The sequence below is a fragment of the Desulfonatronum thiosulfatophilum genome (genome assembly GCF_900104215.1).
Classification (GTDB): Bacteria; Desulfobacterota; Desulfovibrionia; order Desulfovibrionales; family Desulfonatronaceae; genus Desulfonatronum; species Desulfonatronum thiosulfatophilum.
Genome location: NZ_FMXO01000015.1, coordinates 1 through 115,343 on the forward strand (window position 1 = coordinate 1; position 115,343 = coordinate 115,343).

Annotated in this window: 103 protein-coding genes and 1 pseudogene; 28 read left to right on the plus strand and 76 right to left on the minus strand. The window is 57.0% G+C overall.

Annotated features, from left to right (window positions below; translation table 11 throughout):
- Nucleotides 1-424 precede the first annotated feature (424 nt).
- From metG to recA, 4 genes are read right to left on the minus strand one after another with little or no spacing between them, the layout of a single operon-like run.
- Nucleotides 425-2,419: a methionine--tRNA ligase gene (metG, locus tag BLP93_RS12635; RefSeq protein ID WP_092122304.1), complete on the minus strand. Its 1,995-nt coding sequence runs from the start codon at nt 2,417-2,419 to the stop codon at nt 425-427.
- Nucleotides 2,420-2,441: 22 nt separating this feature from the next.
- Nucleotides 2,442-3,734, minus strand: a complete 1,293-nt coding sequence (locus BLP93_RS12640) for a PSP1 domain-containing protein (RefSeq protein ID WP_244148750.1) — start codon at nt 3,732-3,734, stop codon at nt 2,442-2,444.
- Nucleotides 3,735-3,744: 10 nt separating this feature from the next.
- Nucleotides 3,745-6,384 (minus strand): alanine--tRNA ligase, encoded by a 2,640-nt coding sequence (alaS, locus tag BLP93_RS12645; protein WP_092122307.1) that lies wholly within the window; start codon nt 6,382-6,384, stop codon nt 3,745-3,747.
- Nucleotides 6,385-6,423: 39 nt separating this feature from the next.
- Nucleotides 6,424-7,500: a recombinase RecA gene (gene recA / locus BLP93_RS12650; RefSeq protein WP_092122310.1), complete on the minus strand. Its 1,077-nt coding sequence runs from the start codon at nt 7,498-7,500 to the stop codon at nt 6,424-6,426.
- A gap of 88 nt (nt 7,501-7,588) precedes the next feature.
- Between recA and BLP93_RS12655 the strand changes: the two genes are divergently transcribed.
- Both BLP93_RS12655 and BLP93_RS12660 read left to right on the plus strand, forming a co-directional pair.
- A complete protein-coding gene (locus BLP93_RS12655) occupies nt 7,589-8,755 on the plus strand; it encodes a tRNA(5-methylaminomethyl-2-thiouridylate) methyltransferase (protein ID WP_341844801.1) in 1,167 nt (388 codons plus the stop codon).
- A 139-nt stretch (nt 8,756-8,894) separates the two neighbouring features.
- Nucleotides 8,895-9,860 carry a calcium/sodium antiporter gene (locus BLP93_RS12660; RefSeq protein ID WP_092122313.1) on the plus strand — a complete coding sequence of 322 codons (966 nt, stop codon included), beginning with the start codon at nt 8,895-8,897 and terminating at the stop codon, nt 9,858-9,860.
- A 162-nt stretch (nt 9,861-10,022) separates the two neighbouring features.
- Here BLP93_RS12660 and thrB read toward each other — a convergent pair whose 3' ends face one another.
- From thrB to BLP93_RS12690, 6 genes are all read right to left on the minus strand, one after another.
- Nucleotides 10,023-10,610 carry a homoserine kinase gene (gene thrB, locus BLP93_RS12665; protein ID WP_092122316.1) on the minus strand — a complete coding sequence of 196 codons (588 nt, stop codon included), beginning with the start codon at nt 10,608-10,610 and terminating at the stop codon, nt 10,023-10,025.
- A 66-nt stretch (nt 10,611-10,676) separates the two neighbouring features.
- The gene (locus BLP93_RS12670) at nt 10,677-11,402 is read right to left on the minus strand and encodes an ABC transporter ATP-binding protein (protein ID WP_092122319.1); all 726 of its coding nucleotides are present in this window, start codon (nt 11,400-11,402) and stop codon (nt 10,677-10,679) included.
- Entirely contained in the window at nt 11,399-12,166 is a 768-nt protein-coding gene (locus BLP93_RS12675) for an ABC transporter ATP-binding protein (RefSeq protein ID WP_092122322.1), read from the minus strand. Before BLP93_RS12675 ends, BLP93_RS12670 begins: the two co-directional genes overlap by 4 nt.
- Nucleotides 12,167-12,184: 18 nt before the next feature.
- Entirely contained in the window at nt 12,185-13,198 is a 1,014-nt protein-coding gene (locus BLP93_RS12680; protein WP_092122325.1) for a branched-chain amino acid ABC transporter permease, read from the minus strand.
- A 168-nt stretch (nt 13,199-13,366) separates the two neighbouring features.
- Complete coding sequence (locus tag BLP93_RS12685) at nt 13,367-14,290, minus strand: branched-chain amino acid ABC transporter permease (RefSeq protein ID WP_244148751.1); 924 nt, start codon at nt 14,288-14,290, stop codon at nt 13,367-13,369.
- A 242-nt stretch (nt 14,291-14,532) separates the two neighbouring features.
- Nucleotides 14,533-15,657 carry an ABC transporter substrate-binding protein gene (locus BLP93_RS12690; protein WP_244148754.1) on the minus strand — a complete coding sequence of 375 codons (1,125 nt, stop codon included), beginning with the start codon at nt 15,655-15,657 and terminating at the stop codon, nt 14,533-14,535.
- A 274-nt stretch (nt 15,658-15,931) separates the two neighbouring features.
- Between BLP93_RS12690 and BLP93_RS17555 the strand changes: the two genes are divergently transcribed.
- Both BLP93_RS17555 and BLP93_RS17450 read left to right on the plus strand, forming a co-directional pair.
- The gene (locus BLP93_RS17555) at nt 15,932-16,162 is read left to right on the plus strand and encodes a hypothetical protein (RefSeq protein ID WP_279615064.1); all 231 of its coding nucleotides are present in this window, start codon (nt 15,932-15,934) and stop codon (nt 16,160-16,162) included.
- Nucleotides 16,163-16,189: 27 nt separating this feature from the next.
- Entirely contained in the window at nt 16,190-16,399 is a 210-nt protein-coding gene (locus tag BLP93_RS17450; RefSeq protein WP_279615067.1) for a methyl-accepting chemotaxis protein, read from the plus strand.
- A gap of 194 nt (nt 16,400-16,593) precedes the next feature.
- Here the strand turns inward: BLP93_RS17450 and BLP93_RS12700 are convergent, their stop codons facing one another.
- The 4 genes from BLP93_RS12700 to dut all read right to left on the minus strand — a co-directional run bounded on the left by BLP93_RS12700 (nt 16,594) and on the right by dut (nt 19,481).
- A complete protein-coding gene (locus BLP93_RS12700; RefSeq protein WP_092122330.1) occupies nt 16,594-17,448 on the minus strand; it encodes a 50S ribosomal protein L11 methyltransferase in 855 nt (284 codons plus the stop codon).
- A gap of 107 nt (nt 17,449-17,555) precedes the next feature.
- Nucleotides 17,556-17,741, minus strand: a complete 186-nt coding sequence (locus BLP93_RS12705) for a hypothetical protein (protein WP_092122333.1) — start codon at nt 17,739-17,741, stop codon at nt 17,556-17,558.
- Between the two features lie 28 nt (nt 17,742-17,769).
- A complete protein-coding gene (locus tag BLP93_RS12710; RefSeq protein WP_092122336.1) occupies nt 17,770-18,969 on the minus strand; it encodes an aspartate aminotransferase family protein in 1,200 nt (399 codons plus the stop codon).
- 56 nt (nt 18,970-19,025) lie between these two features.
- Complete coding sequence (gene dut, locus BLP93_RS12715; RefSeq protein WP_092122338.1) at nt 19,026-19,481, minus strand: dUTP diphosphatase; 456 nt, start codon at nt 19,479-19,481, stop codon at nt 19,026-19,028.
- A 595-nt stretch (nt 19,482-20,076) separates the two neighbouring features.
- On the opposite strand from dut, the gene glgP reads away from it, so the two are divergent.
- From glgP to BLP93_RS12740, 5 genes are all read left to right on the plus strand, one after another.
- Complete coding sequence (glgP, locus tag BLP93_RS12720; protein ID WP_092122341.1) at nt 20,077-22,644, plus strand: alpha-glucan family phosphorylase; 2,568 nt, start codon at nt 20,077-20,079, stop codon at nt 22,642-22,644.
- Between the two features lie 40 nt (nt 22,645-22,684).
- Nucleotides 22,685-24,004, plus strand: coding sequence for a phenylacetate--CoA ligase (locus tag BLP93_RS12725; RefSeq protein WP_092122344.1), 1,320 nt, complete (start codon nt 22,685-22,687; stop codon nt 24,002-24,004).
- A 17-nt stretch (nt 24,005-24,021) separates the two neighbouring features.
- A complete protein-coding gene (locus BLP93_RS12730; protein ID WP_092122347.1) occupies nt 24,022-24,480 on the plus strand; it encodes a hypothetical protein in 459 nt (152 codons plus the stop codon).
- Nucleotides 24,481-24,543: 63 nt separating this feature from the next.
- A complete protein-coding gene (locus BLP93_RS12735; protein WP_092122350.1) occupies nt 24,544-25,620 on the plus strand; it encodes a branched-chain amino acid aminotransferase in 1,077 nt (358 codons plus the stop codon).
- 179 nt (nt 25,621-25,799) lie between these two features.
- Nucleotides 25,800-26,291 (plus strand): peptidylprolyl isomerase, encoded by a 492-nt coding sequence (locus BLP93_RS12740; RefSeq protein ID WP_244148752.1) that lies wholly within the window; start codon nt 25,800-25,802, stop codon nt 26,289-26,291.
- 144 nt (nt 26,292-26,435) lie between these two features.
- Here the strand turns inward: BLP93_RS12740 and BLP93_RS12745 are convergent, their stop codons facing one another.
- From BLP93_RS12745 to BLP93_RS12800, 11 genes are all read right to left on the minus strand, one after another.
- The gene (locus BLP93_RS12745; RefSeq protein ID WP_092122353.1) at nt 26,436-26,987 is read right to left on the minus strand and encodes a hypothetical protein; all 552 of its coding nucleotides are present in this window, start codon (nt 26,985-26,987) and stop codon (nt 26,436-26,438) included.
- A gap of 293 nt (nt 26,988-27,280) precedes the next feature.
- Complete coding sequence (locus BLP93_RS12750; RefSeq protein WP_092122356.1) at nt 27,281-27,694, minus strand: hypothetical protein; 414 nt, start codon at nt 27,692-27,694, stop codon at nt 27,281-27,283.
- A 797-nt stretch (nt 27,695-28,491) separates the two neighbouring features.
- Nucleotides 28,492-29,934, minus strand: coding sequence for a type I restriction-modification system subunit M (locus BLP93_RS12755; RefSeq protein ID WP_092122359.1), 1,443 nt, complete (start codon nt 29,932-29,934; stop codon nt 28,492-28,494).
- Between the two features lie 5 nt (nt 29,935-29,939).
- Nucleotides 29,940-30,089, minus strand: coding sequence for a type II toxin-antitoxin system HicA family toxin (locus tag BLP93_RS17735; RefSeq protein WP_208596650.1), 150 nt, complete (start codon nt 30,087-30,089; stop codon nt 29,940-29,942).
- Nucleotides 30,090-30,147: 58 nt separating this feature from the next.
- Nucleotides 30,148-30,351 carry a type II toxin-antitoxin system HicB family antitoxin gene (locus tag BLP93_RS12765; RefSeq protein WP_092122362.1) on the minus strand — a complete coding sequence of 68 codons (204 nt, stop codon included), beginning with the start codon at nt 30,349-30,351 and terminating at the stop codon, nt 30,148-30,150.
- A gap of 85 nt (nt 30,352-30,436) precedes the next feature.
- Nucleotides 30,437-30,736: a hypothetical protein gene (locus tag BLP93_RS16925; protein ID WP_092122365.1), complete on the minus strand. Its 300-nt coding sequence runs from the start codon at nt 30,734-30,736 to the stop codon at nt 30,437-30,439.
- Between the two features lie 160 nt (nt 30,737-30,896).
- Nucleotides 30,897-31,079: a virulence RhuM family protein gene (locus tag BLP93_RS17260; RefSeq protein WP_208596644.1), complete on the minus strand. Its 183-nt coding sequence runs from the start codon at nt 31,077-31,079 to the stop codon at nt 30,897-30,899.
- On the minus strand, nt 31,076-31,972 hold the full coding sequence (locus BLP93_RS17265; protein WP_208596645.1) for a restriction endonuclease subunit S domain-containing protein: 897 nt from the start codon (nt 31,970-31,972) through the stop codon (nt 31,076-31,078). Before BLP93_RS17265 ends, BLP93_RS17260 begins: the two co-directional genes overlap by 4 nt.
- Nucleotides 31,959-32,357, minus strand: a complete 399-nt coding sequence (locus BLP93_RS12790) for a PA2779 family protein (protein WP_092122371.1) — start codon at nt 32,355-32,357, stop codon at nt 31,959-31,961. The genes BLP93_RS17265 and BLP93_RS12790 overlap by 14 nt, the downstream gene beginning before the upstream one ends.
- Nucleotides 32,358-32,658: 301 nt before the next feature.
- On the minus strand, nt 32,659-32,931 hold the full coding sequence (locus tag BLP93_RS12795; protein ID WP_092122374.1) for a type II toxin-antitoxin system RelE/ParE family toxin: 273 nt from the start codon (nt 32,929-32,931) through the stop codon (nt 32,659-32,661).
- Nucleotides 32,931-33,191, minus strand: coding sequence for a type II toxin-antitoxin system RelB/DinJ family antitoxin (locus BLP93_RS12800; RefSeq protein WP_092122377.1), 261 nt, complete (start codon nt 33,189-33,191; stop codon nt 32,931-32,933). The genes BLP93_RS12795 and BLP93_RS12800 overlap by 1 nt, the downstream gene beginning before the upstream one ends.
- Before the next feature lie 892 nt (nt 33,192-34,083).
- On the opposite strand from BLP93_RS12800, the gene BLP93_RS17040 reads away from it, so the two are divergent.
- A complete protein-coding gene (locus BLP93_RS17040) occupies nt 34,084-34,263 on the plus strand; it encodes a peptidoglycan-binding protein (protein ID WP_279615065.1) in 180 nt (59 codons plus the stop codon).
- Between the two features lie 275 nt (nt 34,264-34,538).
- On the opposite strand, the gene BLP93_RS12810 is transcribed toward BLP93_RS17040, so the two are convergent.
- The 5 genes from BLP93_RS12810 to BLP93_RS12830 all read right to left on the minus strand — a co-directional run bounded on the left by BLP93_RS12810 (nt 34,539) and on the right by BLP93_RS12830 (nt 39,273).
- Nucleotides 34,539-35,252 carry an ABC transporter ATP-binding protein gene (locus BLP93_RS12810; protein WP_092122381.1) on the minus strand — a complete coding sequence of 238 codons (714 nt, stop codon included), beginning with the start codon at nt 35,250-35,252 and terminating at the stop codon, nt 34,539-34,541.
- 2 nt (nt 35,253-35,254) lie between these two features.
- Nucleotides 35,255-36,046: an ABC transporter ATP-binding protein gene (locus BLP93_RS12815; RefSeq protein ID WP_092122384.1), complete on the minus strand. Its 792-nt coding sequence runs from the start codon at nt 36,044-36,046 to the stop codon at nt 35,255-35,257.
- Nucleotides 36,043-37,002 (minus strand): branched-chain amino acid ABC transporter permease, encoded by a 960-nt coding sequence (locus BLP93_RS12820; RefSeq protein WP_092122387.1) that lies wholly within the window; start codon nt 37,000-37,002, stop codon nt 36,043-36,045. Before BLP93_RS12820 ends, BLP93_RS12815 begins: the two co-directional genes overlap by 4 nt.
- On the minus strand, nt 36,999-37,904 hold the full coding sequence (locus BLP93_RS12825) for a branched-chain amino acid ABC transporter permease (protein ID WP_092122389.1): 906 nt from the start codon (nt 37,902-37,904) through the stop codon (nt 36,999-37,001). Before BLP93_RS12825 ends, BLP93_RS12820 begins: the two co-directional genes overlap by 4 nt.
- A gap of 241 nt (nt 37,905-38,145) precedes the next feature.
- Nucleotides 38,146-39,273 (minus strand): branched-chain amino acid ABC transporter substrate-binding protein, encoded by a 1,128-nt coding sequence (locus BLP93_RS12830; RefSeq protein ID WP_092122392.1) that lies wholly within the window; start codon nt 39,271-39,273, stop codon nt 38,146-38,148.
- A 446-nt stretch (nt 39,274-39,719) separates the two neighbouring features.
- Between BLP93_RS12830 and BLP93_RS12835 the strand changes: the two genes are divergently transcribed.
- The 3 genes from BLP93_RS12835 to BLP93_RS12845 all read left to right on the plus strand — a co-directional run bounded on the left by BLP93_RS12835 (nt 39,720) and on the right by BLP93_RS12845 (nt 44,135).
- On the plus strand, nt 39,720-41,108 hold the full coding sequence (locus BLP93_RS12835) for a M16 family metallopeptidase (protein ID WP_092122395.1): 1,389 nt from the start codon (nt 39,720-39,722) through the stop codon (nt 41,106-41,108).
- Nucleotides 41,109-41,463: 355 nt separating this feature from the next.
- On the plus strand, nt 41,464-42,873 hold the full coding sequence (locus BLP93_RS12840) for a M16 family metallopeptidase (RefSeq protein ID WP_092122398.1): 1,410 nt from the start codon (nt 41,464-41,466) through the stop codon (nt 42,871-42,873).
- A gap of 443 nt (nt 42,874-43,316) precedes the next feature.
- Complete coding sequence (locus BLP93_RS12845; protein WP_092122402.1) at nt 43,317-44,135, plus strand: ion transporter; 819 nt, start codon at nt 43,317-43,319, stop codon at nt 44,133-44,135.
- Between the two features lie 91 nt (nt 44,136-44,226).
- Here the strand turns inward: BLP93_RS12845 and mreB are convergent, their stop codons facing one another.
- The 3 genes from mreB to BLP93_RS17455 form a co-directional block, all read right to left on the minus strand.
- Entirely contained in the window at nt 44,227-45,252 is a 1,026-nt protein-coding gene (mreB, locus tag BLP93_RS12850) for a rod shape-determining protein (protein WP_092122406.1), read from the minus strand.
- 134 nt (nt 45,253-45,386) lie between these two features.
- The gene (locus BLP93_RS12855; protein ID WP_161946327.1) at nt 45,387-46,400 is read right to left on the minus strand and encodes a GAF domain-containing protein; all 1,014 of its coding nucleotides are present in this window, start codon (nt 46,398-46,400) and stop codon (nt 45,387-45,389) included.
- Between the two features lie 17 nt (nt 46,401-46,417).
- Complete coding sequence (locus BLP93_RS17455) at nt 46,418-46,630, minus strand: DUF6485 family protein (protein ID WP_092122412.1); 213 nt, start codon at nt 46,628-46,630, stop codon at nt 46,418-46,420.
- Nucleotides 46,631-47,019: 389 nt separating this feature from the next.
- On the opposite strand from BLP93_RS17455, the gene BLP93_RS12865 reads away from it, so the two are divergent.
- The 3 genes from BLP93_RS12865 to msrA all read left to right on the plus strand — a co-directional run bounded on the left by BLP93_RS12865 (nt 47,020) and on the right by msrA (nt 49,999).
- Nucleotides 47,020-47,457, plus strand: a complete 438-nt coding sequence (locus BLP93_RS12865; protein WP_092122415.1) for a Fur family transcriptional regulator — start codon at nt 47,020-47,022, stop codon at nt 47,455-47,457.
- Nucleotides 47,458-47,673: 216 nt separating this feature from the next.
- On the plus strand, nt 47,674-48,570 hold the full coding sequence (locus BLP93_RS12870; RefSeq protein WP_092122419.1) for a zinc metalloprotease HtpX: 897 nt from the start codon (nt 47,674-47,676) through the stop codon (nt 48,568-48,570).
- 328 nt (nt 48,571-48,898) lie between these two features.
- On the plus strand, nt 48,899-49,999 hold the full coding sequence (gene msrA, locus BLP93_RS12875) for a peptide-methionine (S)-S-oxide reductase MsrA (RefSeq protein ID WP_208596646.1): 1,101 nt from the start codon (nt 48,899-48,901) through the stop codon (nt 49,997-49,999).
- A 243-nt stretch (nt 50,000-50,242) separates the two neighbouring features.
- Here msrA and BLP93_RS12880 read toward each other — a convergent pair whose 3' ends face one another.
- The 5 genes from BLP93_RS12880 to BLP93_RS12900 all read right to left on the minus strand — a co-directional run bounded on the left by BLP93_RS12880 (nt 50,243) and on the right by BLP93_RS12900 (nt 54,812).
- Nucleotides 50,243-50,704, minus strand: a complete 462-nt coding sequence (locus tag BLP93_RS12880; protein ID WP_092122424.1) for a PaaI family thioesterase — start codon at nt 50,702-50,704, stop codon at nt 50,243-50,245.
- A 1-nt stretch (nt 50,705) separates the two neighbouring features.
- Entirely contained in the window at nt 50,706-52,349 is a 1,644-nt protein-coding gene (gene pgi / locus BLP93_RS12885; RefSeq protein WP_092122427.1) for a glucose-6-phosphate isomerase, read from the minus strand.
- A gap of 125 nt (nt 52,350-52,474) precedes the next feature.
- Nucleotides 52,475-52,939, minus strand: coding sequence for a YaiI/YqxD family protein (locus BLP93_RS12890; protein ID WP_092122430.1), 465 nt, complete (start codon nt 52,937-52,939; stop codon nt 52,475-52,477).
- 189 nt (nt 52,940-53,128) lie between these two features.
- Nucleotides 53,129-53,557 carry a hypothetical protein gene (locus BLP93_RS12895; RefSeq protein WP_092122433.1) on the minus strand — a complete coding sequence of 143 codons (429 nt, stop codon included), beginning with the start codon at nt 53,555-53,557 and terminating at the stop codon, nt 53,129-53,131.
- A 184-nt stretch (nt 53,558-53,741) separates the two neighbouring features.
- Nucleotides 53,742-54,812: an SO_0444 family Cu/Zn efflux transporter gene (locus BLP93_RS12900; protein ID WP_208596647.1), complete on the minus strand. Its 1,071-nt coding sequence runs from the start codon at nt 54,810-54,812 to the stop codon at nt 53,742-53,744.
- A 223-nt stretch (nt 54,813-55,035) separates the two neighbouring features.
- On the opposite strand from BLP93_RS12900, the gene BLP93_RS12905 reads away from it, so the two are divergent.
- Complete coding sequence (locus BLP93_RS12905; protein WP_092122436.1) at nt 55,036-56,844, plus strand: YgiQ family radical SAM protein; 1,809 nt, start codon at nt 55,036-55,038, stop codon at nt 56,842-56,844.
- A 59-nt stretch (nt 56,845-56,903) separates the two neighbouring features.
- Here BLP93_RS12905 and BLP93_RS12910 read toward each other — a convergent pair whose 3' ends face one another.
- The 10 genes from BLP93_RS12910 to BLP93_RS12960 form a co-directional block, all read right to left on the minus strand.
- Entirely contained in the window at nt 56,904-58,322 is a 1,419-nt protein-coding gene (locus BLP93_RS12910) for a 30S ribosomal protein S1 (RefSeq protein ID WP_244148753.1), read from the minus strand.
- 333 nt (nt 58,323-58,655) lie between these two features.
- Nucleotides 58,656-59,183, minus strand: coding sequence for a hypothetical protein (locus BLP93_RS12915; RefSeq protein WP_092122439.1), 528 nt, complete (start codon nt 59,181-59,183; stop codon nt 58,656-58,658).
- Nucleotides 59,180-59,815: a recombination-associated protein RdgC gene (rdgC, locus tag BLP93_RS12920; protein ID WP_092122445.1), complete on the minus strand. Its 636-nt coding sequence runs from the start codon at nt 59,813-59,815 to the stop codon at nt 59,180-59,182. Before rdgC ends, BLP93_RS12915 begins: the two co-directional genes overlap by 4 nt.
- Before the next feature lie 434 nt (nt 59,816-60,249).
- The gene (locus tag BLP93_RS12925) at nt 60,250-61,029 is read right to left on the minus strand and encodes a fumarylacetoacetate hydrolase family protein (protein ID WP_092122448.1); all 780 of its coding nucleotides are present in this window, start codon (nt 61,027-61,029) and stop codon (nt 60,250-60,252) included.
- Between the two features lie 247 nt (nt 61,030-61,276).
- Nucleotides 61,277-62,935: a ribonuclease J gene (locus tag BLP93_RS12930; protein WP_092122451.1), complete on the minus strand. Its 1,659-nt coding sequence runs from the start codon at nt 62,933-62,935 to the stop codon at nt 61,277-61,279.
- Nucleotides 62,911-63,636: a lysophospholipid acyltransferase family protein gene (locus tag BLP93_RS12935; protein ID WP_092122454.1), complete on the minus strand. Its 726-nt coding sequence runs from the start codon at nt 63,634-63,636 to the stop codon at nt 62,911-62,913. The genes BLP93_RS12930 and BLP93_RS12935 overlap by 25 nt, the downstream gene beginning before the upstream one ends.
- Nucleotides 63,637-64,099: 463 nt before the next feature.
- Nucleotides 64,100-65,269 (minus strand): GNAT family N-acetyltransferase, encoded by a 1,170-nt coding sequence (locus BLP93_RS12945; RefSeq protein ID WP_092122460.1) that lies wholly within the window; start codon nt 65,267-65,269, stop codon nt 64,100-64,102.
- On the minus strand, nt 65,266-65,589 hold the full coding sequence (locus BLP93_RS12950) for an AzlD family protein (protein WP_092122463.1): 324 nt from the start codon (nt 65,587-65,589) through the stop codon (nt 65,266-65,268). The genes BLP93_RS12945 and BLP93_RS12950 overlap by 4 nt, the downstream gene beginning before the upstream one ends.
- Nucleotides 65,579-66,292 carry an AzlC family ABC transporter permease gene (locus BLP93_RS12955; protein ID WP_092122466.1) on the minus strand — a complete coding sequence of 238 codons (714 nt, stop codon included), beginning with the start codon at nt 66,290-66,292 and terminating at the stop codon, nt 65,579-65,581. The genes BLP93_RS12950 and BLP93_RS12955 overlap by 11 nt, the downstream gene beginning before the upstream one ends.
- Before the next feature lie 94 nt (nt 66,293-66,386).
- Nucleotides 66,387-67,949: a hypothetical protein gene (locus tag BLP93_RS12960; RefSeq protein ID WP_208596648.1), complete on the minus strand. Its 1,563-nt coding sequence runs from the start codon at nt 67,947-67,949 to the stop codon at nt 66,387-66,389.
- A 269-nt stretch (nt 67,950-68,218) separates the two neighbouring features.
- Between BLP93_RS12960 and BLP93_RS12965 the strand changes: the two genes are divergently transcribed.
- Nucleotides 68,219-69,046 carry a TatD family hydrolase gene (locus BLP93_RS12965; RefSeq protein ID WP_092122472.1) on the plus strand — a complete coding sequence of 276 codons (828 nt, stop codon included), beginning with the start codon at nt 68,219-68,221 and terminating at the stop codon, nt 69,044-69,046.
- Here the strand turns inward: BLP93_RS12965 and BLP93_RS12970 are convergent.
- Nucleotides 69,027-69,500 (minus strand): hypothetical protein, encoded by a 474-nt coding sequence (locus BLP93_RS12970; protein WP_139163001.1) that lies wholly within the window; start codon nt 69,498-69,500, stop codon nt 69,027-69,029. The genes BLP93_RS12965 and BLP93_RS12970 overlap by 20 nt on opposite strands.
- Before the next feature lie 55 nt (nt 69,501-69,555).
- Nucleotides 69,556-69,774 (minus strand): DUF4911 domain-containing protein, encoded by a 219-nt coding sequence (locus BLP93_RS12975; protein WP_161946328.1) that lies wholly within the window; start codon nt 69,772-69,774, stop codon nt 69,556-69,558.
- A 143-nt stretch (nt 69,775-69,917) separates the two neighbouring features.
- On the opposite strand from BLP93_RS12975, the gene BLP93_RS12980 reads away from it, so the two are divergent.
- The 3 genes from BLP93_RS12980 to BLP93_RS12990 all read left to right on the plus strand — a co-directional run bounded on the left by BLP93_RS12980 (nt 69,918) and on the right by BLP93_RS12990 (nt 74,235).
- A complete protein-coding gene (locus BLP93_RS12980) occupies nt 69,918-71,777 on the plus strand; it encodes a flagellar hook-length control protein FliK (RefSeq protein ID WP_161946329.1) in 1,860 nt (619 codons plus the stop codon).
- Between the two features lie 30 nt (nt 71,778-71,807).
- A complete protein-coding gene (locus tag BLP93_RS12985) occupies nt 71,808-72,530 on the plus strand; it encodes a flagellar hook assembly protein FlgD (protein ID WP_092122481.1) in 723 nt (240 codons plus the stop codon).
- Nucleotides 72,531-72,717: 187 nt separating this feature from the next.
- Complete coding sequence (locus BLP93_RS12990) at nt 72,718-74,235, plus strand: flagellar hook protein FlgE (RefSeq protein ID WP_092122483.1); 1,518 nt, start codon at nt 72,718-72,720, stop codon at nt 74,233-74,235.
- Nucleotides 74,236-74,326: 91 nt separating this feature from the next.
- Here BLP93_RS12990 and htpG read toward each other — a convergent pair whose 3' ends face one another.
- Nucleotides 74,327-76,264 (minus strand): molecular chaperone HtpG, encoded by a 1,938-nt coding sequence (gene htpG / locus BLP93_RS12995; RefSeq protein ID WP_092122486.1) that lies wholly within the window; start codon nt 76,262-76,264, stop codon nt 74,327-74,329.
- 503 nt (nt 76,265-76,767) lie between these two features.
- Between htpG and BLP93_RS13005 the strand changes: the two genes are divergently transcribed.
- On the plus strand, nt 76,768-79,125 hold the full coding sequence (locus BLP93_RS13005; RefSeq protein WP_092122492.1) for a sensor domain-containing diguanylate cyclase: 2,358 nt from the start codon (nt 76,768-76,770) through the stop codon (nt 79,123-79,125).
- A 125-nt stretch (nt 79,126-79,250) separates the two neighbouring features.
- Here the strand turns inward: BLP93_RS13005 and BLP93_RS13010 are convergent, their stop codons facing one another.
- From BLP93_RS13010 to BLP93_RS13060, 10 genes and pseudogenes are all read right to left on the minus strand, one after another.
- A complete protein-coding gene (locus BLP93_RS13010; protein ID WP_161946330.1) occupies nt 79,251-82,472 on the minus strand; it encodes a PAS domain-containing sensor histidine kinase in 3,222 nt (1,073 codons plus the stop codon).
- Between the two features lie 241 nt (nt 82,473-82,713).
- On the minus strand, nt 82,714-83,004 hold the full coding sequence (locus BLP93_RS13015; protein WP_092122498.1) for a GIY-YIG nuclease family protein: 291 nt from the start codon (nt 83,002-83,004) through the stop codon (nt 82,714-82,716).
- A 228-nt stretch (nt 83,005-83,232) separates the two neighbouring features.
- Nucleotides 83,233-86,340, minus strand: a complete 3,108-nt coding sequence (locus tag BLP93_RS13020) for a chemotaxis protein CheB (protein ID WP_092122501.1) — start codon at nt 86,338-86,340, stop codon at nt 83,233-83,235.
- 356 nt (nt 86,341-86,696) lie between these two features.
- A complete protein-coding gene (locus tag BLP93_RS13025; protein ID WP_092122504.1) occupies nt 86,697-88,124 on the minus strand; it encodes a sigma-54-dependent transcriptional regulator in 1,428 nt (475 codons plus the stop codon).
- Between the two features lie 381 nt (nt 88,125-88,505).
- Complete coding sequence (locus tag BLP93_RS13030) at nt 88,506-89,864, minus strand: amidohydrolase family protein (protein WP_161946331.1); 1,359 nt, start codon at nt 89,862-89,864, stop codon at nt 88,506-88,508.
- Between the two features lie 213 nt (nt 89,865-90,077).
- Nucleotides 90,078-90,470 carry a hypothetical protein gene (locus BLP93_RS13035; RefSeq protein ID WP_092122510.1) on the minus strand — a complete coding sequence of 131 codons (393 nt, stop codon included), beginning with the start codon at nt 90,468-90,470 and terminating at the stop codon, nt 90,078-90,080.
- 465 nt (nt 90,471-90,935) lie between these two features.
- Nucleotides 90,936-91,034 (minus strand): annotated as a pseudogene (locus BLP93_RS17740) (hypothetical protein); the annotation flags it as partial.
- A 125-nt stretch (nt 91,035-91,159) separates the two neighbouring features.
- A complete protein-coding gene (locus tag BLP93_RS13050; protein ID WP_092122519.1) occupies nt 91,160-91,774 on the minus strand; it encodes a superoxide dismutase in 615 nt (204 codons plus the stop codon).
- A 115-nt stretch (nt 91,775-91,889) separates the two neighbouring features.
- Nucleotides 91,890-92,390 carry a BON domain-containing protein gene (locus BLP93_RS13055; RefSeq protein WP_092122522.1) on the minus strand — a complete coding sequence of 167 codons (501 nt, stop codon included), beginning with the start codon at nt 92,388-92,390 and terminating at the stop codon, nt 91,890-91,892.
- A gap of 307 nt (nt 92,391-92,697) precedes the next feature.
- Nucleotides 92,698-94,347 (minus strand): L-lactate permease, encoded by a 1,650-nt coding sequence (locus BLP93_RS13060; protein WP_092122525.1) that lies wholly within the window; start codon nt 94,345-94,347, stop codon nt 92,698-92,700.
- Nucleotides 94,348-94,663: 316 nt separating this feature from the next.
- Between BLP93_RS13060 and BLP93_RS13065 the strand changes: the two genes are divergently transcribed.
- The 3 genes from BLP93_RS13065 (at nt 94,664) to BLP93_RS13075 (ending at nt 99,131) form a co-directional block, all read left to right on the plus strand.
- Complete coding sequence (locus BLP93_RS13065; RefSeq protein WP_092122528.1) at nt 94,664-96,523, plus strand: transketolase; 1,860 nt, start codon at nt 94,664-94,666, stop codon at nt 96,521-96,523.
- Nucleotides 96,524-96,570: 47 nt separating this feature from the next.
- Nucleotides 96,571-98,400, plus strand: a complete 1,830-nt coding sequence (ftsH, locus tag BLP93_RS13070; protein ID WP_092122633.1) for an ATP-dependent zinc metalloprotease FtsH — start codon at nt 96,571-96,573, stop codon at nt 98,398-98,400.
- A gap of 92 nt (nt 98,401-98,492) precedes the next feature.
- A complete protein-coding gene (locus BLP93_RS13075; protein WP_092122531.1) occupies nt 98,493-99,131 on the plus strand; it encodes a protein-L-isoaspartate(D-aspartate) O-methyltransferase in 639 nt (212 codons plus the stop codon).
- A 268-nt stretch (nt 99,132-99,399) separates the two neighbouring features.
- Here the strand turns inward: BLP93_RS13075 and BLP93_RS13080 are convergent, their stop codons facing one another.
- The 10 genes from BLP93_RS13080 to BLP93_RS13125 all read right to left on the minus strand — a co-directional run bounded on the left by BLP93_RS13080 (nt 99,400) and on the right by BLP93_RS13125 (nt 104,336).
- Entirely contained in the window at nt 99,400-100,167 is a 768-nt protein-coding gene (locus tag BLP93_RS13080; RefSeq protein ID WP_092122534.1) for a TraR/DksA C4-type zinc finger protein, read from the minus strand.
- 25 nt (nt 100,168-100,192) lie between these two features.
- Entirely contained in the window at nt 100,193-100,444 is a 252-nt protein-coding gene (locus tag BLP93_RS13085) for a hypothetical protein (RefSeq protein ID WP_092122537.1), read from the minus strand.
- Nucleotides 100,441-100,932, minus strand: coding sequence for a hypothetical protein (locus tag BLP93_RS13090; protein ID WP_092122540.1), 492 nt, complete (start codon nt 100,930-100,932; stop codon nt 100,441-100,443). Before BLP93_RS13090 ends, BLP93_RS13085 begins: the two co-directional genes overlap by 4 nt.
- A 136-nt stretch (nt 100,933-101,068) precedes the next feature.
- Entirely contained in the window at nt 101,069-101,392 is a 324-nt protein-coding gene (locus tag BLP93_RS13095; RefSeq protein WP_208596649.1) for a hexameric tyrosine-coordinated heme protein, read from the minus strand.
- Nucleotides 101,393-101,508: 116 nt separating this feature from the next.
- Entirely contained in the window at nt 101,509-101,706 is a 198-nt protein-coding gene (locus BLP93_RS13100) for a CsbD family protein (RefSeq protein WP_092122543.1), read from the minus strand.
- A gap of 49 nt (nt 101,707-101,755) precedes the next feature.
- Nucleotides 101,756-101,989 (minus strand): ElaB/YgaM/YqjD family protein, encoded by a 234-nt coding sequence (locus BLP93_RS13105; RefSeq protein ID WP_092122546.1) that lies wholly within the window; start codon nt 101,987-101,989, stop codon nt 101,756-101,758.
- Nucleotides 101,990-102,002: 13 nt separating this feature from the next.
- Entirely contained in the window at nt 102,003-103,196 is a 1,194-nt protein-coding gene (locus BLP93_RS13110) for an AI-2E family transporter (RefSeq protein ID WP_092122549.1), read from the minus strand.
- Between the two features lie 235 nt (nt 103,197-103,431).
- Complete coding sequence (locus BLP93_RS17460; RefSeq protein ID WP_092122552.1) at nt 103,432-103,644, minus strand: DUF1328 domain-containing protein; 213 nt, start codon at nt 103,642-103,644, stop codon at nt 103,432-103,434.
- A 106-nt stretch (nt 103,645-103,750) separates the two neighbouring features.
- The gene (locus BLP93_RS13120) at nt 103,751-104,071 is read right to left on the minus strand and encodes a BON domain-containing protein (protein WP_092122555.1); all 321 of its coding nucleotides are present in this window, start codon (nt 104,069-104,071) and stop codon (nt 103,751-103,753) included.
- 73 nt (nt 104,072-104,144) lie between these two features.
- Nucleotides 104,145-104,336 (minus strand): DUF1328 domain-containing protein, encoded by a 192-nt coding sequence (locus BLP93_RS13125; protein ID WP_167353024.1) that lies wholly within the window; start codon nt 104,334-104,336, stop codon nt 104,145-104,147.
- 686 nt (nt 104,337-105,022) lie between these two features.
- Here BLP93_RS13125 and BLP93_RS13130 point away from each other — a divergent pair.
- Nucleotides 105,023-105,304: a hypothetical protein gene (locus BLP93_RS13130; RefSeq protein WP_092122561.1), complete on the plus strand. Its 282-nt coding sequence runs from the start codon at nt 105,023-105,025 to the stop codon at nt 105,302-105,304.
- A gap of 409 nt (nt 105,305-105,713) precedes the next feature.
- Here the strand turns inward: BLP93_RS13130 and BLP93_RS13135 are convergent, their stop codons facing one another.
- A complete protein-coding gene (locus BLP93_RS13135; RefSeq protein WP_092122564.1) occupies nt 105,714-106,499 on the minus strand; it encodes a response regulator in 786 nt (261 codons plus the stop codon).
- A 233-nt stretch (nt 106,500-106,732) separates the two neighbouring features.
- Complete coding sequence (locus BLP93_RS13140) at nt 106,733-108,034, minus strand: sensor histidine kinase (protein ID WP_161946332.1); 1,302 nt, start codon at nt 108,032-108,034, stop codon at nt 106,733-106,735.
- Between the two features lie 917 nt (nt 108,035-108,951).
- Between BLP93_RS13140 and BLP93_RS13145 the strand changes: the two genes are divergently transcribed.
- Nucleotides 108,952-109,272 carry a hypothetical protein gene (locus BLP93_RS13145; protein WP_092122570.1) on the plus strand — a complete coding sequence of 107 codons (321 nt, stop codon included), beginning with the start codon at nt 108,952-108,954 and terminating at the stop codon, nt 109,270-109,272.
- A 58-nt stretch (nt 109,273-109,330) separates the two neighbouring features.
- Nucleotides 109,331-109,444: a desulfoferrodoxin FeS4 iron-binding domain-containing protein gene (locus BLP93_RS13150; RefSeq protein ID WP_092122573.1), complete on the plus strand. Its 114-nt coding sequence runs from the start codon at nt 109,331-109,333 to the stop codon at nt 109,442-109,444.
- 277 nt (nt 109,445-109,721) lie between these two features.
- Here BLP93_RS13150 and BLP93_RS13155 read toward each other — a convergent pair whose 3' ends face one another.
- The 3 genes from BLP93_RS13155 to BLP93_RS13165 are packed head-to-tail and all read right to left on the minus strand — an operon-like array spanning nt 109,722 to nt 115,332.
- A complete protein-coding gene (locus tag BLP93_RS13155) occupies nt 109,722-112,889 on the minus strand; it encodes an efflux RND transporter permease subunit (protein WP_092122576.1) in 3,168 nt (1,055 codons plus the stop codon).
- Nucleotides 112,889-114,079, minus strand: coding sequence for an efflux RND transporter periplasmic adaptor subunit (locus BLP93_RS13160; protein WP_092122579.1), 1,191 nt, complete (start codon nt 114,077-114,079; stop codon nt 112,889-112,891). Before BLP93_RS13160 ends, BLP93_RS13155 begins: the two co-directional genes overlap by 1 nt.
- On the minus strand, nt 114,076-115,332 hold the full coding sequence (locus BLP93_RS13165; protein WP_161946333.1) for a TolC family protein: 1,257 nt from the start codon (nt 115,330-115,332) through the stop codon (nt 114,076-114,078). The genes BLP93_RS13160 and BLP93_RS13165 overlap by 4 nt, the downstream gene beginning before the upstream one ends.
- Nucleotides 115,333-115,343: the final 11 nt, after the last annotated feature.

Sequence of the window (115,343 nt, forward strand, 5' to 3'; positions counted from 1 at the left end):
TTGGCGCGTTGGATTGGTACGTGCAGCAGCGGTTTGGTCGTTTTCTGACGACCAGGAGCCAACGGCGCAGCCGACGTCTGGGTGAAGGTTCGCTGTATGCGGCCTTGCAAGGCCTGGGGTTGGTCTACCTGCGTAAGAGATACAAAAGCCGTCAACTCCTTGTGAATGCCTGTGGCTGAAAGATTATCGGAGAGCCGTATGCGGGAAAACCGCACGTACGGTTCGACGAGGGGGCGCTGATGTCCGGAATGCATATCAGTAGACACGTAGTAGTCGCGTGCGACGAGGCGTTCGGTAAAAGTCCTGAGTGACGAAGGAATTAGCGCTCTACTCTACACATTTTTTTTTGCGATTGCGATTCCGATTGCGGTTCCGATTGCGATTTCGACCACGAGCATGAACTGATATTTCATCTGCTCCCGATCTATGAAACCTTGCTTCCCGGCGGGACCTGATTCGAGGGAGCGAGAAGTCGCAGCCCTTCCGGAGAGTGCACGGCCAGGACCATGCCCTGGGACATTGCGCCGCGCAGTTTGCGGGGCTTCAGGTTGGCCACCACCACAACCTGGCGTCCGATCAGGTCATCCGGTTTCCAGTACTCGGCAATTCCGGCCACGATGCTCCGCGCCTCTGGTTCAGCCAGATCCACATGCAGGTGCAGCAGCTTGTCCGCCCCCTTGACCGGCTCGGCTGAAAGTACCGTACCCACCCGCAGATCCAGGCGCTGAAAATCGGCAAATTCCATCAATTCCGGAGTGGGTTCGACAGCCTTGGCAACTTCGGACGCGACTGTTCCGGAGCCTGACGAGCCGTCAGCGATCTTGGATTTGGACTTTCCGCTTTTCGGGGCCGCGGCATTCTCGTCGCGGCCTTGGGCCGACTTCGCGGTTTCGAGCCGGGGAAAAAGGCTGGAGGATTGGGCGACTTCCGTTCCCGGCTCCAGCGCTCCCCAACGCAAGACCTCGTCCGCCAGATGCGGCCATAATTTCGCGGATCTGCGCTCGCCGAGCTGGGCCAGCATGGTTTCGCTTTCCTCGGGCATCACCGGCCAGAGATGAACGGCAATCTTGCGCATGCCTTCGAGGAGCGTATACATCACCGTGCCCAGTTCATCGCTGCGCTGCTCCTTGAACAGGGTCCATGGCTGGGACGCGTCCACGTACTTGTTCAGCGCCCGGACCAGGGTCCACAAGGACTCCAGGGCCATGGAAAACTGGAAGCGCTGAAAATGGGCCTGGAAATTTTCCAGGCATTCCGAGGCCAGGACGTGCAGATCTTCTTCAGTCTGACTGATGGGTCCAGGAGCCGGCGCCTTTCCCTGAAAGTACTTGTGCGTCATGCTCAGCACGCGGCTGAACAGGTTTCCCAGATCATTGGCCAAGTCCGCGTTGAACCGCACCCGCAGGGCATCCTCGGACACGTTGGCATCCTGCCCGAACTGCATCTCCCGCAACAGAAAATACCGAAACGGACCGCGCCCGTATTTTTTGGCAAAATCCAGCGGCTCCACCACATTGCCCAGGCTTTTGCTCATCTTGGTATCCTGGACCAGCCAATAGCCGTGGACATTGAGGTGCCTGTACAGCGGCACCCCGGCGGACAGGAGCATGCAGGGCCAGAATATGGCGTGTGGCTTGAGAATGTCCTTGGCCACCAAATGCTGAGCCTGGGGCCAGAATCGCTGGAACCGCTCACCCTCAGGCCATTCCAGGGCGCTGATGTAGTTCAGAAGCGCATCGAACCAGACGTAGGTTACGTAGTCCGTGTCAAAGGGCAGTTCGATACCCCAGGACAACCGGCTTTTCGGTCGGGAAATGCACAGATCCCCGAGATCCTCGCGCAGCAGTCCCAGCACTTCATTGCGGTAACGCTCCGGGCGGATGAAATCCGGATTGGCCTCGATGTGTTCACGCAGCGGCCCCAGGTACTTGGACATTCGGAAAAAATAGTTCTTCTCCTGGATGAACTCCGGTGCCGTGAGATGGTCAGGACAGAGACCGTCCCGAAGCTCTTTTTCGGTATAGAATCGTTCGCAGCCGAAGCAGTAGTGCCCGCCGTACTCCCCGTGATAGATGTCCCCGCGGTCGTAAATGAGTTGCAGGAAACGCTGCACGGTGCGGACATGACGAGGCTCGGTGGTCCGGATGAAATCATCATGCTCGTAGCCCAGCTCGCCCCAGAGGGAACGGAACCGAGCGCTGATCATGTCGACATAGGCCTGGGGAGTTTCGGCATGGGCTTCGGCGGCCTGGACGATCTTGTCGCCATGTTCGTCCGTACCGGTCAGAAAAAAGGTATCCCGGCCCATCAACTTCTGAAAACGGATCATGGAGTCGGCGACGGCCGTGGTATAGGCATGCCCCAGATGGGGCTTGGCGTTTACATAGTAGATGGGGGTGGAAAGAAAAAAAGATTGCAAGGAAAACCTCTGTGCTATGGTTTCAGCTCTTGTCCGGGGTAGCGGACGTCTGCTGCTTCTTGGTCTTGCGACGGGAAGAACGGGAACGACGCTTGGATTTGCCGGGATTCTCAGCGACAGGGCCTTCCTGACGCGGCGTTTTTCGACCGGACTTCCGGGATTTCTTTGGCGGCTGAGATTCCGAAGCAGGCTCGCTGCCCGATTGGACCTGATTTTTCTCCGGTTTCGGCGACGCGGTTTCCGCAACCGTCTGGATCACAGCCGGAAGCATCCTGCTGTTTTTCGGATGGACAGGCTGTTCCGACCGCACCGGCTGCACCGGTTCCCGCGCCCCGGACAGGATCCGCTTCCATTCGTCAAGATCGATTTCCTTTTCGCCCCCCGGTTCCAAAAAGATGGACAGGGTGCGCCGGAAATAGTTGGCCCGAATGACTTTTGCCGAACCAAGAAGCGTGGTGTACCGCTTCCCGATCTTCGGACATTGATTCAGAAATTCGTCATAATTGGGCTGCTCGAAACTCAGGCAGCACAGCAGACGATTGCACACTCCGGAAATCTTCGCCGGATTCAGAAACAGGTTCTGTTCCTTGGCCATCTTGATGGTCGAGGGAGCAAACTGCCTCAAAAATCGTTGACAACAGACAAGCTGGCCGCAATTGCCCAGTCCTCCGAGCATCTGCGTTTCATGACGCGCGCCTATTTGGCGCAGTTCGATGCGTGTACGGTAGGATCGCACCAGATCCTTGACCAATTCCCGGAAATCGATCCGGTTGGGCGCCGTGAAGTAGAAAATGATCTTGCTGCCGTCAAAAAGGACTTCCACCTCCACCAGCTTCATGTCCAGGCCCCGTTCCACGATGCATTGCCGGCAATACTGATGCGCGTTGCGCGCCAGTTCCCGGTTGTCACGGTCACGGATCAGGTCTTCTTCGGTGGCTGGTCGAAAAATTGCCTGCAGATCCTCCGAGGAGCCCCTGGAATTGGAATCTTCGCCGTTTTGAACAGCCGTGGACTCGCGGTGCTGTCGTGACGGCTCAGCCTTGGCCTCGAGTGGGACGGGAGGTTCATCCGAGGCGGAGTTGGAGGAGGTCTCGGAATACAGCACCTTGATCCTATCCTGGGACGAGACATCCGGAAGCTTCGACCCTGCGCTTTCAAAAACAGCCAGGGGCGTGGTGCGTTCCACCTTGCCCATGTGGATTTCACCCTCCACCTGGACCAGAACGTGGTCGCCGACCGTGACGACATACGGCTCCGAACGATAAAAGAGCATCCGATTTCCGGAGGCAATGCGAACGGCGAGGATATTGCTCATGCCGTTTCCATCAGGCTGACACCAACTGTCGCGCCTGTTCGATAACCTGGGGAATTCCGGCCGGGTTGCCGCCTCCAGCCTGGGCCATGTCCGGCCGACCGCCGCCGCTGCCGCCGACCAGGGGCGCCAGGGCCTTGACCAGGGCGGAAGCGGTGAAGCGGTCATGCAGATCCTTGCTCACCGAAACAATGAGCATGGCCTTGCCGTCCGTCTCGGCAACCAGAACAATCACTCCGGATGACATCTTGGAGCGCAGGTCGTCCATCATTTCCCGCATCGCCTTCACGTCCCGGACATCCACGGCCGTGGCCAGAAGTGGAACACCGTTCACGTCCTGAAGCTGAGCCAGAAGATCCTTGCCTTTTCCGGAGAGCAGCTGGCCTTCCAGGGCTTCCTTTTGTTTGGTGATTTCACGGTTCTGGGCCAGCAGAGTCTGGAGTTTTTCCGGAAGGCCGCTGGGAGGCACCTTCAGCAGGGTCGCGGCCTCCCGCAGCACGGCTGCCTGCCCCCGCCAGTGCTGTAAAGCTCTGGTCCCGGCCAGGGCCTCGATCCTGCGCACTCCGGCAGCAATCCCGGATTCGGAGAGAATGACGAAACTCCCGGCCTGGCCCGTGGAGCGCAGATGGGTGCCGCCGCACAGTTCCGTGGAAAAGCCGGGCACGCTGACTATGCGCACCTCAAGACCGTATTTCTCGCCGAAAAAGGCCAACGCACCCCGCTGCTGGGCTTCTTCCGGCGTGGTCACAACCACGTCCAGGGCCACATCGGCCAAAATGGCCTGATTCACCGCGTCCTCCACGGCCCGCAGCTCGTCGCTGGTCATGGCCATGGTGTGGGTGAAGTCGAAGCGCAGGATGTCCGGCGAGACAAAGGAGCCGGCCTGGCGGACATGATCGCCCAGGACCGTGCGCAGGGCGGCCTGGAGCAGGTGAGTACAGGTATGATGCCGGGCCGTGTCCAGGCGCAATTGTTCGCCCACGGCCAGTTCCGCCTCCTGGTCCAGAAACAGCTCGCCCTCCCGGACGGTGACCCGCTGCACGGCCAGGTCCGGACCGGCCTTGACCACATCGTCCACCAGCGCCAGACCCGTGGCTGTGCGCACCTCGCCCTGGTCGCCCGCTTGGCCGCCGGAAGCCGCGTAGAATGGAGTTTTTACCGCTACCAGCCAACCCTGCTCGCCGGTCTTGAGCGTTTCCACGTTCTCGCCTCGGGCATCGGTCAGGGCCGTGATCCGGCTGGAAATCGCGTAATCGTCGTAGCCCACGAAACGGGTGGTCAATCCGGCCTCCAGCATGTGACCGAACATGACCGAGGGATCGTTTTCCCCGCTGCCCTTCCAGGCCTTCTTGGCCCGCGATTTCTGCTCGGCCATGCAAACCCGGAAACCGGCCTCGTCCACGCCGAATCCCTGCTTGCCGGCCACGTCATGGACGATATCCAGGGGAAATCCGAAGGTGTCGTAGAGCTTGAAGACAGTTTCCCCGGAAACCTGCCGCTCGCCCCGGGCCGCAAGGGCCTCCAGTTCTTCGGAAAGCAGCTTCAATCCCTTGTCCAGGGTCTGGCCGAAGCGTTCCTCTTCCTGGCTTACCACCCGGACCATGAACGTCCTGTTCTCCAGCAGCTCGGGAAAAGTTTCGCCCATGCGCACGGTCACATCGTCGCAGACCTTGTGCAAAAACGGTCCGGAAAGTCCAAGCAGTCTTCCGAAGCGGAAAGCGCGGCGGATCAACCGGCGCAGGACGTACCCGCGTCCCTCGTTGGAGGGCACGATGCCGTCGGCCACCAGGAAGGCGACGGATCGGCTGTGGTCCGCGATGACGCGCATGGCCGTGTCGATTTCCTCGGACTCCCCGTATTGCCTGCCGGAAAGCTCTCGGATATGGGCGATCAACGGCGTGAACAGGTCGGAGTCAAAGTTGGAGAAGACTCCCTGGCAAACCGCGCTGATCCGCTCCAGTCCCATGCCGGTGTCGATGCTCGGCTTGGGCAGCGGATGCAGGGTTCCGGAAGCGTCGCGTTCGTACTGCATGAACACCAGATTCCAGATTTCCAGGTACCGGTCGCAGTCGCATCGGCCGATGCCGCAGTCCGAGCCGCAGGACATGGCCTCGCCCTGGTCGATGAGTATTTCCGAACAGGGACCGCAGGGGCCGGTATCGCCCATGGACCAGAAATTGTCCTTTTCATCCAGACGGAAAATACGCTCCCGGGGAACGGCAGCCACCTGCTCCCAGATCCCGATGGCTTCGTCGTCGTCCCGGAAGACCGTGACATACAGCCGCTCCTTGGGCAGACCCAGCTCCTGTGTCAGGAAGCGCCAGGCAAAGTCGATGGCCTCGGCCTTGAAATAGTCGCCGAAGGAAAAATTGCCGAGCATTTCGAAAAAAGTGTGGTGCCTGGCCGTGCGCCCGACATTTTCCAGGTCGTTGTGCTTGCCGCCCACGCGCAGGCATTTCTGGGAACTCACGGCCCGGTTGGAGGCGCGTTTCTCCTGCCCCAGGAAGGCTTTCTTGAACTGGACCATGCCCGCGTTGGTGAACAGCAGGGTCGGGTCCTCCCGGGGCACCAGCGAAGAGCTGGGTACGATTTCATGGCCGTTGCGGGCGAAAAAATCCAGAAAGCTTCGGCGAATGGTTTCCGCGGTAATCACTGTATCAATGCTCCTGAACCGGCATGGCCGGCGAAATGTTTACTCTGCTTCCTCGGAAATGGAGGGTTCCACCTTTGGATCGTCCGTTGCGCCGGAAGCATCTCCCACACCCAGGTGCCGCAGCAGTTGGTCCTCGATGGTTTGCCGCAGATCCGGATTCTCCTGAAGAAAGGCGCGGACATTCTCGTAACCCTGCCCCAAGCGTTCGGAACCGAAGGAGAACCATGAACCGCTCTTATCCACGATCTTGTGTTCCACGCCCAGTTCCAGAACCTCGCCTTCCCGAGAAATACCCGTCCCGTACATGATGTCGAAAATCGCCTCCCGGAACGGGGGGGCGACCTTGTTCTTGACCACCTTGACCCGGGCCTTGATGCCGACGGATTCGTCCTTGTCCTTGATGGTCTGGATGCGGCGGATGTCCAGGCGAACAGAGGCGTAAAACTTGAGGGCGTTGCCTCCAGGAGTGGTTTCCGGGCTGCCGTAGCCCACCACGCCGATCTTCATCCGGATCTGATTGATGAACAGGACTGATGTCTTGGATTTGTGGATGGTCGCGGTGAGTTTGCGCAGGGCATGAGACATCAACCGGGCCTGGGAACCGACCTGGGTCTCGCCCATGTTGCCTTCCAGTTCGGACTGGGGAATCAGGGCCGCCACGGAATCGATGACGATCAGGTCCACCCCTCCGGAGCGCACCAGCATGTCCGCGATGTCCAGGGCCTGCTCGCCGTAGTCCGGCTGGGAGATGAGCAGTTCGTCCGTCTTCACGCCCAGACGGCGGGCATAGGTCACGTCCAGGGCGTGTTCGGCGTCGATGAACGCGCACACCCCGCCCAGCTTCTGGGCCTCGGCGATCATGTGCAGGGTCAGGGTGGTCTTGCCCGAGGACTCGGGTCCGTAAATTTCGATCACCCGGCCCCGGGGAATTCCCCCGATGCCCAGCGCAAGATCCAGGCCGATGGATCCGGAGGGGATGATCTCGATGGCCTGATGCGCATCATCTGAAAGACGCATCACCGAACCTTGCCCGTATTTACGTTCAATGGTCGTCAGCGCTGTCTGCAATGCCTCCCGGCGAGCATCCTGAGGTTCCACCGCGGGTTTCCGAGCCATGATTCATCTCCTTGGCCCATGACGATCATGAGCTATTCTCTGAAAATTGATCAAACGAAAGTCGTCGTGAATAGCAAAAGAGAAGGATATGGGCAACCGGGTTCCGTTCCCGATTGCCACAGGCAAGCGCCTCGGATACCATGGCGTAATGCCCGATACGTATCATGCCTTGGCCCTTTTTTCCGGAGGCCTGGACAGCATTCTGGCCATGAAAACGCTGCAGGCCCAGGGCCTGCGCATTCTCGGCCTGCATTTCTGCTCGCCCTTTTTCGGCCATCCGGACCGGATCGAACACTGGAAACGAATCTACGATTTGGAAATCCAGTCCGTTGATGTTCACCAGGAATTCATCGACCTCCTGCTCACTGGACCGCGCTTCGGGTTCGGCAAGGTGCTCAACCCCTGCGTGGACTGCAAGATCACCATGCTGACCAGGGCCAAGTCCCTGCTTCCGATTTACGGCGCACGGTTCCTGGTCAGCGGCGAGGTTCTCGGTCAGCGCCCCATGTCCCAGCGCAGGGACACCCTGAACCTGATCAGCAAGCAGGCCGAGGTCCGTGATATTCTGCTCCGCCCGCTTTGTGCAGGCCATCTCGATCCCACTCCAATGGAACGGGAGGGACTTGTGGATCGATCCGGACTGCACGCCATTTCCGGCCGCGGACGCAAGGATCAGCTCCGGCTGGCCGCGGAATTCGGCCTGCCCGAAATCCCTACTCCCGCGGGAGGCTGCCTGCTGACCGAACGGGAATCGGCGAAACGTTTCTGGCCGGTGCTGACGCGCATCCCTGAGCCGAGCCCCCGGGATTTTGCCCTGGCCAATATCGGACGCCAGTTCTGGAACGGCAGGCTCTGGATGGTGGTTGGCCGCAACAAGGCCGACAACGAGGCGCTGGAAGGCATGGCGTCGACTGAAGACCTGCTGTTCAAGGCTGTGGACGTCCAGGGCCCTCTGGCCTTGGGGCGCGGCAAGCCCGGCATCTCCTGGACTGAAGAGGACGTACGGCAAGCGGCCGACTTCGTGGCCGGGTTCAGCGCAAAAAAACGCCCTCCAGGTCAGGCTGCCCAAATCCGGCTCGTCCGGGACGCACGGCCCCACACCCTGGAGTGCCCCGCTCAGGCGTCAGGGAATGCACCGACATGGATGGAATTTACCTGGGATGAAGCACGGCAGGAAAAGCAGGATCGGTTTACACAGGATCAAGGGAAACAGTCCGGGGTTGAGCAGGCGGACCGGCATCCGCCGCAATCCTGATCCGTCGCCACCGTCCATGGGCTCCGCCTCTTTGCTGTATCCCCGGCGCACCTTGCAGCCATCCACTCCGACGTCGCCCGACTCCAGACAGGATCATCCCTGAACATCGAACTCCCGGTCATCCGGAAGCCGTATTCCCATGGACATACTTGCCAATCTCCTGCTCATCGCCTTCAGCGCAGGGCTGCTCTGGAAGGGCGCGGACCTCATCGTGGACAACGCGTCGGCCATTGCCCGCCGCCTGGGCATCTCCGAACTGGTCATCGGCCTGACCATCGTGGCCGCCGGGACATCCGCTCCGGAATTTCTGGTCACGATCACCGCGGCCTATCAGGGGCTGGCCGAGATTTCCCTGTCCAACATCCTGGGATCCAATATCTTCAACCTGGGGCTGATTCTCGGGCTGGTGGCCATGATCCGACCCATTCCGACGCACCCCACCCTGCTCTACCGGGACGGCGGCATGCTGCTGGGACTGACCATGATCATGATGTCCTTCATAGCCCTGGATTTCCTGGGCCGCTGGTCCGGCATGCTGCTTCTGGCCGGCTTGGTAGGATATGTCGGTTATCTTTTCTCCAGGGCGCCAAAGGCCATTGCCGAGGCAACCATTACCTCCAGCGCGGATTTGAAAACGGAGAACCCTGGAGATCCGGCGGCGACGTGGCGCAACTATCCGCTGCTCATGGTCGGCTTTCTGGGAGTGGCCCTGGGGGGGAAATTCATGGTTCAATCGGCCACGGAACTGGCGATGATTTTCGGCGTCAGTCAGTGGGTCATCGGCGTGACCATTGTCGCGGGGGGCACCTCCCTCCCTGAACTGGCCACCTGCCTCGCCGCCTCCCTTAAAGGCCGCAACGACATGATCCTGGGCAATCTCCTGGGCAGCGACATCTTCAACTTTGCGGGCGTGCTCGGTCTGACCATGCTCCTGCGCCCCCTGCACGCGCCCCACGGCGCCCTGCTCTCCATGATCCTGCTCAATGCCATGATGCTGCTGGTCCTGTTCTTCATCCGCAGCAACTGGAAAATTTCCAGACCAGAAGGAGCGCTGCTGATCTGCCTGGCCCTGTTCCGGTGGGGCATGGATATCGGTTTTTCCTGAGCTTGACTCCTAGGGACCGCCACACCTCAGCGCGGCAAGTTGAAAATTTTGTGCTACTTCTAATGTTTCGCGCTCACATCACGCCGCACTGGGGTGCGGCGGTCCCAGGCTATGTCCGACGCAGTTTGCGGCATATACTGCTGGCTGCTGAAACGGCTTGGCTTAGGAGCCTGCCGGATGCAAACCAGCCTGCAACCGGTTCTCCAACCACGGACACAGCCGTTCCAGGGCCATGTCAACGGAACAGTCATCCATTTCCAGGATCAGATCGGCCGCCTCCCGATACAAGGGTTCGCGTTCAGCGTACAGTTCTTCCAGGGACTGTCCCGGCCGCCTGGCCAGCCCTCGCCCCTGGGCGTCTCGGACCCGCTCACAGACAGTGCCCACTGTGACCCGTAGATAAACCACCGGCCCCAGTTCCCGCAATCGCCGCACCGCGCTGGGCCCATAGATCACGCTCCCGCCGGTGGCCACCACGGTCCGCCACAGCCAGAGCTTTGCCACCACATCTTCTTCGGCCCGCAAAAAATTCTCCAGGCCGAACCGGTCCAGCAAGGCCTGCAAGGAACCACCCCAATGGGCCTCCATCAGCCGATCCGTATCCACCAGAGCCCAGCCTAGGCGTTCAGCCAAGGCGCGGCCCAAGGTGCTCTTGCCGGCTCCTGCCATGCCGATCAGGCTGACACAGGGCACGGTTTTAGGGGTGAAATCAGGGCTGGACAGCCGAAGATCCGGAAATGGCGAAGGCATGAGAAATCAGGAGTCAAAATTAAGGGTTAGGTGACCCATCATCCGGAAGCGTACGGGCTCTTTTTGTTAGCCGCCCAGATACGCCTTCTTGATGTCCGGGTGATCCATGAGCTCTGAACAAGGGCCTTCGAGGCGAATGGCGCCTGTATCAAGGACATAAGCCCGGTGGGCGAACTGGAGGGCCAGCTTGGCGTTCTGCTCCACCAGCAGGATTGTCATGCCGCCCTGGTTCAGGCGCTTCAGGGCCCGGAACATGTCGTACATCAGCAGCGGAGCCAGGCCCATGGAGGGCTCGTCCAGCATCAGGAACTTGCACCCGGTCATCAGAGCCCGACTCACGGCCAGCATCTGCTGCTCGCCGCCGCTCAAGGATTCGCTGCGCTGGTGACGACGCTCGTGCAGCCGGGGAAAAAGGTCGAAAATGTGTCGGTACTCCGCTTCCAGGTTCTCGCCGGGGTTGCGGGAATACGTTGCCAGCTTCAGGTTTTCCATCACCGTGAGGTTGCCGAAGATGTGCCGTCCCTCGGGGCACAGGGCCATCTTCAGCTTGCTCACAACTTCATGGGCCGGGGTCTTGAGCAGATTCTTGCCCTGGAACAGGACCTCGCCTTCCGTGACCCTGGGACCCTCCGGCGGGGGAAGACGGGCCACGGACATCAGCGTGGTGGACTTGCCCGCGCCGTTGGCACCAATAAGCGTGACCACCTCGCCCTCATTGACGTGAAAGCTGATCCCGTGCAGGGCCTCGATATTGCCGTACTTGACCTTGAGGTTCTCGACTGAAAGCATCACAGCGTTCCATCTCCCAGATAGGCTTTGATCACGTCGGGGTTGTTCTGAATCTGTTCCGGGGTTCCTTCGGCAATGGTCGAGCCGAAATCGATCACCTTGATCCAAGTGCACAGACTCATGACCACCTGCATCTGGTGCTCGATCATCCAGATGGTCAGCTTGAATTCCTTGTGGATCCAGCGAATGAGCTGGATCAGCCCGTCCACGTCCGAAGTGTTCAGTCCGGCCGCCGGTTCGTCCAGAAGCAGCAGATCCGGCTTGACCGCCAGAGCCCGGGCGATCTCCACCCGGCGCTGCATGCCGTAAGGCAGGTTCCTGGGCCGCTCGTGGGCGTAGCGATCCAGCTGCAACGCCTCCAGAATCTCATGAGCGTTGCGCTCTATATCGGCCTCTGCCCGCTGATATCGCTTAGTTCGCAACAGGGCGTCCGCCAGATTGTACCCCAGGGTCTGGTGCCGGGCCAGCCGGATGTTGTCCAGCACGGTCATGTCGTGCCAAAGACGGATGTTCTGAAACGTCCGGGCCACGCCCAAAGCGGTTATCTTGTGCGGCTTCATGGGCTTGGTGTCCCTGCCCTTGAAAAGAATTTGCCCCTGGGTCGGCTTGTAAAAACCGCTGACCAGATTGAACACCGTGGTTTTGCCAGCGCCGTTGGGGCCGATCAGGCCGTTCAGTTCGCCTCCGTCGAAGCGGAGATTGAAGTCCGAGAGGGCGCACAGGCCGCCAAAAACCTGGGTCATCGATTGTATCTCAAGCAAGGCCATATCTCTTTCCTCCACGTCCTACTTGAACTGAAACCAGCGGCGCAGGCGCGGGAATATGTCGGACAGCTCCCGGTTGCCCATGATTCCTTCGGGCCGGAAGTGCATCAAAATGATCAGCATCAGGGGGACGATCACCCACTTGATGATCTGCAACGGCCGCATGGCTTCCATCAGCACGGTGAACAAAACCGCCGAAAGCACTGAACCGGTCAGGGAGCCCATGCCGCCCAGGTAGACCATGACCATGATCTCCGTTGTCTTCAGAATGCCGAAGGCCCCGGGGTTCACATAGCCCAGAACGTGAGCGAACAGGCCGCCGGCCAGCCCGGCCAAGCCCGAGGAAAGCATGAAGGCGACCACCTTCATCTTGTTGGTGTTCACGCTCATGATTTCCGCGGCCACCTCGTCCTGGCGCACGGCAATGATGCCTTTGCCGTAGGTTGAGGAAACAAAACGCCGGATGATCCAGATGGTGAACACGGTTGAGATGAAAATCCAGATCAGCATCCAGGGCAGCTCGATTACGTCCTCCATGAACACCACCACGGATCGCATGCCCATAAATCCTCTGGGGCCGCCGATGGCGCTGATGTTCTCGATGGTGCTCTTGATGATGTACAGTGAGGCGATGGTGATGATGGCCAGATAGTCGTCCCGGGTCTTGAAGGACGGGATGGCCACCAGCAGACCGGCCAGAGCCGCGGCCACGGCCCCGCCCAGCAGGCACAGGGGAAAGATGACCAAAGCCAGCTCTGGAGAAAGCACCGCGGGACCGAAAACCCTGTCGTCCGTGAGCAGCCAGACCGAAAGCAGCGAGGAAACATAGGCGCCGACCGCCATGAAACCGGCATGGCCGCAGGAGAATTCGCCCATGTAACCGTTGACGATGTTCAGGCTGGAAGAAAGAATAATATTGATGCCCATGAACATGATCACGGTCTGAATATAAAGATCGATCATTCCGCCCTGGCTCATGCCGATCAGCCCGGCAAAAAGCGCGGCCAGCAGAATGGGCATGGTGAAACGCTGCATGGTTTCTGTCCGCCTATGATGAAGGTTGAAGTGTTGCCGGCCGTGAGCGAACTTTTGTGGATCGGTCCGGCCGAAACGCGAGAATCAATGCCCGCACGGTCCCGACCATGACGCAGGGGCAGCGTCGGGACAAGGCAAATCGGACCAGGAACGCATCAGCTTAAGCCGCTAGATCTTCGTCGTGATGGCCGTCCCGAAGATGCCGGTCGGCTTCAGGGACAGGATCAGCAGGAGGATGGAAAAGGCGATCAGGTCCCGGAATGTGGATGGGAAAAAAGCCACGACCATGATCTCCAGAAAGCCGAGCAGAAAGCCGCCCACGAAGGCTCCGCGAATGTCGCCGATTCCCCCCACCACCGCGGCGATGAAGGCCTTCCAGCCGATCATTGCTCCCATGTACGGCTCCAACACGGGATAGGACATGGAGTAGAGCAGCCCGGCCAGCCCGGCCAAAGACGATCCCATGACGAAGGTGATAACCACGATGGTGGTCACGGGGATGCCCATCAATGGAATGGCGAAACGATCGTAGGAGATGGCCCGCATGGCCATGCCGATCCGCGTTTTGGAAATAATGGCGTACAGTCCGGCAAAGACCAGGAAGGCGGTAAGAATGGTCATCACCCTTAGGTTGGTGAAGGTGACTCCGCCGACGGTGTACACAGTGCGCTCCACCAGGTCCGGAAAACTGCGCCGGCTCGCTCCGAGTACGGCCAGATTGGCATGCTGCAGAATCAGTCCGCACATCAGGGCCGTGATCACCACGTACAGCCGGTGCGCCCCCTTGTTGCGCAGCGGCCGATATGCCACGCGCTCGATGGTCACGCCCACGCCCGCGGTGAGGATCATGGTTATCGGGATGGTCAGCAGGAGCACCACATGGTTGGGCAGTCCGAAGCTGAAGTCCGTATACATGCCCATCAGGAAGGTGGCCGCGAAATAGGCGATGAAGGCCCCGACCATGAAGATGTCGCCGTGGGCGAAATTGATCAACCGCAACACGCCGTAGACCAGGCAGTATCCCAGGGCGATCAGGGAGTAAAAGCTGCCCCATTGCAAGGCGTTCATGATGTTCTGAAACAATGATTCCACGGGAATGCCTCGAAATTAGTATAAATAAATTGATGATAGAGAAATGGAGAAATCGGCATCAACGTCCGGATCATGACGAGCAGCAAGCCGACCAAAAAACTGCACCGGGTGCGCCGGATTTCCGACTACTGGGGATTGGGCATTTAACTGCCTGAAAGACCGTCCCACGTCATCAAATCATACAACCGTCAAAACATGCCGGGACGGCCTCATGAGCCCGCCCCGGCACAAACAGCCTAGCCCTAAGGGCACACGGATTCGGTGAATTCGAATTCTCCAGCATCGTTGATCTTGACAACTACGGCGCACTTGATGGGATCGCCTTCGTCGTCGAAGCGCATGGAACCGGTGATGCCGTCGAATTCCTCGATGGCGGCCATAGCATCGCGGATGCTCGCCCTATCGTTGCGCAGGTTGCCGGACAGGCCACCGGTGGCCTGAATGGCCTGCAACACAAGACGGGTCGCATCCCAGGTCAGAGCGGCGACGTCGTCGGGTGTGTAGCCGTATTTGGCTTCATACTTCTCGATGAAGTCCTTCGTGGCGCCGGTGGCGCCGGCCGCGGCGTAGTGGGTGGAGAAATAGTGGCCTTTGCACAGATCTCCGCACAGGGTCATCAGTTCGGCGGAGCCCCAGGCATCCGCACCCATGAAGGGGCCTTGCCAGCCCAGATCGCTGGCCTGGCGGACAATGAGGGCGACCTCATTGTAGTTGTTCGGCAGGAAGATGACATCTGGCCGGGCTGCGATGATCTTTGTCAATTGGGCGCTGAAGTCCTGGTCCCGGTCGCCGTAGGACTCGTAGGCCACCACGGAACCCTGACCGTTCTTGGATTCAAAGTCGGCCCGGAAAAATTCCGCCAAGCCCTTGCTGTAGTCGTTGGCCAGGGCGAACAGAACTGCCGCCTTCTTGGCGTCGAACTGCTTCATGGCGAAATCCACGGCCACCGGAGCCTGGAAGGGATCCAGGAACGCCGCCCGGAAGACCCAGGGACGATTGAGGGTCGTGTCCGGGTTGGTGGACCAGGGAGAGATCATGGGCGTGCGGTTGTCGTTGGCCACCTGACCGGCCGGAACCGCCTGCTTGCTGGACTGCGGGCCGACAATGGCCAGAACCTGATCCCGGTCGATGAGCTTCAGAGTAGTCATGACCGCGGATTCCGGCTTGGATTCGTTGTCCTCGTAGATGAACCGCAGCGGAACTTTTACTCCGCCGACTTCCAGGCCGCCCTGGGCCATTATCTCCTCGCGCAGCATTTCAGCGGCATAGCGTGAAGACTCCCCGACCTTGGGAATATCCCCGGTCAGGGGAATGACAAAACCGATGGTCAGAGGCTTGGCTGCATGCGAGGAAGTTGTTTCCCCCATTGCTCCCAGAAGAAGGGAACAGCCGAAAATCATTGCCATTGCCAGCAAACCCAACCGCTTTTTGTTCATACGCTTGTCTCCGTATAAAAGGTTGAAACCCGAAATCTTAGGGCTGAACAAGGCATTAGACGAACTCTTGAAAAAACAAAAGAGGCTTGAGCATTTTTTTGATCTGCCCACGGCACGAAGAGGAACTCGCACGCAATGGCCACTGTGAAATAACGAACGTGCAGCCACTGCTTGACATCATTTTATAATGGCAAAGCAGTATTATGTGAACGTAACGGTATTGGAAGTGGCGAAGAACGCATTCAATGCGGCCGAGGTCTCTGACCAAGCCAAGACCAAAGCGCAATCCGGAGCGGAAATCGTCCAGAAGGCGGTCAAAGCCATTGCCCACGTCCAACGCAACGCTTTGGATCTCAAGAAAAAGATTGCCAGCCTTGGCAACAAGGCGGACGGCATTGGTCGGATCATGAACGTGATCGAAGATATCGCGGATTAGACCTACCTTCTGGCTCTGAACGCGGCCATCGAAGCGGCACGGGCCGGTGATGCGGGGCGGAAATTTGCCGTGGTGGCCGATGAGGTCCGTAAGCTCGCGGAAAGGACCATGGCCGCGGCCGCCGAGGAGCAGTCCACAGCCAGCGAACAGATCACGAGATCCGTGGAAGAGATTGACACTATTTCAACGAGAATTCAGAAGCCACGCATTCCTCGTCCCAGGCCATCGACACCTTGAACCATGGCCTGCGGGAAATCAGCGATCAGGTCGAGGAGTTGAAAAAGGCGGAGTAGCAGGTTCAGACGTCGCTGTGGATCTCATTGTCCAATCACGAACGTCCCGGTGAGGAGCCCAAAGTTGTTTCGCACCAGGCAGTGATAAGTGGTCAGATGGTCAGTGATTCTTGCTTGCGGATTTTGCAAGGATCATTGTCATGAACTCCAGATCAGAGCGACCCATTCGCCTTGGACCAGTTTCCGTGGAGTGGGCAGACCCAGGGCGAGGTATGCCGCTTCCACGCGCGGAGACTGATCCCGCAGGATGCCGGAAAGCACAAGACTGCCACCGGGTTGCTGGAGATGGGAAACCAGGTCCGTGGCCATGTGTACCAGGGGTCCGGAAAGAATATTGGCCAGAATCAGGTCGAATCGCCTTCCCTGCTCCAGAATGTCCAGGGCTCCCCGCCGGACCGTCACGTTCTCCACTGCGTTGAGGGCGAAATTCTCCCGTGCATTGTCCACGGCAATAGGGTCGATATCCAAGGCGGTTCCGGTCATCCCGAGCTTGGCGCAGGCCAGGGCCAGAATCCCGGATCCCGTACCCAAATCAAGAAATGTCGCAGATTCGGAGACGGCCTGTTCTTCCCGGAGCATGGCCACGGCCTGCAGGCAAAGCGCCGTGGTGGCATGATGTCCGGTGCCGAAGGCCATTTTCGGCTCGATGTACAGCGGAATAAGACCTCCGGCGTCCGTCTCGCTGTTCAACCAGGGCGGGAGGACCATGAACGTGTCGCGGATGCGCACCGGCACGAAAAATTCCTTCCACGACTCGCTCCAGTCCCGATCCTCGAATGTGGAAACGCTGCAATCCGCCTCCGGCCACTGTCCGCGTACCGCCTTGACAAGGTCCTGGGCGTCCGCATCCTTTTCAAAATAGATCACGAACCGGGTCCTCGACGCCTCCGCGGCCTCGACCTCCCATCCCCAAGATATTCGCTGGGCCAGATAGCCGACGAACAGGTCTTCCTGTTCCGCCGCCACGAGAATTTCCACCCGCAATAGTTTCATGATTCCTCTGGTTGATGCTTTGATGAGACCGCCGCACCCCAGTGCGTCAAGTTTGGAACGTTCGCGTCACTTCCAATATTCCCGATGACACCGCGCCGCTTCGGAAATTACACTACTTCATCGACAAACTGCCCGGTAGCTTGCTCCGGCGATCGGGAGGCCGTGACGACATCGTCTTGTTGGCGCATTTCAATATTTCGCAGCCGCTCCTGTTCGGCGATCTGTCGGGTTCCTTCGTCAGCCCTTACAGCCAGAACACTGGACAAATCTGCCTGTGCAGTGGATACATCCATACGTAATCCTCCTTGTTAAGCCTTCAACCTACTTTTTCTTCAGGATATCTCCCAAGGCTTGGCTGAAACGCGCCAGGTCTTCCTCGGTCACCACAAGTGGCGGCAGGAGGCGGAGCACCCGGTCCTGGGTCAGATTCAGCACGAAGCCGGATTCGAGCAACTCCCGCCAGACTTCCTGCCCTGGAAATGCCAGCTCGATGCCGAGCATCAATCCCCTGCCCCGAACATCAACAATCTTGCCGGGATGGAGAGCCTGAAGTTCGCGGAACATTCCCTGGGCAATGTTGCCTATTGTTTCAGCCCGCTGCGCAAAGTCGTCCCGGAGCAGGATGTCCACGACCCGTGCGGCCACCGCGGCCACCAGCGGACCTCCGCCGAAAGTAGTGGCATGGCTGCCCGGCACGAAACCCTGGGACGTTTCCGCGGTGCAGAGCATCGCCCCCATGGGCAAACCATTGGCCAGGGCCTTGGCCGTTGTCAGGATGTCCGGCGAAATCGCGGCATGCTCATGGGCCCAAAATTTGCCGCTGCGTCCCAATCCGGTCTGCACTTCATCCACCATCAGCAGTATGCCGCGATCTCGACATAGTTCCTGGACCGCCAGCAGATAGGAATTTTCAAGAGGCCGAACCCCGCCCTCACCTTGGATGATCTCCAGAAGAATGCCGGCTGTTTTCTGGGATACAGCCTGTTCCAGAGCCGGGAAATCCCCAAATGGTATGTTCTGAAATCCTTCCGGCAAGGGGGCGAAGCCGTCCTTGACCTTGTCCTGTCCCGTGGCTGTCAGCGTGGCCAAGGTCCGGCCGTGAAAAGAGCCGGCCAGGGAGATGATCTCGTAGGCATCCCGACCCTTGACCTTTTGCATGTACCGGCGCGCCAGCTTGATGCCCGCCTCGTTAGCCTCGGCTCCGGAGTTGCAAAAAAAGACTTTGTCCAGGGAACAGGTTGCCAGCAATTTTTCCGCCAGGACAAGCTGCTCGTCCTGGTGAAAAAGATTGCTGACATGGATCAGACGTTCGGCCTGCTCCCGCATTACGGCAAGCAGTTCCGGATGGCTGTGGCCGAGGTTGCAGACGGCGATTCCCGCCAGCAGATCCAGATATTCCCGGCCCTGGGGGTCATAAAGCTTGCACCCCGAGGCCCTGGTCACGGCCAAGGGATATCGTCCGTAGGTATGGCAAAGCACGCGTTGTTCGCGTTCCTGATAATTTGCAAGGGATGGAGTCATGGTTTTCCGGTGGCTTTATGATTTTAAATATTTTAGGGTGTGAGTGAAATAACCAGTTATTCCCCTGTATGGCCAAAACCGCCTGCGCCGCGCTGCGTGGTGGTCAGTTGGTCCTTGACGGTGAACACGGGGGACATGAACGGCATAAAAATCAGTTGGGCGATGCGTTGGCCACGGGTAATGGTACGCTCCTCCTCAGAGGTGTTCAATAACGAGACGATGATTTCGCCGCGATAGTCGGGATCGATCACCCCCACTCCCTGACTGACCACCAGCCCTTGCTTCGTCCCCAGCCCGCTGCGGGAAAAAACATATCCGGCAATGCCCGGATGTTGAATGTCGATGGCAACGCCGGCGGGAATCGCCGTTCGCTTTCCTGGAAGAAGCGTTCGACTTTGTTCGGAAAAACATGCCTTAAGGTCAAGTCCGCACGAACCTGGAGTTGCGCCGCACAGGTCCGATTCGGACCATAATGGGTTGAGAATCTGAATATCAACGGGAATGGACTTCATGATGAATTTTCCTCTTCAAGTAAATTACATGCACGGTATCGCGCATGCCGAATGAAGATGGTTGCTCATTAGCTTCTGCGGGCAAAGCTCGCAAGTCGCAAGTTCGAAGAAGAAATTTATTGGCCCTTCAGAATATTTTCGTCTCAGGCAAAAGCCATGACAAGCGTACATTTTCGGCCGTTACCGAGTTCGAGCAGTTGAAATGATATTACGATTCGATGCAGGTCTTTTTTTCTCACCAACTACTTAATATAATTAATATAATCTGTCATGCTTTGCTGGATCGAGTGTTTGACCGAGCCAGGAATCGTTCATCAAACCGTTGCCAAACGCAGTTAGCACAGCCCCTTGTTATACTGCAACGGCTGCGTGATGTTACGAGGCCGAAAGAGAATTTCGATGCCGCCAAAACAGGTAAAGCAGCTGAGAGAACAAATTTGCCCTGTGATTCAATGTCTGGACCATTGAGTTTTACATCATTCCCTGGCAGAACTTCCGTGCATGTCACTGGACTTGGCTGATTCACGAAAAGTGTTCACATCGTCCGGCACATAATCTGATACTCCATCGAAATTTAAAGCAATTCGGAGATATAATGAAACCGTTGCACACTTACAGCGTCATCCCCAAACTGCCGCCAAATCTGGATGCGCTCTGGGATCTTGCCTACAATGTCTGGTTTGACTGGAATCATGAGGTGACCGGACTTTTTTCCCTGATCGATCCCAAACTGTGGGCCAAAAGCTACGGGAATCCCATCGCCTTTCTGAACCACCTGCCCCAAACAACCCTTGAGAGCCTGGCCAAGGATGATTTTTTCCTTGAGCGCCTGCGCTCGGTCAAGCACAGCCAGGACATTTACATGGAACGGAAAAGTTCCATGCTGCCCTTTTCCTATCCTGAAAGGCAGCCTCTGGTGGCCTATTTCAGTCTGGAATATGGTTTGAGTCTTTGCCTGCCGATCTATTCAGGCGGATTGGGCATCCTGGCCGGAGACCATCTTAAGTCGGCCAGCGACCTGAACATTCCCCTGGTTGGCGTCGGCCTGGCCTATCAGCAGGGGTATTTTCGGCAATATCTCACGGCCGACGGCTGGCAGAACGAACGCTATCCCGATTACGGCTTTGAACAAATGCCCATGACCCTGGTCCGTTCTGAAACGGATCACAAACCGGTGATCATCAACGTCGACCTGGCCGGCCAGCCCCTCAGCGCCCAGATTTGGAAAGTGCGCGTCGGCCGGATCCATCTGTACCTGTTGGATACGAACATCCATGAGAACCCGCCCCATTTCCGTCAGATAACTTCCCGGCTCTACGGCGGCGACCTGGAAATGCGCATCTGGCAGGAAATCCTACTGGGCATCGGCGGAATCAAGGCCTTGAGCATCTTGGGGCTGACTCCGAGAGTGATCCACATGAATGAAGGCCACTCCGCCTTTGCCGGGCTGGAGCGCATCAGGGTCTTCATGACCGAATACGGGCTGTCCTTCGAGGCCGCCATGGAGTTGACGGCCTCCACCAGCGTGTTCACCACGCACACACCGGTCCCCGCCGGCAACGATCGTTTTCCGGCGGAACTGATGCAGCGGTACTTCGACGGCTACGCCCGCAGCCTGGGACTAGCCTTCAAGGTTCTGCTGGCCCTGGGTCGCGAGGACCCGCGCAACGACGGCGAATGGTTCTGCATGACCGTTCTGGCCTTGCGCCTTTCCCGGTTCAACAACGGAGTCAGCGAACTGCACGGCCATGTTTCCCGCAGGATGTGGCAAAAGGTTTGGCCCCAGTATCCAGTGGAAGACATTCCCATCGGCACGGTGACCAACGGCGTGCATATCGCTTCCTGGGTGGCCAGGGACATCGCCATGCTCTTTGAACGCTATCTTGGCGGAAACTGGAAGGAAGATCCGGATTACACCCGTGTCTGGCAACAGGCCGAAACCATTCCGGACGGTGAACTTTGGAGGGCCCACGAACGGCTGCGAGAACGGGTGGTGGACTACGCTCGAGCTCGCTTGCGCATCCAGTTGGCTCAGCGCGACGCCCGGCGTACGGAACTGCTTCAGGCTGATGAAGTGCTCGACCCGCAGGTACTGACCATCGGCTTTGCCCGCCGCTTCGCCACCTACAAGCGAGCCACCCTGCTCCTGGCGGACAAGGAACGTTTTCTGAAAATGATCACGGATCCCAAACGGCCCGTGCAGTTCATCTTTGCCGGAAAGTCCCATCCCCATGACAATGAGGGCAAGCGGTTCATGCAGCAGCTGGTGCAGTTCTGCCAGCAGCCGGAAGTGCGCAACCGGGTCGTCTTTCTGGAAGACTACGACATGGAAGTGGCCGAGTACATGGTTCAGGGCTGCGACGTCTGGCTGAACACGCCGCGCCGGCCTCTGGAGGCCTGCGGCACCAGCGGGATGAAGGCCATTGCCAATGGCGTCCTGCATGTCAGCACCCTGGACGGATGGTGGGTGGAGGCGCATCGCATGGACAGCGCCGTGGGATGGTCCATCGGCCAGGGCGAGGAATACGACGACAGCGGCTACCAGGATTTCGTGGAAAGCCAGATCCTGTACAATCTGCTGGAAAAGGAGGTCATTCCCACATTCTACGAACGCGGCCAGACCAATTTCCCGCGGGAATGGATCCGTCGGATGAAGAAATGCCTGCAGCTCTTCACCCCGGTCTTCACCTCCCACCGCATGGTGGCGGATTACGTCAAGAACGCCTACGAACCGGCCTACAAGAACTCCGTCAGCCTAATGGAGCAGAATTTTGCTCCGGCCAAGCAGCTGGCCTCCTGGAGAATGGACATCATGACCAAATGGAACGCCCTGCGGATCAACAACGTCCGCTCCGACGTTCCGGAAATAATCCATGTGGCCCAGCCCATCGCCATCCAGGCCGACGTGTATCTGAACGGTCTTGCGCCCCACGACGTGTGCGTCGAAATCTACGCCGGACCGGTCAGCGCCGACGGTTCATTTACTGAACGAAAGACTGCCAAAATGGATTTGACCAAGTCCCTGGATGAAGGCTGGTTTTTGTATGAGGGTCAGTTCACTCCGGAGACTCCGGGCAGTTTCGGCTTCACCGTGCGCATGCTTCCCAGCCACGAACACCTGCTCGACCCGCACTCTCTGGGCTTGATCCACTGGGCGCAATAGATGCTCGAACATGAGCCAACCAGACGAATGAGATGAGTTGATGCCGTTCATACCTGAAACCACCGAAGACAAGCTTCTTGAAATTCAGACCGCCGGCCTGCAATGGACCGTTCGCCATGCCTTCGAGCAGAGCCCGTTCTACAGACAGCGCATGGAGCAGGCCGGCGTTCATCCGGACAACATCCGGTCCCTGGACGACCTGCGACTTCTCCCCTTTTGCGACGCCGCGGACCTGCAGACCGGCTATCCCTTTCCGCTGCGCAGCGTGCCCTTCGAGGACATCGTGCGCATCCACGCCTCGTCGGGCACCACGGGCAAACGCAAGGTGCTCGCCTACACCCGCCGGGACATCGACGACTGGCAGGACATGTTCGCGCGCTGCTTTGAACTGGCGGAACTGACTCCCGCGGACCGCGTCCAGATCGCCGTGGGATACGGCTTATGGACAGCCGGGGCCGGCTTTCAACTGGGCTGCGAACGTTTCGGGGCCATGGCCGTACCTTTGGGACCGGCCAATTCGGACATGCACTGTGAAATGCTGGTCGATCTGGAAACCACGGTCTTCTGCGCCACGGCCTCCATGGCCCTGCTCATGGCCGAGGAACTTCACCAGCGCGGTTTGATCGACAAGGTCAAGGTCAGGAAGATCATCCTCGGCGCGGAGCGGCACAGCGACGCCATGCGCCAGAGAATCAGGGAACTGCTCGGCGTGGAGCACATCTTCGACATCTATGGCCTGACCGAACTCTATGGCCCGGGAACCGGCCTGGACTGCGTCCTGCACCGGGGCATTCACTACTGGGCGGATTATTTCATCCTGGAGATCCTCGATCCCATTACCATGCAGCCGGTTCCACCCGGCGAGCCGGGCGAGATGGTCATCACCACCCTGCGCAAACAGGCCGCTCCACTGATCCGTTACCGCACCCACGACATCACGCGTCTCCTGCCCGGCGCCTGTCCCTGCGGAGTGAGATTTCCGCTGCACGACCGGGTTCTGGGACGCACCGACGACATGTTCATCTACCGGGCCGTGAACATCTATCCCGGGCAGATCGACGACGTGCTCAGCCGGATTCCCGGACTGGGCAGCGAATACCAGATCCACCTGCACCACCGCGACGATGGGCGGGACATCATGACCTTGAAGGTGGAACGCGCTCCGCATGTTGATTCCTCCGGCGACAGGGCACTGGCCGACGCCGTGGCCGGCGAAGTCCGCCGCAGGATCATGGTCCGCTCCAACGTGGATATCCTGGACTACGCCGCCCTGCCCCGCACCGAACGTAAGAGCAAGCGGGTCTACGACCACCGAGGCGGCGTCTCCAGTTTTCTGGATCACGCCAACGCAACGCAATAACGAATCATACCGCATCAATGTCCAATCCCACCCATCCCCCCGTCTACAGTCACACGCAACGCGGCACCTTGATGATCCTGGCCTTTGTGCCGGCCGGCGGGTTTGTTCTGCACCAACTCGTTCAGGGCGGCCCGTCTTGGCTCTGGCTCCTGCTGGCCGTCGCCGTGGTGATCGGCTTCACTTTTTCCAGCCTGACGGTGATTGTAACGGCTTCAACTTTCCAGGCCCACTTCACGCCGGGCTGGCCGCGCAAGAGTGAACATCTGTCCAACATCGCCGCTGTGCGCGCTGTCCGCAATCCATGGTACTACGGCTGGGGCATTCGTTTGACGCCTCACGGCACGCTCTATAATGTCTCCGGCCTGGATGCCGTGGAAATACGCACCAAACAGGGCAAAACCTTTCGCATTGGCACGGATGAGCCTGAAAAGCTGCAACGTGTCCTGGAAAATGCATTGTTACAAGCCCAGCGGTGACAATTCGACTTTTTCACCCGTCAACCTTCAACCCGAACCGCGTCTACAGGGGAGTACAGAGCAATGGATATCCGCATCGAAACCGCCTCTTCAGCCCAACGCCGCACGAAACCGGCGGACGAAAGCAAGCTGGTCTTCGGCAACACCTTCAGCGATCACATGTTCCGGATGGATTACCGGGATCAGCAAGGCTGGACTGAGGCCAAGGTCGTCCCCTTCCAGAACATCAGCCTGGATCCGGCGGCCATGGTGCTGCACTACGGTCAAGGCATCTTTGAAGGTATGAAGGCGTATCGCCGGCGCGATGGAAAGATTAATCTGTTCCGGCCCCGACAAAATTTCGAGCGCATGAACCGCTCCGCCCAACGGCTGTGCATGCCGACTATCGATGTGGACGAACATTTCGACATTCTCGAGACGCTGCTGCGCGCGGATCACGAATGGATTCCCCAAAGCAGAGGCTCCTCACTGTATATTCGGCCGACCATGATTGCATCGGAAGCGCACATCGGCGTCCGTCCGGCCAAGGAATACATCTACTACATCATCACCGGCCCCGTCGGCGCGTATTACGCCGAGGGTTTCAATCCGGTAAGCATTTATGTTTCGGACGAATTCGTACGCGCGGTGCGCGGCGGGGTCGGCGAGGCCAAGACCATGGGCAACTATGCCGCCAGTCTGCTCGCCGCGGAAGTTGCCAAGAAAAAGGGCTTCACCCAGGTGCTGTGGCTGGACGGCGTGGAACGGCGATACATCGAGGAAGTCGGCACCATGAACATTTTTTTTCGCATCGAAGACACCCTGGTCACACCGCCTTTGACCGGTTCGATCCTGCCGGGCATCACCCGGGATACGGTCCTGACCCTGGCCAAACACTGGGGCGTCAAGGTCGAGGAACGAATGATCGACATCCAGGAGTGCGTGGCGGGCATCGAAACCGGCAAAATTACCGAAGTCTTCGGTTCCGGCACGGCAGCGGTCATCTCACCGGTGGGCTCCATCTGCTACAAGGACAAAACATACACCGTCCGGGACGGAAGCGTCGGCGAATTGGCCCGTCGGCTCAACGATGAAATCGTCGGCATCCAGTATGGTGAAAAAGAGGATGTCTTCGGCTGGGTCCATGAAGTGAAGATATGACGAAGAACAAGAATCACCGGCAGGCGGATTTGCCCGGAAAAGGCAATCCCGCTCCGCGAATCCCACGTGTTTTTATAATATTGGCTTTGAGTCTGGCCCTGGCCATGCTCCCCATGACCGCATCCGCACAGGATGCTTTACCAAGTGCCTCGACAGGGGCTGATAAACAGGAGAAAACAATGAACGTCGTAATGACCACCAGCCACGGTGATATCGTTATTGAACTGGACCAGGAAAAAGCTCCGGTCACCGTGGAGAATTTTCTGCGCTACGTGGACGAGGATTTTTTCGCGGACACCATTTTCCATCGCGTCATCCCAGGCTTCATGATCCAGGGCGGCGGAATGAACGAAGAAATGTTCCAGAAACCAGGTCATCCGGCCATCAAGAACGAGGCGGACAACGGCCTGAAGAACCTGCGCGGCACCCTGGCCATGGCCCGAACCGCTGACGTCAACAGCGCCACCAGCCAGTTCTTCATCAACCTGAAGGACAACTCCTTCCTGGACCACGGCGGTCGTGACTTCGGCTACGCGGTCTTCGGCAAGGTCGTGGACGGCATGGACGTGGTCGATGCCATCGCCACGGTCAAGACCGGCACCAAACGCATGCACCAGGACGTTCCGCTGGAACCCGTGAAGATCATCAAGGTGGTCCGCGCCGAGAGCTGATCAACCGCCGGCAAATAAGATAAAAGCCGTTCCCGCGGAGCATCAGCGGGAACGGCTTTTATTTTTTTTGCAAGTCCTGATTACCTAGCCGAACGGTTTCGTTACCTGCCCAGGTGCGTCACATTCTATCGGAATTCGGATGTCTTACAAAACGTCCATCAATGCCTTTTCCGCAACCTTCATATCCACGGCCAACCATACCAGTTCAAGCCCCCTGGCGAAAAAATAATGGGCCTGTCCTTGGCCCAAGGCCATGTAGAACGGCAGACCGTCCTTGTCCCGCTTCATGAGATGCGAGAAGCCGTGTCCTTCCCTGGCCATCACCTCGGCCATGTCCTCCATGCCCTTCACGGCCTGCTCCGGAGTTTCGTACAGGGAAAGGTAGTAGTCCGCGGAGTGGCCGCCGCCTTCGTAGTGGGCGATGAAATTGGCTTGCGTGGCCACATTGCCTTGATGCATGCGGTCGATTATCCGCGCCGCCTCCATCCCGCTGACCACCCGCACGCGCTCCATGCCGGCGATGCGTTCCGGGATGTTCGCCTCATCAACCTGATCCGCTTGCACATTGCCGGAGCCCAGGAAGGCCACCGCTCCAAGCAACAGGGCCATTACGAAGAGGCGACCTAATGCGAGTCCATGGCCGCGATACGGCAATCTCCAGTCCGGCAGGAGCTGGATGATGATATAGCTTCTCATGTTAAACCTCCAATTCATTCTGATGATTATCCTAATGGAAGCAAAGTAATCATAATCATTCAGCACATGCTTTACAGGTCACGTCAGCCCTGGGTTCCGTTTCGCCGGAATGACTTCTTGTAACAAGGCGTTTTTCACTCATAAGGCGAGAGCCGGAATCCGGACCCTTGTTCGATTTTACGGAATAGTTGCCGGAGGAGCAGCATGGGAGGATTGTCCGGACAATTTCGCCATTAATTTGTCTGGACAACTGGGTCCACTTCAGACCAAGGCAACAAACGCCGGGATCGTATCTAGTAGAATGCCTTACAAATTCTCGAATCGTTCCATTGCCATCCGGCTTCATGCTTAACAGTCATCCATCCCCCAGCTTTTATAGGAAAATTGTTGCAAAGCATTACCTTGGAATTTGGAAAAAGGTAATAAACGTCAAATCGCAACGTGCTGTCTTTTTTTCCACTTGTGTTGACACTGGAGTCAGACCAGTTGACACATCCACGGTCTCCTTTTTTAATTTTCGCATGATATCCTCTGCCAAATTTATGTCCGCTTGTTTGAATAACTTCAATGTCTCCATAGCCTGATGTGCTGTGGACGTTATTGTTATAGATGCAAAAAGCCATTGCTTTGTCTGCTGATACCGCAATAAAAATCATCGGAACTGTAAATATAAAACATGCCAATAATTTTAACATTAATTTTGACATGATCTATCCTCCTGATTTAGCTTAAACTGGATACGATAATATGATTCATTCTTCTTTTAAATGAAACCAGATATTGCCCATGATTACTTCATACCGCCTCCTTGCATCGTCATGGTTGCAAATTGTCAACATCATTAAAATCAACACATCGCCATTGTGAGAAAGAACAGGATCCAGTCGTGATGAAAATGTGGAAGGGCAAACCCGACAGTAACATTTAAAAGGATCCAGAGCCAAACATGTCGAGATTGCTCGTGCACATTGTCCACAAACACTTGAGCACGAACCATGCCGCAAAAACACCTTGTCATTACAATAACTTGAAATTATTCAATACGTATTGCCACTGATGTTGCGACAACAAAGTTTGCAGAGGCGGATTATCGATAGGAAGCAGTCAATCAGAATTTTATAAGGGACAAGGCACCAGTGCGTTTTTTCAGCTTGCCATACTATTTCAATATGATAAACCATCCAGGACCTGCATGACGTATTTGAAAAACAGATATGGAAAACTTTCCTGAACTCATGAACGAGCCGAGACAAAAATGAAAAGCAACGGTATAACTATCGAGAAATTAAGGCATCAGCCTTGCCAAGCACTTGAAGCTCCAAATGCTGTTTATTCACGCAATGGTTTGATGTTACGAAGCCGGCGAAGGAGTCTGCGAGGCCGCAAAATCAAGGCAAGCAGGACATCAGCTGAGTAGTTACAAATACTCAACAAAGATCGTGACTATTCAGCACTCCAGTTAGCCGACGAGATTCTCGTTGCTTTACATACCCCCACTTGGCCCTTATTCCGCATATCCGGTCAATTCCTGACTGACCCCCCGGAACTGTTCCAGGGCCGCTTTCAGGTTTTCGACGATGGCCGCGGCGAGCACCGCCGGTTCGGGCAGGCTGTCGATGTCTTCCAGGCTGTCGTCCTTGAGCCAGAAGACGTCCAGGTTCAGCTTGTCGCGCCGGGCCAATTCCTCGTAACTGAAGCGCCGGAAGCGTTCGGTTTCCGTGCGCTCGTGGAAGCAGCGCGTGAAATCGTCGAAATCGCCTCCGGTCAACCGCTTGGTCTTCAGGGTCTTGTGGATGTTGGTCCGGTAGTCGTAGACCCAGAGTTCCCGGGTCTGGACTTCCCGTGAGGCCGGTCGCTTGTCGAAGAAGAGCACGTTGGCCTTCACGCCGGGGCTGTACCAGATGCCCGTGGGCAGGCGCAGCAGGGTGTGGAAGTTGAAGCCTTCCAGCAGCCGCTTGCGGATGCCCTCCCCGGCCCGGCCCGCCTCGAACAGGACGTTGTCCGGCAACACCACGCCCGCGCGGCCGTTGGTGTCCAGGATGGTCATGATGTGCTGGAGGAAGTTGAACTGCTTGTTCGAAGTGGTGAATTTGAAGTCTTCGCGCTCGTAGCTTTCGCGCTCCGTCGAGACCGCGCCGTCCTCGCCGACAACCCTGTAACTCGACTTCTTGCCGAAGGGCGGGTTGGTCAGCACCACGTTGAAGCGCCTGCCTCCGTCGCCGGCCAGGGCGTCGCCCTGGACCACGGGGCTGGCGCTGTTGCCCAGGCCGTGCAGATAGAGATTCATGGCGCAGAGCCGGACCACCTCGTCCACGATATCCACCCCGGTAAAGGCGTCGTGGCACAAGGCGCGCAGCCTGTCCCGGTCCCGGGTCTGGGTCTTCATGTGATCGTAGGCCGCCAGCAGAAAGCCCCCCGTGCCGCAGGCCGGGTCGCACACGGTCTCGCCGATTCTGGGGTCCACGCACTTGACGATGGCCTCAATCACCGGCCGCGGGGTGAAGTACTGCCCTGCCCCGGACTTCACTTCCGAGGCATTGCGCTCCAGCAGCCCCTCGTAAATCTCGCCCTTCACGTCGACCTGCAAGCCCACCCAGGGGCCTTCCTTGTCGATCAGACTGACCACGCGCTTCAGCTTGGCCGGATCGGAGAGCTTGTTTTGGGCCTTGCGGAAGATCGTGCCGATCAGCCCGTCCTCCCGTCCCAGGGCCTCCAGCGTATGGCGGTACTGCAACTCCAGCTCGTCGCCGTCCTTAATCGCCAGTTGCGCCCAGTTCCACTGCGACGGAATGGCCGACGTCTCGCCCAAAAGCTCCTCGCGCTCCAGGTCCATCTTCAGGAACAGCAGATACGTGATCTGCTCGATGTAATCGCCATAGGAAATGCTCTGATCGCGCAGCACGTGGGCGTAGTTCCAGACTTTGGAGACCAGTTGTTCGTTGCTCATGGGCCTTACAGTTCCTCTTCAGCGATGCCCGCCTGCTTCATGATTGCGCGTTGCAGACCGATCTTCAGGTCCCGGTTTGCATGGACGGGCACGGTGATGCGCAGATTGCTTCCAGATTGGACGAAGATGTGATGGCTCCCCGTGACACGTGCCAGCGTCCACCCTCACTGTTCCAGTAAAGCACTCATCTTCTTGCCGCTGATGGTCTTCATTTCAGACGACGAGTTCCATGACTTGATCGGTGGGGTCGAGTTGCACGGTGTCCATGTCGATACTCAGGCAGCCCTCGACGGCGTCGTAAATGTTCTCGATCAGCTCCCGTAAGTTTTCTCCCTGCGTTGCACAGCCTGGGATCGCGGGCACTTCTGCCCAGTAACCACCCTCTTCAGCCTCGTGAATCACAACTTTCAGTTTCATCGGAATTCATCTCCTTTGCACTGGCTAACGCTGAATCCGCAGTGAAGCGGAGTTCGCGGCATTGCTGGGCCAACTCTTGGCCTTTTTAATATCTCGCTCCTGGCTCATTTGTCTCCACCGCATAGAAGAAAATAGACCAAATCTCCCTCCCTGCTGTAATATAACCTATAGCTAGGTCAGCACAAGCCTGTTTCTGGGAACGGTCGAGAACATGCACACAAATCCTTGCTCCGTGTTCAGATTCACATTCACCATGTTTCAGACCGGCGCCCTCGGCTATGAGGTTTATGGTCAGGCGCACCATCAGGTCCTTGGCCTTGGGATCGCTTTCAGCGATCAGCAGGATCAATGCCGTCAGCCCCTGTTCGTTCAGGGTTGGCCTCATGCCTTCCTGGTACAGGTAGAGTAAAGACAAAATGCGCCGGAGCGCTTAGCGCGGTTTGAATTGACCCGGTAAGCCCACGGAAATGATGGCATCCAGGTTGTAGTGTTTTAACGAGCGTTTAACACGGCGACGGCCCTCCTGGCGAACTACTAAGAAATTCTTAGCAGTTTGCATCCTCTGCCAGTTCCTCCTCCGCGAAGATGCCGCGCAGATGCATCAGGACGTTTTCCGGTGTTGTACCAAACAAATTCCCCATTTGGCGTTGCGTCAGCCACAGCGTCTCGCCTTCCAGGCGCACCTCCACCGGAACGGTATCGCTGTCAAAAATGACGATATCGCTCATATCCTGGGCCTGCCGGTCTTGTATCGGGTCGGCCCAGCCTCACGCTCAGCCCGGATACGGGCCAGCAGCTCCGATGCCGGTTCATCATTGGGGTCTTGAGGGACAAGACGGCCAGCGAAGGCGTCTTTGAGGATGGACTGGCGCAGGGTGGTGGAGCGAGTGAGTTCGGCTTTGCACAGTTCAAGCAGATGATCTCCCTGGATCCTTGTGCGTCGAATCTCGTCAACTATAAAATCCAACTCATCCATTGGCGGAAGTGGAATGGCGATCCTGTCTAAATTCTTTTGGGATATGTTTCTCATGGACATCTGAGCACCGGTAGCCATCATTTCGATTTGAAGTCGTCCAAGTGGAGACTTCAGCACATAGTTCAACCAGTACTCAATTGGTGCGACGCATCGAAGACGCAAAACCTTATCGCTGAGCTGAAGGCGTTTAGAAATGTTTTGGACAACAACACTTGCACCCACAAGCTCAATAGTGTTTGCGCGGCTGATCAGAAGGTCTCCCTCATTAATCTGGCAGGAAAGCATGGCACGAATTTCTCCAGAACAGCGGACGTCTTCAGGGCTGGAGTTTTGCTTCCTCCCCTCAACGAACAACACCGCATCGTCGAGAAGATCGAGACATTGTTCGCCCGACTGAACAAGGGGGAAGAGACGCTGCGCGAGGTGCAGAAGCTGCTCGCGCACTATCGCCAATCCGTCCTGAAGGCTGCCGTCATCGGACAACTCACCGCCGACTGGCGCACGGAAAACGCCCGCCGCCTGGTTTTCTGAGAACTGCTCTGGGGAATGCCCCGGAATAGGGAAAATCCCTGGCTGGAAAAGCACTCCGAAAAACAGAAGAACCGGACCGCACAGGACGCTCGTCCGCGTGCTATTGAATAACAATGCGCCTATCGCTTATGCGAAGGATGACGACGACCAACAGGATGATCACGAGAACGCCGATAACGCCACCAATGACACCACCTCCGACATCCCCGGAAAGCGTCGCCAATTGATGCAGTTGCTCTTCGCTCAAGGTGTCGAGTTTGGCGACGACTTCGGCCTTGCTCATGCCGTAGTCCTGAAGACGCTGGGCTACAATCTTATGCTCCAGGGCGCCCTGAATGACCGCCAACTGGGTTGCCCTTTCGGAAAGGACCTCGCCGGAAGAAAGCCGGCTCTGGGCCAAAAAGGCCTCGGCGTTGGGCGGCAACAAGGAGAAAAAACAAAAAAGGGCCATAACTGTCCAGCAAAGTTGTCTGTTCAAAACCATTTTTTGCCAGTTCATTTCAATCCCTCCCTGTAAAAGTGTTATTGGGTTCAGGTCTTGTTTCTTGACTTGTCTCGTCCTTAATGATCATCCTTCCGAATGCTTGGTAAAGCCCGCGATGCGGAGAAATCTTGATAGCTGGGATCTCTGAAGCCATCACCATCGACTACCAATTGGTCATGCAAAAGAGTGTTGGCCTCGGGAAATTGGTTTCAAAAGTAGATTGGTCAGCCGAAATCCTTTGCCAAATTCATTGCCAACACTTGCTCAAGCTGAGCTTGTGCGGGGTGCCTATTGCGCACGGTAGCCTTATTGTGCCCTATTTCTTGAACAGGTCCGAATGGGTCCCATTCGCTCGAAGATTTAATTGGTCGCCTTCGATCCGGTAGATCAGCACCCAGTCGGAATCGATATGGCAATCCCGTCTGCCGACAAAAGTGCCTGAGAGCTTGTGCTCGCGATGGATAGGATCCAGAGGCTCGCCAGAAAGCAGGGTGCGGGCAAGAATCTTAAACCTCTCCATATCCTTGCCGCGCCGGACGCACCGCTTGGCGTCCTTCTCGAACTGCTTCGTGTAGACCGGCGTGTACATCAGATTCCGAGTTTCCGGAACATATCGTCTGCGTCCTCGCAGACAACCAGATCACGTCCGGCCTCAGATGCCTCGAACGCTCGCTGCGTGGTTGCCGTGGGTACAACGACATCAAAGGGAAGTCCGCCGCGAAGCTCAACCTGCTTGTAAAATATCGTGATGGCCTGCGTGGCGTTCAATCCCAAACGACGAAATACGCTCTCCGCATGGTCCTTCAATTCGGGTTCCACTCTCGCCCGAACCATGGCTGTCTTACCCATTGTATCACCTCCATTGTTTCGGCAAGAGTGCACCACGTATGGGATACGCAAGCAATTCTTCTTTAGCCCCACGGTCCGGGGCTGACCGGCTTCGGCCTGAAGTGGTACCGGTTCTTTGGACAACTCAGCGGCTTTCGTCACCATCTTGACCTGAGTGAACTCGCGGGTGCCTTGCGGGCGAAGCGCTGCTTGCAGTCGGGATATCTGGCTTTGATATTTTGGTCGTCACTTCCAGCAGAAAATCTTCCTAATCCACGCTCAATTGCAGCCCGGCGCCCTTGGCGATTTTAAGCGCGGAATGTCAGTTCCAATATTTCAATGCGTTAAATGATACGTCTACGTGCGTCAACATAAAGACTTGTCACATCTCCCGTGCCGTTAGGCGCAGCGATTGCCGCCGAGTAGAGATACAAGTGAAACCATGGTTGGGATAGCAGCAACAAATCCTGCAACACGATATCCATTACTCATTCACTCTTTGAAGGGTAGACCATTATGCTTTGCAGGTGCATCATTGCCAAGTGTTGCATTATGAACAATCACGGTATACGGCTTTTCCAATGTTCTTGGGTGAAGGAATTGCCTTATTAACATGGATCGACTTCGGAGGGATGTGATGAGGCGTGCTAGTTGTTTGTGCTGTATCATGCTGCTTTTGCCATTGACCGTCTTCTCTGTTTCCGGATGCGCTACCTTTCAAACAAGTACTCCAGGTGCAGATACAATCGCAATCGACGCGGCGGAAGAGGCTTCAATCACGGACGTCAACCATGAACTTGAGCTGTCCGACATAAAGGGTGATCCCGGCGTCGGTAACGGAGGCAGGCCGTCTTTGAAGGGGGCAAGCCATCCCGCACATCGAACTATCGACCCATCTTTATCCTCATCGGGCATGACCACGAAACAGGCTCAGATGAGACTGTTGTACCTCGGCTACCACGAAGTCGGCATAGCCGATGGAATCATGGGCGCAAAGACCAGGGAAGCTTTGCGGAACTTTCAGCAAGACCGGGGTATTCCCGTGACAGGCAAGATAGACCCCGCAACCCGGGAGGAATTGATGAAAAAGTAGAGCAAGCCCCCTTGATTTGCTGCATCTTGACCTGAGTGAACTCGCATGTGGACTTTCGGGCGAAGCGCTGCTTGTAGTCAAAATACTTGGCTAGATACGCAAAAATTAAGGAAAGCCCGACCAGGGCTGATCAGTTACCATTTTTTAAATTTTTACTATGATGCTGATCAGTTACATTTGACTTTGCATTGGCTGCCGGTTCGCCTTTCAAAAGATAAAACGCCCCTGTTCATTACTGAAAGGGGCGTCTTCATGAATCATCTATACAGGCTCCCCTACCCCGCTCCCCCCAGGTAGGCGTTCTGCACTTCCGGATTCACCAGGAGGGCTTTAGCCGTGTCTTCCAGAACGATTTTCCCCAGTTCCAGGACATAGCCCCGGTCAGCCAGCTTCAGGGCCAGGCGGGCGTTTTGTTCCACCAGGACGATGGTCACGCCGGATTTGTTGATCTCCCGGATCGTGGCGAAAATGGACTTGACCAGGATCGGAGCCAGTCCCAGGCTGGGTTCGTCCAGGAGCAGAATCTTGGGATTGGCCATCAGGCCGCGGCCGATGGCCAGCATCTGCTGTTCTCCGCCGCTTAGGGTGCCGGCCAGCTGTCCGCGACGCTGATGCAGGATGGGGAACATCTCGTACACCCATTCCATGTTCTTGCGAATCCGGGCCTGATCCGTAGCCGTGAACGCTCCGAGATGCAGATTCTCCTGCACGCTCAGGGTTCCGAAAACCCGCCGCCCCTCGGGAACCTGGGCCAGGCCGAGCTTGACGATGTCATGGGCCTCCAGCTTGTGCAGGGCCTTGTCTTCCAGGTAGATCCCGCCTCCCGACGGCTTGACCAGGCCGCTGACGGACATCAGGGTCGTGGACTTGCCGGCTCCGTTGGCCCCGAGGATGGTCACGATCTCGCCCTGGGCCACGTTCAGATTCAGTTTATGAAGAACCTGCACATTGCCGTACTTGACTTCCAGATTTTCAATTCGCAGGAGCATGGTCAGAATTCCTCGTCTTCATCGTCTTCCGGAGCCCCCAGGTAGGCGTCAATGACCCGTTGGTCCTTCTGAATTTCCGCCGGAGTTCCCTGGGCGATCAACATTCCGTACTCCAGGACCACCAGTTTTTCACAGATTTGCATGACCAGATTCATGTCGTGTTCGATCAGCAGGACCGTGATCCCGCGTTCCCGAATCTGAATGATCAGGTTCACCAGCACCTGGGTCTCGTAATCGTTCATCCCGCCGGCGGGTTCATCCAGAATCAGGAAGCGCGGCTTGGTGGCCAGGGCCCGGGCAACCTCCAGCAGACGCTGGTTGCCGTAGGACAGGTTGCGGGCAGCCTGATCCAGGTGCGGTCGAAGCCCGACGAATTCCAGTTCCGTCACGGCAATTTCCAGCGCCTCTCGCTCTTCCCTCTTCTGCCAGGGCAGACGAAGCATGGCGCCGACGACTCCGGAGCGCATCCGGCAGTGACATCCGGCAAGCACGTTTTCCAGGGCGCTCATGTTCTGAAACAGGCGAATCGTCTGAAAGGTACGAGCGATGCCCAGGGAGACGATCTTGTTGGTGCGCATGTTCACGATATTGCGCCCGTCAAAAAGAATCTCCCCGCTATTGGGCTGATAGTTGCCGGTGATCAGGTTGAAGACGGTGGTCTTGCCCGCGCCGTTGGGACCGATCAGACCGACGATGGAGCCGTGGTCCACGTCGAAACTGACGTTGTTCACGGCCATGACCCCGCCAAAGGCCTTGGTCAGGTTGGCGATGCGCAACAAGGGCGAGGCGCTCATTTTCCACCTCCCCGGGAATCAGCAAGGAAATTCAAATTAAATGTCCGCGGCGGTGGCGGCAGGATGCCCTTGGGCCGGAAGATCATCATCAGGATCATGGCTGCCCCGAAGAAGAGCATCCGTGCGCCGGCGAACTCCCGAAAGACTTCCGGCAGGCCGATGATCAGAAAGGCTCCGAGAATGACGCCCTTGATGTTGCCGGCTCCGCCCAGGATAACAATGGTGAACATGATCACGGATTCCCAGAACGTGAAGGACTGGGGTGAAACAATGGTCATCTTGGATGCGAAGATGGTCCCGGCCATGCCGGCCCAGAACGCTCCGAGGACAAAAGCTACCAGCTTGTAGTGGGCCGCGTTGATGCCGCTGCCTTCCGCCGCCACGTCGTCCTCGCGGATGTAGTTCAAGGCCCGTCCGAACCGGGAGTTTTCCAGACGCACAAAGAGCAGCACCGTGATCGCGGCAAAGGCAAGGATCAGGTAGTAGAAGTCATGGGGAGTGCGGATCACGTACCCGAACAGCACGGGACGGCTGATCCCGAAAATGCCGTTGGCTCCGCCGGTGACCCCGAAGACGTTGTTCACCAAGGCGATGCGCACGATTTCCACGATCCCGATGGTCACGATGAGCAGATAATCGCCGCGCAGATGAATGATCGGCCTGGCCACGATCAGGGCGAAAATGCCGGCTGCCATGCCGGAAAGGGGCATCAGCCAGAGCACCGGAATCCCGAACTGGGTGTTCAGGATGGCCGTGGTGTAGGTGCCCACGGCGAAAAACGCGGCGTGCCCCATGTGAAACAACCCGGCGTAGCCGAGAATGATGTTCAGGCTGAGTGCCAACACCGCGTAGAGGCCGATGGAGTTGAGGACGTCCACCCAGTAGGAATCCAGCCAGTACGGAGCGACGAGCAATGCCGCAACGAAGAGGATGTTGATGATGGTTGCCGGCTTCATACTTTGTCCGCCACGCGTTCGCCCAGGATGCCCGTGGGGCGAAAGATCAGGATCAGGATCAGGACCATGAAGGAAATGGCGTCCTTCCAGGCCAGAGAGATATATGTAGCGCCCATGGCTTCAATCACTCCCAGAAGCAGACCGCCGAGCATGGCGCCGGGGATGTTGCCGATTCCGCCCAGGATCGCGGCTGTGAACGCCTTCAGGCCATAGACCCAGCCCATGGTGAAGTTGATCTGACCGTAATAGAGACCGACCATCATTCCGGCCGCTCCGCCCAGGGCCGGGCCGATCAGAAAGACGTACATGATGACCCGGTTCACATCGATGCCCATCAGCTTGGCCGCGCCCTGATCAATGGCCGCGGCCCGGATGGCCGTACCGGTCTTGGTGCGCTGCACGAAAAAGTACAGCCCGGCCATCATCACGATGGACGCGGCAAAAAGAACGATCCGCATCACCGGGATATCCACGCCGAACATGGAAATCGACGTGGTGGGCAAGATGTCGTGGGGGTAGACGCGGAATCGGGCGCCGTAGATGAGCATCACCGCGTTCTGAAAAAATATGGACGCGCCCAGGGCCGAAACAACCGCGGAAAGCCTGGGCGAAGTGCGCAGGGGGCGGTAGGCGACCCGCTCCAGCAGTGCGCCGATAACGGCCACCAGGCCCATGACCATGATCACCAGAACCATGATTCCGGCCATGGGGCCGAGGTGTTCGGTAAGTCCCATGGACAGAAGAAGGGTCAACCCCAGGTAGGCTCCAATGGTGAACAGGTCGCCGTGAGCGAAGTTGATCAGCTTGAGAACACCGTAAACCATGGTGTAACCAAGGGCGATCAGGGCGTAGATGCCGCCCACGGCCAACCCGTTGGTCAATTGTTCCAGAAAAAGTTGCATGTCATGTCCTTCGGATGGTTTGGAGAACACGGAGCCTGTGGAGATTTCGCCGGAGATGGACTTTCAGGTAAGGATTTTGAGTGGTTTGCCTCAAGGAGAGGCTTCTCGACATTCACATGATCAAGCAAAACAACGTCTCAAAAGCATTAGCTGAAGGGCTATCGCCTTTCGCTGATCCCCCGGAACCAGACCCGGCGGGCCAAGTCAAGCATGGCCCGCCGGGCAAACTGATTACTTCAAGTTATTGTTGAAGGATGAAGCGGCCTTCGCCGTCCACCTTGTACACGCGGTACAATTCGCCCACACGGTCGCCCTTTTCGTCAAAGGCGATGGTTCCGGTCAAGCCTTGAAAATTATCCAGTTCCGTCTTCAGATACTCAGCGATCTTATCCGGATCGGTGGATTCGGTGCCTTCTATGGCGGCAACAATGACTTTGAAAGCGTCACCGGCCAGCACGGCCCAGACGGAAGCCGGGTCGTCCTGATACCTGGCGCGATAGGCGTTCATAAAGGAAGTGGCTTCCGGGGAGTCCAGATCCTGGGGCACGGGCGGGCTGAGGAACATGAAGCCTTCGGCTGCTTCCTTTCCGGCAATGCTCACCAGGTCGGGATTATTGGTTGCGTCGCCGCCGATGAAGGGAACATCCCAGCCCATGGCTTTTTTCTGACGCAGCAACAGTCCTGCTTCCGGAAAATAGCCGGTGAACAGGACGACTTCAGGAGCACGAGCCCGCAGTTGCGACAGGATGGCGCTGTAGTCCCGCTCGCCGGGTGTCAGGGCATTGAAGAAGACGATTTCAACGTTGCCTTCCTTGAGCAGCGCCTGGGCCTCGTCGGCCAATCCCTTGGCGTAGGTGGTGTTGTCATGCAGGATGGCTACTTTGGTGAACCCCATGTCCTTCAGGGTATTGGCCGCCACCAGACCCTGCTCGTCGTCGCGGGGGGAGGTGCGGAAGAAGTAGCGCATCCCTTTCTCGCTCAACCGAATGGCCGTGGAGCCTGTGGCCACCTGGACGATCTTATTTTCGTCGAAGATGTTCTGGCTGGCTTCGGTGATGGAGGAACCATAGGTTCCGATGACGGCCACGATGTTGCGGGTGGACAGACGCTGGGCCGCCAGTGCGGCTGTTCTCGGATCGCCGGCGTCATCTTCGGCGACGATGACCACCTTCTGGCCCAGGACTCCGCCGGCATTGTTCTGTTCCTCGGCGAGCAGGTCCACGATCTGCTTCATGGCCTGACCTTCACTGGCCCAGGAACCGGTCAAAGGGGCCATCAGGCCGATACGGATCTCGGCATGGGCCTGGCCCAGCAACAGGGGCAGCACCAGCAAGCTTGCCAACACGCTCAAAAACAAACGTTTTTTCATGCAATTGCCTCCTACGGAAGAAAAAGGTTGAACCATTTCACGCCGAAAAAAATGGTGAATGCCAGTTGCCAACACTGAGCTAATTGGGTCTCTTACGGCGAAAAACATGGAAAATCAACAACCTTGAACAAATTGACTCGGTGCTGAGATATTGTTTAGATGTAATACTAACTCTTCGTCTTTCAAGCACAATTGTTACAGTATTTGTAAACCTGAGCACCTATTCAGACGCGTTGGAAGTGGAGGCCATGATTTGGCGAGGCGCTAAATCAGGCATACCGTTCGTGGTGAATGCCGCATGCCGAACTCCACTCTTGCCAACTCCGGATCAATGACCATCATAGCTTCCATGAAACTGTAAGTTCACGTTGCCGGCGGTTCCTTTCCGCCCACCGCATCCATCAGCCGTCGCATTCCCCCCTTCAAAACGAGACAAGGTACTCAACATGCAACGATTGTTCACTCTTTTTGTCGTGTTCTTTTGGCTGGCGGTCTCGCCGCTCGTTGTTTCAGCGGAAGTAGTCGAGCACCGCCTGGACAACGGGTTGACCGTCCTGGTTCTTCCGGACCAGCGAGCCCCTGTCGTCACCAATCAGATCTGGTACGGCGTCGGCGCCATGCATGAGCATAGCGGCATCACCGGCATTTCACACATGCTGGAGCATATGATGTTCCGCGGCAGCGAGAAGTACCCACCCGGTGAATTCACGCGGATCATTTCGGAAATCGGCGGATCCCAGAACGCCTTTACCGGGCCGGACTTCACCGGCTACTATCAGGTTGTCGGGACACAGCACTGGGAGATGGTCATGTCCATGGAAGCCGAACGGATGTTTGGCTTGAAGCTGACCGAGGAGGAGTTCCAGCCGGAGCGCAATGTCGTCATCGAGGAGCGCAGGCTGACCCGGGAAGACCGTCCCATCGCCCTTTTGAACGAACACTTCATGGCCACGGCCTTTTTCAACAGCCCTTACGGGCATACCGCCATCGGCTGGATGACGGACATCCAAGCCTATACACTGGAAGACCTCCAGGCATGGTACGAAATGTGGTACGTGCCCAACAACGCCGTGGCCGTGGTGGTGGGCGACGTGGATCCGGAGGAGGTCATCGCCGCGGCCGAACGATATTACGGCCCCATACCGGCCCGGCCGCTGCCGGAAATCAAGCCGCGCACGGAAGCCCCCCAGCGGGGCGAACGCCGAATCACCCTGCGAGTGCCGGCGGAAATGCCGTATTTGATCATGGGCTGGAAAACCCCGGTGCTCTTGACCCTGCGTGAACACGGCGAAGATTCCCTGGAATCCGCAAGGGATGCTTATGCCCTGATGGTCGCGGCGGGAGTGCTCAGTTCCGGCCATGCATCCCGCCTGGACCGTGAACTTGTCCGAGGCAGGGAACTGGCACGGGCCGCCAACGCGGGATACAGCGCCTTCAGCCGTATGGACAGCCTCTTCACCCTCTCGGCCATGCCGTCCACGGGAACGGATCTCCAGACCCTGGAAGAGGCGCTCCTTGAACAGGCGGAGGTATTGCGCAGCGAACCCGTGACCGAGCAGGAGCTTCAACGGGTCAAAGCCCAGGTCATCGCCGCCATGGTCTATCGCCGTGATTCGCTCAACGCCCAGGCTTTCGAGCTGGGCATGCTCGAAACCATCGGCCTTGGCTGGCGGACCATTGAAGAATATGCCGAGGGCATCCGTGAAGTGACAGCGGAAGATGTTCTGCGCGTGGCCCAAAAGTATCTGATCCCGGACACGCGTACCGTGGCCGTTCTCGATCCGTTGCCACTGGATGCTCCCGTGAGAGAATCAACGGCGATCCAGGCACAATAGCTGCGAATGTTGCAGCTTAAAAAGTTCGGTCACAGCTTGCGAGTTACTTTGCAACTGGATTCCCGCCTTCGCGGGAATGACTTCCATGAGATAGCTTTCCAAGCACGTCATGCCCGCGAAGGCGGACATCCAGGCCATGCTTGTCACAAAATTTGAGCAGTTACCTCCGAATATTAAATGCTCATAACATTTTAGATAATTTCTGATTCAACTTGCTTTCTTTGAGTCCATGTCGATTCTTTATCACCACGAATGGCACGCGAGCACAAAGGGACGAGACGTCAGCAACAAGCACCATCCGCGCTCGACCATTCCCAATCATTAAGAACAAAGGTTCATTCATCCGAGGTATCCCATGTATCAACGTAATCCATCCACGCAAGCTGTTCCCGTTCCTTTGCCGCTCCGTGGGCACTTTCTGATTCTTTTCCTGTTTTTTTTTACGGCGGCCGGATTGTTCGCAGCGCCGGCAACGGCCGCGGAGTTCGAACATTGGGAAACCGAAAAGGGCATGAACGTGCTCTTCGCACCGGCTCCGGCCTTGCCCATGCTGGATGTACGCCTGCTTTTCGATGCCGGCTCCTCCCGGGACGGCGACCGTGGCGGTCTGGCCCGCATGACGAACCAGGCCCTGGCCTTCGGCACCGCGGAGTTGGACGCGGACGGCGTGGCGGAACGGTTTGAATCCGTTGGTGCCCAGTTCGGCGCCAGTGCGGCCCGGGACATGGCTGTTCTGCGCCTGCGAACACTGACCGAACCTGACTGGATGGAGACGGCTCTTTCCACATTCGTTTCCCTCCTGGCCGATCCGGCGTTTCCGGAGGACGATCTGGCCAGAGCCCGGCGACAGACGTTGCAGGCACTCCGGCAGGAACGCCAGGAGCCGGGAACCCTCGCTTCCCGGCGCTTTTATCAGCTGGCGTATGGCGACCATCCCTATGCCGCGCACCCGCTGGGGACCGAAAACAGCATCCCGAACCTGGACCGAGACGAACTGCTGCGTTTTTTCCAGGAACACTACACATCCCGCAATGGAGTGCTGACCATGACCGGAGATCTGGACCTGGATACAGCCCGGCAAATCAGCGAGCGCATCTGCGCGGCACTCCCCCAGGGAGAGTGGATGCCGGAGCTTCCACCGATAACGCCGCTCACGGCACCTGTTCTGGAGCACATACCTTTCGCTTCCGAACAGGCCCATATCCACATGGGCACTCCGCTGTTGCGTCGTGATGATCCGGACCGGTTCCCGCTGAGCCTCGCCAATCACGTTCTGGGCGGCGGCGGATTCACGTCCAGACTGTTTCGGGAAATTCGCAATGAGCGCGGGTTGGCATATTCCGTCTCCAGCAGCATTGTTCCCATGTCCGTTGAAGGGCCATTTGTGATCAGCATGCAGACCGGCATCGACCAGGCCCCGCTGTCCGTGGAAGTACTGCACAGCGAGCTGCGGCAGTTCATTGAGCACGGCGTCACGGAGGAAGAGTTGGCCGCATCCAAGGCGAACATCATCGGCCGGTTTCCCTTGAGCCTTGTCTCCAACAGCGAAATCGTCTCCACCCTGGCCATGATCGGATTTTATAATCTTCCCCTGGACTACCTGGAAACCTACACCGAGCATGTTTCCCAGGTCACGACGAAGGAATCACGGGATGCGCTCCAACGGCGCCTGCGGCCTGAAGCTATGGTCACGGTGATTGTCGGCGGTCCGGAGGGACTCTTTGGACCGGACGGCCTCGCCGCGCGCAATCCATCGCCTGAATGATCATTTGATGCCGATCGTATTCTCCAATAGCCCTCTCCACCGTAACTGACCCGCCCAACGAGAAAAGATGAGCTTTGAACCCTCTTTCAAATTACTGGAGGGATGAGGTTCCAGAGGCAGACGCAACAACCGCCGGAGACACATATCCGGCGGTTGTTGTTTTTGACGCCCGTTGCCGTCAAGTCCTGCCGATATCGCAAGCGATCCAGCATGGCGGTTTATTATCCTTGTCAAATGGACAGCTTGATTAATCCATATGGTTCGGCTGAATCCATTTCTTGACGGGTCATGGGTTCTTATTTAAATCGATCCGGAAAGTTGCCATCTTGCATGCCCATCATTGAATTCGGATCAGGGGATCTTGTTCCCGTTGATTCCACGAATTCACCGCGATTTGTTCCACTCTTCGTTCATAAATATCAAAACCCACCATTGGATAAAGAATGCCCTTCAAATCCCCTGCCGCCGTCACCCGTGACCGCATCCAGGACGTCGTCCAGAGCAGTCGATTCCAAAATGCCATCATTTTTGTCATTATCGTCAACGGCATCGTACTTGGGCTGGAAACTTCGGCCCGGGCCATGGAAGTGGCCGGTCCCTTTCTCCTGATGATTGATCGGATCTGTCTGAGCATTTTCATTGGTGAAATCGGTTTGAAGTTCTACGCCCTGCGCGGACGTTTCTTCAAGGAAGGCTGGAACATTTTCGATTTTCTCGTGGTGGCCATTTCACTGATCCCCAGTCATGGCGGGTTTGCGGTACTGCGATCGCTGCGGGTGCTCCGGGTCTTGCGGATGATCTCCGCCTTGCCCAGCATGCGCCGGGTCATCGCCGCCATGCTCCATGCCCTGCCCGGCGTCAGCTCCGTCGCCGGCATTGTGGCCATCATCTTCTATGTGGGAGCGGTTATTACCACGAAGCTGTTCGGGGCAGCCTTTCCGGAATGGTTCGGATCGATCGGGGCTTCTTTCTACACCCTGTTCCAGATAATGACCCTGGAAAGCTGGTCTATGGGAATTGTCCGCCCGGTACTGGAAGTTTTTCCGCTGGCATGGATGTTCTTCGTGCCCTTCATCATTGTCACCACGTACACGGTCATCAATCTGGTGGTGGGCATCATTGTCGGAGCGATGGAGGAAAAGGCCATCGAGGAAGGAATACGGGAAGATCCTGCCAAGACCTGGCAGAGGCTGGAGGCTCGCCTGAACGGTCTGGACAGCAAGCTGGACAGACTATTGAAGGAGAAATCCGAAAAATCGTAACTGCTCAAAACTCCGGGCAGCCCTTTTCATGGAAGGGTCAGGCATCTTGCCTGCCTAAGAACTGCCCTGTGTCGTGATGTGTGAAGAAGAGTTAGTTGATGAAAACGGATGTATATTTTTTCTGGTTTTCCAGAACCTTGCCCACGCCTCGCACCACCGTGGTCAGGGGGTCGTCGTCCTTGATGACCTGGAGATGCGCACTATGGGAAATGAGCTGATCCAGCCCCTTGAGCAACGCCCCTCCTCCCGCCAAGTATAATCCATTATTGGCAATGTCGGCCACCAATTCCGGCGGGGTTTTTTCCAAAGCACGACGAATCGCCAGCACGATGGCATTGACCGGTTCCTGAATCGCCTCCCGAATCTCCTCGTCGTGCAGGGTCAATGTGCGCGGGTTGCCGTCCACCATGTTTTTCCCGCCGACTTCAATGGACAGAGGCTTCTCCTGCCGGAAGGCCGATCCGATGATGATCTTGGTCTTCTCAGCCATGTTTTCCCCGATCAGCATCTGGTATTTATCCTGAACATAGCGCTGGATGGCTTCATTCATCTCATCGCCGGCTATTCGCACCGATTCGGAATAGGCCACCGAAGAAAGCGAGATGACGGCCACTTCCGTTGTTCCGCCGCCGATATCCACGACCATGTTCCCGATGGGCTCGTCAATGGGCAAACCGGCGCCGATGGCCGCGGCTACCGGTTCCTCGATCAATTTGACTTGTCGGGCGCCGGCCTGGGTTCCGGACTCGATGACTGCCCGCTTCTCAACCTGGGTGATCCCCGCGGGAACGCCGATGATGATCATCGGCTTGACCAGGCGCATTCCCCGGATCACCTTGCGCACAAAATAGGCGATCATCTCCTTGGTCACTTCAAAATCGGCAATGACCCCGTCCTTCAGAGGCCGAATCGCCCGGATGCTTTTCGGGGTTCTGCCCAGAAATTCCTTGGCCTCCTTGCCCACAGCCAGAACGTTTCCACTCCGGTTGTCCAAAGCCACCACGGAGGGTTCGTTGAGGACGATACCGTCTTTCGGCGTATACACCAGCGTGTTGGCCGTTCCCAGATCCATGGCCAGGTCGGTGTTCATGAAGGAGAAGAAACGCTTGAAAAACATGCCGTGTCCACCTTGCAAAGATGTTTTAGGAACAAAAGGATGAGTCTGTGACGCCTGACGGCATTTTCTGACCCAAGTACGTATCCGCTGTCAACGGAAATTTGAGATAAGACGATCTATCCGGACATTCAGGGCTACTGTTCTTTTTCCGGAGCGGGCGCTGGAGGGAGCATGGCTTTGAGTTTGCTCACCTGGTTGCGCAGATAAAGATTTTCCAGAAAAAACTCGAGATGTTCCGTAACCAGCTGCAGAAAGACCCGCATTTCCTTGCACGGTGTACGCACGAGCGGATCGGCCAGCACCAGAACAGCTCTCGTTCGCTTGGAGACGTTGAGCGGCAGGCAAATGACCGTATGAAGCACTACCGAACCGATGGCATCCTTGGAAAACAGGGTGACACCGGTATGTCCCGATTCCATGTCCGCTGAAAATACGGGCTTTTCGTTCTTGAAAACCCAACCCACAAGTCCGCTCCCAATGGGAAAAGAGTCAGATTTGGAGAGATTGTTGAGCGGAAAACCATCGGTCCAGCCCTCGATGGTAAAATTTTGTCCGAGTTCATCCCGGACAGCGAGGGCAGCGTGTTCGATCTGCGAGGTTTCCGACAGAATCCCGAGAAAATTTTTGAGATATGACGACCAGAGCGGAAACCGCTGACGAAGCTCGCGCAGTTTTTGCAAAGCCTGATAGTACGTAAAGTCCTTCCTGCTTGTCTGCAGCCGGCAACTGTCCATTTGCAGCGCGGCGACAAACTCCACGAACTGATGGAGAATCTTTTGATCCTTGGTGCTGAAGGAGTAGCTCTTCTTGCTGTCTACGCACAAGACTCCCTGTCCTTCCCTGAGAGGACAGCCCATGAACGCCTTGACCACGGACTCGCTCTGGCCGGAATAATATCCCAGCGATTCGCTCTGCAGTTCAAAGTTATTGACCAGCAACGGCTGATTGTTTCGGAGTATCCATCCCACCAGCCCCTTCCCAGGTAGAACCGTCGCATTACGCGCGAGATCATTTCCCAGGCTGAAATGAGCGGCCACGCGATACGAGCCGCTTGCGTCAGGCAGGAACAGAACCGTCGAGTAGGCGTCGAAGGAGTTCGCGATGATGCTCAAGAGGTGCTGCAAGCACCCGATGTTCTGACTATTCATTGGTTCCAAGTCGAAACTCATTTTGGGGAGCGTCTTTGGACAAAGAATTCGATGCTACGATTGAGGGACTTTTCCTCTTCCGAGGTGAAGTAGCACCCGGGAAGCTCGTTGCGTTGCCGGTGATAGTGCAGGCATTCACAGCACAAGCCGTGTTTTGGACAATCTACCGAAGTGCATGTGCAAAATTTGGTATTGATTTTTATCCGGGGGCATTGGCTGCTCTTGGACATCGAGAACTCCAAGGAAGTGCAAGGTTGCTGTAAAATTCAGGGACGGCGGACTTGAGCTTCCAGCTTCGTCCTCATGAATCCGTGCATGCGAGGGTTGAGTCGTCGCCATCAACAACCATCCCTTGGATGCGGGCGGATTGAAAAAAATCTGTACAGTGGAAAGCCCTGCAAGACAATGCGTCGATCGTGCTGGGTCAATATTCTTGAGTCGACATTGATCATGGGTCCGCCTGCTGCGGCTATTTACATAAAAAGACTTCGACTTAATGTCAATAATTTGATTTTATTTGACATTTTTTAAGCAAGCCATCTTCGTCCGAAAGAGTATGACATTGACACATCATATGCCGCACGCTAGGTAACGACAATCAATCTATGGAGATAGCCACATGCAAGATGCACGCAATCAATTCTTTCATTTTTTGGCCAAGAAGAAGCTCAAGTTCACCTCCCAGCGCGGGCTCATCTTCGATGTTTTTTGGCAAACCAGCGATCATGTCTCCCCGGAAGAGCTATATAACCTGGTCAAGCAGAGCGATCCGCAGGTCGGTCAGGCAACCGTGTACCGGACACTCAAGCTGCTCTCCGAAGCAGGTATTGCGCGTGAAGTGAACTTCGGCGACGGCGTGACGCGATATGAGCCGACCTTCGGCCATGCTCACCACGATCATCTGATATGTTCAAGCTGCGGTCGGAGCGTGGAAGTCATGGACAGCCAGATCGAAAAGCTCCAGGAACAACTGGCCAAGGATCACAACTTCACATTGACGGGACATAAGATGTACCTTTTTGGGGTCTGCCCCGAATGCCGGAGCGCAGGCAAATAAATGCGTCAATAATACCCGGTCTATTTCGGCGCCTCATCAGTCTCGCCATGACAAGTTTTTAAATTTTTTGCCTTGACCGGCTGAACCTGTTCAAATCTCCTCCTCCCCCTTGCCATCTCTTGAGATGGTCATACCATCGTGATCACGTCATAAGTGATCCCTTATTTCGATGTTGCCGATATCCACCGGCCATCATCTCCATTCTCAAATTCGTACATGGACAGCTTCCGCATCAATCGCGCCGACTGGAAACGCCGTAATCTGCACAACCGTCTTCAGGCCGGATTGCTGCTGATTTCCATGAGCGGCTTCCTGGGACTGCTGGGCTACATCCTTTTCGGCTCCCAGGGCCTGTGGGTGATGCTGTTGATGTCCGTCATCCCCCTGTTCTGGAATCCCTCCAAATCACCTCGCCTTGTGTTGCGTCTTTATCGGGCTCGCCTTTTGCATTTTGATCAGGCCCCGGCACTGTTCGCACTTGTCCGCGAATTGTCACAGAGGGCCGGATTGCCGGTTGTCCCGGAAATATTCTTCATCTCCAACAACATGATCAACGCCTTCAGCGTCGGCAACCGCAAGGCCTCCGCCGTGGCTGTCACCAATGGCCTGCTGCAATCCCTGCGGCCTCGTGAAATCGTCGGCGTGCTGGCTCATGAAATCAGTCATATTGCGAACAACGATTTGCGGGTCATGGTCCTGGCCGATCTGATTACCCGCATGGCAAGTTTTCTCTCACTGATCGGCCAGTTTCTTTTGTTCCTGAATCTGCCCCTGATCCTGATGGCGGAAGCGCATGTCGACTGGTGGGCTGTCCTGCTGCTTGTTTTTGCTCCGCAGATCATGCTGCTGGCCCAGCTCGGTCTTTCCCGAACCAGGGAATATGATGCGGACATGCAGGCCGTTCAATTGACGGACGACCCCGAAGGACTGGCCAGCGCCCTGTACAAGGTCGAAGATCACCAGGTTTCCATCTTCCGACGTCTCTGGCCCGGAGCCCGGCTCCCTCAGAATTCCTGGCTGCGAACCCATCCCCCAACCGAGAAACGGGTTCAACGCCTGCTCGCTTTGCATTCATCTTCCAAACGTAAACCCGGACAGGTTTATTCGGCGTAATCGCAACTACTCAGCTCTTCCGAGTTATAACGGACTGGATCCCCGCCTCTGCGGATATGACCGACTTGGAGATGATGGAATAAAAGTCATTCCCGCGAAGGCGGGAATCCAGGTCATGCTTGTCACAAGTTTTTTGAAAAGCCACATTTCCCGCTCAAGCTGAGTAGTTATGCATAATCTTGCGTTGAAGCGAAAATTGCGAGCACACTTCGCGGTTTCTCCAAATTCAGATCCTTCACCGATCTTCTTGCCATCGCTCATCCGAATCTTACCGTGATTGCACGACGTATCAGGAAGAAATTGGAGAGTTTTGCGCATGAAGACCCTCATGAATACATTCATATTCAGCTGTCTGATCGTTCCGTCGGCATACATGGGTTTGCCGACACTGATCAGCGCCAAGGAGAACGCGACAATGCAACAGGAATCCCGGAATCATGAATTGGCCACGCTGGCTGGAGGCTGCTTCTGGTGCCTGGAAGCGGACATCATGAAGTTGGACGGAGTGCAGGAGGCGATATCCGGTTACACCGGCGGGAAAGTGGACAATCCAACGTACGAGCAGGTCACTGGCGGCCGGACGGGCCACTATGAAGCCGTCCAGGTCCGGTTCGATCCGACCGTGACCAGCTACGAACAGATCCTGGACGCCTTCTGGCGTTCCATCGATCCCACCGATCAGGGCGGACAGTTCGCGGACCGCGGGACGCAATACCAGACGGTAATATTCTATCATGACGAAAAACAGCGCGCGGCGGCCGAGGCATCCAAACAGGCTCTTGAGGAATCTGGAAAATTTTCCAAGCCCATTGCCACGGAGATTCTCCCGGCCGCGAAATTTTACGCTGCCGAGGATTATCATCAGAACTACTCTGATACCAACCCCGAGCATTATCAACGCTACCGGGTGCTTTCCGGACGTCAGCCCTTCCTGGACAAGCACTGGAGCGAGACCGAGGTCCGCCGCCCCGCTTCTCCTGGATTCACTCCGCCCTACACCAAGCCTTCCATGGTGGAATTGCGTTCCAGACTCACGCCCATGCAGTATCAGGTCACGCAGCAAGACGGCACCGAGCCGGCCTTCAAGAATGAATACTGGGACAATAAGCGGGCGGGCATCTATGTGGACGTGGTATCCGGAGAACCGCTCTTCAGCTCCCTGGACAAGTTCGATTCCGGCACCGGCTGGCCCAGCTACACCGGGCCGCTGGTTCCGGAGAACGTCGTGGAACGTCAGGACCGCAAACTATTCATGCGCCGGACTGAAGTCCGCAGCAAGCATGCCGATTCGCATCTGGGCCATGTCTTTCCGGACGGCCCCCCGCCCACCGGACTGCGCTTTTGCATCAACTCCGCGGCCTTGCGTTTCATTCCCGCGGAAGACCTGGAGTCCGAAGGTTACGGGCAATTTCGCGAATTGTTCAGATAAGTATTATTCGGAAACTATTCAGCACATCCCGGGTAGAGCTTCATTCCGACGCTGGATTCCCGCCTTCGCGGGAATGACTTGAATTACCATGCCGTCTCCGAATCAGTCATACCCGCGAAGGCGGGTAACCAGTCTGATTCGCACGGATTAACTGAGCAGTTATTTTTTTCGTCACAATGTATTCATACCGAAAAGGCGGCCAAAGGCCGCCTTTTCGGTATATTCATCACTTGGAAGTGACAGTTACTTCATTTCCATGCTTGTCGGCATCGGCGCGGCCACGACCTCGCCGCGCACCCGGACCTCCCCTTCGGCCAGAATTTCCACCGCCACCACCAGCTTGCGTCGGCGACGCTCCGTGACCCGGGCTCGCAGCTCCAGCTCAACGCCTAGCGGCGTGGGTTTGACAAAAACCACATTCAGGGAAGCCGTGACGAACCGCCCCAGGGGCTCGTCACCGGCAAGTTCCATCCCGGCGGCCGCCGCGGCCGTGGCCACGCCGTGGCAATCCACCAGCGAGGCCAACAATCCGCCGTAGACGTAGCCCGGCACGGCGATATGCTCCGGCCTCGGGGTGAACCGGGCCTTGGCTTCCGTGCCGTCCCAACGGCTTTGCACGTGCAGTCCGTGGGGATTGTTCCTGCCGCAGCCATAGCAATGGCTGAGTTCATCCGCATACAGATGCTGGACCGGCTTGTCGGACATCTTAGCGCCTGATCTTTTTGTAATGGTTGATCAGGCCATTGGTGGACGAATCATGGCCGCTTAAGGGCTGATCATCCTTCAGTTCCGGAAGAATGGCGTTGGCCAACTGCTTGCCCAGCTCCACGCCCCACTGGTCAAAGGAGTTGATCCGCCAGATCACGCCCTGCACGAAGATCTTGTGCTCGTACATGGCAATCAGGCTGCCCAACGTGTTCGGCGTCAATTTCGGAAAAAGAATGGAGTTTGTGGGTCGATTGCCCGGAAAAACCTTGTGCGGCGCGATAAGATCCACCTGTTTCGCATCCATTCCGGAAGCCTCCAGCTCCCGCCGCGCCTCCTCCTCGGTCTTGCCCCGCATCAGGGCCTCGGTCTGGGCGAAGAAATTGGAAAGCAGGATTTCGTGGTGCTTCCCAAGTGGATTGTGGCTCTGGGCCGGCGCCAGGAAGTCCGCGGGGATCAACTTGGTGCCCTGGTGGATCAGCTGATAAAAGGCATGCTGGCCATTCGTTCCGGGCTCGCCCCAGATCACCGGGCCGGTGGAATAGTCCGCGACGTCGCCGTCCCGGGTGACCCGCTTGCCGTTGCTTTCCATGTCTCCCTGCTGGAAATACGCCGGAAAGCGATGCAGGTACTGATCGTACGGGAGAATGGCATGGCTTTGAGCGCCGAAAAAGTTGTTATACCAGACCCCGAGCAGGGCCAAAGTCACCGGCAGGTTCCGTTCCAGCGGAGCGGTCCGGAAATGTTCGTCCATGACGAAGGCCCCTTCCAGCAGGTCCATGAAATGATCCATGCCCACATAGATGGCAATGGACAGCCCGATGGCCGACCACAGCGAGTACCGCCCGCCGACCCAGTCCCAGAACGCGAACATGTTCTCCGGATCAATCCCGAACTCACGCACCTTCTCGGTGTTCGTGGACAATGCGGCGAAATGCATGGACACGGCTGTCGGATCAAGCAATGCATCCAGCAGCCATTTCTTGGCCGTATTGGCATTGGCTATGGTTTCCTGGGTGGTGAAGGTCTTGGAAGCGACAAGAAACAACGTGGTTTCCGGGTCGCATTGCTTGAGCACTTCCGCGATATGCGTCCCGTCCACATTGGACACGAAATGGACCCGCAGATTGGGATGCCCATAGGGCTTCAAGGCCTCGGTGACCATGTACGGCCCCAAATCCGATCCGCCGATGCCGATATTCACGACATCCTTGACCAGCTTGCCGGTGAAGCCCACCCAGGTTCCATCCCGCACGGCAGTGGAAAAGGCTTCCATTTTGGCCAGGACGTGACGCACTTCAGGCATCACATCCTGGCCGTCCACCATGATCGCCCGGTCCGAACGATTGCGCAAAGCCACATGCAAAACCGCCCTGTCTTCCGTGAAATTGATCCGCTCTCCGCCGAACATCCTGTCCCGCCACTGCTCCACTTCGGCTTCCCGCGCCAGGCTGTACAGCAGATCCATGCTTTGCTGATCGACAATGTTCTTCGAGTAATCCACCAAAATCCCGTTCACCGTTGCTGAAAAACGTTCAAAACGTTGCGCATCGGCAGCGAAAAGATCACGCATCTGTTTGCGCTTCATGATCTCGGCCTGCTCTGCCAGGGACTTCCAGGCGGATGTTGTCGTCAAATTGCTCATGACTCCTCCATGGTTTGAAATGTTCCTTTCAACACATAAATCTCCATTCCGCCCTGTCCAAGGCCGGCAATCAAATATCAAAAGATGCTTCCCACGATAATTCGAGGTAATACCCACTCGGGCTTTTAATGACCCATCGGCGGGTGCAGGCGACGAATCTTTTGAATCATCTCATCAAATTGTTGCAGGAAACGAGACCGATCCTGCTTTTTGAGCGGCGCAGGGCCGCCGATCATCTCACCTGCACCACGAAGTTCGGATAACAGATCCCGGGTCGCGACGGCCATGCCGATGTTGTCTTCAGTGAACGGCTTGCCCGTGGGTCTGATCGCCTGCGCCCCTTTCTTGAGACAGCGGCCGGCCAGAAGGATATCAGCGGTAACCACAATATCGTGAGGGTTTACATGCTCGACAATCCAGTCGTCGGCCGCATCCAGCCCCTCCGCGACAATTTCGAGTACAACCCTGCGTTCATTGGGAATGCGCATCCAGGAGTTGGCCACCAATGTGACGCCGAGTTGATAGCGGCCGGCAACGCGGTACACTTCCTCTTTGACCGGACATGAATCAGCATCTATAAAAATATGCATAAATATTTCCCTCAATGCCTAAAAACCAACCTCACCCTCGGAAGAACTATTGGAGGATGATCTGGCACTGGCCAGATTGTCCGGATATATCGTCACGCAATACGCGGACAAGGTTCAGCTGGACAACGTTCAGAACAGGCGCAAGAGCGGTTTACGCGAAATATGGGGGCAAAACGCTGAGCATCCTTATCATGCGTTCGGCGCATTCAAGGAAAGGATATAGGAATTGACGCCCTCTTGCGGCCAATATTGTGCATTGAGAGAATCCAGGATGTGGTTTGCGAGACAGAGACCAAGGGTTTCAAAGGTCTTCACCTGCAGCAGGTGGAGATGACCCAGTCGGAGGTAGTGATCCAAGGGGCCGCGGATTCCGGGATACTCGATGACGATCTGAAAACTGCGGGCATGATGGCGAAAACGTACTGTTATGTCCGCGTTCATCTTTGTGGTTCTAATGGTATTCACAACGTAGAGAAACACTTCTTCCGTCGCCAGTTGCAGTCGGATGGATGTGTCGTCAGGATAATCCATCAGCCGACACAATCCTTCCAGTCCGGCATTGACCACGACCACCAGCTCCTTGCGCGGTGCAACGGTGACACGGACGACTTCAATCATTACCAAGATCTCCTTTCTCTTCCGCGACAAGCATGAGTCTTCGTGCGGCAAATCTACACAGGTAGCAATCCGATACGCAATTCACCGTGTCAGGGTGAAATTATTTCGTGAAGCACGGATAATTACATTGAGTAGATCGAGTCAATGTAATTTTTTGATTCACCTTTATGAGCCATGAAGCTGTTCACAAATGCAAGGTGATCCAACGAGCAAGCAGCTTTCTGGTTGGCCGCACGGCCAGTAGGACGAACAAGGTCAAGGACGTCCACTTCAGCCATTGCGGCATTATTTCCTGGACAGCTCCAATCTGTCCGACGACATCAACATTCAGCCAGGATACGATCTGGTCCACCAGAAGCCCCAGAAACACCGCGGAAGAGATGATGCCGAAGACATAGCAGCCCAGTGCCGAATTCCCCATTTCCCGCCGAAATACGCCTAGAGTTGCCATGCTCGTAACCGGGCTGGTGAGCAGAAAAACCAGGACCGTGCCGGGAGAAATCCCCACCAGAAGCATGCCGGCAGCTATGGGCGTGGCCGCGGTGGCGCAGATATAGAGAGGAATGCCGACAACAGCCATGAGCAGCATCGGCACAAGACCACTTCCATAGGCGGCCATCGTCTCGGGCGGCATAAAGGCGATAAGCAGGCCCGCAAACGCCAGACCGATGAAGATCCAGGTGCTGATATCATCGAGCAGATCACGGAAGGCAAAGCGCATGCCGGCACGAAATCGGGCGCCGACGGGCGTCGCTGGGGCAACAATCAAGGGCTCCAGACCGCCGGAACAAGCGCTGTCGGAACATCCTCCGCCGCAGGAGGATGAGGCGGGGGAACCTGACATAAACGCACCCTTGTCCGAGGTGACGGCCACCAGAAGGCCGGTTATGATGGCCGTCGCCACCGCGCCGAGAGCGCGAACAGCCGCCATGAAGGGGCCCAGCAGCGCATAGGTGATGGTGATCGAATCCACGCCGATTCCCGGCGTGCCGATCAGGAAGGCCGTGGTCGGCCCTCGTCCCGCACCACCTCGATGCAGGGCCAGAGCAGCGGGAATCGCGCCGCAAGAGCACAGCGGCAAAGGTGCTCCGACAACGGCGGCCCGTGATACGGCCAACAGCCCGCGCCCACCGACCATTCGCTTCAAGAAGTTTTCCGGAACAAACGCCTTGACCAGCCCCCCGGCGAACAGCCCCAGGAGCAACCATGGAGCCGCGGCCAGGGCAACGGATAGGATTTCAGCAAGTACGGTCATTGTAATTTCTATGGAATAAGTTGTAATTGCTCCACAACATCCGCCAGTATCGTTGTATTGCACCGACAGTATCCATGCAAGTCATAATATAGCGATGCAACGGCAGGCAACTGTCATACAGCACACCAAACAGACACTTTACCGAACCAGGCCGAAGGGGCTAAACTCCTTTCAGGCAATTCAGCCCCCGCAATCCTCCCAATGATTCATCGGTGAACAACAAATGGTCAAAAAGTCCCTCTCCCGCATTCCGGCCCAGCCCGAGTTTCTGCCCATGTCGCGTAACGAAATGCAGGATCTGGGCTGGCGCGAACTCGATATACTCCTGGTTACCGGCGACGCCTACATCGACCACCCCGCTTTCGGCGTGCCGCTGCTGGGACGCCGGCTTTCGGCCCACGGCTTCAAGGTCGGCATCGTGGCCCAGCCGCGCTGGGACAGCCTGGACGACATCCAGGCTCTGGGACGTCCCCGGCTCTTCGCCGGCGTCAGCGCCGGCGCGCTGGACTCCATGCTGGCGCATTACACCGCATTTCGACGAATTCGTCGCGACGACGCCTATACGCCCGGAGGCCGGGCCGGGGCTCGCCCGAACCGGGCGAGCATCGTCTACACCAACCTGGTCAAGCGCGCCTTTCCCGGTCTGCCCGTGGTTATCGGCGGGATAGAGGCTTCCCTGCGACGGATTTCCCATTATGATTTCTGGACCGACAAAATCCGCCGATCCATTCTGCTGGACAGCAAGGCGGACCTGTTGCTCTACGGCATGGCCGAGAGGTCCGTTCTGGAACTGGCCCTGGCACTGGATAGCGTTTTGAAAGAGGATAACTCAGCGAAACGGTCCTTTGCCCCTCTTTCCCCGCAAACATGCATGCGAATTTCCGGAGCTGTTTTTTCCTGCCGTGAGGCGGATCTGCCCGTGTTGCCCGATGTCCAGGAATTGCCGTCCCACGAACAGATCCTTTCATCGCCCCAAACCCTGCTCCAGGCGACGGAACTCATGGAACAGCATGTTCACCAGGGACAGCACGGCTTGATTCAATCCGTGGGGGACAGACTGCTCGTGATCACGGCTCCGTCCGCTCCGTTGAGCGAACAGGAAATGGACGCCCTGTACGACCTTCCCTTTGCCCGGCGACAACACCCCTCCTACCAGGAGCCGATCCCGGCACTGGAAATGATCGCGGCCAGCATCACGACGCACCGCGGATGCGGAGGTGGCTGCTCGTTCTGCTCCCTGGCCCTCCATCAAGGCCGCCGGATCAGCTCGCGCAGCAGGAAGTCCATTCTGGCCGAGGCCCGGAACATGGCCGCCATGGCCCACTGGAAAGGCGTGATCAGCGATGTGGGTGGGCCGAGCGCGAACATGTGGCAGGCCACATGCACCCGTGAAAGCGAACCCTGCCGCCGGAACAGCTGCATGCATCCCGCGGTCTGCCCGTTTTTCCGCGTCGACCAGCAATCCATTCTGGCCATGCTTACCGAAATCCGGGAGCTGCCGGATGTCCGCCATGTGCGCGTCGCCAGCGGAGTACGTTTTGATCTGCTGCTTCAGGATTCCAAGGCCGCCGAGGGATTGATCCGGGATTTTGTCGGCGGTCAGCTTAAACTGGCCCCGGAGCATGCCTCGGAAAAAGTGCTCCGTTTGATGCGCAAGCCCCAGTTCAAGGTCTTTGAGCAGTTCCTGGCCTTGTTCGAGCACCATTCCGCCAGGATCGGCAAAAAGCAGTTCGTCGTTCCCTACCTGATGAGCGCTTTCCCGGGGTGCACGGATCAGGACATGGTCGAACTGGCCGACTGGCTGAAGAAAAAAGGATGGCGGCCGCAGCAGGTCCAGTGCTTCGTACCCACCCCCGGAACCCTGGCCACGGCCATGTTTCATGCCGAAAAAGATATCTCGGGCAATCCGTTGTTCGTCGCCCGAGGCGATGCCCAGCGCCAGGCGCAGCACCAAAAATTGACGTCCCTGATTGAACCGGCCTTCCCCGGAAAAAAAAATCAGGCGCGGAGCGGGACGCGGAAAAAGAAATAAAAAAGGGGGCGAAGATGCCTCGCCCCCTTTTTTGAAACTTCAGTTAAGCAGAAATAATCCTATTTCTGCTCCATGGCTTTTTTCAACTGCTCTCCCAGGCTTCCCATGGGGCCTTCCTGCACGGCATGGCTCTTCCAGTCCTCGTTTTGTTCCGCATCCGGCAATCCCAGGGATATGCGTCTCTTCTCCAGATCCACGACGTCAACGGCCACCGGGAGAGTCTCTCCGGGTTTGGCTTTGCTGTAAATATCGTCTGCGGAGCGTTCCAGCCGTGAAGCCGGCAGCAGTCCCACGACCCCGGGTTCGAGCTGGACAAACATGCCGAAAGTTTCTCTTTTCTCCAGTATTCCCTGCACAACCTGGCCTTTCTTGTACCGGTCGGCCAGTCCATCCCAGGGATCGCCCTCCGCGTCGCGCATGGACAGTCCGATGCGTTTTGTCTGTAGGTCAATGGACTTGACCATGACCGGGACGGATTCTCCCACGGCCACCACGTCGCCAGGCTTGTGCACGCGCTTGAGGTAGCTCATTTCACTGACGTGCACGAGACCCTCGATGCCTGGAAGGATTTCGACAAAAGCACCAAAGGGCGCGAGGTTGGTTACTCTGCCCGTGATCTTGGCGCCGACCTGAACGTCCGCGGCAATTTGAGCCCAGGGATCTTCCATGGCCTGCTTCATGGACAACTCCAGCCGGACATGGCCCTTGCCCTGGTCATCGACCTTCAGCAGTTTCACGGTCACCTGATCCCCTGCAGCAACCACGTCCTCGGGCGAATTGTTTCTGGACCAGCCCAGTTCGGAAACATGGACCAGGCCCTCCAGGCCAGGCGCAACCTCCACGAAGGCACCGAAGGGAGCAAGGCGGGTAACAGTGCCCTGCAGCACGTCGCCGACCTTGGTGCGTTCCAGGAACTCCGCCAGGGATTGGGCCTGCTCCAGATCCAGGAGCACTCTTCTGGAAACCACGATGTTCCGCCCCCGTTCTTCGATGCGGGTGATCAGAAACTGCATGCTCTGACCCACAAGATCATCAGGGTTGGTCACCGGCCGCTTGTCCACCTGACTCAAGGGGCAGAAAGCAATCTTGTCCAGCACGCGGACTCGGAAGCCGCCCTTGCAGACCTCCTTGATCTTGCCTTCCACGGGAATGCGCTCTTCCATGGCCTGCTGCAGCTGCTCCATGCCGCCCTCGCCGCCCAGGGCGCGCGCAAGCCGGATCTGACTGCCTTGCATCGAAACCACGTACAGCTCGACTTCGTCGCCCTCCCGCATGGAAAATGCCCCGTCCTTGTCCAGGAGCTCATGTTTATCAATCACGCCGTCGCTCTTGGTCCCGGTATCGACGTAAACCATTTCCTCGCCGACAGCGATGATTTTGCCCTTGATCCGGTTGCCGACCCGGAGTTCCGGTTTCATTTCCATTTCAGAGGCTTCAAACATTTCGGCAAAACTCTGTTCCATTTGCGAATCGGACATACGATGTGCTCCTGTGCAAGGTCGTTTTTCTTCGTCGAGACGATAGCTGGTCAAAATGTGCAGGTTTCGGGAAATCCCGTAATCAACATTAGAAAATATTGTAACTATTCAGCACATCCGAGTAAAAACGGACTGGATACCCGCCTTCGGGGGTATGACTGACTTTGATGCGGCAAAAAACAAGTCATTCCCGCGAAAGCGGGAATCCAGGTCATACATGCCACAATCTTCGAAACGAACCTTTTTCGCTCAAGCTGAGTAGTTACGGAAAATATATATAATAGTACTCAATGCATCGCCCTGGGCATGGTGCGGGGAAATGGCATCAGTGTTTTATTCGTCAGCAGCCACCCATTTGCGGATGGCGTTCAGTTCCTGGGACCACTCCGACGAAAATCGCAGCTTCAGGAATTGCAGAAACATTTGGTCGAAAAAGAACAGGCCCCGTTCGATGAGGTACATCTTTTCCAGAAAAGGGCCGTCGGGATCCTGCCCTTCTTCCAGCCGGAACTCAACCTTGGGGGTCTTGAAGCCGGCCGTGGAGAAATCCTCGGCCTTTACAGTAACCTGCCAGCCCTGACCGTCTTCATCCATCCGCAGTTTCGCCTGATGAACCTTCTTGCCGCGTGCCAAACCACTCTTGGCCTCGTGCAGTTCCCCGCCGGGACCGCTGCAAACCGCGGATTCCAGATATTCGCCTTCTCCGCTCTGAACCATGACCCGGCCCTCGAAGATCAACCCGAAAGCCACGCCGTCCGTGGTCTGCCACTGCCCGTTGTTGTGCACGCTTCGAAACCAGGCCCAGGTCAAAAACTCCTGACCCAGAGCCAGATCCTTGGCCTTGATCGTTTCCAGCGTCACTGGGCAGCCTCCCGAGCAGGAATGAAAATCGAACCTTCAAAGCTTGTCAGGCGGCCTTCAGCTCCAGCCCCCAGCATCTCCAGACCCAGGGAGACGGGGGTCAACGGCTCCAGTTCGGCCTGAAAGGTGCGGGCGAAGAGATCTTCAAACAGCGTTCGGATCTTGCCGTTGGTGGTGGCCAGATAAACCCTGTTGTCGCGAACACTCCAGACAACATCAAAGACAGCCGGAATCGGCAGGCTGCGCATCAGCAGTTTCTGACGCACCTGCTCGCGCAGTTCGGTTTTCTGATCCTTGGGTACGAACTTCTTGCCTTCCTGGGCAAGTTGAGCCTGCCGTTCCCTCAGGGCGATCATCCAGTGCTTCTTGAACACCGCGGGCGGAACCCTTCGAGTATCCAGGCGCAGGGAAAACGCCAGATACGGTCCTTTCTCCGGTCCGGCCGTGGCCCAGTCCACGTCCAGAAGGTCATCGAAACAGACCCATCCGAAGGATCGTTCCTCCATGCTCTGATCGATGTCCACAAAGGCGAAGCTCTTCAACCGCCTGGGAATCTCGGCAAGGACATCGTCCCCGACGTCATCCGGCAGCCTGTATCTCGTCAACCCCGTACTCGCGGAAAGAAAACCCACTCACAACTCCTGTCCCTGGAACAAATTGATTTGACCGAGAATATCTTCGCTGATTATCTCTGCTGCGACACTTGTTTTGCAACTACTCAGCTTCAGAGCAGGAAAAGGTTGCTTTGAAAGCTTGTGGCAAGCATGACCTGGATTCCCGCCTTCGCGGGAATGACTTGTTCTTCAATGCCATCTCCGGATCACTCATACCCGCGAAGCCTGTCCTCGTGTAGACGGGGAGCGGGTATCCGGTCCGCTTTTACTCGGACGAGCTGAGAGTTGCCTTGGCATGTTTCTATGTCCACCAGAATGAATCAACCACGGAGCAACGGAGAGCACGGGGGGATGCATCTCGTCAAGCAAAATTTTCTTTCCCCGTGTTCCCCCGTGCGCCCCGTGGTTTAATCTTCGGCGGCTCTTTTTGCTCCGAAAATGCCGCAAACGCATTATTGAATGACGGAATACCCTTCAACGTGGTCCTGTTCCACGATCACCGTGTTCGTCAGCAAGGCGACATCGGAAATTTCCACCTGCACCTCATCTCCGGCATGCAGGGGGCCGATTCCGGGAGGAGTCCCGGTGAGAATTACGTCCCCCGGAAGCAGGGTCATCACGTGGGAAGCAAAGCTGAGCAGCTCCCAGGCGCTGAAAATCATATCGCCGGTGTTGCCGTTCTGACGCACCTGCCCATTGACCCTGGTGATCAGCGTCAGCTCGGAAGGATCGGGCACTTCCGTCTCGATCCACGGCCCGATGGGCGCAAAGGTATCGAAGCCTTTTGCCCGTCCGTATTGTCCGTCCTTGGTTTGCAGATCCCGCGCGGTAATGTCGTTGGCGCAGGTATACCCAAAGATATATTCCGCGGCCTGAGTCGCATTGACCTTTCGGCAGGGCTTGCCGATGACCACGGCCAGCTCTCCTTCGTAATCGACCCGGAAGGACTGGACAGGCAGAACTATGGGTTGCCATGCGCCGATGACGGCGGAAGGAGGCTTGAAAAAAAGAACCGGCTCATCCGGAACGGTTTTGCCCATTTCCTCGGCATGGGCATGGTAGTTCAGGGCCGCGCAGATGATCTTGCTCGGCGCCACCGGAGGGAGCAGGGCAATCTGATCCAGACCGATCGGATCGTTCAATCCCATGTCCTTGTTCAGACACATCACATGATCCGGTTGCAGTGTGGCGTAGAAGGTCTTCCCCGCATACTGGACTCGCACGACACGCATAAAAACTCCCAGGAGGTTTCATCCAAAAGATTGCACTGTTCAGCACATTCTGAACACAAGACGAAAACCGGTCAGGCTTGTCTCGGTGTTGCGCCGTTGTCTGTCCGACTGAGCCGGACTCGTTCACGCCGACATGATCGGAATCAACCGGATTACTCCCGCAACAGAAGCCATCTTGACGTACCGGCTTGCCGCCAAGCCCTGCAGGTGACGGGCTTGGCCGACCTGGAGGCGCTCCCCTGCCCCATCACACCCCGACGACAACAGGCAGAACCACTGGATCGCGTTGCAGCACCTTGCGGAAAAAGCTGCGCAAAACAATGCGAATCCGCTCCGCATTTTTCTTTGGCGAGGCTTTGGGGTTGGATTCGAAGACATCCAGGATCAGGCATTTGGAGTCGTCCAGAACGTGTTCGAACTGCTGCTCAAAAACAAAGCCTTTGGTGATCATCTCCGGTCCGACGAGAATATGCCCGGTTTCCTGGTCAATGACCAAGTGCACGACCACCAGTCCTTCCTCTGCTAGCAATTTGCGTTCCTTGAGCACGCTGGCCCCGACGTCTCCGACTCCCTTGCCGTCCACAAAGGTCGAATCCACCCGGATTCGATCCTCGAAACGAATGCCGCGCTCGAAAAAGGTCAAGGGCTGGCCGTTGTCCAGGACAATGGCTCGTTCCGAGGCCACCCCGCATTCGCGCGCCAGCTGGCAATGCTTCACCAGATGCCGGTATTCGCCGTGAATGGGCACGAAAAACTTGGGCTTGACCGTATTCAGCATGGTGGCCAGTTCTTCCCGATGCGCATGGCCTGAAGCGTGGATTCCCTGCACTTTTTCATACAGCACTTCGGCACCCAGACGATACAAATTGTTGATCACCCGCGATATGGCTTTGGTGTTCCCGGGGATGATTCGTGAGGACATCAAAACCAGATCCCCCTTATGGATCTTGATCTGGCGATGATCGCCCTGGGCAATGCGCGTCAGAACGGAAAGCGGCTCTCCCTGCGATCCCGTGACCAGAAGCACGAGCTTGTCGTCGCGCATGTCGTCGATATTCTCAAGGGAACAGGTGGCGTCGGGTGCAGCCCGCAGATACCCGAGTTCCCGCGCCAGGCCGATATTGTTCACCAGGCTCCTGCCGCTGACGGCCACCTTTCTTCCGGTCATGGCCGCCAGGTCGAAAACTTCCTGCATCCTCTGGATATGGCTGGAAAACAAGGTGATGATGATCCGGCCCTCGGCCTGCCGGAAGATGCGCTCCAGAGCTGCCTTGATCTCCATCTCGGTCAGGGTCACGCCTTCGCGTTCGATATTGGTGGAGTCCGACAGCAGCAAATGCACGCCCGGCTCGGAAAAGGCGGCAAAGGCATCCAGATCGGTAAACTGGTTGTCCATGGGCGTAGGGTCGATCTTGAAGTCCCCACTGTGGATAATGCGGCCCACCGGTGTCTCGATACCCAGGCCGAAGCCGTTGATGATCGAATGGCAAACAGGAATGAAATGGACCGTGAACGGCCCCAGTTCCACCTGATCACCGCTGGAAACTTGGCGCAGGTCCACATATTTGTTCAGGTTATGCTCCCGCAGCTTGTTTTCCAGCAGGGCGAGAGTGAAGGACGAGCTGTAGACGGGAACATCCACATAGGGCAACAGCCACGGCAAGGCTCCGATGTGATCCTCGTGGCCGTGGGTCAGGATGATGCCCCGGATCTTGTCTTTCTTTGCAAGCAGGGTTTCAAAGCGCGGGATCAGAATGTCCACACCGTAATGGTAATCACTGGGAAACATGAGCCCGCAATCAATGACAATAATGCTGTCATCGGATTCCAGCAGCATGCAGTTCATTCCGATCTCGCCCAGCCCTCCCAGAGGGGTCAGGGTCACGGACGTTTCTTGGCCAACCATTCATCAGTCTCCTTGGAATGCGTGTGCATGATATTCCACATATCCTGCTTTAATCGTTCACGATCCTTGATCGTGTAATTATCTTTGGTCTCAATTGGGGGAAAGAAGCGGACCGCGACCTCGCCCGGCCTGATCCTCCAGGAGGGCTTGGGCAAGACGTCGTGGGTTCCGGAGATCAGAACCGGAACCACGGGCCGTCCGCTTTTGATGGCCAGAATCATCGGGCCGATCTTGAACTCGCCAAGCTGCGCGAATCGGGAGCCTTCCGGAAAAATGAGGATCGAGGCGTGCTCGGATTTCGTAATGGCATCCTGAATGCTTTTCATGCCCCGGCGGGGATTGTCCCGGTCGATGCCGATATAGCCGATCCGGGACATGGCCTGGCCGAAGAACGGGATGCGGAAGAGACTTTGCTTGGCGACGAATCGAAACTGATGCCCTTTCAAGGCGACCAGCAGGACCGGGATATCAAACCAGCTCTGATGGTTGACCATCAGAATGTACCTGCCGGAGGGGTCGAAACCACCCCGGTCCACATGCACCTTGATCCCGGCCAGGCGACAGACGAGACCACCCCAGAAGATACCGACCCTGTTCGGGAGATTTCCGCTGGAATCAAAAATGGAGACCGCAATGGTGATGATTGCAAAAAAGATGGTCAGCGGCAAAAAGAGAAGATAAAAGGGGATGATGGATAACATTTAGATCAAACCTGTAGCCGGTTAAGATGGAAAAGTAAATGTTGCCGTCGGGCGTCAAGGGATCGCAATCCAAATCCAAATCCAATCGAAATCCAATCGAAATCCAAATCGAAATCCAAATCGAAATCGCAACCGAAATCGCAATGGGAATCGATCGCAATAATTCCCAATCTATTTTTATAACTACTCAGCCCGTCCGAGTAAAAGCGGACTGGGTACCCGCCTTCGCGGGTATGACTGACCCGGAGACGCCGTTGAAAAACAAGTCATTCCCGCGAAGGCGGGAATCCAGGTCGTGCTTGCCACAATTTTTTGAAAGTAACCTTTTCCTGCTCTGAAGCTGAGTAGTTACTTTGTTTTCGATTTTCGATTTCGATTGCGATTGCGATTACGACTTTGGGCAGCGCGAGATATTCGTTTCAAATTGAACGCAAATTCAAATGAGAGCCCTGAAACCGGCCGATCATTTCCTGCTCTTGTAGGGGAGAATGCTGTTCAAGGCGACAATGTCCTGCATTTCCATGCGATTATATTCCGGAATGTAGACTTCCATCACTCCGTGCAGGCGGGGATCAAAAAATTTGTGCAGGCTGTAGTTGGGTGCGGAGACGAAACCGCGCAATGCCTTGTGCACTCCCCCCATGCCGGGATCGAAGAGTCGCAAGCCTTGTTCGATCATCCATTCCATGGGCCGGTAGTAGCAGAGTTCAAAATGCAGGAACTCCACTTCTTTGCGCGTGCCCCAGTAGCGGCCGTAGAGCCGATCTCCGGCGGTGATCAGCAGCGACATGGCCACCGGTTGCTCGTCTCCCGGCTCGAAGGCGGCGATGATCAGCACGTTTTGGCGAAAAGTCCCGCGCAGGCCCTGAAAAAATTCCGGTGTCAGGAACTTGCAGCTCCATTGTCCGAAGCGGTCGTTATGCCGGGCATAGAACTCGTACATCAGCTCGAAATATTGCTCGGGTATCTCCTCCCCCAGAAAAAACTTCGTCGTGATGCCCTGCCCGGCCAGATGCTTCCGTTCCCGGCGCACGTTGCGGCGCTGCGTCGCCTTCAATCCCGAGAGGTAGTCGTCGAAACTTGCGAATCCGGGGTTGAGCCAGACAAATCCCTGATGCAGCCAGACCTTGTACCCCAGGGTTTCCAGGATCTGCCCCCAGGCCGTGGTCACGAAATGAAAACCGCATCCTGATACGCCATGCTCCAGGGAAAATTGTTCAATTTCCAGGCTCATGGCCGTGCTGAGCCTGGACTGGTTCGCATCCTCGGCCATCAAAAAACGATACGCCGTCACCGGACTGAACGGACTCATCCCCACCAGCTTCGGATAGTAGCGCACGCCCATGCTGGAGGCCAGTTGCGCCCAGGCCTGGTCAAAGACGAATTCCCCATCGCTGTGGCTCTTCAGGTAGAGGGCCGCGGCGCCGACCATCCGGCCCTGGCTGTGCATGGTCAGATGACAAGGCCGCCATCCGCATTGCGGGACCACGCTCCCGGACTCTTCCAGCAGGTGCAGCCATTCCCAGCGCAGAAAGGGGACATCGCGCTCCCGGCAGAGCATGTTCCAGTCTTGTGGGTCAATGTCGGCAATCCGGTCATGCCATTTTGCGGTCAGAGCTGGAATAGCGGTCATAAAACTCCTCGCAGCAGCACCACGGCCAGAACGCCCGTGCCCAGCGCGGCCATCAGATTGCGCGTCAGCGCGGCGACAATTGCCGTTGCCCCGGCGGCCAGACGCTCCGCTAAAGTTCCGTTCACCAGATTGGGAACGACAATGGCCACCAGAATGGACGCCGGAACATGTCGTAAAAAAGCCTCGACCCGAGGTGTGGGCGTGACCCGGCTGATCAGGAACAGCCCCGCCGCTCGGGTGAAGTACGTGGCCCCGACCATTCCCAGCAGGACGATGAAAACATCCAGGTTGGACGCGCCGGTTACGAGATCAACGCTCATGACGCCACGCTCCGTACAGCCCCCCGGCCAATCCGCCACAAAGAATATACCATTTTCCGGGCAGAACGAGAACGCCGATCCAGGCCGCGCCCGCGGCGACCAGCCAGACCGGCAGATCATGACGTCCCTTCCAGAAAAAAATCAGCAGACTGATGAATACCGCGGTAAAGGCGAAATCCAAGCCCCACCTGGCCGGATCGCTCATGGCCGAACCCACGAAATACCCGCTGGACGCTCCCAGGCAGGTGGCCGTGAACCAGAAAACATAAATGCACAGCCCGGACCCGAGCAGAAAACCGGCGTCCCGACCGCCGCCGGCCATCTCCCGCATGGACAGAGCCCAGGATTCATCAGTCATGAAAAACAGGGAACCGTAGGCCTTCCAGGGCGCGATTCCGGTCAGCCAGTCGCGCAGGGCCGCGCCCATGAGCACATGGCGCAGATTGACGATGAACGTGGTCAGGACAATGCCGAGAAAAGGCAGGACCGGGCCCCAGAACTCCAGGACCATCAACTGGGAAGCGCCGGCAAAGACACTCAGGCTCATGGCCCCGGCCTGCATGGCGCTCATGCCGGCCTGCACCGCCAGGACGCCGAAAACCAGCCCGTAGGCGAACACGCTCAACCCCAAAGGCAGACAGAGCTGAAAGCCGCGCCGGACGCCGGCAAATGTGAATTGGATCGGAGACAAAGAGGAACCCATAACTACCCGAGGCTTCCCCAATAATCCGGGGCCGGGACGAGCTGGTCAGGATCGGTCATTTCCAGGTAATAGGCGATTTCCCGGCGCAACATGATCAGCCCCTTGCCAGTGCCATGCGGCAGGCATGGGCGAAGTCTTCGGGATAATGCCCGATGATGCTGCGCAACTGCGCCTCACTGAAGCCGCCAGGCGCATAGGGCAGCTTGGGCAGGAAGGCATAGAGCAGGCGCTGGTCATTATCTTCAGCGTCAAAGCGGCGGGAGTACTCGATGCTCGTGACCATTCGCGCTCCAAGTCCCTCCAGGGCCTGCTGGGCCTTGAGCATGGCCTCGTCCAGGGACTTGCGGCAGGCCGTGTCCGCATCCAGGAGGTGACCGACGGGCCCAAGGGGCATGAGTTGCAGTTCAAAGGCCGATGTCTGCGCTTTGGGCACGAACAGGAGCACCTGCTCGTCCTCATACACCACCAGGCTGGATTCTCCCGAACCACCGTCCGTGCGCTGATTCGACCGGATGGCCCGCAGGTAGTCCGCAAACAGCCCCCGGCCGGTTTCACGGCGGTAGGCGGCCACGGCATCGGCCACCAGATCGCCGCAGGCAAAGGCATGCAGATCCCGACCCGACTCCCGGTCTTGATCGGTTGCCGACGAGGCTGACGCAACCGTTGACGGAATCAAGGCGTATTGCTGGTGAATCTGCTGGTGCGAGGCATGGAGGCGATATCCGCTGGGCGCGAAGTCGAACCCGAAATTCCAGCCCCACAACGTGGCGCTGTACGGCAGGCCGCGACCTTGCGCCGCTGCCTCAACCATCCGCTCCACAATCCGCAGACGCAGTTCTTCCAGTACATCCTGCGTCAGCATCCCGCGGCGCGGAACATCCAAATCCAACATCCGCGCAAGGCGCAGGTACGTCCGTTGGTAGTACAAATGGCGCAGGCCGCGCATATCCTCGGCATCCAGATCCCTGACCGCGTACCGCACTGCATCATGGGCCATGTTCGCCGCGAAATGCCCCCAAGGAATATAGCTGTTGCGGCGCAAATACTCGAAAACATGCGTGCCGCCGCCCCCCACATCCCCGACAATCTCGCTGCCGCCCTGAACCCCGGGCCGCAGAACCATGGCCACCTTGTAGGGATCAGGCAAATTTGGATTATTGGCCACGGCTTCGAAGAGATCATGATTGAGGACCACAGCACGTATTCGTCCCGAATCGTCCTTTATGTAACGAAGTCCTTTAGGGTCTCCGGTTTGTTCATCAAAAAGCAGCTCGCAGCACAATCCGGCCAGAATCCGCAAATCCTCCGAATCCGTAGACGTGGCGGCCAGAGCCGACAGGACCGGGTCGGGGAGCCGGCTGAAAAAATCCTTTTTTTCCTCAACCGTCATCCCACCGCCGGACCATGAGCCCAACACCCGAGACAAGGAAACGTCCTGCGGCCGCGGCAATGCGATGGCCCCGGGATTGCGCGCCTTGGCGTCAGCCCAGGAGGAATCAATATACGTCGTACCCCGGAATGCAAAAGCATTAGGAATTTCGTAGATCGCACCCGCATGGGGCACGTCAACGTCGCCCTCCGGAAAATTGCGCTGATTCTCCACCCGATCCCCATCACGAGTCGTCCCCAACTCCGCATGATGGTCATCCCCGCGCATATTGGCCACGGAATACGAAGGCCGATGCACGCCGTACCGAAAAGTTCCATCAGGAGAAATACATGTCCGTATCATAGAATACTTTGGTCATAATATATGTTCATGGCCCACGTAACCCACCCCATTCGCGATCCTAATCTTATCGAAATCGCAATCGAAATCGCAATCGAAATCGAAAACACTCTAACTGCCTGCACAGCCCCCAAGCACCCCAAAATGTCGACAAGCGGCAGGCCATACTCTACCTTGCGCCCCAGGAGAAGCACGTCATGTCCTCAAAAAAAAATATCCCCTTGCCGGAGACGTTCGCCCTGCCCCATGTGGGCGTGGAAACTCATGCTCACCTTGACTTTCCGGACTTTGCCGAAGATCTGGATCAGGTCCTGGAGCGTGCCGGGAATGCCGGTGTGGCCTGGATCGGAAATATCTTCCTCTCGGTGGAGGCGTACCAGGCCCATCAATCCAGATTATCCGCGCGGCAAAACATCTTCTTCACGCTCGGCATCCATCCCCACGAAGCTTCCACAGTCAATTCCGGTGTCCTGGCGGACATGAACGGTTTGTTTGTCGGCGACGCCAACCTGCGGGCCCTGGGTGAAATCGGGCTCGATCTGTATTGGAACCGCAGCCCGGCCGACGTCCAGATCCGCGCCTTTCGGGATCAGCTGGCTCTGGCCAGGGAACGGGATCTTCCCGTGGTCCTCCATTGCCGTCAGGCCGAGCAGGAAACCCTGGCCATCCTCCAGGACATGGATTTCACGGATCGCCCTCTGCTCTGGCACTGTTTCGGCGGCGGGCCGGATCTGGCCGAAGAAATCCTGGTCCGAGGCTGGCACATCTCCATTCCCGGTCCGGTCACCTTTCCCAAAAACACGGCGCTTCATGAAGCCGTAACCAGAATCCCTCTCTCGCGCATGGTTCTGGAAACGGACTGCCCGTTTCTGACGCCGGTGCCCTTCCGGGGCAAGCGCAACGAGCCGGCCTATCTCTGCTACACGGCCGAGGCAGTTGCCAACCTGCGCGGAGAACCAATCCGGCAGGTCTGGGAATCCTGCGCAAATACGGCGCGCGAGTTTTTCAGTTTGCCTCCGGCCTGACAGGTTGGGGTGCTTCAGCCCGCCCCAGAAAGGTAATCCGGCGGACATCCCCGGCCTCGATTTTCATCTTTCCCCAATCCGTCAACCCGTAGAACACCAGGTCGGGTTGCATCATGAATTCGCTGGTGGACTCATTGCGGAAGGATACCCGAGCCATCACCTGATCATCCTGGACATACATCCTGACATCGACAATTTCCGCGAAGTCCAGACTGATCTGCGCTCTGCCCGCGGTGACCGGGATCAGGGTCAACCCGTCCATGGAGAAATCATGCAGCCGGAAGGACACGTCATCGGCGTCCACCAACTCCACCAGAAAGGATCGCTCCGGCCTGGGTATCTTGGTCACCGCTTCCGTATCCCCGAACCCTCCCATGCCCATGCACAACAAGGCCAAAACAAGCAAAACGGCAACCCACCGCGTCATATCTGGATGATGTAAACGACAACGCATAGCCCCTCCATGTCTCACAAATATTTTCGATATTCACTCGTCATTATTGAATATTTCAGTAACCATCCCTACCGCCCATCAGTATCTCGACAAACCCAATCTCATCTCGCACCGATTCCAGGAACTCCCTCACTTCCTGCTCCTGTTCCGGGGCGAAGACCAGTTTGATCACGGCCGATTGCGAGCTGACCGTGGTCAGGTAGGCCAGATTGTCGTAGGCCTCCAGAAGAAATTTCAGAAAAGAGATGTTGCGGGGATCGAGCTGCAGATACATTCGACGGGATTGCCTTGAAAATCCGAAGGCAGATGCGTGTGGAGCAGACATGGCATGTTTCTACTGCAACATGCCGTTGGGGACAAGGGCGGTTGTGCGGGCTGGAACAGCTTTTGAATAATCAGGGACAAGGAGAGAGAACCATGCAGATTTTTCCCTCATTTTCAGGCACTTCCAAAGCATCCGGCAATTCGGTTCCCGGTGGAGACATGCCGCTGTTCAACCTGGGAAGCAATAATTTCGAGGATGTCTTCGGAGCTTTCATGCGTGCTCCCCATGAGGATAACCGGCACCATGCGTTACTGCCGGAAACTCTTCCTCCTCGCGAGAACCCGGTTTCAGAACAACGGCAACACCCTGCTCCCCCATCCTCCGTGCATTCGGATCCACCTCGAACCCCGCTGCACCTGGACAAGCCGGTCAACCGGGAAGATTTTGCCCGGTTACGGGACAAACTGGAACAGCTTGGCGTGGATCGGGAGACACTGGATCAAATAGAGGATCTTTACGATCAGCCCGGTACGGTAACCTGGCGCATGGTTCTGGAAGTGCTGCGCGAGCCGTTGGAAGACTTGGCAAAAATCAAGATTTCTCCGGAACAGGAACGCAACCTGCTCAGCCTGTTCGATAAACTCGGCTTCTCGCCGGAAGATGGATTGAAACTGACCCAGGATATCCTGGATAAAAAATTCGACTCCGTCTGGAACACCATTCAACACACTCTCTCTTCCCTGACCGGCAACGAAAAGATTTCCATAACTCCCGCGGAAATTCTCTCCCTGCTCCAGGTGCTTGGACTGAAAGGCGGTGCGGGTTCCAAAGATAACGGCAACGCCATGTCGGATCTGGCCAAGCTCCTGGGTACGGATGTCGAAAGCCTCTCAAAACTTGACGGCAAAACACTCGACATCATGCGCAGGCTTGCCGAGGCCCTCGGCAAAGGCGAGTTGAAAATGGATCCTGAACTTCGTGCCGCCTTGCAAAACATGATCAAGGATAGTCACCGGAATAATTCCAGCCTGGAGAAGATCGTCGCCTTGGCAACGGAAAAGGAACTCACCCCGGAAGAATTGAAAAAAATCCTGGCCCAGCTCAAGGATGCCGTCACCACCAAGGACCAAACGACCAATAATTCCAGAGAACAAATTCTGGCCGAGGTGCACAAGAGCATGGTCCTCGGCGAGAGCAGGGAACAGCGCATGCAGGCCGCGGACAACGGCGTCAATGCGCCCCGCGTATCCATGACCGAGGCTACAAATGCGCTGAAGATGGCGTCCCAAGCTGGAGACGGCAAGGATTCCGGCATGATGAATCAAAATGCCGACCATGGAGCGGCCAGAGACAATCCCACCGCCCAGAACAAATCGGCTCAAGGCTGGGAATCGTTCTGGAACAAAATCAATGTCCAGAATACGGGAGAAGCCGCCGGGATCACCACCAAGGATGCAGGCCCTGACCCACGATCTATTCTCGGCCAGACGAATTCAGCCAACAACGCCGAAGCCGCGGCCAAACGGATCATTTCCAATGCACCGGCTCCGCATCGCAGCGTGCTCAACCAGGTTTATTCGGGCCTGCTCCAGAACATGGGCCAGGGCCGGCAGCAATTGACGCTGCAGCTCAACCCGGCGGATCTGGGCAGCCTGACCGTCAACCTGAAAGTTGTGGGCAAGGAAATCCAGGCCGTGCTCCGGGCGGAGAATAACGAGGCTCGGCAAATCATCGCCGAGAACATGCCCCTACTCCGCCAAACCCTGGAATCCCAGGGCCTGCGCGTCACTCGCCTGGAAGTCCAGACCCAATTACAGGATCAGAATCAGTTCACTCAGCACTGGCACGGTTCGGAAGGTCAGAAATTTCAGGAACAAGGAGCCAAAACCCAATGGGCCGCTCTGGGGCGGGGCCTGCTCAAAAGCAATGGTTCGGGAATAAATGTTTCCTCTGAAGAGGCATCAATTTTGCTTGATTCGTCACGAGAAGGCGGAATTAACCTGGTCGCCTAGCAATTTTTTCCTCTTTCCAGGAGAAGCCCCATGAATACCAGCTCATATGTTTCATCCCAGTCCAGCCACCTCATCGGTCGCGCGGAAAGGGATTTTGAAACGCAAAAACCCCGAACCGGCGGCCAATCCGCTTTGGACAAGGATGCTTTCCTGCGCCTGCTGACCACTCAGTTGGCCAATCAGGACCCCCTGAACCCTCTGGATGACAAGGAATTTGTAACCCAGCTGGCTCAATTTTCCAGCCTGGAGCAGCTGAACAATATTTCCGACAGCATCGGCGAGTTCAAGGAAACTTTTTCCCGCCAGGAAACATTGAGCGCGGTGAACTATATCGGAAAAGAGATCAGGGCCGAAGGACGCAGCATCAGCAAGAACGGAACCGACGTCAGCTCCTTTTCCTATACTTTGCCGGATACCGCGGAAAAGCTCTATCTGAACATCTTCGACAACCATGGCAATATCGTGCGCAGCGTCACTCTTCCCGGAAGGATGCCCGGCGAGCACCAATTTGCTTGGGACGGCAAGGACCACGGCGGCAATTCCGTGCAGGACGGAGTGTATCAAATATTCATGGCTGCCGAAGGGGTAAATGGGGAACCGCTGATGATCTCCACGAAAACCAGTGGCGTTGTCTCCGGTATCGTCAATGACGGAGATCAGGCCTTTCTTCGGCTCCAAGATGGCAGACGGGTCAACATCAAGGACGTTACTGAAGTAGTCGGGGATAAGTCCAAAATGGGTGGTACTGCTTGAACGCGCAACTTCAGGTAATCACGGAATCACTGTCCAACATTAATGGCCTGCTGAACAGCACGACATCCACCAGACCCTGATGAACAGCCTGGATATAGTAAAATAAGATCACATGCATCGTCATCTAAACCTTCCCATTGCCATCGGCTCTTCCTGGCGAGCGGAAAAATAATCAAGGAGCAGCACCATGAGTCTCACGGCATCAATGTGGACCGGAGTCAGCGGCCTGCGAGGGCATGGCCAGAAAATGGGAGTGATCGGCAACAACATTGCCAACGTCAGCACTGTCGGCTTCAAGGGCTCGCGCATGCATTTCGAGGATTTCATGAGCCAGAGCGTCAGCGTCGCCAACGGGATCGGCCAGGTCGGCCGAGGGGTCGCCGTTGGAGCGATTCTGGGCGACTTCAGCCAGGGGTCTCTTGAGACAACGAATGAGGCGACGGACGTGGCGATTACAGGGAACGGTTTTTTTCTTGTCAGCCCTCCCGGGGAAGCAATCAGCTATTATACCCGGGCAGGAAATTTCCGATTCGACAAGGATGGTTTCTTAGTTGACCCTCATGGCTATCGAGTCCAGGGATGGGAGATCGGGCAAAAGCGGGTCGATCAATTAATTGGACAAGTGAACGTAGAGCAAGGACAGCAGGTCAATATTCAAGGAGTGCCCGGCGACATTCGCCTGGAAAATTTCCAATCCCCTCCACAGTCGACCAACAACTTCGGCATGATTCTTAACTTGGATTCTAAGAGCCCAAAAATCGCTGCGGACCCCGCCGATCCAGACGATCCGAATTTATGGAGTGAATGGAAACCGGGTATTGGTGAGCAGCAATACTCATACCAAAGCACGTTACGAGTTTATGACGAAAACGGAGGAGGACACAACCTTACTGTCTACTTTCAGCAACGTGAACCGCTTCCAGATGTTCTGGATTATGATGGCAATATTGTCACCCCTGGTGAACCTCCCGCAAACAAGTACTGGCAATTTATTGTCACCGTTCCTCCGGAAGAGGATTTGAGGGGGGTTGACGCTGCAAATGCCGGACTCCTGTTTCGTGGAGAAATGGAGTTCAACGCTGCTGGGGAACTCATTGGAATGCAGAACATGAATAGCTTGCTCAATCCAAGCGGTGCAGCCGGTGATCCTGTCTACTCCCAAAACGGCTATCCTTTAGTTTATGCAAATTTTCTTGGAGTAAACGCTGCAGACATGCAACCCATTGAACTGAATTTTGGAATTTCTCTTGCCGGTGCCGGTGGGAATTGGAATCCGGATGCGCTGAATTCAACGAGTTATGCCAGCCCTTCCACAACATTATTTCAAGCCCAGGACGGATATACTGCCGGCTTTTTGCAGAACATTTCCGTCAGCCGGGAGGGGGTCCTGACCGGCAGGTACTCCAATGGACAGGTCACGGAGCTCTATGCGTTGACCTTGGCTGACTTCAACAATGTCTGGGGGCTGAGGCGTGAAGGCGGCAATCTCTTTGCGGAAACTCGAGACTCCGGTCCGGCATTGACCGGTATTGCTGGTCGGGGTCGCCTTGGAACCATTGCTTCCAACGCCCTTGAACTCTCCAACGTCGACCTAGCCACCGAATTCGTCAAAATGATCAGCACGCAGAAAGGCTTCCAGGCCAACAGCAAGACCATCACCACCACGGACATGATGCTGGATGAAGTTATTCGAATGAAGCGGTAATCTGAAGTAATATTTACAAACGCAAACAGGCCGGGGGCAGATGCTCCCGGCCTGTTTGCGTTTGTTGGGTGGTAAGCGAAGTCCTGTAAAACTACTCCGCTTGCGGCTCTGATTTGATTGGCTCGTCTTTGACTGGCGCGTCCTCTGCTCCCCCCACTGCTCGCTCCAAAATCCGATACGTCCGCTCCACCATATCCCGGGGCTCAATCAACAACCCTGCTTGGACCATGGCGTTGTCCAGAATCTGTTCGGCGACGGTCTTGGCGAAGGTTTCGTCTTTCTGGCGCAGTGCGGCCAAGCCCATAATCAGCGGATGGCGGGCGTTGATTTCGAGGTTTTTGGCGGAGATGGGCATATCGCCCTGGCGGCCGGAGGCGCGCATGATGCGTTCCATGGAGCTGGTCATGAAGGCATCGGGATTGACGATCATGGCCGGGCTGCCTTCAAGGCGTTTGGATTCCTTGACTTCCTTGACCCGTTCGCCCAGCACGTCCTTCATCCAGGCCGCGAGGTCCGTGGCTTCGGCCTTGTCCAGTTCCTTCTCCGGCTCTTTTTGTTCCGGCTTGTCCTTTTCCTCGGCCAGTTCCGGCAGTTCAATGTCGCCACGGTCCGCGGAGACCAGCTTTTTGCCTTCAAATTCCGCGAGATGGCCCATCACGAAGTCGTCGATGGGGTCCATGGTGTAGATCACTTCCAGGTCGCGCTTGCGGAAGGCCTCGATGTAGGGGCCGGCTTCGATGGCTTCGCGGTTCGCGCCGTGGATGTAGTAGATGTCTTTCTGCTCTTCTTTCATCCTGCCCAGATAGTCCGTCAGGGAGGTCATCTTGCCGGCTTCGGTGGTGGAGGACTCGAAGCGCAGCAGCTTGCCCAGGCCCTCGCGGTGCCCGAAGTCGCTGACAATGCCTTCCTTCAGGAAATAGCCGAAATCACGCCAGAATGTCTCATAGGTCGGCGCATCGTTCTTGGCGGTTTCTTCAAGGTGCTTCAGGAACCGTTTGGTGACCACGGTGTTGATCTTGCGCACCAGGGAGCTGTCCTGCAGGGCTTGGCGGGAAATGTTCAGCGGCAGGTCCTCGGAGTCGATGACGCCTTTCAGAAAGCGCAGCCATTCCGGGAGGATGGTCTTGGAATGCTGCTCGATGAGCACCCGCTGGCAATACAGATTCACTCCCGGCTCGGTGCGTCCCAGGCCGTACTTCTCGAAATTCTCCTTGGGCACGAACAGCAGCGCCTTGATGGCCAAAGGCGCATCCGTATCGAAGTGCAGGCGCAGCAACGGTTCGTCGAAGGCATTGCCCACGAACTTGTAGAACTCGGTGTATTCTTCGTCCTTGATCTCGCTCTTGCTCTTGGTCCACAGGGCCTGAACCGTGTTCACGGTCTCGGCGTCAAGGCTGATCGGGAAGGGGACGAAACTGGAGTACTGTTTGATGATTCGCTTGATCCGTTCGGGATCCGCGAATTCCTCGGCATCGTCCTTGAGTTCCAGAACGATGGAGGTGCCCCGCGGCAGATCCGAAGCAGGGGCGATGGTGTAGCTTCCAGCGCCGTCGGATTCCCAGACATGGCCCGGCTCCTCCTGCCGGAATGATCGTGACGAGACGCGCACCTTGCCCGCCACCATGAAGGCGGCATAGAAGCCGACCCCGAACTGGCCGATCAGGTTGACGTCCTTGCCGCCTTCCGCGAGCTGGGACAGGAATGTCTTGGTTCCGGAATGGGCGATGGTGCCCAGGTTGGCTTCCAGTTCGCCGCGGTCCATGCCGATGCCCGTATCCGTGATGGTCAGCGTCTTGGCATCCTTGTCCACCGCGATCTTGATCTCCAGCGGCAAATCCGGATCCGCACCGTTCTGCTCGGTCAAACTCTGGTGTCGATACCGCTCCAGGGCGTCCGCCGAATTGGAGATCAACTCCCGCAGAAAGATTTCTCGTTCCGTGTACAGGGAGTGGATCACGATATCGAGAATCTTCTTGACCTCAGCCTGAAATTCCCTCGTTTCAACCGTTGTCTGTGCTTCCGCGTTCATAATAATGCTCCCTCGCTTATCTGATGAAATGAAGTGTGCTTCTCTGTCAAAAATGAGGCCTCATCCGGTTCGTGTGTATGTGGGCAAAATCGATGAAAGATGAAGAGAACCGCCCGCTTCGCTCAAGGCGCGGAGGACGCCAAGGAAAACATTTTGGAAAGCAGGGAAAGAGCTGCTTTCCAAAAGGATGCCTCACCCCTGATGGGGTGATTTTACTTTTTCTTCTTGGCGTCCTCCGTGCCTCAAGCGAAGCGGGCGGTTCAAATATCCCAAGGCACGCTCCATCCGGATGCACCAAAAAAGAGGCCAATAAATAATTAATTATGCCGCAACGTCAACCTGTTCATGGCTGGAAAAGGAGTCTTTTCTCGCTGCCGCTCCCATGAGTGCAAACCTTCCTTGCCTTGCATCCTGTTCTTGGGTACTTCTTTTCAGGATGATGCGCAGGAGCATCTTCTTCAACCTCTTGTATTCTCTTGCCATTCCAAGGAACCAGTCACGCAATGCAACGAGACATCCCCCTTCCGTCGCCGGCCGAGATCAGGAACGTCATTCGGTTCGACCGCAAACAACTGCCCAGCTTTCCCCAGGTTGCCCTCAAGATGCTGGAAATGCTTGGGGATGCGACCGCTTCCCTGCACGACATTTCCAGGGTCATCGAGTCGGATCCCGGCATCGCGGCCAGGGTGCTGGAGATCGTGAACTCCGCCGGTTACGGCACCCAGAGAATGATCACAACGCTGCCCGAAGCCATGGTGGTTCTCGGGGAGGATGAGATCAGGAAGCTGGCCATCGGGACCACCATCTTTCAGGGCCTTTTCGCCTCAGCCGGGTCGAAGCAGTTCGACAGGACCCATTTCTGGCGGCATTCACTTTCCGTGGCCGTGCTGTCCCTGGAAATCGCCCGCAAGATCCGTTACCCGCGCCCGGAGGAAGCGTACATTGCCGGGCTGCTGCACGATGTCGGGAAGATCTTCCTCGATCTCCAGGGCCACCGGGATTACGGCGATTTTCTTCATCAGGCCGCGTCCGGCGAGGAAAGCCTGATCGACCAGGAACGCGCCGTCCTGGGTCTGGGACATGACGACGTCGGCGCGTTTTTCTGTTCCTTGTGGAAATTGCCGCAGCGGATCGTGCTGCCCGTCAAGTACCATCACCAGCGGTTCCAGCCGCAAGACGTTTCCGAAGAAGAGGCCGTGCTGATCGCCATGGTTTCCCTGTCCGACTTCATCTGCTGGACCCAGGGCGTCGGCTCCGTGGCCGGGGACAGGATTCGTCCTCCTGTTCTGGTTCCGGAGATCGAGCAATGCATCAACTCCGAGGGCATCGACATCATCGACCGGATCAGGGCCATGAACATGGAAATGGAACGCATTTCCGAGTTCTTCCACTTCGTCTTCCCCACTTCCGGCCAGATCCACGAGAGTCTGCTCCGGATGAACTTCCACCTTTCCAGGGCGAACACCAGGTTGTTGTACCAGGATGCTCCGGCCGAAGGCCCCGGCATCCAGCCCCAGGCCGCGGCCCGGCTGCCCGATGACGGCTTCGCATTCGGCAAGTCCCTGGCCAGGGCGAAAACCCTGCAAGAAGTCATGGATCTGGTCATGTTCCGGATCGGGACCGCGTTCGAGCCCCTGCACTGGGCCCTGCTGCTCAAGGATCCCAGAAGCCGGGATCTGGTCTTTTCCGTGGTGGGAGGCGCGGGCAAGGAGCAACTGCGCGGAACCCGGCTCGCCGAAGGCGAGGGCATCGCCGGGCGCATTCTGGAAACCCGGAAGTCGCTGCATGTCGAGGACCTGTCCAGTGCTCCCGACCTGTCCGGCCGTGTCAGCAGCTATTCCGGCCTTGTACCGCGAACCTGCATGGGCGTGCTGCTTCGCGGCGAGAACAGGATCTTCGGGGTGATTGAACTCGTCAACAAGGTCGGCGGAGGCGTCTACACGGAAGATGAATTGCAGTTGCTCGAATCCATTGCGGACTATGCGGCCATTGCCATGGAACGCGTTCATTACAACCAGGTCCTGCAGCGGGTGGCCACGACGGATGCCCTGACCGGCCTCAAGAACCGCTACAGCCTGGAACGCATCCTGTGCGACAAGGACCAGGTCGCGAAGCGGTACGGCCAGGACGTGTCCATCATGATCATCGACATCGACGACTTCAAGCAGTTCAACCGCACACAAGGCCGCCGGGCCGCGGACGAACTCCTGAAGAAGGTCTCCGGCTTGATCAGGGCGACATTCCGGCGATCGGACGACGTCTTTCGCTTCGAGGGCGACAAATTCATCGCCCTGCTGTCCGGGACGGACAAGCAGGCCGCCGATCAGGCCAGGACACGGATGCGCAAATCCTTTGCATCCCTCAAGGGCGAGACGGATACGTCCATCAGCATTTTCATGCATTCCGTAAAAACGGATCACGCCCGCGACCTGATCCGGTTCATTGAGGAACGGCTTCCCCAGGATAAAGCTGTTACGGCATGCGACTCCGGGGAAACCATGGATGAGAGTCTGCGGCCCTTCCTGGATCAGGGAGCCGGAGAACCGGAAGCCGCCAGGAACAAGGTCTATCGCAAGAAGGTCACGCTGTACGGCGAGTTCACGCAGCTCGAGACCAAACGGGGCGGGATCATGAACGTCGAGGAACTCGCCATGTTTGAAATGGGCTTTACCGTTCCGCCGGGCCAGTTCAATATCCAGCCGGGCGATTTTCTGGATGTTGCATTCCATCTGGACGACCGGAAGCGGTCGTTGATCGAGCGGCGGGTCATGGTCCGCGGCGTTCACGGCGAAAAGATCGATGCCGAATTCTACAACCCGCCCCCCTACTCCAAGGATCTCGGGTTCTATCTCCTGGCCTGATCAACAGCCCCCCCGGGAACGCGGGGCTCCGTACCCGCTCCAAGAACTGCGAGTGCAGAGCCTCGCGTTCCCGGCAAAGGCCGCCCATGGAGTGTTGACAGCCCGAAGAAAACACGTGCGGGTTTCTACTTCGCGGGTTTCACCCCATCCGCAATGGGCAACGCGAAGGAGAACGTGCTTCCCTTGCCGGGTTGGCTTTCCACCCAGATCCGACCGCCGTGCTTTTCGACGAAGTCCTTGCACAGCAGAAGTCCCAGCCCGGTGCCCAGCTCGCCTTCCGTGCCCCGCAGGGATTTTTTCCGGGTCAAAATGAACAGGTTGGACAGGTGTTCCTCGTCCATGCCGACTCCGTTGTCCTGGACGGTGACAACAGCCATGTCCTTGTCCCTGACGGCGGAAATGAAGATGGTTCCGCCGCTCATGCTGAACTTGATGGCATTCGAGACAAAATTGCGCAAAATGGTGTCCAGCATCTGCTTGTCCGCGTAAACAAGCAGGTTCTGGTCCAGCTCGCTCTGCATGTAGACGTTCTTGTTTCCCGCGGTGGTCTGGAACAGCTCGATAGTATGTTCAATCGGATCCGCCAGCAGGCAGATCACCGGATTGTAGGTCAGCAGCCCCCGTTGCATCAACGACCATTCCAGCAGGTTCTTCAGGAGATTGAACATGGTCTCCGTGGCCTGGGCCAGTTCAAAGGCCATCCGTCGCAGGTCCTTCAAAGGCAAAGTATTGAACTCGTCGGTCAGCATCCTGGTCAGGGCCATGAAGCCGGCCAGAGGGCTCTTCAGGTCGTGGGCGATGATGGAGAAGAACTTGTCCTTTTCATCCAGAGCCTTTTGAAGCTTCTGATTATTCCGAACCAGGGCCTCCTTGTCCTGGACCCGGTCCGTGATGTCCTGGATGGCTCCCTCGACGCGGACGACTTCGCCGGATTCATTGCGGATCGCCTCGCCGGTCTTGCGGATCCAGATGCGGTTGCCTCTCTTGTTGATGATTTCCACTTCAACATCAAAAGGCTCGCCTTTCTGAACACATTTGTCGAATGCATCAACGATCGTTTGCTGCCATTCCGGAATATATCGACTGATGGCATCTTCCGGCGTCAGAGAATCTCCCGGTCCCAATCCATAAATTTCCGTCGCCTGGCCGCTGACATAGAGCCTGCGTTCCGCCACATTCACGCTCCAACCGCCGAACAAGGCCATGCTCGCGGCTCGCTCCAGCATGGTCTTGATACGCAGGATCTCCAATTCGGTCCGCTTGCGATCGGAGATGTCCTGCATCGCGCCAATTACCCGCACAATGGCTCCGGATGCATCGCGCACCGCTTCGCCAACCCCCCGCACCCAACGGCGCTCACCATTCCCGACTATCAATTCCATTTCCTCGTCAAAGGGAACGCCTTCTTTCTCGCATTTCCTGAATACCTCTATGACTTTTTCTCGCGATTCCGGGGCGTACGCATTGAAACACTCTTCGACAGTCGGAGTGTATCCCTGCGGAAATCCATGAATCAGGGAAGTGTTTTGGGCCAGATAAACCTTCTGTTCCGCCAGATTCACGTTCCAGGCACCGAATTTGGCAAGGCGACTCGTCTGTTCCAGCAGGATATTGGTGCGCAGGATTTTCTCTTCGGCCCGCTTACGTTCGCTGATATCCTGAAATGCCCCCTCAACACGCACGATGACGCCGGAACTGTCCCGGATCGGTTCTCCCATGGCCCGGACCCAGATCAACCGCCCCTGGGAGGTTACTATCTGCATCTCCTCGTCATACGGCACGCCCTCATGGGCGCATTTGCCAAAGACCTCGGTAATTTTATCCCGCCACTCCGGAGCATAAAAACTCAAGCCCTCTTCCAGTGATGGAGAAAAATCCGCCGGCATTTCGTGAATTGCGGCGACCTCAGGGGTCCAGTAGACTCGGTTTTCGTGGAGATTGATGCTCCATCCCCCGAACCTGGCCATACGCCCCGCCTTTTCGAGCACGTTATTAACGCGCAGGATTTCCTCTTCGAACTGTTTGGATTCGGTAATGTCTTGAAACGCGCCTTCAACACCCACGATGGCGCCGGAACCGTCTCGGATCGCCTCGCCAATGATCCGGACCCAGATCCGGTTGCCCTTGATGGTCACGATTTCAATTTCTTCATCGAAAGGGATGCCTTCATGAACGCATTTATCGAAGACCTCCGTCATTGTGTCCCGCCATTCCGGAGTGATGAGGTTGAAGGCTTCCTCGAATGACGGCGAATAATCCGGAGGCATTTCGTGAATCGCCGCTGTTTCCCCGATCAGAACGATCCGTTTGTCGGCCAGGTCCATGCGCCATCCGCCGAAAAGGGCCATCCGGCCGGCGCGTCCCAGCAGGGCCTGGGCTTGCCGGGCCTCCTCTTCGGCCCGTTTGCTTCTGGTGATATCCTGGATGGAGCCCTCAACCCGCACGATGGCGCCGGAGGCGTCCCGGACCGGTGCGCCGAGATTGCGAACCCAGATCCGTTCGCCCTGTGCGGTGAACATCTCCACCTCCACATCGTAGGGCACGCCTTCCCGAACGCATTTGCGGAACGCATCCCCCATCTTCTTGCGCGATTCGGGAGCATAATACGCTCCGGCTTCTTTCAGCGTTGGGTGCAGTTCATCGGGCTTTCCGCGAATTTCAGCCGCCTGGGGTGTCAGATGAACTCTGTTCTCCACCAAGTCCGCGCTCCAGCCACCGAAGCGGGCGACCCGGCCCGCGGTTTCCAGCAGGGCACTGGTCCGCGTGGTATTTTCCTCTTCCAGTTTACGTCTGGTGATGTCGCTGAACACGATGCGGCAGACCTGCCCGTTGTCCGTATCCTGGATGCTGGAGGTTTCAAAATGTCCCCAAAACCAGGACCCGTCCTGCTTCAGCAGGCGCATTTCCTCTGCCTGCACTTCCTCGGCCCCCAGGGCCCGCTTGCGATAATGGAAAAAAAGGTCCTGGTCTTCGGGCAGGATGAGATTGCTCAGGCTCTGGCCGATCAGATCAATGCGGCGAATTCCGAGCAGCGTGGCGGCGGTGAGATTGACTTCATGGATGAGGTTGTTTTTGTCGATGGTGACATACCCCACCGGCGCGAAGTCATACAGATCCTGAAAGCGGGCATGTTCCGCGTCCAGTTTCTCATGAGCGCGACGCAAATCCTCATTCTGCAGTTCCAATTCGATTTTGTGGACGCTCAGCTCGTGAAGAAGGCGCAGCCTCTCGTTTTCCGTCATCTCGGCAAACTCGTCCGTGACTTTCTTCTTCGCCTTTTTCTTGGCCAGCTTCTCGGCACGTTCTCGCAACTTCTCGGCATCAGTAGGTTTTTCTTTCGTGCTCATCAGGCATCTCCGAATCGATGTTTTAAGCAAATGGCAACTATTCAGGCCAGCCGTGATCTTCGGCCTGGATGCCGGCATTCGCCGACATGACTGACATGGAAACAGCTTTCAGCAACAAGTCATTCCGGCGAAAGCCGGAATCCAGTGCAAGTTAATGATCATTCACCGAATGAGCTGAATAGTAACATCCTGGCTATTCAGCGAAGCCTGTCTCAGGCTTGAACCGGGAGCCAGAATCCGGTCAAACGAGCTCATGGTATAGATCTATCCATTCCGGGTTCAATTCCTCAATCAAATCTAACTTCCATTTGCGCTTCCATTCTTTTATTCGCTTCTCCCGATTGATTGCTGACTGCATAGTATCGTGTAACTCATACCAAACCAGTTGATGAACAGCGTAACGCGTGGTAAATCCCTCAACGATGTTGTTCTTATGCTGCCAGACCCTTTTTACAAGATCCGAGGTGACGCCCACATAGAGGGTACCATTCCTTTTGCTCGCCAAAATATATACCGTCGGCTGTTTACTCATTGTAACGATTCAGTTCATTCAGTTCATTCAGTGGTTGATCGTTCACCTGCACTGGATACCGGCGTTCGCCGGTATGACTGACATGGGAACGGCTTGCTCAGATACGTCATTCCGGCGAACGCCGGTATCCAGGTTTTCTTTTCAGATTTACTGAGTAGACACGTTTTTTTTGGTTTTGGTTTCCGGTTTTCGCCGGAATACCCCCCATCACCCATCACCCATCACCCATCACCCATCCTTCCCCGTAACGTCCTCAATGGACAGCAAAATATAATCAAGACCGGATTCCCTGAGAATGCGGCCGTTGAGCAGCATGGTCCGCTTCCCTATGGTTTCGAACTCGTGGGTGACCATGAAGTCGTTGAATGTCTGGTCCTCACGGAGAACCTTGTCCAGCAATCCCTGCAGTTCGGGAATATCCCACTGCATGTTGCCCAGCTCGGATAGCATCAGGCCCTTGGTGTTAGCTTCCGATACCTGGAACATTCTGAGAAATGCGAGGTTGGTCAAAACCACCTTCTTTTCCGCGTCCAGAACGACCATCGGAGCCCGCGACGTTTCCACGATGGCCCCGGACAACAGCCGGTACCGGGTCTCGCTTCGTTCGACTTCTCGCAGCTTGTCCCGGGTTTCCTTTTGGCTGTTGATGTCCAGGAAGGTGATCACCGCTCCCTCGATGACGTTGTCCTGAGTGCGGTAAGGACGGATCTTTATCAGATACCAGTCGCCGTCGGTATTGCGTACTTCAATATCCTTGGAACCCAGCGAGTCCAACACACCCTGAATGTCCTCCATCAGGCTGTCGTAATTTTTCAGCTTGGTGACAATGTGGCCTATGGGGCGGCCCACATCCCCCTTGATCAGATTGATTACCTGGGTCGTAGCCGGGGTGAAGCGGACAATGTGCAATTCCGTGTCCACGAACAGCGTGCCCACGCCGGTGGCGGCGAAAAGATTGTTCATGTCGTTGTTGGCCCGTGTCAGCTCGGTGACGTAGGTCTGCAACTGGGCGTTGACCGTGGTCAGCTCCTCGTTGACCGACTGCAGTTCCTCCTTGGAGGTCTCCAGCTCCTCATTGGTGGATTGCAGCTCCTCGTTGATCGACTGCATCTCCTCGTTGGTGGATTGCAACTCCTCGTTGGACGTTTCCAGCTCCTCGAGGGTGGACTGAAGGCTGTTGTCCTTCATCCGAATCTCCTCCTGGAGCGAAGCGATCTGCTCCGAGGCGTCCATCTGCTCGAAGTCGGGAGTCTCTTCGTCAGGCGCAACCGATTTGTCGGCCCTCAGGGACGGGTCCGCGAACTGGTGAGCGTGTTGAGAATGTTCAGGGAATGCGGACCTGGCCTGTTCCAGGACGATCAGAAACAAGGGGCCGCCGGTTTCAATGGCTTCCCGGCGCGATGCGCTAACGGGATAGATAGTCAGATTGCACACGGTCATGTGGCCGTTGGTTTTGACCTTCACCCCGTAACTGCGCACGATCTCGCGCTTGACCGCGGACTTGTGCAGGGCCACGGAGAGTTCCGTGCGCAGCCCCAGGCGGGCCATGCGGAGAACGTTGTTCACCGCGGCCTCACCCGGTTCCGGCTCCAGATACATTCCGGTGCGACCGTGCAGGTAGAGGATGTCGCCATGGTCCCTGATCAGGGCGGCTGCCGCGCCATAATGTTCCAGGAGCATCTGTTCCGACAGCCTGCGCACAGGAGACTTCTGATCCGGCTCCTTTTTCTGGGCGGAATGCTCAAAGGCTTTCTTTTTGCGGGTCATCGAGGGCAGGAGATGCACGAGATCCGGGTGGCGAGCGCCAAAACGGTCGCGTTTGTGCTGGTACAACTTCCATTTGCGATCCAGGGTGGTGAAAAGATCGCCGAAATCGCCGACGCTTTCGGAACTCCCCAGGAAGAGATATCCGTCCGGAGTCAACGCGTAATGAAAAAGGGGAATCAGTCGTTTCTGCAATCCGCCGCCCATGTAGATCAACAGGTTGCGGCAACTGATCAGGTCGATCCGGGAAAATGGCGGATCCCTGACGACATTCTGTTCGGAAAAGATCAACATCTCCCGGATGTTTTTATTGGCGCGGTAACCGTCCCGATCCACGTCCCTGGTGAAAAAGTTTTTCAGTCGCTGTTCCGAAATGTCCGCGGCAATGTTGGCTGGAAAAAAACCGGCCCGGGCTTTGGTCAGGGCCCGGTCGTCGATGTCCGTGGCAAAAATCTGCACCGTGACGTTCAGGTTCAGGGCCGCTCTCTGCTCGGCCAGCAGGATGGCCAGGGAATAGGCCTCCTCCCCGGTGGAGCAGCCCGGGCACCAGACCCGGATTGCCTCGGAGGAATCGGAGCTCTTGTCGAACAGCCGGGGGATGACCTTTTCCTCGAGAGCCTGGAAGGCCTCGGGATCGCGAAAAAAACTGGTCACGCCGATCAGCAGGTCGCGAAAGAGTTCTTCGGTCTCATGCTCGTCCTTCTCCAAAAACTCAATGTAATCCTTGGGCTTTGTGAAGTGGTGCAGAGCCATGCGCCGTTCGATGCGCCGGTGGATGGTGCTGGGCTTGTACTGGGAAAAATCGTGCCCGGATCGGGCGTGCAGCAGACTCAGCATGAACTTCATGGGATTTTTTTTTGCGGACGGAGAATCCGGGGAACCTGGTTTCGACCGTGCGTATTCCGCGTAGGCCATGAGCTGGGCGGGCATTTTGTCCGGCTGCAGTACGTAGTCCACCTGGTCCGTGGCAATGGCGCTTTCCGGCATGCCGGCGAAGTCGCAGGTTTCCGGTTCCTGGGCCAGCGTCAGTCCGCCCACGCCCTTGACCTCCCGGACCCCGATCGCACCATCGCTGCCCGTGCCCGAAAGCACGATCACAATGGCCCGCTCACCCTGCTCCCGAGCCAGGGAGCGGAAAAAGTGGTCGATGGGCATGCGCCGGAGGCGGGACGTGGTTTGCTTCTCCAGCCGCAGGGCGCCCTTCTGGAGGAATATGTCGTTGTTCGGCGGGATGGTGTAGACATTGTTGGGCTGCACGACCATCCCGTCCCGGGCTTCCTGGACCGGCATCCGGGTGTGGTGCTGGATGATCTCGGACAGCATGCTTTTGTAGTCCGCGGCAAGATGCTGGATAAGGACGAACGCCATGCCCGGGTCCCTGTCCTTGGGCATGCCGGAAAAAAAGGACTCGAAGGCGGCCAGACCCCCGGCCGAGGCCCCGAGACCCACGATGAAGAAGCCGGAATCGGCGGATTTCCCCTTCGATTCGGCAACTTCCGCGCCATCGGGTTTGGCGGGCCGGGCGGGTTGGGGGTTATTTTTACTCTCGGTATCGTTGTTTTCAGTTGTCATGACAGATTCTTTTTTTCGCGAATGCTCGTATACTCATTTGCGTTCATTGAGCCGAATATCCAAGTGCATGCCCCAGGTCGAAATCGCAATCGCAATCGCAATCGCAATCGAAGAAGGTTTCGAGGGTCATGGCGGCCTTTGCTGGGAACGCGAGGCTCTGCACTCGCAGTTCTTGAAGAGCGGGTACGGAGCCCCGCGTTCCCGGGGGTGTCACGACAGATGTATCGAAAAATGTTCGCCACGGACGATTGCGATTACGATTTCGATTACGATTGCGATTACGATGAAGAAAGCTATTCACATAACCTGCGGTCAGGCATCAGCGATTGCCGGACAGACTTCCGGCCGGGAATCAATCACCCCGACCTGCCCGGTCTGGGAATGTCATATTTCTTGAGGAGCCCGTAGAGCCTGGCCTGGCTGAGGCCGGAATGGTGCAGCGCTTTCTTGAGATCGTTGCCGGCGCTGTGCATCAGGTGCGTCAGGTAATTTTTTTCGGTGGCTTCACGGACATGGGTGCAGAAGGTTTTCCAGTCCTGGCCGAGAAGTTCCGCAGGCGGCTCATAGGCTGCATTGGGAGGGGCCGGGGTGCCGTGATCATAGGACGTCGAATGCTTGGATTTGAGAAACCGGACATGCAGCTCCCTGGGGAGATGGGAGGGATACAGCACCCGTTCTTCAGGCGCCGAGGCGACCAGCGCCTTGAGCGTATTCACCAGTTCCCGCACGTTGCCCGGCCAGTCGTGGTCCGCGAACAGGTCCATCAGATCCGGGGAGGCGATCTTGTCCGGGAGTCCCGAGTAGCGGCTGATGACGGTGAGGTGATGTTTCACGAGATCGCCCAGATCGTCGAGGCGTTCCCGAAGCGAAGGGAGCTGGATGGTCACGGTCTGAATCCGGAACAGCAGATCCTCCCGAAACCGACCCTGGCGCGACATTTCATTCAGGTTGCGGTTGCTGGCGCAAACCAGCCGAAAATTGCTGGTCAGTTCCTGGTTCTGGCCCAGGGGACGGTATGTCCGGCTTTCCAGAACCCGCAGAAAGCTTTTCTGCAGGGCCGGCGGCATTTCGCTGACCTCGTCCAGGAACAGCGTGCCCTTGTGGGCCCGCTGGACCAGCCCGATGCGATCCGAGACCGCCCCGGTGAACGCGCCTTTGCGATACCCGAACAGTTCGCTGCCCGCGATGGTTTCAGTCAGAGAAGCGCAATCCACGACCACCAGTTCCTGGTCCTTGCGCGGGCTGTTGGCGTGCAGAGCCCGGGCAAAGACTTCCTTTCCGGTGCCCGTCTCCCCGAGAAACAGGACTTCCGCGGAACTCTTGGCCGCCCGGCCCATTTCCTCAAGGCAACGCCGCAAGGCCGCGCTTTCCCCGATGATGCCTTCCCGGTTCACCGGCAGCAGGGCCAGCCGGGTGCTCCGATACTCCAGGGCCCGCATGCAGGAGAGCTTCATCTCCAGGGGGGTGCTGGACTTGGTGATGAAGTCCCAGGCGCCCTTCAAAATGGCCAGTTCCGCGTTCTCGGATTCGATGGAACCGGTAACCACGATGATTTCCGGTGAATTGGGCATGGATTTGAGATCCGGAAGAATGTCCATTCCGAAGCCGTCGGGAAGCTGCAGATCGAGAAAGATCAGGTCGATGTCCTGATTCTGGGAGTGCGCCAGATTCTGCCCTTCCGTGAGGGTCGGGGTGTGAATGATCCTGTGCCCCTCGCTGGCCAGGACGTCGGAAAGCGCGGCGCTGAACAGTTCATCGTCGTCAATGATCAGAATGGTGGCCATGGAAGGTCTCGATTATCCGAAGGTTCAACGGTGAAGGACCATGTCGCTGTTTCGGCGCACGTATGTACCCCTGCCGGCCAGAGGCAACGTCTCCCCGTAAATGGGAAAAGGAGCATGTCGGCGACACGACTTCATTCATACGCGCCAATAGCCATCCTCCCTGAAACATTTTTATGGGAAGTCATTATCTTAATTCTTAACAAATGGGAACAGACCTCCGCATTATGGTATTTCACGAGACGTAAACGTGTATATGGATGGGTGCCGCTTTCGAGGTGCACCCCATCCATGTTTCGGATTCCGAATTTATGAGCAACTCAACGCTCTCGCTACCACGCCCACCTTTTGTAATCGTAACACAAGGAGCGGAACTGACGTCGGTCATGCGGCATGTGTATCGTGACGCGGAAGATAATCTTCGGGAACAATGCCATACAGGCGAGCCGAGTTTTTCCCGAAAATCATGTTCTTCACGTTGCCGTCCGCCGGCCCCAGCGGTTCGAAGCCGTGCTGCTTCTGGACCGTCTCGGGAATCTCGAACCGGCGCAGGGCCTCGATCTGCCATTGCGGCGATCCGAACCAGACCGAATCCGTGCCCCAGCAGACATGATCCGCGCCCATGTTTTTGATCAACGTCCCGAGTATCCCGGCGCACAGATGCGGATGCGCCACGCTGGTCGCCGCGAAAACGGCGCCCAGTTCAGCATAGACGTTGGTTACGCCGTACTTCTCCGGGATCTCGGATAGATCCGTGACCCATTTGATCCGTCCGGTTCGCTGGAAATCGTCCACATCCTGAACTATGGGCACCACCCGTTCAATGGCGGAATGGTAGATGATGAAATTCAAATCCGGCCAGTCCCGGGCCGCCTGCCCCACATCGTCCACATTGGCGTAGGCAACCAGTTCCGGGGACAGTTTCTGCTCATATCCCACGGGCAGCAGGCCCTTGTGGATGCAGATGTTCCGGATTCCGGCCTTCTGGATCTTTTCGTAGGCCGGATAGACAAGTTTCTCATCGTCCAGCCGCCACGGATACTCGGATTCGCCCACCGGGTCGCCGATGGTGTAGCCCTTGATGGCATCGGGCTTGAGTTCAAGGGACTTATCCAGCTCCTCCTCCCAGCCCGGCTGTCCGGGGGTGATAACCGCGTGACCCAGCAGGGAACGTTTGCCGGTGCGCGAATTGACCTTCTCGCGCGTTGCCAGGGCCTGCTCGTTGGTCAGGAACCAGCCTTCCTTGTCGTCGCTGGGAGCGTTGCTCAGCACGGCGCAGGTGGTCTGACTTTCAACAAAGACTTCCCGATAGAAATTTTCAAACAGCAAATCCTCTAAGTCATGCTTCTCGTCGTCCAGCTTCGGATTCCAGTCGTCCGCCGCCCGGCGCAACGCAAGCAGGTTTTCGGGTTCGGGAAATTCTTCATGGAGATAATGGACCTGGACGTCGAAAATGAACTGGTTCGCGTAGCGTTCGATCTGATCCCGCGCCAAGTCGGGATCGGATGCTTCGGCGGAGTTCACGAGGAAAAAATGGCCGAAGACGGAGTTCAAGGCCAAAAACGAGGCGGCAAGCCCCATCTGGCTCTTGAGAAAATCCCGCCGCGTCATGCCCAGACGCGCGCCATGACGCTCGGCCAAGCGGTTCAGCTCGGAAACAACAGCCTTGGAGCCATATCTTCCGGATACGAACAGCCGGTTCTCATCATCGTGTTGAATCGGGGCGCATTTATTCCATTTCATGGCAATGTCCTCATACATGTGTCTTGGAGACTCACTCTGGATTGATACCGTGAGATGAACAAAGTTTTGCGGGACACGGCAAACGAACAGGAAGCATCTCGCCTTGACGAATCGATGCTTCCTGTTCTCCCACACTACCCTCGCTGCACGTGAACCGACCCCGCGGCGATCAGGTCGAGTCGCCTGTTCGTCGTGACCGGAGTCGGGCCGTCATCACATTTTCGCGCTGACTGTTTCCCGTTCCCGGAACGGGATATGATGTTTCACTTTCCTGGCTTCCGCGACCTCCTCTTCGGGCTCGATGAGCTGCGCCAAAAGCAGGTAAACAAGATCCGCGATGGATCGCCCTTCCTCGGACAGGAGAAAGAGATGAATGTCTTCAAGGGAGGCAAAGGTGATGGCCCCGTTGAAGACCTTTTCTTCCGATATTCCGTTGTGACTCAAAATGATGCCCAGGATGTATGCGCCGGCCACGGTATGATACAGGGCCAGCTGCAACCGGGTGGAGCTGTTCACCGTCCGGTTTTCATCATCCACCGAGGCCAGCATAACTCCGGTAAATACAAGGTCGTCGAGATTCATGCGTTTGATTCTATATTCCTGCATTGTCCCCTCCATTAAAAGTATCTGATATGTTGCACCCATGCCCTCACATGAACGGCATGGCCGGGACGTCGCCTCGTCCGTACTTTCCTCAATCCCGCACCCTGCTCCGAGCTGCCCGATTCCCGAAGCCTCCCATCACACCTTGTCTGGGAACCTCCGCGGGACTGAGTCCGCAATGAACATATCAAAAACAATGCCAGGATGTTTACCAATCTTATCTTTGGGAATTATTATTATTCTTGCTTGAAAATTCTTATGGTCTGATGAAATTGCAATCCATTCCTGAAAATTGAGAAAGTGTTTCTTAATAATCAAGAACGAAATCATGTTGATGAAAAATGCTCTTCCGACTCGAGCGAAGGCGGTCGGGGGAAGAGAAGTTGAACCGCCCGCTTCGCTTAAGGCGCAGAGGACGCCAAGAAGAATTTTGACTTCCGCTGGAAAGATGCGGAAGTCAAAAGGGCTTCACGCCTGACGGCGAAGCGAGACCACCCCGACAGGGGTGAGGCAATCCTTTTGAAAAGCAGTTCTTTCCCTGCTTTCCAAATGTTTTCCCTTGGCGTCCTCCGCGCCTTAAGCGAAGCGAGCGGTTCAATATTCCTACCCTCCTGCCCCACCCGGATGAAACAAAAAAAGCAGGAAGGCCCCGGGAACCTTCCTGCTTCTGACTTGTGGAATTGCTGTGAATTCTAGCGCATGTTTTCCAGCGCGAATTCCCAGTTCAGCAGTTTGTCGATCACCGCCTCGACGTATTTCGGGCGTAGATTCTGGTAGTCCAGGTAGTAGGCGTGTTCCCAGACATCGATGGTCAAAAGCGGCTTGAGGCCCTGGGTGAAGGGCACCTTGGCGTTGGACGTTTTCATCACCTTGAGCCCGTCCCCGTCATATACCAGCCAAGCCCAGCCGCTGCCGAACTGGGAAACGGCGGCTTCGGAAAGCCCTGTTTTGAAGTCCTCGAAGCTTCCGAAAGACCCTTCGATTTTCTCCATCAATGCGTTTGAAGGCATCCCGCCGCCATTGGGCTTCAAGCTTTTCCAGAAAAACTGGTGATTCCAGACCTGGGCCGCATTGTTGAATATCTTGGACTTGTCTTCCTTGCCGTCCGTATCCCGGATGATTTCCTCCAGGGACTTGTTCACGTACTCGGTCCCGGAAATCAGTTTATTCAGGGTGTCCACGTATTTCTGGTGATGCTTGCCGTGATGAAACTGCAGGGTCTTGGCGGAAATCACGGGTTCCAGGGCGTCTTCCGGATACGGCAGGGGCATCAATGTGAATGATGATTGTGCAGGGGATTTTTCCATTTCTCGCTCCTTTTCATAAAAATTATCAAAACGTGGATGGTTCAGAATCGTTTGATACGGTCGCTGGCCGAGGTTCGTCGGATTAGACTGCCGCAGGGCGGTTCGCGAACCGCCCCTACTGGACCTGAATGGTCGATCTGACCTCGCGCACGTTCGGCGTGTCCAGAGCCAGGGCCATGGCCCGGCCGATGAATTCCTGAGCGCCCACCGTACCGGACAGATGGACGCGTCCCTCGTTGGTGGACACGGCGATGTCGAACACCGAAAGACCCGGATCACCGGCAATCCTGGCGTTGATTTCCGAGGTGATTCTTTCGTCAATGGCTGCGCCGAATTGTACTTCGTCGGCGTCAGGTGTTCGCCGGACCACTTCCCCATTGTCGGCAAGTTCGTCCTGAATATCCTCGACCCGCACCCGCCAGGCTTCCATCCTGGCATGATATTCCTGTCCGGCCTGATCCTCGGCGGTGATCGCTCGTCCCGGTTCCATGCCCGGAGGAGTTGTGCGTTCTTCCGTGGGTTGCATGATCGGGGCCGGTTCGTCCGCGGTTAAGAACCAGATCACGCCCACAACCACCAGCGCGCCGATGATCAAAAAAATGATCGTTTTTTTCATGAGTTCGCCTCCTTGTTTGGTTGGACTGAGAATATTGAGCAAGTTTCGTCAGCTATAAGTATAAGGTATTGGTAAAGTTGAACCGCCCGCTTCGCTCAAGGCGCGGAGGTCGCCAAGAAGAAAAGATTTTTGTCTTCCGCTGGAAAGATGCGGAAGACAAAAGGCTTCACGCCTGACGGCGAACCTAACATCACCCCGACAGGGGTGAGGCAAATCTTTTTGGAAGCAGTCTTTCCCTGCTTTCCAAAAATGTTTTTCTTGGCGTCCTCCGCGCCTTGAGCGAAGCGGGCGGTTCAATTCTTCAGATTCACCCAAACCCCATCCCGACCACCACCCATCCAAGCACGCCCGCCAGCAAGGCATAGCCCACGGCAATGGGCGCGATCTTGCGGATTACGATGCCTTCCTTGCCCAGCAAACCGACTGTCGTCAGTACGGCCACCACGTTGTGCACGCAGATCATGTTCCCTGCCGCGCCGCCCACGGCCTGCAGCGCGAGTACCGGCGCCACCTGCAGCCCGCTCTGGACCGCCGTGTCATGCTGGAGCACGCCGAACATGATGTTGGACACCGTATTGCTGCCGGAAATGAACGTACCCAGAGCGCCCACCAGAGGGGCGATCAGATACCAGCTCTGGCCCGTGACGTCCGCGGCCGCCTTGGCCACCGTGATGATCATCGAGTCCCGGCCGTCCGCGCCGCCGGAATTCATCATCACGTAAACCATGATCAGGGCGGCGATCAGGGCCACGGCCGCGGAGCCGATCATGGACGCCGTCTTCTTCCAGGCCGTGATCACGCCCTGTCGATTCATCCCGTGCATCAGAGGAATCACCAGGGCGATCAGGACAAAGGGGATGATCCCGGGATTATATAATGGTGCAAATGTCGCGCCGATGCCCGTGCCCAGGAGATCTTCCGATCCCACGCTCCATTGCCGCAGCCGTTCGGAAATGCCCAGGTATTCGATCCGGGTCGCGAGCAGCAGCAATCCGACCACGACATAGGGCGACCAGGCCAGCCACCAACTCATGGTCGGTCCTTCGCCGGTCCCGGCGCCGGCTTCAATCTTGCCCTGCCAGGTGTCCGGCCAGTCCTGTTTGTCCGGAAAATCCCAGGTTTCCCTGGGCTGCAAAAATCCTCTGGAAACGGCAAACAAGAAGATGGGCAAGGCGATCAGCGCGCCCAGCAGGGCCGGAAGTTCAGGGCCGAAGAACCAGGCCACCAGCATCTGGGGGACCGTGAACACGATCCCGGCAAACAAGGCCAGCAACCAAACATCCCGCCCTTTCCGGAACGATCCGTCCACCATTCTGGTCATCAGCAGGACCATCACCAGGGGGATGAACGTCCCCAGGGCCAGATGCAGCAGGCCCACCCGGGCGGCGATGGCGTGCAGGAAGTCATTGAAGGCCATGCCCTCGGGCAGGCTGACCACGTCGCGGATCGCCTCGAATCCGCCGTGAATGGGCACGCCCACCGCGCCGAAAGAAACGGATGCGCTGTCCGCGACCAGGGTCAGGATCGCGGCCAGCAGCGGCGGGAACCCCATGCCCATCAGCAGAGGCGCGGCCACCGCGGCCGGCGTTCCGAATCCGGCCGCGCCCTCCAGAAACGATCCGAACAGCCAGGCAATGATCAGGACCTGCACCCGCCGATCCGTGGAAAGCGAGGCCATGGACCGGGAAATGCCGTCCATGCCGCCGCTCTTTTTCATCAACTGCAAAATCAGGATGGCGCCGAAGACAATGATCAGGATGTCCACGGCGTTGATAATCCCTGCCGCGCCGGCCGCCGCCAGATCCTGCAACGACATGTTCCAGACGCCCACCGCAATCACAACGGCCACAAGCGCCCCCACGGGCATGGCCCTGCTCGACGGCCACATGAAGCCGACCATCAGGACGGCCACCGTCACAATGGGCAGGAGCGCCACCAGAGGCATGATCAAATCCATGAAAAATCACCTTTCATGGATACGAACCTATTGTTGGAGGTGAAATAATGGCAATGAGGGAAATCCTGTATTTTCTTTTGCGTGCGTCTCCGGAAATACGGAGTTGACCTGATGTCGGGGGATTTGGATCGGGAATAGGATGTGGAGGCGAAATCAATTTCGATTGCGATTTCGATTTCGATAGTTGTTAGATGGGGTGTTGGATGGGCGGAAGGTGTGATTTGGATTCGATTTCGATTGCGATTTCGATTACGATTTAGTTGAATTGGTTTGAGGATGGGTTGCAATCGAAAATGCTGAGCCACAAGGAGAAAACATGGACAAAGTTGATGCAAGACTCACGGAAATCGCCCATTACCTGCGCGTACTGATCCTGCAAAGCACTACGGAGGCGGGTTCGGGGCATCCGACATCGTCCCTTTCCGCCGTGGAACTCATGGCCGGGCTGATGTTCGGCGAGAGCGCAGAGGGCAAGCCGTTTTTCCGGTTCGATCCCAACGATCCCAAGCACCCCAACAACGACCGGCTGATCTTCTCCAAGGGCCACGCATCCCCCCTCTTCTATTCCCTCTGGGCCGCGGCTGGCCAACTGAGCCTCAACGACATGCTGACCTACCGCAAGCTGGACAGTCCCCTGGAGGGGCATCCCACTCCGCGTTTCGCATTTACCGAGGCGGCAACCGGTTCCCTGGGTCAGGGCCTGGGCGTGGGCGTGGGCATGGCCTTGAACGCCAAATACCTGGACAAGCTGCCCTACCGCACTTTTGTCCTGCTGGGCGACAGCGAGATGACCGAAGGATCGCAGTGGGAGGCCGTCCAGATCGCGGCTCACTACAAGCTGAACAATCTGGTGGGCATTCTGGACGTGAACAGACTCGGTCAGCGCGGCGAAACCATGTACGGACACGACATCGAGAGCTATGCCCGCCGGGTGGAAGCATTCGGGTGGGAGACGATCCTGGTCCAAGACGGACATGATTTCCAGCAGGTCATTCCAGCGCTCACCGACGCCCTGAACGCGCAAAAACCGTTGATGATCATCGCCCGGACCTTCAAGGGCAAGGGCGTGCCCCTGATGGAGAACCTGGACGACTGGCACGGGAAGCCTTTGAACGCGGAACAGGGCAAACAGGCCCTGCGGGAACTGGGGCACGCCACAGCCGATGCCCCGGCACGCCTGGCGGAGCCGGAACGCCTTCAACCCGCGAAATCCGATCCCCAGAAGCTGGAGGACCCCGCGTATGAAGCCGGCGGGCAGGAGGCAACCCGGGTGGCCTACGGCCGGGCCCTGGCCCGTCTTGGCGCGGCGCATCCCGAACTGGTGGTTCTGGACGCCGAGGTCAGCAACTCCACCATGGCGGACATCTTCCGCAAAAAATTTCCGGACCGGTTCTTCGAGATGTACGTGGCCGAGCAGAACATGGTTTCCACGGGGTTGGGCCTGGCAGTGCGGGGCAAGCTGGTCTTCGTGTCCACCTTTGCCGCGTTCCTGGTCCGGGCCTACGATCAGGTGCGCATGGCCCGGTACTCCGACGCCAATCTCAAATTCTGCGGCTCCCATGCCGGAGTGTCCATCGGCGAGGACGGGCCGTCCCAGATGGGGCTGGAAGACATCGCCTTTTTCCGGACCATCCTGGACAGCGTCGTACTCTACCCCTCTGACGCCATGAGCACCGAACGGCTGGTGGAAGAAGCCGCGCGGCATCACGGCATGGTCTACCTGCGCACCACCCGGGCCAAGACGCCGCTTCTCTACGATGCCCGGGAAACTTTTCCCATCGGCGGCTGCAAAGTGCTGCGCGAAAGCTCCGCGGACCGCGCCACCCTGGTCGCGGCGGGCATCACCCTGCACGAGGCTCTCAAGGCGGCGGACACGCTGCAAAAACAGGGCATCTCGGTGCGGGTCATCGACCTGTACAGCGTCAAGCCCCTGGATGAAGAGACCCTGCGCCGGGCGGCGAAGGAAACCGGCGTGATCATCACCGTGGAGGACCATGCGGCCCAGGGCGGAATCGGCGAAGCCGTGCTCAGCGCGGTGGCCGCAACCCCATGCCTCGTGCACAAGCTGGCCGTGACCCGGCTCCCCCGCAGCGGCACGCCGCGGGAACTGCTGGAACTGGAAAACATCGATGAAAAGGCCGTGGTGCGCGCCGTGCAGGGGTTGGTCGCATCATGAACCATGGTCCCCGCGGAAAACATCACGGTCCGGAAGGACAGAACCAGATGGATGAAAAGACGAAGTTTCTGATCTGGTACGTCGTCTTCGCCATTATCGGGATCCTGATCCTCAATCAGCTCATTGTGGCCCAGTACGCCCCCCAGGACATCCCCTACAGCGAATTCCTGGATGCTTTGGACGAGGGCCGGATCGTGGAAGTTTCCATCACCGGGGACCAGATCGAGGGCCTGATGCTGGTTCGGGACGATCCGGACACGGACATTCGGTTCACCACCTTCCGGGTGGAGCCGGAATTGTCGGAGAAACTTCTCGAACAGGGCGTGACCTTTGTCGGCCGGCCGGAGCGGACCTTTTTCCGGGATCTGCTGGCCTGGGTCATCCCGCTGATGCTTTTTCTGGGAATCTGGGTTCTGATCATGCGCCGGATGTCCGCCGGGGCCGGATTCATGAACATCGGCCAGAGCAAGGCCAAGGTCTACCTGGAAAAGGACATCAAGATCACCTTCGAGGACGTGGCCGGGGTGGACGAGGCCAAGGAGGAACTGCGGGAAGTTGTGGATTTCCTCAAGAATCCCGAACCGTTTCGTCGTCTCGGCGGCCGGATGCCCAAGGGCGTTCTGCTGGTCGGCCCTCCCGGAACGGGCAAAACCCTGCTGGCCAAGGCCGTGGCCGGCGAGGCCGGGGTGCCCTTTTTCAGCATCAGCGGCTCGGATTTCATCCAGATGTTCGTCGGGGTGGGCGCGGCCCGGGTGCGGGACATGTTCAAACAGGCCCGGGAAACCGCGCCCTGCATCATCTTCGTGGATGAACTCGACGCCGTGGGCAAGGCCCGGGCCGGCGCGGGCGGATTCGGCGGCGGCCATGAGGAGCGCGAACAGACCCTGAACCAGTTGTTGTCGGAAATGGACGGTTTCGATCCCCGGGAAGGGATCATCATCCTGGCCGCGACCAACCAGCCCGAGACCCTGGACCCGGCCCTGCTGCGGGCCGGACGGTTCGACCGCAACGTCCTGGTGGACAAGCCGGACTTCAGGGGCCGCATCGAGATCCTGAAATTGCACGCCAAGAAGATCAAGCTGTCCGACAACGTGGACCTGGAGACCATCGCCCGGATGACGCCCGGCTTTTCCGGGGCGGATCTGGCCAACGTGATCAACGAAGCCGCCCTGCTGGCCACCCGCAAAAACAAGGAAGAAGTGGAAATGCCGGAGCTGGAAGAGGCCGTGGACCGCACCATTGCCGGACTGGCCAAAAAGAACCGGGTCATCAATCCCAAGGAAAAGAAGATCGTGGCCTACCATGAAACCGGCCACGCCCTGGTCGCCGCGTTCACTCCGGGCGCGGACAAGGTCAAAAAGATCACCATCGTTCCCCGCGGCATCGGCGCCCTGGGCTATACGCAGCAGTTGCCAACCGAGGACAGGTACCTGATGACCCGCCAGGAACTCCAGGGCAAAATCGACGTGCTCCTGGGCGGTCGGATCACCGAAGCCCTGGTCTTCGAAGAAGTGTCCACCGGCGCCCAGAACGACCTGCAGCGGGCCACGGACATTGCCCGGGCCATGGTTTCGGAACTGGGCATGGGCAAGACTTTGGGCCTGTCCACCTATCCGAGGCAACGCCGCCCAGTCTTCCTGGATTCGGAGCACTCGCCCTTCCAGGGCAAGGAATACAGCGAGTCCACTGCCGCGCAACTGGACGTGGAAGTCAAGGATCTCTTGAGCGAACGGGAGTCCGTGGTGCGGAAACTGTTGTCCGAACACCTGGAAACCCTGCATAGGGTTGCCGAACACCTCCTGGAGAAGGAAGTCCTGGACGAAAAGGAGTTCAACGCGCTCATCGAGCCCCCCCCTCCCCCACCACCCAATTCCTGATCAAACCCCCAATCGCAATCGAAATCGCTATCGCAATCGCAATCGAAATCGCAATCGAAATCGCAATCGAAAAAACTCCCAAGGAACCCAACATGCAAGATCATGATCAGGCCAGAAAACGAATGGTCGAGGAACAGATCGCGGCTCGTGGAATCAGCGATCCTCGGATCCTGCAGGCCATGCGCACTGTCCCCAGACACCGCTTCGTGGAACCCCGGGACGAGCACCTCGCCTACACGGACCAGCCCCTGCCCATTGGCCACCACCAGACCATTTCCCAGCCGTACATCGTGGCGGTAATGACCGAGGCCCTTGAACTCGAGGATGAAGACAAGGTGCTGGAAATCGGCACCGGCAGCGGCTACCAAGCCGCGGTGCTGGCGGAACTGGCAACGCAGGTCTACACCGTGGAAAAGGTCGAGCCGCTGCTGGCGCGTGCCAAATCGGTTCTTGAGGAACTGGGGTACGACAACGTGTTCTGCAAGCTGCACAACGGCACCCTGGGCTGGCCGGAATACGCTCCCTACGACGCCGTTCTGGTAACGGCCGGAGCTCCTGGAGTACCCCAGCCCCTGATCGATCAACTGGCCGAGGGCGGCCGGATGATTATTCCCGTAGGCGACCAGGCGCACCAGGAACTGATCAAGGTGACCAAGAATCAGGGACGCATCGAGCGACAGGAACTCGGCGGCTGCCGCTTCGTGCCGCTGCTCGGGGAGCACGGGTGGTAGGGTTTGATGTCGGGGTGCGCATGTTGCTTGCACTGGGAGCGCCGCACCCCAGTGCGGCAAGTTGCGAGTTCCCGCGTCGGTTCAGATGTTTCGCGTTCACACCGGGCCGCACTGGGGTGCGGTGCTCCCGGGTGCAAGATGGAGGATAGAGGACGCAAGCAACGATTGCGTTTTCGATTGCGATTGCGATTGCGATTTCGATTTCGATTGAGGTTGAGGTTGATGGTAATGCCGTAAATTTTTAACAATTTGGACACGTTTTTATTGATCAATCCGGGTCCACGGGTTCTCCGTCCTTGATGGAGACGAAGTAATTGCTTTCGCCGGGTTCGCCTTCGATAACCGTTTCTTCGTCGCTGCGTTGGGGGATGTCCACTCCGGGCGTGCGGTCCGGCCTTTCCCAGGCTTCGGGGTCGATGCGCAAATTGTCCACGATATCATGCACCCCGAACGTGTCCTCGATGATTTCATGGAGCAGGTCGCTGCTTTCCTGACTCGGGAGGGCGCCGTGGAGTTCGATCCGCTCACCCTCGCAGTGGACTCGCAGGTCTTCAAGCTCGACCCGGCCGTCATAATGCAGGTGCTCCATGATGGCATCGCACAGCTCCTCGTCGACCAGGCCGGCGTACGTTTCATTCATCGGCTGCGCGCTTTCCTCCTGATCATCCAATCTGACCACCGGTGGTTCGATTTCTTCCTTCCCTCCGCCGGCGCACTCAATACATGTGGCGGTCCAGGGGATGGCCAGCAGGCGCTTCTCGGAAATTTCCTCGCCGCATTCCAAACACAGACCGTACGTTCCGGCTCCGATCCGTTGCAATGCCATGTTTACGGCATCGAGTTCATCCCGATTCCGCCGATCCAGGCTTTCAAGCTCCTGCTGCATCTTTTCCTGCTGCGCCCGCTCCTCGAACTCCACTTGCGGTTCGCTCAATCGCAGATTGGATTCCTCGTTCTCCCGACGCATCTCGCGCAGTTCCTCACGCCGCGTCTGGAGAAGCTGGTGCGCCTTTTCCGTGATTTCTTTCCGTATCATGCTTTCTCCGGTTTTTTTCGTGGCATCATTGCATGTACCGCATCATCCAGGGGAGATAGACCCTGAGCTGCATGAGTTTGTCGGGCATCAGGGAACGAAGCTGATCGACGAGATAACCGGCGACAAAGGCCTGGGTAACCGCACGTCGCGTTCCAAGATATTGATACGTCTTCTCGACCAGAAGCTGTCTGCTCTGGTTCAGTTCGCCGTGCCGAGCCCGGATTTGCTCACGGAGCATTCGCCGCTTTTTGGACAAAGTCCGAATTTTTTTGATCATGACTGGAGATCCTCCTTTGCGGGTGTTCGGTTCGAGCCGTCCTCTTCCGGTTTGGACGGCATCAGATCCCGGATTGCTCCGGAGAACTCCTGGAAGGTCAGGTTGCGGGACAGGCGAATGATGGCAATACCAATGCTCACGGCCAGCAGGATGTTGACGAAAATCAGGAAAAACAAAGCCTGAATCAGGTTCAGAACCTGGCTCCAGACAAGCCACACGCCCACGACGGCGTTCGTGAGCAGCCAGGCGCTCAGGACGACCACGGCAAGAACCACGGCGAACATGAGCATGGCGGCCATTGACCGGCCCGCCAGGCGCAACTCGGTGCCGAACAATTCCAGCAGCTCGCTGAACATGGCGCCGCCGGTCCGGGCAACGTCCTGCAGAACCGCGCTGTAATCCTTTTCCGAAGGCGGATCAGCCGCCTTCTTCTCCTCGGTTGACGTGAATTTTTCCCGCTGTTCCTGGTCCTGCCGTACCTGGTCCATACCCTGCTCCCGTGATCATTACGTCACAGCTGAAGGTTCGTGTTTCCTTGGCGTCCTCTGCGCCTTGAGCGAAGCGGGCGGTTCACAATCTCCATCAGCAAAAACAAGCCTCCCCGACCCAACCCGACCTGATCAGTCATTCATTGTCGCGCCAGTAGTTGTTGGCCGCGGCAATGGTCTGGAAGTGGACGGCTACGACATGGGATGCGGCGATCAGGCTGTCAGGATCATGTGCGTACGCCGGACGGAGCTGTTTGAGAACTTCCTTGTCGCGCTGTGTTTCGGTTACGCCTTTGCGGGCCAGCGCCAGGGCGAGCTGGAATCCTTCTTCAGGCGTGGCCGTAATCAGGCTGAGTCCTCCGGGAATTTCTTCCCGCACCTCTTGTTCCGCATTCAGCATGCTTGTCGTGGCCAGGCTTATCAACAGCAATACCGATATCAAGGATGTAATCGAACGCATATCAACCCTTCCTGATCAATGTGACATGCCATATTGAATACATTCCAATAATGATCAACGCAGACAAAAGGCTTAACAAGTGCGCCACTGCAAGAGTGGCACACTTGTCCGGACAATTAGTAGTCTTTCGTCCAATCATCGACCTGCTTTTCAGCTTCGTCACGAGCTATGCCGTATTTTTCCTGGATCTTGCCGACGAACTTGTCGCGCTCGCCGTCGATCTGCGTCAGTTCATCATCCGTCAGCTTGCCCCATTTCGACTTGATCGTACCTTTCGCCTGCGTCCAGTTTCCTTTTACTTTGTCCCAATTCATGTGACCTCCAATGAGTTAAATGTTGTCAAATACTTTTCTGCCCATGGAGCTATCTGCGACGGGTAAAATTCGAAAGCAGGCTCCCGGCCACGAAGGCAATGCCGAGCGCTGTCAGGGGGTTTTCCTTAACGTACTCCGTAACTGCCTCCATAAGGTCATGGGAACCATGTTGCGCCTTCTCGGCGGCGTCGCGGAGCCGTTCCTCCGCCTCCCCTGCCAGACGTGATGCGAAATCCACGGCTTCATGCGTTTTTTCAGAAACCTGATCAACGGTCTTGCTCATGATAATTGCTCCTTTAATCACTAAATTGTTTCAACTCCACCGCAATTGCGTCATGCTCCGAAGCGATGACCACGGTGCTCAGGTATTTGGCCTTGATGTGCCACCAGGCCGAAACCAGGAATGCGGTGATCGGAACGGCAAGGATCATCCCGATAATCCCGCCCAAAACGATCCCCCAGAAGAATAGTGATATGACAACTATGGCCGGATGCAAGCCCGATCTTTCAGACATGATCCGGGGCGTGAGCACCCAGCTTTCAATAAACTGAACCACTATAAAAACGACCAGGGTCAGACCGACAAGTTGTAATCCGCCATCCGGTTGTACCCACGCCACCGGAAGCGCCAGGGTCAGGCCGACGATCACCCCGAGAAACGGGACGATGTTCAGCATGCCCAGGATAAGGCCCAGCAGGATCGCCGCCTGCAGTTCAACCAATGTAAAGCCAATCGCCAGCATGACTCCCACAATCATCGCGATGACCAACTGGCCTTGAAAAAACGCGGTAACGTATCCGATGAACATGTTCGTCAGGAACATGACTTCTTCCTGCTGTTTCTGACTCAGCACGCTGATGAGCTCCGTTGCGCGCTGACTGAACTTGCGACCGTCGATCAACATGAAGAACAGAAACAACGGAACGAACAGCATAACGATGAGTATACCGGCATACCTTTGCATTCGTCCGATAAAAGGCTCGATGTCAAATCCGAAGATGTCGATCTCCGCTGCCTCAATCTTGGCAGATATGGTCTTCACGAGATTTGGGAAAGTTCTTTCAAAGGATTCATATAATCCGATCAGATAATCCGGCCCGATGCGAATCAATTCGCCTATCTGGGTCAGCATCTCCGGGAGCGCCAGCATCCAGATCGCGGCGAGGATAATGATCAATAGGATGGCCGTAATGATCACTGCAAACAGACGTCGCACCCGCAACTTATCCTGAAAAAAACGCACGACCGGATCGAGAACCAGGGCCAGAACGCCTGCCACGGCCAAAGGCAACAACAACGGATAGAACAGGGACAATACGAAGCTGAGGACCCAGATAATGAAAATGATTAAACCGATAAACGCGACGACGGATGCAAGAACGGCTGTTGCTCGAAAAATCCGGTAATCCGTCTCACTGAACACCCTGAACTTCTCCTCAGGGCCGTTTTGCTGCATTTTTTTCAGAGTATTTTCTCTGAGTTCATCCATTCTGCTGTTGCATTGCCTTACATTGGAAGTTCATGGATCAATATCGAACCGGTTGCCGTTAACCGGCAACCGGTTCCAGATGTGGATCATCATTTCAATATTCTGGACTAGAATACGCCCAGCAGCCAGAGAATGATGATCAATGAAAGCGGTACTCCGAGAAGCCATAGAATAATAGGCATAACGTTGCTCCTTTATTGTTGTTGGTGAATGCATTTTTGCTGAAAATGCGTGATCAGTATGCAGTCGGAAGCGAAAATTGCTGCAACAGGGTTAATTCCGATGCCGCAACCCGTGTTCCGCCAAACAGCAGATTCAAGATCAGCAAAATCAGGAATACGACGAATATAACCTGAGCGATCCAGGTAGCGGTACCGGCAATGCCGGAAAAACCAAGTACTCCGGCAATGATGGCAATGATCAGAAATAGTACCGCCCAGCTCAGCATATCTCGCTCCTTTGCGTATCAACTACATTTGTCTGTTACGTTTGCCGCGACCGTGGATCACACTAATCCATACAGAGTAGTCATCCGGACCTGACTGCCGCAACTTCTACTGCTGTTGCCGGACAACAAGCTGGTTGTTGACTTGACGAACACCATCCACATTGTAAGCCAGTTCCTCAGCCCGCTGTCTCTGCTGGGGCGTATCCACCGCGCCGGTCAGATTCACCTCGCCTTCAAATGTCTTGACGCCTATTGCAAATCCGCTGATCGAATCATCTGCCAGCAATGCCGATTTGACTCGTGTCGTGATGCCTGAATCGTCGAAAAATTCGCCCGGCGACCGTCCGGCAGGTGTCTGGCATGCAAGCAGGGAAGCAAGAATGATCAGCACGAAACCAAACCCCAACATTTTCTTGACATTCAACATAACATTCTCCTTGTATTTAGAGGTGGAATAAACAACAACGGATTGATGAACGGCAGTAGGTGCACGGCAAATTTTATGGATGATGCGTTCCCGAAGGCCCACGCGGGCGGCGCATGAGTCCGGTGATAAGCAACACGATGAAAATCACTACGAATATGAAGAAAAGGATCCTCGCGATCTCCGCGGTGGCCACGGCAATGCCGGTGAATCCGAAAAGCGCCGCAACAATGGAAATTACCAGAAATACAACCGCCCAATACAGCATACGCACCTCCTCTGTTGAATGAAGCTTGCTCTCAATGAATTTGACTCATCCGGCTCAACGTACGTGGTAAAACGGCATGCAATTTCTGTTTAACCGCCCGCTGCCGTTGGTCGCATAAGTCGCAAAGCCCACCAAGATGAGATCCAGTATTTCCTTAGCAATTTAAGCGCATTGAGCGAAACTGGCGATTCATTGTTTGGGGAAAAAATGATGCCCCCGCAACTTCCTTTGTACGGTTACTACTTGATTTACTTATCGTATGTTTTCGGCATCCGGAACAAGTAGGGGTATTATGTATTTCTTATCGAATAAGAATGTATAGTGGTCCATCTGAATGATTTTCAAGATATCTCAATTTCATCGTTGGTACGATTTCGGTTCATCCGCTACGGCGGCCTCGCTGGTTCTCACTTCTCAATAACTGCACAAGGTTCGCTAAGAAACGGCGGTTCACAGCAACTTCGGAAGAATCATTCTCCTGCAAATTCAAATCAATAACATTGCACCACCATTGGCATTATTATTGATGGGCCTGATTCAGTTGAAGTCCGGCTTGTCTTTGATCTTTGCTCAGGAGAAGGGCTGCCTGCTGCGAGCGGCCAGGACAAAGTGAAGCCGTACTCGATTGTTTCAATATACTTCATCCGGATGAACCAATATTTTTTTCGTGTCCAAAGGAGCTCGACATGCCGTTGATTCTGGAGAAATATGAACAACAAAGGACCGTATCATGGAATGCGCATCTTGCATTTCTGGAGCAATCCATGAAGGAATTGGAGATGGACATTGACGAGGCAGCGACGAATGAAAACCAGGCTCAGGATTATTGCGCCATGGTGGAGCATGTCATCAATGACCTGAACAGGTCGATACATGCCATCAACAAGCTGAAAATGAAGGGCTACCACCTGTATTCCAAAAGCAGGAAAAGTTGCCGGAAATCTGAAAACTATTCTTCCGCCGCCTGATCCTATCATCGCCGACGGGTGCTGAATATGGTGCATCCGGCTGGAGCGGAGTATTTGCTGGTTGAACCGCCCGCTTCGCTCAAGGCGCAAGGGACGCCGAGAAGAATTTTTGCCTTCCGCCGGAAAGATGCGGAAGTCAAAAGGGCTTCACGCCTGACAGCGAACCTGACATTACCCCGAAAGGGGTGAGGCACCCTTTTGAAAAGCAGCTTTTTCCCTGCTTTTCAAAATGTTTTCCTTGGCGTCCCCTGCGCCTTGAGTGAAGCGAGCGGCTCATAATTTCAACTCACATTCGCTGAACCGCATGTGCATTCTTCAACCGCCTGCTAACATCAGCGACTGCCATGACAGACAGCCAGGAAAGGCAACCCGGGTCATCCGGGTTGCCTTTCCTGTTTCCACTTCCATCTTATCCGGAGGTAGTCAGTTCGTTTTTCAAGTTCGGCATGAAGTCGGAATGTCGCCGATGGAAATTGCCGCTGTTGCCGTTGCTGGAGGTTGTTAACGGGGAGTTGGTGGAAAATATGAAGGAATTCGCATTGCCGTTGACCAGCCCATGATCAATGGCAAATGTGGTCAGTGCGGCGACGTTGTGCAGATCGAGCTTGTTCATGATGTTGGAGCGATGCTTTTCGACCGTCTTGCAGCTGATGTGCAGCATGGCCCCAATTTCCTTGTTCTTGTATCCCTCGGCCAGCAGCTTGAGCACCTCGCGCTCACGCTGGGTGATGGTGTCCCAATCGCTGCTTTCCTTGATTTTCTTGCGCCCGTCCAAGTACCCTTCCACGACGTTTCCGGCGATCCCCGGACTCACGAACTTGTGACCGGACATGACGCTTTCGATGGCCAGGAGCAGTTCCTCTCTGCTGGCGTCCTTGATGCAGTACCCGTTCGCACCGGCCTGAAAGGCTTCCAGCACATACTGATCGGCCTTGTAATCGGTCAGGATCATGATTTTCATTTCCGGGAATTGATCCCGAACGGCATTCAAGACACTCACCCCGCTGAGCCGCGGCAATGCCAGGTCCAGCAGCAACAAATCCGGAGCATGGCTTTTAATGGACTCGATGGCTTCCATGCCGTCGAACACTTCATCGACCACTTCAAGGTCCCCTTTGGCCTCCAGCATCGTTCTCAGGAATTCTCGGAACATTTGCGGCCCAACTACGATGACGACCTTTTCTTTCGACTGCATTGCAACCTCCATTATATATGAAAAGGGAGCTCAAGGTGATGCCACATCCGGCTTCGAATTCATTCGTTTCAGGCCGCGAGGACACAGCGTCATTGCACGACCATGCCGGTTGTTCATACCCCCTCCGCTATTTGGAATTAGGATCTGTTCAGCAGTTCTCGTCACGAGACGGGGAACTGTCCTGTTTGCCTTAATTTTCCGCCTGCATGTCGGGCTGTACCGTGATCCGGTCGTCAAGCCACATGCGACGGCAGATCTATGATTGTTCTGGTGTATTCGCCTTCCGTACTTTCAAAACAAAGACGTCCGCCATGATCGGCGATGATTTTCGTAGTGATGCTCAATCCCAAACCGGTCCCTTTTCCTGAAGGTTTGGTCGTGAAGAACGGCTTGGTGATCCGATCAAGATTCTCGGGAGCTATTCCAACCCCGTGGTCCAGAAATTCTATCCGGACATGCGTGCGGTCATCGACGCGGATCTGTTCCGCACGAATTTCAAGGCGCTTGTTGTCGTGCCTGCAATCATATTTCTCATTCAGGGCGTGGCGCGCATTGGTAATGATATTGATGAAAACCTGCTGAATTTCCTGGAAATTGACTTCCACTTCCGGAAGATCGTCGAGCAGATCGACCTTCAGGGAAATGCCGTCTCTGCGAATCTTGGTCTGGGTAAGAAAGATCGTTTCCTCCAGAATGGACGAGATTTGTACGGGATGTTTTTCCTTTTGCCGATTTCGAGCATAGGAAAGTAGATTGTTGACGATCCTGCTGACGCGTTCGCCTTCCTTGACGATGCGCTCGCCCAGGTCCTTTTCCAGGCTGTTCGAAGCGGACTCGTTAATCAGGATCTGTCCGTAGTTGATAATTCCCGTGATGGGATTGTTGATCTCATGGGCCACTCCGGCAGCCCACTCACCCACTGCGGCAAGATTCCCGGCCTGAATCCGTTCCGCCTCCAGCGTCATCTTCTCGGTCACGTCGCTGACCCATAACAAAACGCTTCCCGTCAGTTCGCCGTTGCTGATGGGGAATGCCTTTATTTCCAAGACAAATCCGTCATGAGTGACGGTCTCGATCACTTTTTCATTTGCGTCAAAACACCTCTGGACCAAGCACCCATTGGATGAAACAGCGCCCTCGCGCAACATTTTCCCGCAGTATTCCAGAACGCCTTTGGCTGCCTTGCTGTTGAATCCGTGAACGCCGACGTGATTGGACCACAGCAATTCGAACTTTGGCGAGATCAGGAGCAATGTATCACTGATTGCGTTCAGCAGGCTGTACAGGTCTCTTTCACCCCGCACAGCGCCCGGTTCGACTACCCGATCCCTCGGAGGCGTCGCGAAATCACCGTGCAGAACGGATCGCCCGGCGTCGGATATGTCTCGGAGGGCCAGATCCGACAAGACGACACTCCCGCCCTGGGCGTTATTCAGATACAAATCCCAAATATTATTAAGAATTTCTTCATGCATTTTCCCGGAGCCATCCGGGTACAGTTGCCGAATATGATCATGCTGAGCAATCTCAGGCACGAACTCCTCGTCCATCCGCGACACCATTTCAAGTCCAATAACCGGAGCAGAAACGTCATCATTCGACACGAGATCAATCAAACGGCTCCCGTGAAGACCTTGCAGGCGGGCCAAAGCCGAATTCCTCCCTCTGTAAAAATCTCTGTCACAGAGCAGATGATTCTCAACCGGGACGTAACAAGGCTGCCCCGGAAACGTTTCCACGGCCGTCTTCCGTTCACCGGTCGCCCGCGGAGACTGTTCAGGATGCGGAAGCGAATCAGCCTTGCGATCTCGCATCCCAACGCGGGAATTTCTCCTCTCTAAAGCGTCGCGGACATGACTTCTGTTTGGCCGCTTGTTGTCTTTGATATTGGCTTTGGAACACGGAACCGAAATCCTGTTTGCGTCGAATTTGCTCACGCCCATGGATTTGCTTTTGATTCCCTTCCCTTTTGCATCTGTATAGATCATTCCGGCGCATCCTCATGTCTTGCTCAGGTGCGAAATTGCCTTTCCTGCCTTTCATCAACAATGCCCATTTTAATCGATGATCAGGCCATGACTAATCAAATACAGTGCCAACCCCATAGACCACTCAACACACCAGAATATTGTGTTTTTTCAAATCGTCCCCCAGCAAGCGGCACTATATTCTCAAATCACAAGAATGACTTCTTAAGAATTCCAGCCTGTAGCGGGGATAATAGCGCCAAGCCCTGATTCCTTTTTCTCAAGAAAAAGGAATCAGGGGCCTGGAAATTGAAGACATTCAAGGATCTTTTTTTATTTTTATTGTTGAATTTCAAACAATTAATTCAAGCCTAACATTGGCATTATTTTTGATTGATTCAGAGGGTTAATCATAATCCGCGTCATTTCCCATCAGCAGTTGATTTCATGCGGGTATCAACCTTTGTCCCTGTGAGGAGGAGAAAATGTCAGATACGGTAGTCAAGTCGAGGTATGAAAAAAAGTCGGCGGAATCCTGGAATATATTTCTTGCATCATTGGAGGAGTCGCTGAACGACCTGGAAAAGGACATCGATGAAGCCGCCAACATGAAAGACATTTGCACGGATGAATGGTGCGAGGCCATTGAGCATGTCATCGACGATCTGAACAAGAACCTGTTCGCCATCAGTGAGCCGAGATGGGCTTCGAAAGAAGATTCAAACCGAATCAAACAACTGCGGAAAAAAGTCTATGACCTGTACGCCAAGTACAAGCAAACGGCTCAGGAAGCGAAGACCGCCTGAACCTCATGAAGCCCTTTTTGGATATGATATTTAATTTTTAACCGGTAAGGAGTACGTCATGGCTAACGTAGGTGAAATGTATAAGTGTGAAATGTGCGGCAACGTCGTGGAAGTAAAGGAAGCCGGCAGCGGCGAACTGTCCTGCTGCGAAGCTCCCATGGTCAAGCAATAACCACGATTGGCTTTCGTGCTGATCACGGCGCCCGGAGATAATTTCTCCGGGCGCCGTTTTTTTATCCTCCCATCGCAATCGAAATCGCAATCGAAATCGAAATCGAAATCGCAATCGAAATCGATTGCAATAAGCAATAAGCAATGGACTATGGGCAATAGGGCAATAGGGCGATGGGCTGGGAGCGCCGCACCCCAGTACGGCCAGTTTTCCGCATGGCCGGACGATTTCGATTTCGATGGCGATTTCGATTTGGATTGTGATGGGGCGTGAGGGTTTACTGATCTTTGGGCGGGTGGGTGTGGAAATACAGCACCGGGATCAGGAGGAGGGTCAGGGGGACGGAGATCAGGACTCCGCTGGCCAGGGTCAGGCCCAAAGGTTCAAGTGATGGTTCAAAGATCAGCACCCCGCTGCCGAACATCACGGTTGCGGCGGTGAGGATGATCGGCCGGGTGCGTTGGGCTCCGGCCTGGATCACGGCTTTGCGCAGTTCCATGCCTTCCTGCTCGCGTTTGCGGATGAAATCCACCAGCAGGATGGAATTGCGGGCCACGATGCCCGCCAGGGCGATAACGCCCAAAATTCCCGTGCCGGCAATATCAATACCCCAGATCCAGTGGGCCGGCATCACGCCGATGAAGATCAGCGGAATGGGCATCATGATCAGAAACGGCAGGCCGTACGATCCGAACCATCCGGCCAGCAGGACGTAGATGATCAACATCACCACCGCCCCGGCCGCACCCAGATCAATGTACACATCCCGCGTCATTTCCCATTCCCCGGCCCAGTAGAGGCTGGAATGGGCAGTATCCTCGGGCAGCGACAGCCAGCGTACGGGGATCGCTTCCTCGCCGTACTCCCGGCGCAGGTCGTCCTGAACATCCTGCTGCACGGTCACGGCCTGGGCAATGGAACGGTCCAGATCCGCCACGATCGTGATCACCGGGAGCTGATCGCGACGGTAGCGAACCGGATCGCCGGCTTGAAACCGAAACTCCACCAGCTCTTCCAGGGGCGCCGAAGCGCCGGTCCGGCTGGGAACATGCAGCGCCCTGAGGGCATCCGGATTGCCGCGCCGGTGTTCATCCAGCCGCAGAATGATCGGCACCGGGTCGCGGGATACGATCCCCGGCAGATCGGCCACATGCCGGCCGTCCACGGCCATGCGCAGGGTACGCGTGATCTCTCCGGGCGCGACGCCGTGCGCCGCGGCGCGCTGGGGGTCGATTTCGAGATTCAGCACGTCCAGCGGCGATCTCGGAATCTGTTCAATTCCCACCACGCCGGGCTGGCGGCTCAAGGCCCGCACGACCCGCTCGGCCAGGACCTGCCGGGCCTCGGCATCCGGCCCGTAGATTTCCACGGTAATGTCCCGGTCATTGGATGGCCCCGATGGAATGCGGCCGATGTATCCAAAGGCGTTGTAGGGCTTCAGCCAGTCGCCAAGCCGACCGGCCACTTCCCGGCCGACCTCGTAGCTTTGCCGCTCCCGCTCCTCCTGGGGAACCATTTCCACATGGACGGCGGCCAGATGCGGCGGCGTGTCCTGAGGCACGGGAATCTCCGCGGGCGGATAGATCAGCGGCCCGTCCAGACCGGCATAAATGGTCAGGCTTTGCACTTCCTCCAGTTCCCGGAGATGCCCGCCCAGGGCGGATGTGGCGGCAAGGGTATCCGTAAGCGTTGATCCGGCGGGCAGTTCCACATGCACGACGAATATCTGGCGATCCAGTAGCGGCGTCAGTCCGACCTGCACCAGGCGGAACCAGACCATGGAAATGCTGGCCAGGAGCAGAACGACCAGAATCAGGTAGAGAATCCAGCGCAAAAGTCCGCGGGCCAGGAAGGGGCCGATGACGGCCCTGTAGATCCGGGTATAGCGCTGCCCTTCCCGATGTCCGTTTTCCTGGTTCCCGTTGTTTGCGGACCGATCGACCTTCAGCAGGCGCAGGCCGAAATACGGGGTAATGCTCAGAGCGATGAGCAGCGAGAACATCACGGCCACGGATGCGCCCACGGGAATGGCGCGGATGTACTGGCCCATTTCCCCGGTGATGTAGGCCGTGGGCAGCAGGGTCGCCACCACGAGCAGGTCGGCGAGAATGGTGGGATTACCGACCTCGTTCACGGCCCGTACGGTCAATTCCCGGCTTTTCTCGCCGGCATTGCGAAACTGCCGGGAGATGTTCTCCAGCATGACCACGGCATCGTCGGACAGGATGCCGATGGCCAGGATCATGGCCGCGATGGAGACCGGGTTCAGGGTGAAGTCGAATCGGTTGTAGACATAGGGCACGATGGCCAGGGACGAGGGCATCATCATGGCAATGATCACCGCGGCCCGCCAGCCCAGGCCGATCCAGATGATGCCCACGACCACCAGGGTGCCGGTCAGCAACTGCCGCAGGACCCTGCGGACCCGTTCCGTGGCGTCCTTTCCGGCATCGTATCCCGCCGTGAGCCGGACATCATCCGGAAGCAGTTCCAACCGCAGCTCTTCCATCCGTTCCAGAACCCGCTGGGTCACGTCGCTGACGTTGCGTCCGGCCAGGGTGGTCACTCCCAGGGTGACGGCGGGATGCGCCTCGGCCTGATCGCGGTGCCAGTACAGCACCGCCTCCTTGCGCAGTGCAACGCCGTCCCGGATGTCCGCGACGTCTTCGAGATGAACCGGGCCGAAATCCCCCTCCCCCACGGGAATGCGAGCCAGAACGCGGCGGTCGCTGAGGTTCGCGCCGGATTGGACCCTGGTCACCGGAGCATCTTCCAGCGTTCCCGCCGGAAGCTGTCCGGCGAGACCGGCAAAGGCCTCCTCGAGCTGGTGGAACCGGATGCCGCGGGCCGCCATGTCTTCCGGTCGCGGCAGGACTTCCACTGCCCGGGCCTCTCCGCCATGACGGGTGATGCTCCGGACTCCGGCCACCGGTTCCAGGCGGGCGGCAAATTCTCCGGCAATCAGCTCCAGTTCCCGGGGCGAACGGCTGCGGCTGCTCAGGGTGGCAATGAACATCACCAGCCGCTGCTCGCCGAAGGTCTCGATCACCACCGGGCCGGCATCCACGGGCAGCAGCTCCGCATTGGCGCTGAACACTTCCTGCAGTTTGGCGAAGGCCGTGGCTTCGGCGGTGCCGGCCTCGAACTCCACGGCCAGCAGCGCGGCGTGGTCCGTGCTGCTGGAGCGGACTTCGGTCACCGTCGCGAGGCGGCGCACCCAGGACCCGGCCTGACGTGCCAGCTGATCGTCCACTCGTTCCGTGCCGCCGCCGGGCCAGGGGATGATCACCATGGCCGTGGGCACATCGATGTCCGGGCGATCTTCCCTGGGCGTGACCAGCAGGCCGTATCCGCCGAGAATCAAACATGAAATCACGAACAACGGCACCAGCGGCGAATCCAGCAGCCGATCCGCGATCCATCCGGCCAGACCCAATTTTTCCATCAGGGCCGCGACGTCCTTTCCGGAAGCACCCGCTGCCCCTCCCGCAATTCCGGGGAGGGATTCACAACGACAATTTCTCCGGGCTGCAGTCCCTGAGCAACCGGGATCAGGTCGCCCTCTCCGTAGTCCCTTGCCATGACGCTGATCCAGCGCAGTGCAAGAACATGCTCCCCGCCCTCCTCTTCCACCACCAGCACGCTGTTCAACTGACCGCGGCGGATCAGCGCATTTGCGGGCAGGGCCGCCGGCGCCCGGTCACTCATGTCCCGGTCTTGAACCAGCACGTCCACGACATGGCCCGGCTGCAGCGCATCCGGCGGAGAGTCCACGGCAAGGCGCAGACGCTGCCCCACGGCGGCTTCCTCCAGGGCGGGAATGACGGCCACGAATTCCGCGCGCACGGGTTCCGGCAGCAGGGGGCTGGTCACGAACAGGGATTCTTCCGTCGGCATCCTGTTGGCGATGGGTGTCGGAACCGCGACATCAATCCGCAGGGCGGAGCGATCCTCCAGGATCAGGATCGGGGTGCCGGGTCCGACGAACGCGCCTTCGTCCACGGCGACCTCGCTGACGATGCCGGGAAACGGCGCCGCCAGATTCGCATAGTCGAGATTGACGCGCTGGGCCTGCAGTTCCGATGCTGCCTGCCGGACCGCGGCGTCGAGTTCCTGCTCCCGGACCTGGGCCTGCTCCAGCCGGTTGCGGGCCACGAGATCCTCGCTGTACAGCCGTTGCAGACGCCGGACATTCTTCACGGCCTGCTCGTGGGCGATTTGCGCGGCTGCCAGTTGATCACCGGCAGCGGCAATCGCGGCCTCCACTTCCCGGGATTCGATGATCGCCAGCACGTCCCCGGCCTGGACCTGATCCCCGGCCCGCACGGGAATCGAGTTGACCGCGCCGCTCATCCGCGTGCTCAGCACGGCCCGACGATCCGGCCGAACCACGCCGGGAAAGCGGCGGAACGTCTCCGCGGGCCAGGGCTGCACTTCGGCGGTTTCCACCACGACCGGCTCCATTGTTTCGGCCTCGGTCATGGGCTGTCCGTTTCCGGATTCCGAGCAGCCGCACAGCAGCAGCACGGCAACCCCGGCCAGGCAGATCCGAATCCGGGACGCAATGCCTCCAGCGCACCATTGCCGCACCGAAAAGCGCAGCCGCGAATCATGGCGATGATCCGCCAGGTTCATGGCCGCTCCCCGGAGAGCGCCAGGAGCGGATCCCGGCCATGGCTGAGATAGGCGCTCATGGACGCCACAAGTGCGCGGTATTGATGCCGGACATGTTCCAGCCGGGTCTGGTGCAAAATGGCCTGGGCCGCCAGCAGGTCGGTCATGTTCCCCAGCCCCTCCTCGTATTGCCGCCGGGCCAGGTTTGCCGCGGTGGACGCGGATTCCAGGGCAAGGTTCGAGGCCTGCCACGCGGACCAGCCGACATGCCACGCGCTGGAGGCGATTTCCTGCTCCCGGGTCGCCTCCCGGCGGGCCTGGGACAATTCAATGCGCGACAGGCTGGTCCGGGCCCGCTCCTCCGCGATGTCCCCCTGCCGGTCCATGCCCGCAAAAAGCGTCCATTGCAGATTCACGGCCACAACCCAGCTGTCCGAATCCGTGTCGATGGGCTTCGAGCTGTCGAACCATTGCCGGCGGGCCAGGAAGTTGACCCGGGGCAACCACCGCGCGCCGGCCCGTTCCAGGCCCGCCGCGGCTGCTTCAACCCTGGTCTCCATGGCCAGCAGATCCTTGCGCGGCGCGGCGGGAAAAACCTCGGTCGGGGGCTGGGGCCGGGGCAGGTCGCTGGTCAGGATCAGGTCTTCCCGGGACGGCAGCCCAAGAAACGTGGCCAGATCCGTTCGCGCCTCGTGGAGGTCGCCCCGGGCTTCCATCAGGCGGGCCCTGCTCGTCTCGTATTCCGTGTTCGCCCGCAACACGTCCAGCCGCGCCACAAAGCCTTCCTCATAAGCCCGGCGGGCCGACTCATGGGCCTGCCTTGCGGCCTCCACGGCCATCACGCCGGCACTGACCGCATACTCCCCCACGGCCACGGCGAAATAGCGCCGGGCCGTTTCCAGCCGAACCATTTCCGCGCCCCACTCCCGGGCCAACCGGCGTGTTTCCACACCAAGACCGGCCTGTTTCCGGACTTTCCAGCCATCCACATTGACCAGCGGCTGGACCACCTGGAGGGCGGTGAACGTCCCTTCCACCGGGCCGAAGTCCCGGCTGACCAGGCGAGGCGGAAGCGTCAACGTAGGAAGGGTGATGTCGTTGATGAACGAGGAGTCCGCGCGCAGCCAGGTGGCGTCGGCGGTCAGTCGCGGCAGGAATACCTGGGCGGAACGGGTATGGCCGGCTTCGGCAACAGCCTCTTCCGCGGCCAGACTTTGCAGCTCCACGGCATGGCGATGCGCCAGGTCCAGGGCGTCTTCGAAACTGAGTTCCATTGCCCGGGCGT

Bases quoted from the DNA above. Each gene is read 5' to 3' on its own strand.
- BLP93_RS13095 (WP_208596649.1), bottom strand. From the start codon at position 101,392: ATGCGTTCGATTACATCCTTGATATCGGTATTGCTGTTGATAAGCCTG.
- BLP93_RS13015 (WP_092122498.1), bottom strand. From the start codon at position 83,004: ATGAGTAAACAGCCGACGGTATATATTTTGGCGAGCAAAAGGAATGGT.
- mreB (WP_092122406.1), bottom strand. From the start codon at position 45,252: ATGTTTTTCAAGCGTTTCTTCTCCTTCATGAACACCGACCTGGCCATG.
- BLP93_RS13110 (WP_092122549.1), bottom strand. From the start codon at position 103,196: ATGGATGAACTCAGAGAAAATACTCTGAAAAAAATGCAGCAAAACGGC.
- BLP93_RS12835 (WP_092122395.1), top strand. From the start codon at position 39,720: ATGCAACGATTGTTCACTCTTTTTGTCGTGTTCTTTTGGCTGGCGGTC.
- BLP93_RS12960 (WP_208596648.1), bottom strand. From the start codon at position 67,949: ATGCGCGGGGATGACCATCATGCGGAGTTGGGGACGACTCGTGATGGG.
- ftsH (WP_092122633.1), top strand. From the start codon at position 96,571: ATGGATGAAAAGACGAAGTTTCTGATCTGGTACGTCGTCTTCGCCATT.
- BLP93_RS12935 (WP_092122454.1), bottom strand. From the start codon at position 63,636: ATGTTATCCATCATCCCCTTTTATCTTCTCTTTTTGCCGCTGACCATC.
- BLP93_RS12745 (WP_092122353.1), bottom strand. From the start codon at position 26,987: ATGAGAAGCTATATCATCATCCAGCTCCTGCCGGACTGGAGATTGCCG.
- BLP93_RS12725 (WP_092122344.1), top strand. From the start codon at position 22,685: ATGCCGTTCATACCTGAAACCACCGAAGACAAGCTTCTTGAAATTCAG.
- BLP93_RS13130 (WP_092122561.1), top strand. From the start codon at position 105,023: ATGCCGTTGATTCTGGAGAAATATGAACAACAAAGGACCGTATCATGG.
- BLP93_RS17460 (WP_092122552.1), bottom strand. From the start codon at position 103,644: ATGCTGAGCTGGGCGGTACTATTTCTGATCATTGCCATCATTGCCGGA.
- BLP93_RS12865 (WP_092122415.1), top strand. From the start codon at position 47,020: ATGCAAGATGCACGCAATCAATTCTTTCATTTTTTGGCCAAGAAGAAG.
- BLP93_RS13055 (WP_092122522.1), bottom strand. From the start codon at position 92,390: ATGAAAAAAACGATCATTTTTTTGATCATCGGCGCGCTGGTGGTTGTG.
- BLP93_RS12900 (WP_208596647.1), bottom strand. From the start codon at position 54,812: ATGACCGTACTTGCTGAAATCCTATCCGTTGCCCTGGCCGCGGCTCCA.
- dut (WP_092122338.1), bottom strand. From the start codon at position 19,481: ATGAAGTCCATTCCCGTTGATATTCAGATTCTCAACCCATTATGGTCC.
- msrA (WP_208596646.1), top strand. From the start codon at position 48,899: ATGAATACATTCATATTCAGCTGTCTGATCGTTCCGTCGGCATACATG.
- htpG (WP_092122486.1), bottom strand. From the start codon at position 76,264: ATGAACGCGGAAGCACAGACAACGGTTGAAACGAGGGAATTTCAGGCT.
- BLP93_RS12840 (WP_092122398.1), top strand. From the start codon at position 41,464: ATGTATCAACGTAATCCATCCACGCAAGCTGTTCCCGTTCCTTTGCCG.
- BLP93_RS12910 (WP_244148753.1), bottom strand. From the start codon at position 58,322: ATGTCCGATTCGCAAATGGAACAGAGTTTTGCCGAAATGTTTGAAGCC.
- BLP93_RS12990 (WP_092122483.1), top strand. From the start codon at position 72,718: ATGAGTCTCACGGCATCAATGTGGACCGGAGTCAGCGGCCTGCGAGGG.
- BLP93_RS12880 (WP_092122424.1), bottom strand. From the start codon at position 50,704: ATGTCCGACAAGCCGGTCCAGCATCTGTATGCGGATGAACTCAGCCAT.
- BLP93_RS17455 (WP_092122412.1), bottom strand. From the start codon at position 46,630: ATGTCCAAGAGCAGCCAATGCCCCCGGATAAAAATCAATACCAAATTT.
- BLP93_RS13155 (WP_092122576.1), bottom strand. From the start codon at position 112,889: ATGGAAAAATTGGGTCTGGCCGGATGGATCGCGGATCGGCTGCTGGAT.
- BLP93_RS12750 (WP_092122356.1), bottom strand. From the start codon at position 27,694: ATGTCAAAATTAATGTTAAAATTATTGGCATGTTTTATATTTACAGTT.
- BLP93_RS13145 (WP_092122570.1), top strand. From the start codon at position 108,952: ATGTCAGATACGGTAGTCAAGTCGAGGTATGAAAAAAAGTCGGCGGAA.
- glgP (WP_092122341.1), top strand. From the start codon at position 20,077: ATGAAACCGTTGCACACTTACAGCGTCATCCCCAAACTGCCGCCAAAT.
- BLP93_RS12975 (WP_161946328.1), bottom strand. From the start codon at position 69,774: ATGTATCTGCAGCTCGATCCCCGCAACATCTCTTTTCTGAAATTTCTT.
- BLP93_RS12795 (WP_092122374.1), bottom strand. From the start codon at position 32,931: ATGTACACGCCGGTCTACACGAAGCAGTTCGAGAAGGACGCCAAGCGG.
- BLP93_RS12735 (WP_092122350.1), top strand. From the start codon at position 24,544: ATGGATATCCGCATCGAAACCGCCTCTTCAGCCCAACGCCGCACGAAA.
- BLP93_RS12765 (WP_092122362.1), bottom strand. From the start codon at position 30,351: ATGAAACTGAAAGTTGTGATTCACGAGGCTGAAGAGGGTGGTTACTGG.
- BLP93_RS12955 (WP_092122466.1), bottom strand. From the start codon at position 66,292: ATGGGTTCCTCTTTGTCTCCGATCCAATTCACATTTGCCGGCGTCCGG.
- BLP93_RS13100 (WP_092122543.1), bottom strand. From the start codon at position 101,706: ATGAATTGGGACAAAGTAAAAGGAAACTGGACGCAGGCGAAAGGTACG.
- BLP93_RS13080 (WP_092122534.1), bottom strand. From the start codon at position 100,167: ATGATACGGAAAGAAATCACGGAAAAGGCGCACCAGCTTCTCCAGACG.
- BLP93_RS12740 (WP_244148752.1), top strand. From the start codon at position 25,800: ATGAACGTCGTAATGACCACCAGCCACGGTGATATCGTTATTGAACTG.
- BLP93_RS12820 (WP_092122387.1), bottom strand. From the start codon at position 37,002: ATGAAGCCGGCAACCATCATCAACATCCTCTTCGTTGCGGCATTGCTC.
- BLP93_RS13075 (WP_092122531.1), top strand. From the start codon at position 98,493: ATGCAAGATCATGATCAGGCCAGAAAACGAATGGTCGAGGAACAGATC.
- BLP93_RS13105 (WP_092122546.1), bottom strand. From the start codon at position 101,989: ATGAGCAAGACCGTTGATCAGGTTTCTGAAAAAACGCATGAAGCCGTG.
- BLP93_RS12890 (WP_092122430.1), bottom strand. From the start codon at position 52,939: ATGCATATTTTTATAGATGCTGATTCATGTCCGGTCAAAGAGGAAGTG.
- BLP93_RS12905 (WP_092122436.1), top strand. From the start codon at position 55,036: ATGGTCAAAAAGTCCCTCTCCCGCATTCCGGCCCAGCCCGAGTTTCTG.
- BLP93_RS12950 (WP_092122463.1), bottom strand. From the start codon at position 65,589: ATGAGCGTTGATCTCGTAACCGGCGCGTCCAACCTGGATGTTTTCATC.
- BLP93_RS12640 (WP_244148750.1), bottom strand. From the start codon at position 3,734: ATGAGCAATATCCTCGCCGTTCGCATTGCCTCCGGAAATCGGATGCTC.
- BLP93_RS12965 (WP_092122472.1), top strand. From the start codon at position 68,219: ATGTCCTCAAAAAAAAATATCCCCTTGCCGGAGACGTTCGCCCTGCCC.
- BLP93_RS13090 (WP_092122540.1), bottom strand. From the start codon at position 100,932: ATGGACCAGGTACGGCAGGACCAGGAACAGCGGGAAAAATTCACGTCA.
- BLP93_RS12675 (WP_092122322.1), bottom strand. From the start codon at position 12,166: ATGGCCTTGCTTGAGATACAATCGATGACCCAGGTTTTTGGCGGCCTG.
- thrB (WP_092122316.1), bottom strand. From the start codon at position 10,610: ATGCCTTCGCCATTTCCGGATCTTCGGCTGTCCAGCCCTGATTTCACC.
- BLP93_RS12925 (WP_092122448.1), bottom strand. From the start codon at position 61,029: ATGCGTGTCGTGCGAGTCCAGTATGCGGGGAAGACCTTCTACGCCACA.
- BLP93_RS12970 (WP_139163001.1), bottom strand. From the start codon at position 69,500: ATGCGTTGTCGTTTACATCATCCAGATATGACGCGGTGGGTTGCCGTT.
- BLP93_RS13165 (WP_161946333.1), bottom strand. From the start codon at position 115,332: ATGGAACTCAGTTTCGAAGACGCCCTGGACCTGGCGCATCGCCATGCC.
- BLP93_RS17040 (WP_279615065.1), top strand. From the start codon at position 34,084: ATGACCACGAAACAGGCTCAGATGAGACTGTTGTACCTCGGCTACCAC.
- BLP93_RS13035 (WP_092122510.1), bottom strand. From the start codon at position 90,470: ATGCAGGAATATAGAATCAAACGCATGAATCTCGACGACCTTGTATTT.
- BLP93_RS13120 (WP_092122555.1), bottom strand. From the start codon at position 104,071: ATGTTGAATGTCAAGAAAATGTTGGGGTTTGGTTTCGTGCTGATCATT.
- BLP93_RS12855 (WP_161946327.1), bottom strand. From the start codon at position 46,400: ATGAATAGTCAGAACATCGGGTGCTTGCAGCACCTCTTGAGCATCATC.
- BLP93_RS12660 (WP_092122313.1), top strand. From the start codon at position 8,895: ATGGACATACTTGCCAATCTCCTGCTCATCGCCTTCAGCGCAGGGCTG.
- BLP93_RS13150 (WP_092122573.1), top strand. From the start codon at position 109,331: ATGGCTAACGTAGGTGAAATGTATAAGTGTGAAATGTGCGGCAACGTC.
- BLP93_RS13010 (WP_161946330.1), bottom strand. From the start codon at position 82,472: ATGAGCACGAAAGAAAAACCTACTGATGCCGAGAAGTTGCGAGAACGT.
- BLP93_RS13020 (WP_092122501.1), bottom strand. From the start codon at position 86,340: ATGACAACTGAAAACAACGATACCGAGAGTAAAAATAACCCCCAACCC.
- BLP93_RS12730 (WP_092122347.1), top strand. From the start codon at position 24,022: ATGTCCAATCCCACCCATCCCCCCGTCTACAGTCACACGCAACGCGGC.
- BLP93_RS12980 (WP_161946329.1), top strand. From the start codon at position 69,918: ATGCAGATTTTTCCCTCATTTTCAGGCACTTCCAAAGCATCCGGCAAT.
- BLP93_RS13030 (WP_161946331.1), bottom strand. From the start codon at position 89,864: ATGAAATGGAATAAATGCGCCCCGATTCAACACGATGATGAGAACCGG.
- recA (WP_092122310.1), bottom strand. From the start codon at position 7,500: ATGGCTCGGAAACCCGCGGTGGAACCTCAGGATGCTCGCCGGGAGGCA.
- BLP93_RS12705 (WP_092122333.1), bottom strand. From the start codon at position 17,741: ATGGATGTATCCACTGCACAGGCAGATTTGTCCAGTGTTCTGGCTGTA.
- BLP93_RS13050 (WP_092122519.1), bottom strand. From the start codon at position 91,774: ATGGAAAAATCCCCTGCACAATCATCATTCACATTGATGCCCCTGCCG.
- BLP93_RS12810 (WP_092122381.1), bottom strand. From the start codon at position 35,252: ATGCTCCTGCGAATTGAAAATCTGGAAGTCAAGTACGGCAATGTGCAG.
- BLP93_RS13160 (WP_092122579.1), bottom strand. From the start codon at position 114,079: ATGAACCTGGCGGATCATCGCCATGATTCGCGGCTGCGCTTTTCGGTG.
- BLP93_RS13060 (WP_092122525.1), bottom strand. From the start codon at position 94,347: ATGGATTTGATCATGCCTCTGGTGGCGCTCCTGCCCATTGTGACGGTG.
- BLP93_RS12800 (WP_092122377.1), bottom strand. From the start codon at position 33,191: ATGGGTAAGACAGCCATGGTTCGGGCGAGAGTGGAACCCGAATTGAAG.
- BLP93_RS12930 (WP_092122451.1), bottom strand. From the start codon at position 62,935: ATGGTTGGCCAAGAAACGTCCGTGACCCTGACCCCTCTGGGAGGGCTG.
- BLP93_RS12945 (WP_092122460.1), bottom strand. From the start codon at position 65,269: ATGACCGCTATTCCAGCTCTGACCGCAAAATGGCATGACCGGATTGCC.
- BLP93_RS12895 (WP_092122433.1), bottom strand. From the start codon at position 53,557: ATGATTGAAGTCGTCCGTGTCACCGTTGCACCGCGCAAGGAGCTGGTG.
- pgi (WP_092122427.1), bottom strand. From the start codon at position 52,349: ATGAGCAATTTGACGACAACATCCGCCTGGAAGTCCCTGGCAGAGCAG.
- BLP93_RS12815 (WP_092122384.1), bottom strand. From the start codon at position 36,046: ATGAGCGCCTCGCCCTTGTTGCGCATCGCCAACCTGACCAAGGCCTTT.
- BLP93_RS12755 (WP_092122359.1), bottom strand. From the start codon at position 29,934: ATGAGCAACGAACAACTGGTCTCCAAAGTCTGGAACTACGCCCACGTG.
- BLP93_RS17260 (WP_208596644.1), bottom strand. From the start codon at position 31,079: ATGAGCGATATCGTCATTTTTGACAGCGATACCGTTCCGGTGGAGGTG.
- BLP93_RS13005 (WP_092122492.1), top strand. From the start codon at position 76,768: ATGCAACGAGACATCCCCCTTCCGTCGCCGGCCGAGATCAGGAACGTC.
- BLP93_RS12655 (WP_341844801.1), top strand. From the start codon at position 7,589: ATGGGCAACCGGGTTCCGTTCCCGATTGCCACAGGCAAGCGCCTCGGA.
- BLP93_RS12870 (WP_092122419.1), top strand. From the start codon at position 47,674: ATGGACAGCTTCCGCATCAATCGCGCCGACTGGAAACGCCGTAATCTG.
- BLP93_RS12985 (WP_092122481.1), top strand. From the start codon at position 71,808: ATGAATACCAGCTCATATGTTTCATCCCAGTCCAGCCACCTCATCGGT.
- BLP93_RS12830 (WP_092122392.1), bottom strand. From the start codon at position 39,273: ATGAAAAAACGTTTGTTTTTGAGCGTGTTGGCAAGCTTGCTGGTGCTG.
- BLP93_RS12710 (WP_092122336.1), bottom strand. From the start codon at position 18,969: ATGACTCCATCCCTTGCAAATTATCAGGAACGCGAACAACGCGTGCTT.
- BLP93_RS16925 (WP_092122365.1), bottom strand. From the start codon at position 30,736: ATGAGGCCAACCCTGAACGAACAGGGGCTGACGGCATTGATCCTGCTG.
- BLP93_RS12825 (WP_092122389.1), bottom strand. From the start codon at position 37,904: ATGCAACTTTTTCTGGAACAATTGACCAACGGGTTGGCCGTGGGCGGC.
- BLP93_RS13025 (WP_092122504.1), bottom strand. From the start codon at position 88,124: ATGGCCACCATTCTGATCATTGACGACGATGAACTGTTCAGCGCCGCG.
- BLP93_RS12680 (WP_092122325.1), bottom strand. From the start codon at position 13,198: ATGCAGCGTTTCACCATGCCCATTCTGCTGGCCGCGCTTTTTGCCGGG.
- BLP93_RS12690 (WP_244148754.1), bottom strand. From the start codon at position 15,657: ATGGGGGAAACAACTTCCTCGCATGCAGCCAAGCCTCTGACCATCGGT.
- BLP93_RS13125 (WP_167353024.1), bottom strand. From the start codon at position 104,336: ATGCTGTATTGGGCGGTTGTATTTCTGGTAATTTCCATTGTTGCGGCG.
- BLP93_RS12700 (WP_092122330.1), bottom strand. From the start codon at position 17,448: ATGAAACTATTGCGGGTGGAAATTCTCGTGGCGGCGGAACAGGAAGAC.
- BLP93_RS13135 (WP_092122564.1), bottom strand. From the start codon at position 106,499: ATGCAGTCGAAAGAAAAGGTCGTCATCGTAGTTGGGCCGCAAATGTTC.
- BLP93_RS12845 (WP_092122402.1), top strand. From the start codon at position 43,317: ATGCCCTTCAAATCCCCTGCCGCCGTCACCCGTGACCGCATCCAGGAC.
- BLP93_RS12790 (WP_092122371.1), bottom strand. From the start codon at position 32,357: ATGAACTGGCAAAAAATGGTTTTGAACAGACAACTTTGCTGGACAGTT.
- BLP93_RS13085 (WP_092122537.1), bottom strand. From the start codon at position 100,444: ATGATCAAAAAAATTCGGACTTTGTCCAAAAAGCGGCGAATGCTCCGT.
- BLP93_RS13065 (WP_092122528.1), top strand. From the start codon at position 94,664: ATGGACAAAGTTGATGCAAGACTCACGGAAATCGCCCATTACCTGCGC.